This window comes from Cupriavidus sp. CPT47-8839-RL05A (assembly GCF_058792255.1).
This window is the reverse complement of sequence record NZ_JBYTEG010000012.1, coordinates 125957-215009: the sequence shown is the minus strand read 5'-3', so window position 1 is coordinate 215009 and position 89053 is coordinate 125957. Positions and strand designations below refer to the sequence as shown.

Genomic DNA, 89053 nt, shown 5'->3' with positions numbered 1-89053 from the left:
AACTACACCCTGTTCCGTCCGTTCAACTGGATCGGCGCGGGGCTGGATTCGATCTTCGAATCGAAGGAAGGCTCGTCGCGCGTGGTGACGCAGTTCCTCGGCCATATCGTGCGCGGCGAGCCGATCAAGCTGGTCGACGGCGGCGCCCAGCAGCGCGCCTTTGCCGATATCGCCGACGGCATCGACGCGCTGATGCGCATCATCGAGAATCCTAACGGCGTGGCCAGCGGCAAGATCTACAACATCGGCAACCCGGGCAATATCCACTCGGTGCGCGAACTGGCCGAGATGATGCTGAAGATGGCAGCCGACTACCCGGAATACGCGCAGGAAGCGCGCAAGACGCAGATCATCGAGACCTCCTCGGGCGACTTCTACGGCAAGGGCTACCAGGACGTGCAGCACCGCGTGCCGAAGATCGACAACACCATCGAAGAGCTGGGCTGGAAGCCCGGGATCAGCATGGAAGCGGCGCTGCGCCGCATCTTCGAGGCGTACCGCGGCAAGGTGGTCGAGGCCCGCACGCTGGTCGATTCGGCCAACTGAGCGCGCAACGCAAATGGCACGCATTGCCCTGAAGGTCGACGTCGACACGCTGCGCGGCACGCGCGAAGGCGTGCCGAAGCTGCTGTCGATGCTGGCGGCTGCGCAGGCGCAGGCAACCTTCCTGTTCAGCCTCGGCCCCGACCATACCGGCTGGGCGCTGCGGCGCGTATTCCGGCCCGGCTTCCTGAAGAAGGTGTCGCGCACCTCGGTGGTGTCCAACTATGGCCTGCGCACGCTGATGTATGGCGTGCTGCTGCCGGGGCCGGACATCGGCCGCAAGGGGGCCGCCGAGATGCGCGCGGCGCGCGCTGCCGGCCATGAGTGCGGCATCCACACCTGGGACCACGTCTACTGGCAGGACAACGTGCGCGAGCGCGATGCTGCCTGGACGCGCCGGCAGATGCAGCAGGCGTTCGCGCGCTACACCGAGATCTTCGGCGAAGCGCCGGCCACGCACGGCGCAGCCGGCTGGCAGATGAACGAGGATGCATTCCGCCAGATCGATGACTGGGGCATGGCGTACGCGTCGGATGGACGCGGCACCGCGCCTTATGTTCCGACCATCGACGGCGTGCCCTGCCGGCACGTGCAGATGCCGACCACGCTGCCGACGCTGGATGAACTGATCGGCACCGACGACCTGACCGAAGACAACGTCCACACCGCGCTGCTGAAGCTGACCGAAGGCACGCGCGACCATGTCTTCACGCTGCATACCGAGCTGGAAGGCGGCAAGCTGGCGCCGGTGTTCGAACGGCTGCTGGCCGGATGGCGTGCGCAGGGGCACGAACTGGTGTCGATGGCGACGTGGTATCGCGGGCTGGATCGGCAGGGATTGCCGGAGTTGCCGGTAACGTGGGGAGAGATCCCGGGGCGCAGTGGGGAGTTGATCGTGCAGCCGCAGGGCTGATGAGTCATTTCGACTGCTGAATATCACAATTGCCGATTGCGCGCTCCCTCTCCCGCAAGCGGGAGAGGGAGCAAACAGAGTAGGTTTTCGTGGCGCAGTAGCCTAACTAGGCCCGCCGCTCCGCCCCCACCCGCAGCCCGTTGAACACCACCAGCAGGCTCGCTCCCATATCGGCGAACACCGCCATCCACATCGTCCCCATCCCCAGCACCGTCAGCACCAGGAACACGGCCTTGATGCCGAGCGCCAGCGCGATGTTCTGCGTGAGGATGCTTGAGGTGCGGCGCGACAGGCGCACAAAGGCCGGGATCTTGCGCAGGTCATCGTCCATCAGCGCCACGTCGGCGGTCTCGATTGCGGTGTCGGTGCCGGCTGCGCCCATGGCGAAGCCGATATCGGCACGCGCCAGCGCCGGTGCGTCGTTGATGCCGTCGCCCACCATGCCGATGCGGCCGCCGCGCGCGTGGGCGGCGCCGGCAAGCGCCGCGATGCCGTCGGCCTTGTCCTGCGGCAACTGGTTGCCGCGCGCCTCATCGATGCCGACCTGCGCCGCAATGGCTTGCGCCGTGTGTGGATTGTCGCCCGACAGCATCAGTGTCCTGACGCCCAGTTCATGCAGCTCGGCAATCGCCTGCCGGCTGGTGTCGCGCACGGTATCCGCCACCGCGAACAGCGCCAGCGCCGTGGCGGCGCCGTGGCCGTCGACGCGCGCCAGCAGCACCACGGTCTTGCCCTCGCGCTCCAGCGCTTCGAGCCGCGCCTCCAGCGCCGGCGAGCAGGCGCCCATCTCATGCACCAGGCGGTGGTTGCCCAGGCAGTACGCCACGCCCTGCACCTTGCCGCGCGTGCCGCGCCCCGCCAGCGCCTCGAAGTCGTCCACCGGCAGCGTGCCGATCCCGTCGGCCGCGGCCGCCGTGGCCACCGCGCGCGAGACCGGGTGGTCCGAGCGCGCCGCCAGGCTGGCGGCAATGGCGTGCGCCTGCGGCGCGTCCTCGGCCAGCAGCGCATGGTTGGTCTGCGCGGGCTTGCCGTGCGTGATCGTGCCGGTCTTGTCCAGCGCCACCCAGGCCAGGTGCCGGCCCTGCTCCAGGTACACCCCGCCCTTGACCAGGATGCCGCGGCGCGCGGCCGCGGCCAGCCCGCTGACGATGGTCACCGGCGTGGAGATCACCAGCGCGCAGGGGCAGGCGATCACCAGCAGCACCAGCGCCTTGTAGATCCAGTCGACCCAGGCGCCGCCCATGGCCAGCGGCGGCACCACCGCGACCGCCAGCGCAATCGCGAACACCGTGGGCGTGTAGATGCGCGCGAACTGGTCGACAAAGCGCTGCGTGGGCGCTCGGCTGCCCTGCGCTGCCTCCACCGCGTGGATGATGCGGGCCAGCGTGGAATCGCTAGCGGGCGCCGTCACGGTGTACTCCAGCTCGCCGGACTGGTTGATCGAGCCGGCGAACAGCGCATCGCCCTCGGCCTTGTCGACCGGCACGCTTTCGCCGGTGATGGGCGCCTGGTCCAGCGCCGACTGGCCGCGCACGACCTTGCCGTCGAGCGCGACGCGCTCGCCCGGCCGCAGCCGCACCAGCGCGCCCACGGCGACGCCGGCGGCAGGCACGGTCTCCCAGCTGCCATCGGCGCGCTGCACCGTGGCCTGTTCCGGCGCCATCGCCATCAAGCCGCGGATCGCATTGCGCGCCCGGTCCAGCGAGGCCGCCTCGATGCGCTCGGCCAGTGCGAACAGCACCATCACCATGGCCGCTTCCGGCCACTGGCGCAACAGCAGTGCGCCGGTGACGGCAATGCTCATCAGCGCATTGATGTTCAGGTTGCCATTGCGCAGCGCGATCCAGCCCTTGCGGTAGGTGGTCAGCCCGCCCAGCGCCACCGCCGCCAGCGCCAGCACGGCGGGCAGCCACGGCAAGCCCAGGCCCAGCCACTCCGCAGCTTCGGCACCCAAGGCGGCCACGCCGGCCAGCGCCAGCGGCCACCAGGGCTTGCTTGCCGTGGTTTGCGGCAAGACTTGCTGCGCGGCCTCGGTGCTCAGCGGCACCGGCTGCATGCCCAGGCTCTCGATCGCCCTGGCCACCGGCTCCGCCGACGGCAAGGTGTGATGCACCGTCAGCACCCGCTGGATCAGGTTGAACTCCAGCGCCGCCACGCCGGCCATGCCGCCCAGCTTGTTGCGGATCAGCGTTTCCTCGGTCGGGCAGTCCATCGCGTCGATGCGCCACGCAGCGGTCTGCGCGCCGGCGGGGATGTCGACCGGTGCGGCGGGCGTCAGCGCAACCGTGGACGAGCAGCCGCCGCCGCAGCAGGCGGAAGCCGCCGGTGCCTGCCGGGCCTCGGCATGGCCATGCCCATGATGGTCATGATCGTGGTCGTGGTGATGGTCGTGATCATGCCCGCCATGCCGGTGGGCGGCGCCATCATGCGCGTGGGCAGCGTGATCTTGAGGGAGTGCGTCCTCAGGTGACGTGCGAGCCATATCTTGTTGTTCCCGCTGGTTTAACCTGATGACATTGAAGACCCTGTAGCGACTACAGAGTCAAGCGGCATGGCAGCGACTGCGCACCATGCCGCAGCGGCACGTCAGTGCTCGCAGTTGACCATCCAGGACATGCCGAAGCGGTCCACCAGCATGCCGAAGCCTTCGGCCCAGAAGGTCTTCTGGTACGGCACCACCACCTGGCCGCCTTCGCTCAGGCCGTCGAAGATGCGCTGGCCCTCGTCCTTGCTGACCGCCCCCACCGACAGGCTGAAGCCGCTGAACGCCGGGCGCTCGCCGCGCCGGCCGTCGGACGCCATCACCTGGTTCTCGCCGAACTGGATATTGGCGTGCATCACCTTGTCCTTCCAGTCATCGGGAACCTCCATGCCTGGGCTCGGCGGGGCATCCTTGTAGCGCATCGCGAACGTGACCTGCGCGCCCAGCACCTTGCCGTAGAAGGCCACGGCCTCGTCGAAACGGCCGCCAAAATCCAGATAGGGTTGCACCTGCATATCGCTCTCCTTGTGAATGGTCGATCGGGCTGCATGGCATTGGCTGTTCGCCCGCGCGCCATTATGCGCGCGTGCCGGCCCGGTGCAAGCGCCCGGCCGGATTCAGGAGACCGCGGCGGGGGCCGGCGCGGGCGGCGCGGCAGTGGCCAATGCCTCGGCGGGAAATTGCAGCGAGAACATCGTTTCGCCTTCAACGCTGCGCACCGTCACACTGCCGCCATGCAGCCGCATGATGGTGTCGACGATGGCCAGCCCCAGCCCGGTCGACGCCGCCGAGTTGCGGCGCGACGGATCGGCCCGGTAGAAGCGCCCGAAGATATGCGGCAGGGTCTCGGGCGGGATCGCCGGCCCGGCATTGGTCACGCGGATGCAGGTGGTGCCGCTGGCCGGGACCGGGGCGCGCTCCACGTCGAGCCGCACCGTGCTGCCGGCCGGCGCATGGCGCAGCGCATTGTCGAGCAGGTTGGTGACCGCGCGGCGCAGCAGCGTCTGGTCGGCCTGCACCATTGCCGTACCGGTCACCGTCAGCGCGACCTCGCGGTCGGCGGCCACGGCCTCGAAGTACTCGGCCATCTTGTCCAGTTCTTCGCGCGCGTCCAGCGTGCGGATGCCCAGCGCCACCTGCGCATGGTCGGCGCGCGCCAGGAACAGCATGTTCTCGATCATGCGCGCCAGGCGCTCGTACTCTTCCAGGTTGGATTCGAGCAGCGCCTCATACTCGGCCACGCCGCGGCTCTGCGCCAGCGTGACCTGGGTCTGGCCGATCAGGTTGCTGATCGGCGTGCGGAAATCATGCGCCAGGTCCGCCGAGAACTCGGACAGCCGCGAGAAACTGTCCTGCAGCCGCGCCAGCATGTCGTTGAGGGCCGCCGCCAGCTCGCGCAGCTCGGCCGGCGCGCTGCCCACGTCAAGCCGCGTGGCAAGGCGGCTGGTGGTGACCGCGGCGGCATCGGCGGCCATGCGCCGCAGCGGCCGCAGCCCGCGCCGCGCCAGCACGAAGCCCAGCCCCGCCGCCACGGCAGCGCCGCACAGCGTGGCCCACAGCACCTGGTGGCGGTAGTCGCGGATCAGCGCCACGCGGTGGCCGGCATCGCGCAGCACCACGATCTCCACGGCCTTGTCCGAATCCCCCAGCTGGCCCAACGCCGCAATGCCGCGCGAGGGCACGCCGTTCTTGGGGTACCAGGTCTGCAACATGCTTTTCTCTGGCTGCGTGGTGGCGGGCAGCACGCGCAGCGGCGGCACCGATTCATTGCGCGGATTGAGCGTGACCAGCGGCTCGCCCTGGCGTGAGCGCACCACCAGGATCAGCCCCTCGTGGCCCATCGCAATATCGGCAAAGCGGTGGGTGTCGGCGCGGATCTCGGCCTCGCTGCGCACCTCGCGCAGCAGGTGGCGCACCAGCAGCACCTCGCCGACCAGCTCGCTTTCATCGCGCCCCTCCAGCTGCGCCGACAGCGCCCCGGACAGGTAGGCCGCCACACTGGCGAGAATCACGGCCGTGGCCAGCCCGTACGCCAGCGCCAGCCGCGTGGTCAGCGAAGACGGCAGCCGCATCATGCGTCCTGGTCCCGGTCCTCGCTGTCGTCCAGCACGTAGCCCATGCCGCGCCGCGTGTGGATCAGCTTGCGCGGGAAGGGATCGTCCACCTTGGCGCGCAGGCGCCGGATCGAGACATCGACCACATTGGTATTGCTGTCGAAATTGACGTCCCACACCTGCGAGGCGATCAGCGAGCGCGACAGCACCTCGCCGCGCCGGCGCGCCAGCAGGTAGAGCAGTGCGAACTCCTTGGAGGTCAGGTCGATCTTCTGGCCGGCGCGCACCACGCGGCGGCGGATGGCGTCGATCTGCAGGTCGGCCACTTCGATGAACTCGCTCTCACGCAGCGGGCCGCGCCGCAGGATGGTGCGGATGCGCAGCACCAGCTCGGCAAAGGCAAAGGGCTTGACCATATAGTCGTCGGCGCCGAGCTCCAGCCCCTTGAGGCGGTCGGACAGCTCGTCGCGCGCGGTCAGGAACAGCACCGGGGTATCGCGCTCGCGGCGCAGCTCGCGCAGCACCTGCCAGCCATCCAGGCCGGGCAGCATCACGTCCAGCACGATCAGGTCATAGGGATGCTCGCGCGCATGGGCCAGGCCGTCCGCGCCGTCGCGCGCCAGGTCCACCACGAAGCCGGATTCGGTCAGGCCCTTGTGCAGGTAGTCGCCCGCCTTGGGTTCGTCCTCGACAATCAGGATACGCATGATTCGATCACTTTCCGGGCGGCACCAGCGCCGCAATGGCGTAACGCTAGCCGAGGATGAGCGCCAATGGGCAAAGATTTCACAAATGTCATCGCCATGCCAGGGCAATGCAGGCGAAAACCCCGGTAAAATGCGCGATCCCCCCCGGCGTGATGCCGGTTTGCGCCACCCTTGCCCCATTCTGCCCCCCCCCGATGAAACGCCTGCCGAATTGCCTGCTGCTGTCCCTCGCCATGCTTGCGCTGCCCGCCTCCGGTGCCGCGGCGGCAACGGCCACGGTATGCAGCGCGGTACAGGCAGCCGGGCTGTCGCTGCCGGAACGGCATGCGGCCGCAAAAATGGAGGCGGAAGCGGCGCTGGACGGCACCGGCCCGGGCACCTGCCGCGGCAGCGCGGTCCAGGTGATGGCCGAGCCTTCCGGCAGCGGCCATCCGCTGCAGCTGCACGATGCCGATGCGCCGCAGGCGACCGACCACGGCGCCACGCCGCTGGAGACGCAGCCATCGGCCGCGTCCGGCGTGCTGCGCGAACTGCCTGCGGAGGTGCTGGTGCATTGGGCGCACGCGGCGCCAATGGCCACGCCGGCGGTGTTCACCGGCACCCAGCCGCTGGAACGCCTGCTGCCCGCACGCTGCTGAGCGCGTCGTAGCGGGCACAGCGCCCGCATCGCTTCCCTTCTGTTTTGCGGAATACCCCTGGCGCCGGCAAGGCGCGGCGGATTGTCGCGCCTGCGCGTCTTATTCGACGCGGAAGAATTCGATCGACTGCCCGGCGTTCACGGCCCGTTGCAGCCAGTCCGGATACTCGCCCTGCCCGTCCCAGCTCTGGCCGAGCGCATTGCGGTATAGCGGGCGCGCAGCGGCGGCCTTGGGCGCGGCCTGCGGGACAAGCTGGGCCACGGCTGGCGCGGCGTCAGGCGCCGGCTCAGGCCCGGCGTCGATGGCAACATGATCAAAGCACCCGGCGGCGACAAGATCGTCGAACGTCAGGGCATGACGGTCCATTTGCTCGCGGATCCACGCCACCGCAGCGAGTTTGGCTGAATCAGACTCGGACATGACTCTCGTGAGAGGCCCGCTGCATTTCCGCGGGCAATGAAAAACCGGCGATGGAACCGCAGGCCGGTCGGATAGCCGTGATTCTACAGCCTTTGCAGGCGCTGCTGCGTTTCCGTCGTGGGCGCGCGGCCAATTGCCGTGCGCTTGCCGCGCTCGTCCGCTGCCGAGTGACAGCAATGTCATGTGCCGGTCATGCTCGTGTGGGCACGCGCTGCCTAGACTTGCTTCACCGCCGCCCATTTCGGGCCGGCACCCTTACGGAGAAGCGACTCATGCAAGCACTCAGGCAAGTCTTTGTGGCCACCGCCCTTATTGCAGCCGTGGTCGGCACTGCGCAGGCTGCACCGCGCAACGTCGATCCGTTCAGCGACGGGGCGCACAGCGCCACCGGCACCCGCAGCCCGTTCAGCGACGGCGCCCGCAGCCTCATCGACCGCAGCGCGTTCACGGACGGTGCGAACGCCGCAACGGGCCCGCGCAGCACCTTTACCGACGGCGCGCACAACCCCAACGGCCCGCGCGACAGCTTCAGCGACGGCGCGTGACGGTAGCCGGCCGGGTAGCGCCTCAGCGCACCTCGCCGTAGATGCGGCGCGCATCGGCGGCGTCGGCAATCGGCCGGCCCAGCGTCAGGCCGCCTTGCACCGCCTGCGCCACCAGCGCATGGTTGCCGGGTGCGCGGCTGCCGTCGCGCAGCAGCAGGTTGTTCTCGAATCCCACCCGCACATGGCCGCCAAAGGCGGCGGCCGCCGTCACGCAGGCATTCTCTTCGCGGCCGAAGGCGCAGATCGCCCACGGCAACGCGTCGCCGGACTCGCCCGCGGCCTGCAGGAACGGCAGCAGGTCGTGCGGCGACGACACCTGCCCGGCGGCATAGCGTCCCAGCACGTACAGCACCGACCATGCGCCCGGCGGCACCATGCCGCGCTCGCGCATCGACTGCCAGCGCCGCACATCGGCCACGTCATACAGGATCACCTGCGTCATCACGCGCTCACGCGCCAGCCAGGCGAAGAACGCCGCCAGTTCGCTGTCCGGGATGTCCGGCACGGCGACTTCGCGCAGGCCCACTGAAACGGCTTCGGGCCGCAGCTCACGCACCATCGCCATCTGCTCCGCGGCCTGGTAGACGCCCGCGGCCTCGCTCGTCACCTGCACCAGCAACGCTTCGCCCACGGCCTGCTTCACCGCGGCCAGCGCGTCGCGGTAGGCCTGCACGTCGAGCGAGTGGCGGCCCTCGGCATCGCGCACATGCATGTGCATCATGGCCGCGCCGGCATCCAGGCAGGCGCGCGCTTCAGCGGCCAGTGCCGCGGCGGTCAACGGCACCGCCGGATGGTCGCTGGCGCGCTTGTAGGCGCCGTTGGGCGCCACGGTGACGATCAGCGGCGCATCGGCCAGCGGCACGCGGGCCGCGGCTACGGGGGCTTGGGAAGGGCTCTGGGTCATGGCTCGATCTCGGGCAGTTCAGGCGCGATCAGCGCCAGGCCGGCGCGCAGCAGGCTGTCATAGCGTGCGCGCTCGGCGGCAATGGTTTCGGGGGTCCACTGGTAGAAGCCTTCGCCGCGCTTCATGCCGTGGCGGCCGTCGGCGGCGCGCTCGGACAGGCAGCGCGCCGGATGGTCGTCGTTGCAGAAGGTCGGGTACATGGTGGCGCCGGCGGCCGCGTGCACGTCGATGCCCGCGTGGTCACGCTGCAGCACCGGCCCGGCCGCGAGGAAGCGAAAGCCAAAGCCGAAGCGCACCGCCGCATCGACATCCTCGGGCGAGGCAATGCCGCGGTCGATCAGGCTGAAGGCCTCGCGCGACAGCGCATGCTGCAGCCGGTTGGCAAGAAAGCCCGGCAGGTCCTTGCGCACCTTGACCGGCACCATCGCGCAGCGGCGCACGAAGGCGATCAGAGCGTCGGCACAGGCCTCGTCGCTGTCATCGCCCATCACCACTTCTACCAGCGGCACCAGGTGCGCCGGCATGAAGAAGTGCAGGCCGAGCATGCGTGCACGCGAGTCGAGTCCGGCGCCGATGGCGCTGATCGGGAAGCTGGAGCTGTTGCTGGCCAGCACCGTATCGGGCCGCGCGCGCCGCACCAGCTCGGCAAAGAGCGCCTGCTTCAGGGCCAGCTGTTCCGGGATGCACTCGATCACCAGGTCCACGGTGGACCAGTCCACCGTATCCAGCGCCGCTGCCACCGCCAGGCGCTCCGCGCCTTGTTCACGGCCGATCGCGGCCAGGTTGCCGCGCACGCGCCCGGGCAGCGCGCCGGCGCGACCCGGATCGGGCTCGACCACGGTGGTGCGGCACAGCGCGCGGGTCAGCACCACGGCAACATCGGCGCCCATGGTGCCGCCTCCCACCACCACCGCATGCGCGGCGCCGGGGCGGCTCAGGATGACCGGGGCGGTCGTGTTCGGCATAGGTTCTCCCAGGGGGGGGATGCGACGTGACGTGCACTCGCCATCGCGTCAACTCCTGATGGCGGGGCATCGAATCCCGGCAGTGTAGAGAACTTGCTTTGATTGAAGAAGTCGATTCTATGGATAGAATGATTCACAAATCAGATCAATCGTGTGATTCGGCCGGCGGACGCCGCCGGCCCGCTGCCGCAGATGAAAATCAACCTGTCGATGCGCGACATCGAAACCACGCTGGTGCTTGGCCGCACGCTCAACTTCCGCCAGGCCGCCAGCCAGTTGCACGTGTCGCAATCCGCCCTGTCCACGCAGATCGTGCGCATCGAGGAATCCCTCGGCGTGCGCCTGTTCGACCGCACCACCCGCAACGTGCGCCTGACCGCGGCCGGCCAGGTCTTCATGCAGCAGGCCGCGCTGCTGCAGGCGGCGTTCCGCGGCGCCATCGACGCCGTGACCGGCATTGCCAGCGCCGAGCGCGGCCAGGTGGCGGTGGCGGCCCTGCCCTCGCTGGCGGCGCGCATGCTGCCGCGCGTGCTGATGGCCTATCACCAGGCGCGCCCGGAGGTGGCGCTGAAGGTGTTCGATACCCTCTCGGGCCCGGCGTTCGACCTGGTGCGCGCCGGCGACGTGGATTTCGCGCTGACGGCGGCCGACCCGCAACAGGCTGACCTGCAATATGAGCCGCTGCTGTCGGACCGCTTCGTGCTGCTGATCCCGTCGGCGCACCCGCTCGCGCGCAGCCCCGGGCCGCTGCGCTGGGCCGATACCGCCAGCGCGCCGCATGTGTCGATGACGCACCCAAGCAGCGTGCGCCAGTACGCGGAATGGGCCTTCCTGCAGAACCGCATCCGCTTCCAGCCGGTGTTCGAGGCCGAGCGCCTGGCCACCATCGCGGCCATGGTCGAATGCGGCTTCGGCGTGGCCGCGCTGCCAGAGATCGCGGCTGGCACGGTGCGCCAGCCCGGCATTGTCGAGCGCCTGCTGACCGCGCCGGTGACCGAGCGCTCGATCGGGCTGGTGACCTCGCGCAACCGCAGCCTGTCGCCGGCGGCTGCCGAACTGGCGGCGGCGGTGCGCGCGCAGCTGGCGAGTCCGCCCGTCCAGGATACGGTGGACACGACGGCCCGGTGAACTAGTAGAAGGGCGGGCCCGGCACGGCGCCAGGCCCGCAACCCTCAGGAGGGATCCTTGGTACGGGTTCGCGAGACCGCCGCCATGATGCCGATGCCAAGCACGATCAGGCAGGCAATACCGATATAGACGGGCGCGAGGCCAGCCGTTTCCATGCCCCAGGCAACGCCGGCAACCAGGACCAACAGGCCGATAATGTATAGTGCGAATGACATGAGTCGGCTCCTTGCGGTGGTGCAACCTGGCTTCAATGTAGGCAGCGCGCGAGGCGCAAGGGATAGGACAAGGGCGGAAGCTGGCGTAGGCGGGTTCTGACCTTGTGGTGTTGTGCGCGGCGGACAGCTCCGGCGGCAAAGCCTCTCCGGGGCTCACTCCTCCACCTGCGCCGGCATCTCTGCCAGCCGCTGCACCGATGCCCGCAGACCCTCCAGGATCGTGTCCGCCACCTTCTGCGGAAAACCCGCGGGCAGTGCTGCGCCGACTTCGGCGATCACCGCCGGGGTCCGCGCGATGATGCGCCCGATCAGCGCCTCGGCATCGGCACCCAGAAAACAGCGCGGTGCCATCGCATTGAAATGGCGGCGCTGGATATCGCGCAGGCCGTAGTGCCGGCTGCGGCCTGCGACCGCCATGGCCAGCTTGGCCTTGTGCCAGGAGAACTGGTTGGCGCCCTGGCCCACCACCGGCCAGATCGACATCACGTCGTACAGCGGCGTCATGCGGTAGCGCCCGCCGGCCAGCAGGCGGATGCTGAAGTTCTTGGCGTGCCCGTCCGGTGCCGCCAGCAGCCAGAACAGCAACTGCGCCGCCAGCAGCGTCTGTAGATCATCGGCCTGGGCCACTGAGTTGCGCAGCACCGTTGCAATCTCGATCATGCCGGGCCCGCCATCGGCCTCGTATTTCTGCAGCGGGCTGAGGCCGAACACCTGGCAGAAATCTTCCTGCAGCAGTCGCAGCAGCCAATTGCCCGACGGATGGGGCTGGCGGTCGAAACGCGTGACGCTCAGCACCTTGCGGCGGCCGAACGTCAGCATCTCGCAATCGGCCACGGGCAAGCCATAGGCGGCAAGGATCTTCAGGCACAGCCATTCGTTTTCCACCGACGTGCTCAGGTCGGCCCTGCGGTTGCCCACCAGGCCCAGTGGCAGCTTGAAAATATGTGTGGTCGGGGTGGCGCCATGCGGCCGCAGCCATTGGCCGTCATGGCGCAGCAGCGCAGTCTTCTCCTGCGCGCCGGCGATGGAGATGCGGAAGTCGTCGTCGTGCTCATGCCGCCCAAGCGCGGGGGTGGCGACGATATCCTCCAGCCAGCGCTCGATCTGCTCGTCCGATAGCGGTTCGCCTTCGATCCGGTCGATTCCCGCAGGCGCTTCGTCTTCGCCCAGGATCTGCACCGCCCCCACGCAATCGCGGCCGATGGCGGCGAGCAGCTCGAAGGCTTCTACCGAGCCGGTCTGGAAGCGCAGCGCCAACCGGCGCCGGATGGCCTCGCTGTCCGGCAACAGGTTGTCGAAGTAGTTGCGCACGGCATCGCCACGCAGCACGCGCCGGTTGCCCAGGCCATACCCGAGCGACAGAGACAGGGGCCGCCCGGCGTCAGAGCGGATCCAGTCCTCGCCGTATTCCAGTTCCGTCCTGGTACCGGACGGCTTGCGCCAGGTGCCCACGCGCTGCCCGTTGGCCCAGACCGACAGCGCCGGCGTACGTGACCTGCGTGCGGCCATGATTACCACGCCACCTCGGACACCTCGGCGGCTCCCGTGGCCCGGTCCTGAACCACCAACTCCAGCCCGAGCGCGCCAACCAGCGCCAGCAACTGGTCGACGCTGATGGTGTCGGGATTCAGTTCCATGTGCGACATCCGGCTCTGGCTGATATTCAGCCGCGCGGCGGCCTCGGTCTGGTTCAGGCCGGCCGCCTTGCGCCCTGCCTGCAGGATCTGGCCAAGCTGCCAGGGAGTGGAGACGATTTGCTTCATCGCGCCGATGGAATACCAATATGATAGGTATTTCTATTTTAGCGACAACATGGGTATTTTTCAAATACCCATTTCATAGGTATTTTTATTTTAACCATGTCATGACTATTTGTGCCCGAAGCGGCATTCTGTAACGCAGCATCGTGCCGGGCTCTGTATCTGTCCCCAGTCCCGGCGCCCCCGTATACTCTGGGGCCGGAGGCGGCCCAGCCGTCCCGCCGGCGCAGGACCCTGGCGTGGCACACGCAAACGGGGCCGCGCCTCACCGATCCCAAACACATACAAGCAACGGAGCAGCAGCATGCGTGTCGCATTTCTCGGACTGGGCGTCATGGGTTTCCACATGGCCGGCCACCTCGCCACCAAAGGCCACGAGGTCACCGTGTACAACCGCACCGCCGCCAAGGCGCAGGCCTGGGTCGGGAAGTTCGGCGGCAAAGCGGCGCCCACGCCGGCACAGGCCGTGCGCGATGCGCAGGTGGTCTGCTCCTGCGTGGGCAATGACGACGACCTGCGCGCGGTGCTGACCGGGCAAGACGGCGCCTTCTTCAGCGCGCCCAGCGGCTGCATCTTCGTGGACCACACCACCGCCAGCGCCAACGTGGCGCGCGAACTCCACGTTGCCGCGCGCGAGCACGGCCTGCACTTTGTCGACGGCCCGGTCTCCGGCGGCGAAGTCGGCGCGGAGAAAGGCATCCTGACCATCATGTGTGGCGGCGATGCCGACGCCTATGCGCGCGCCGAACCGGTCATTGCCGCCTACGCACGCGCCGTCACGCGCATCGGCGAATCCGGCGCCGGGCAACTGGCCAAGATGGTCAACCAGATCAGCATCGCCGGGCTGATCCAGGGCCTGTCCGAGGCCATCGCCTTTGGCGAGCGCGCCGGGCTGGACATGCGCCTGGTGCTGGACGTCATCAGCAAGGGCGCGGCCGGCTCATGGCAGCTCGAGAACCGCGGCCCCACCATGATCGACAACAAGTTCGACTTCGGCTTCGCGGTGGACTGGATGCGCAAGGACCTGGGCCTGTGCCTGGATGAGGCGCGCCACAACGGTGCTGGCCTGCCGGTGACGGCGCTGGTCGACCAGTTCTATGCCGACCTCCAGCAGATGGGCTGCGGCCGCGCCGACACTTCTTCGCTGATCAAGCGCCTGCGCCAGCACGCCGGCGACGCCTGACGCCACCGCTGCGCCACCTGCGTCGTCCGATTCCTACAGCGCAATCGGCGTGTCTCGGAGAGGCCCCTGCCCGGCATGGGCCTAAGCTGGACACATGGGGCCGGTTGCCTGCAACTGGCCCGCCAACGATGCAGGAGACCATCATGTGGAAACTCGCAGGTGCACTTCTGGTAAGCGCAAGCATGGCGCTGGCCGGCTGTACGGCGGCGGGCGCGGTGGCCGGCGGCGTGGCCGGACACGAGCTGACTGACGGCAGTGCCGCCGGGACCATCGGCGGTGCCGTGGTGGGCGGCGTGATTGGTCACGAACTGGGCAAGTAAGCAAACCCTGGCCCCTGGGCCCAACAAGCAGAAAGGCCGCTTCGCGCGGCCTTTCTGCTTGCTTTGCGGGGTTCAGGCTTTCGGCCGGCACGACGCGTCGCCGGTCGCCCGCCGCAGCCGCTGCCACACCAGGACAGGCAGCCGCAGCACGAAGCCGGCCAGCAGCCGCAAGTGCATGCCGGTCAGCAGCAGGTTGTCGCGCAGATAGCGGAAGTGCGACACCCCACCCTCGCGCTGGCCGAAGTAGCGCACCGGGGCATCGGCATTGATGGGGCGCACGCCGCGCCAGCACAGGCGCACCGCCACTTCCGGGTCGAAGTCGAAGCGCCGCATCCAGCGGCTCTCGCGCATGACGGCGCGCAGCGGCGCGATCGGGTAGACGCGAAAGCCGTACAGGGAATCCCCGATGCCCGCCCACAGCGTCTCGACATCCGCCCAGAAGTTGGACATGCGCCGCCAGTAGACCCGCTCGCGCGGCGCGCTGGCGTCGAAGACGGGCCGGCCCAGCACCATGGCGCCCGGGTTGCGCTGCGATATCGCCATGAACTGCGCAATCAGGTGCGCGGGATGCTGCCCGTCCGAATCCATCACCAGCACATGCGTGAAGCCAGCCGCGGCGGCAGCGTCGATGCCATGCAGCACCGCGGTGCCCTTGCCCTGGTTGTGCGGCAGCACCAGTACGCGCAGCCCGGGATCGGTGGCCGCCTGCGCCAGCAGCCACTGGTCGCTGCCATCGGTGCTGCCGTCCACGACCACCCAGACCGGTGTCCAGGCGGCGCGCGCCGCGCGCAGCACCTCATGCAGGCGCACGCCGGGGTTATAGCTGGGGATCAGCACCAGGTGCGTGGCGGACGGCTCGGCGCCACCCATGGGGCAGGCGCTGCCGCCGGCTACCAGTGCGGGCCCGGGCATGGCTTGCTGCGGCATGTCGTGCTCCGGTCCTGGCTTTGGGAAAGGGCGAAAGGGTGGGTGCGGCGTGCCGGACTAACGCGTGCGGTGTTCCGCCAGGTAGTTGGCCAGGCTGCCCAGCGAGGCAAAGATGGTCTTGTTGTCGGGGTTGTCCGAACGCAGTTCGACCCCGTACTTGCGCGACACCAGCAGTGCGATCTCGAGGATATCGATGGAATCCAGCCCGAAGCCTTCGCCATAGAGCGGCGTGGCGGCGTTGATGTCCTCCAGCCGAAGCTCGGCAATTTCGAGTTCGTCGATGATCAGGCGGGCAAGTTCGGTTTCGAGTTCGGTCATGTCGCTAGGTGGCTGGAATGCCGCTGCGGCATGGGTCCGGACAAGGTTGTCCAGGCCGCATGGCAGGGCAACCGATGCTATCAAAAGGGGTAAATCCCAGCCAGTTGAGAGAAGTTTAGTAACAACAAAGGCGGCGCTTTTGGGAATCATCACCACGTCGGGCCGGTCTTTTGGGGTATAAAGCGTTCGCTTCGCGCACCATGCGGCGTCATTTCCGGCAACGCTGTGCGCCAAGCGGCTTACGCTACACACAATATACCCTCGCAGATGCCATCGAGCCAGCAATTCGACCGCCCCTCCACGCCTGCCGCGCCGGCCACGCCTGTGCGGCAGGATGCCATGCCGGCAGGCCGGCGCCATGGCTGGATTGCCGCGGTGGCCGCCTTTGTCGCCTACGAATCCGCCCTGCACCATGCGGCACACCAGCCGGGTGCCGAAGTCGCCGCGCTGTGGCTCGGGGCGGCGCCGTTCGTGCTGATCGGCTTCCTTGCCTGCCTCCGCACCTGGGGGCGCCTGCCCGCAATGGCGGCCTTGCTGGCCGCCTGCGCCGCCATATGGATCTGGCGCATTCCGCTGGCCGCGCATTTCGGCTGGACCTATTTCCTGCAGCACGCCGGCATCAATGCCGCGCTGGGCGTGATGTTCGCGCTGAGCCTGCGTCCCGGCCGCACGCCACTGTGCACGCAGATCGCGACGGCAATCCATGGCCAGCTGCCCCCCGCGCACCTGCGCTACACGCTGCGCGTGACCCAGGCCTGGACGCTGTTCTTTGCCGCGATGGCAGGTGTATCGACGCTGCTGTTCGTGCTCGCGCCGGTGGCGACCTGGTCCAGCTTCGCCAACCTGGCCACGCCGCTGCTGATCGCGCTGATGTTCGTGGGCGAAGCCGTGTGCCGCCGCGTTGCCTTCCCGGGCATGGCCCACGGCGGCCTGCTGGACGCGGTGCATGGCTATCGCGCAGTCATGGCTGCCCGTGCGGACAGGCCCGGCTTGCCGCGCTGACGCGCCGCAAACCGGCCCCTACACTGGCAACAGGCACAGGCTCAGCCCCATGACCATGCTCCCCATCGTCGCGCATGCCTCGCCCGAAGACATCATCGCCTGGGCGCACGGACGGCCCGTCAGCGTGCGCCAGTTCCTGGCAGATGCGTCCAGCCTGGCCGATGCGCTGCCGGCAGGCAGGCACGTATTCAACGCCTGCACCGACCGCTACCACTTCACCGTCGGCCTGTGCGCCGCGCTGCTGGCGGGCAAGGCCACCCTGCTGCCGCCATCGCATACGCCGGAGATGGTGCGCCAGCTGGCCGACTTTGCCCCGGACGCTTTCTGCCTGCACGACCAGCCTGACGCGGCATTCGCCATGCCCGCCTTCCACTATCACGACGGCCTGCGCGGCGCCGCCACGGACGGGCCGGTCGAGATCCCGCTGATTGCCGCGACCCAGGTCATGGCGTACGTGTTCACGTCAGGCTCGACCGGCACGCCGGTGCCGCACCGCAAGACCTGGGGCGCGATGGCCCGGTGCGCGCAGGCCGCGGCACAGCGGCTAGGCCTGCTGGACGGGCGTGCCTGGACCGTGGTGGGCACGGTGCCGCCGCAGCATATGTTCGGGCTGGAGGCCACGGTCATGCTGGTGCTGCAGGGCCGCGCGGCCCTGGTGGCGGCCCCGGCCTTCTATCCTGCCGACGTGCGCGATGCCCTCGCCTCGGTGCCGCCCCCGCGTGCGCTGGTCAGCTCGCCCGTGCACCTGCGCACGCTGGTGCAGTCGGGCATGGCGATGCCGCCGGCAGACCTGGTGCTGTGCGCGACCGCCCCGCTTGGCCGCCAGCTGGCGGGCGAGACCGAAGCCCTGTTCGGCGCTCCGCTGTGCGAGATCTACGGCAGCACCGAGACCGGCCAGATCGCCACGCGCCGCACCGCGCAGGCCGATGCCTGGACACTGGTGCCGGGCGTGCGGCTGCAGGCACGCCAGGGCGCCGGCGGCGCCGACACCGAGACCTGGGCCGAAGGCGGCCATATCGAGCAGCCGGTGCCGCTGGGCGACGCCATCGCGCCGCTGGATGCCGGCCACTTCCTGCTCCATGGCCGCAAGGCCGACATGCTGAATATCGCCGGCAAGCGCACCTCGCTGGCTTACCTGAACCACCAGCTCACGGCCATCGACGGCGTGCGCGACGGTGCGTTCTTCATGCCCGATGATGCGCACGAAGGCGACACGCATGGCCACGTGGTGCGGCTGGTGGCGGTGGCAGTGGCGCCAGGCGTTGCACCGGCGCAGCTGCAGCAGGCGCTGCGCGCGCGCATCGACCCGGCCTTCCTGCCACGCCCGCTGCTCTTTGCCGACAGCCTGCCGCGCAATGCCGCCGGCAAGCTGCCGCGCGAAGCCCTGGCGGCGCTGGTCGCAAGGCTTGCCGGGGCGCACCACGGCGATAGCGTGGCAAGGCCCGGCTTTGTCATCGACGCCGATCACCCGGCCATCGCCGGCCACTTTCCCGGCCATCCGATCGTGCCGGGGGTGGTGCTGCTGGACCACGCGGTGCTGGCACTCGGCGCTGCAATGGGCCGCCGCCTTGCCGTCACCGAGGCCGGCACCATCAAATTCCTGAGCCCCGTGATCCCGGGCGAGCGCGTTGAGATCCTCCACCAGGCCGACGCAGCGGCCGATGGCGGCGTGAGTATCCGCTTCACGCTGCGCAGCGCCGGACGCGATGTCGCCAGCGGCACGCTGCAGGTGCGCGGTGCCGCGCCGCAAGCGGGGGCATCGGCATGCTGAGCTGGCTGTGGAGGCGGCAGCCGCCGCTGGAATCCGAATGGTCGCGCCGCCAGGAGCGCGGCAGCATCACGCTGCTGCGCGTCATGACGTGGATCTCGCTGGCACTGGGCCGCCCCGTCGGGCGCGTGGTGCTGCGGGGGATTGCGGCGTACTTCATGCTGTTCGCGCCGGCGGCACGCCATGCCTCGCGCGCCTACATGGACCGCGCCCTCGGGCGCGAGGCCAACTGGGTCGATGGCTACCGGCATGTGTTCACCTTCGCCTCGACCATCCATGACCGCATCTACCTGCTCAACGGCCGCTTCGACCTGTTCGATATCCGCCTGCACGGAGAGGAGCAGCTGGAAGCCGCGATGGCGCGCGGCCGCGGCGCAATCCTGCTGGGTGCGCACCTGGGCAGCTTCGAGGTGGTGCGCGCGCTCGGGCGGCGGCACCCGGACATGGAAGTCGCGATCACCATGTACGAGGAAAACGCGCACAAGCTCAACGATGTACTGCAGTCGATCAACCCGGCGATGCGCCAGGACGTGATCGCGCTGGGCCGCTTCGACACCATGCTGCGGGTGCGCGACTACCTTGACCGCGGCTACATGATCGGCATGCTGGCCGACCGCACGCTGTCGCAGCGCGCCACCGACCCGGTGCAGCAGTGCAGCTTCCTCGGCACGCCGACCGGCCTTCCGACCGGCCCGCTGCGCATGGCGGCGATGCTGCGCCGGCCGGTGTTCTTCATCACCGGCCTGTACCGCGGCGGCAACCGCTACGATGTGCACTTCGTGCCGCTGGCCGACTTCACCGGAACCGCACGCGGCCAGCGCGAGGCAGCCGTGCAGACCGCGCTGACGGAATACGTGCGTTTGCTAGAGCAGTTCTGCCGCAGCGCCCCGTACAACTGGTTCAACTTCTACGATTTCTGGCACGCCGGCCCGCCGCTGTCTGAACAGCCGCCGCCGGGCAACGAGCCATGACCCGCGAGCCCTGAGCAGCCCCTGATGCCCCTTTCCAGACGCCCTTTCCGCTTCCTGCTGTCGATGCTGCTGGCCAGCGCCATGCTTGCGCTGGCCACGCCGTCCGGCGCCGCCACATTTGGCGTCGACCAGCTGATGTCCACCCTGGCGCAACGCAAGTCAGGGCGCGTGCTGTTCACCGAGACCAAGTACATGGCGATAGTCGACAAGCCGGTGCAGTCGACCGGCGAACTGCTGTTCACGGCGCCCGACCACCTGGAGAAGCGCACACTGTCGCCCAAGGCCGAGAACCTGGTGCTCGACGGCGACATGCTGACGGTCGAGCGCAACGGCAAGCGCTACACCATGCCGCTGCAGAACTACCCCGAGCTAGCCGCCTTTATCGAGAGCATCCGCGGCACGCTGGCAGGCAACCGCCAGACACTTGAGCGCTACTACAAGCTCGGCCTGGAAGGCCGCGCCAGCCGCTGGACGCTGACGCTGACCCCGGCGGACTCGCGCATGGCCGCGGTGGTCAGCCAGGTGCGCATCGACGGGAGCCAGGATGCGCTCGACCGCGTCGAAATCCGGCAGGCCGACGGCGACCGCTCGGTGATGAAGATCCGACCTGCCGGCCGCCCATGAGCGCAGCGCCGCCCGCAACGATGCGCCCGGCGATGCGCCGGCTCGCGCTGGCGCTGTGGATCTTCGCCATACTTGCCTGCGCGGCTGTGATCAGCCGCACCACCTTCACGGCCGACCTCTCGGCCTTCCTGCCGCGGCTGCCCAGCGCCGAGCAGCAATTGCTGGTGAACCAGCTGCGCGACGGGCTGGTATCGCGCCTGGTCCTGGTCGGGATCGAAGGCGGCGATGCCGATGGCCGGGCCGCGGTATCGCGTGCCATGGCGGCGCAGCTGCGCGGCGACCCGCGCTTCACGGCGATCCAGAACGGCGAGCCGGTCAACCAGGATGCAGACCGCCAATACGTGTTTGCGCACCGCTACCTGCTCAGCCCCGCGGTCACGCCGGAGCGCTTCAGTGAACGCGGCCTGGCGCAGGCGCTGAATGAATCGTTCGAGCTGCTGGCCTCGTCCGCCGGGCTCTTCACCAAGTCGCTGCTGCCGCGCGATCCCACCGGCGAAGTGGCCGCGATGCTGGCACAGCTGGATGCCGGGCAGCGCGTGCCCATGCACGCCGGCGCCTGGGCGTCGCGCGACGGCAAGCGCGCGGTGCTGCTGGCGCAGACCGCCGCCGCGGGGTCTGACACGGATGCGCAGGCACAAGCCATCGGGGCCGTGCGCGAGGCGTTTGCCAAGGCTGCGACGGCTGGCAAGTACCAGCTGGCGATGACCGGGCCGGGCGTGTTTTCCGTCAATGCACGCGACACCATCCGCCATGATGTGGAGCGCCTGTCGACCATCGGCGTGGCCATCATCGTCACGCTGCTGCTGCTGGTCTACCGCTCGGTGCCGCTGCTGGTGCTGGGGCTGGTGCCGGTACTGAGCGGCGCGCTGGCGGGCATTGCCGCGGTCAGCCTGGGCTTCGGCGGCTCGGTGCACGGACTGACGCTGGGCTTCGGCACCACGCTGATCGGCGAGGCGGTCGACTATTCGATCTACCTGTTCGTACAGTCCGCGCAGTACACGCGCGACGGCCGGCGCGACGAGCGCGCCTGGCTGGGCGGCTTCTGGCCGACGGTGCGCCTGGGCGTGCTGACCTCGGTCTGCGGCTTTGCCTCGCTGCTGCTGTCGGGCTTTCCGGGGCTGGCGCAGCTGGGGCTGTATTCGATTGCCGGGCTGGCGACCGCGGCACTGGTGACGCGCTTCGTGCTGCCGCAGCTGGTGCCGGCCACGCTGCACCTGCGCGACGTGGCGCCGCTGGGCCGCCGGCTGCAGTGGCTGGCGGCGCGCGCGCACCGGCTGCGCTGGCTGGTGCTCGCGCTGGTGGTGGCAGCCGGCACGGTGCTGGCCATGCACCGCGGCACGCTGTGGGGCCGCGAGCTGCAGGCGCTGAGCCCGGTGTCGGCCAGCGACCAGGCCCTCGATACCAGGTTGCGCGAGGATCTTGGCGCGCCCGACGTGCGCTACCTGGTGGTGCTGTCCGGGCCGGACCAGGAATCCGTGCTGCAGGGCGCGGAGCGCGTGGCCCGTGAACTGGACCCGCTGGTGGCGCAGAATTTCATCGGCGGCTACGAGAGCCCGGCGCGCTACCTGCCCAGCGCGGCAACCCAGCGCGAGCGCCAGGCCAGCCTGCCGCCGCCCGACGAGCTGGCGCAGCGACTGGGCGCCGCCATCGCCACGCAGCCGGTGCGCGCGTCACTGTTCGCGCCTTTCCTGGCGCAGGCCGAGGCGGCGCGCACCGGTGCGCTGCTGCGGCGCGAGGACTTGCGCGGCACCTCCATGGCGCTGGCTGTCGATGCGTTGCTGGCGCAGCGCGACGGGCGCTGGAGCGCCACGCTGCCGCTGCGCGCACCGGCCCAACAAAGTACCGGCGCGGCCGACGGCATCGACACCAGCGCAGTGCGGGCCGCGGTCGCGCGGGCCGGCGTCGCTGACACGCTGTTCGTCGACCTCAAGGGCGAATCCGACCGCCTCTACACCGGCTACCTGCGCGAGGCCTTGCTGCTGTCGCTGGCCGGCCTGCTGGCGATCATCGTGCTGCTGGCCGTGGCGCTGCGCTCGGCACGGCGCGTCGTGGCCACGGTGCTGCCGCTGGCCGCGGCGGCGCTGGTGGTGCTGGGCGGGCTGGCAGCGCTCGGCCAGCCGCTGACGCTGCTGCACCTGGTGGGCCTGCTGCTGCTGATGGCCGTGGGTTCCAATTACGCGCTATTCTTCAACGGCCCCGCGGCGGGCAGCCAGGTGGCGGGCGCTTCACCGCATACACTGGTATCGCTGCTGCTGGCCAACCTGACCACGGTGGCCGCCTTCGGCCTGCTGGCGCTGTCGAGCCTGCCGCTGCTCAAGGCCTTCGGCCTGACGGTAGGTCCGGGGGCCGTGCTGGCCCTGTGGTTTTCGGCGATACTGGCGCGCCGTTCGGCGCCAGACACAGCCAAGAGTGCAACATGAATTCGTATCCCGCACCGCGCGTAGCCTTGCGCGGCACCTCTTACAGCCGCCCCTGGCGCCCCACCCCGCTGCTTTACGGCGCCGCCGCCGTGCACCTGGGTGCCGCCGGCGCAATGCTGGCGCACCCTGAGGCCATGGGCATGGCGCTGGCCGGCGTTGGCGCCGCCCATGCGGCAATGTGCGCCGCCGGCCTGTGGCCGCGCAGCCACTGGCTTGGCCCCAACCTGCTGCGCCTGCCGCCCTCTGCCGATGATTGCGTGGCTCTGACGTTCGACGACGGCCCCAACCCGGCGTTGACGCCGCGCGTGCTCGACATGCTGGACCAGCACGGCGCGCGCGCGACCTTCTTCTGCGTCGGCGCGCGCGCCGCGGCGCATCCGGAACTGGTGCGCGAGATCGTCCGCCGCGGCCACGCCGTGGAAAACCACAGCATGTACCACCGGCTGCACTTCTCGGTGTTCGGTCCCGGGCGCATGCTGCGCGACATCGGTGCCGCGCAACAGGTGCTGACCGACCTCACCGGCCAGGCGCCGCGCTTCTTCCGCGCGCCAGCGGGGCTACGCAATCCCTTCCTTGAGCCGGTGCTGTGCCGGCTCGGGCTTCAGCTTGTGGCCTGGACCCGGCGCGGCTTCGATACCCGCTGCGGCGACCAGGCGGGGCGCGTGGCGCAGCGCCTCACCGGCAAGCTCGCCGGGCGCGACATCCTGCTGCTGCACGACGGCAATCCCGGCACCGATGCCGCCGGCAATGCACATTGCACCACCGTGCTGCCGGGCCTGCTCGCTGCCATCGAACGCGCCGGCCTGCGCTGCGTCACGCTGCGCGCGGCCGTGCCGACAGCCTGAGTGAGCGGCGGCTTGTTACAATTGGCACAGCCTTCCGAGATTCCTTCCATTCGTTCCCCCGAAGCCGTGTCCCCGCTCCTGTTCTCGCATTTCACGGCCACCAGCTGCCTGGGCGCCGGTGTAGACGCCACCCTGTCGGCACTGCGTGCGCAGCGCGGCGGCCTGGCGCCCTGCCGCTTCGGCGGTGTCGAGCTCGATACCTTCGTCGGCGAAGTCCCCGGCCTGGACACCGTGGCACTGCCGCCCGCACTGGCCGAATTCGACTGCCGCAACAACCGGCTGGCGCAACTGGCGCTGGAGCAGGACGGCTTTGCCGCGCGCGTGCGCGAAGCGGCGGCGCGCTACGGCGCCCACCGGGTCGGCGTCTTCCTGGGCACCAGCACCGCGGGCGTGCTGCAGACGGAACTGGCCTATCGCCAGCGCGATCCTGCCAGCGGCGCGCTGCCGCCGGGCTTCCATTACGCCACCACCCACAACCCCTACTCGCTGCCCGCCTTCCTGCGCCAATACCTGGGGCTGGCCGGTCCGGCGGCTGCGGTGTCCTCGGCCTGTTCATCCGGCGCCAAGGTGTTCAGTTCGGCACGGCGCATGCTGGAGGCAGGGCTGATCGATGTGGCCGTGGTCGGCGGCGTCGATTCGCTGTGCCACACCACGCTGTACGGCTTCAATTCGCTGGAGCTGTTGTCCGACCAGCCGTGCCGGCCCTATGACGTGGCGCGCAATGGCATCTCGATCGGCGAGGGGGCGGCATTCGGCCTGCTCGAGCGCGTGGCCGGCACCGCGCAAGGCGATGCCATCCTGCTGGCCGGGATCGGCGAATCGAGCGATGCGCACCATATGTCGACCCCGCACCCCGATGGGCTGGGCGCGCGCCTAGCGCTGGAGCAGGCACTGGCCAGCGCTGGAGTCGCGCCGGCACAGGTCGGCTACGTCAACCTGCATGGCACCGCCACGCGCAGCAACGACGCGGCCGAGGCGATGGCCATGGCCGCGGTGCTGCCCGGCACGCCGTGCAGTTCCACCAAGGGCGCCACCGGGCATGCGCTGGGCGCCGCCGGCGCGCTCGAAGCCGTCATTTGCGCGCTGGCGCTGCGCCACGGCCTGGTGCCCGGCGGCATCAACACCACGCAGGTGGATCCGGCGCTGGACGTGAACTACCAGCTCGCCAACCGCGAGGCACCGCTGCGCTATGCGATGACCAATGCCTTCGGCTTCGGCGGATCCAACTGCAGCCTGCTGTTCGCCCGCGCGGACGCAGCTTCCCACTGAGCATCGCCATGCCGCAGCACGTGTATATCGAAAGCATCGGCCTGCTCGGCCCCGGCCTGACCGGCTGGCAGCAGGCCAGCGAAGTCCTTGCCGGCCGCGTGCCGTATGCGCACGCGCCCACCGAACTGCCGCCACCCGCGGGCCTGCCGCCGGCCGAGCGCCGCCGCACCGGCCCGACCGTACGGCTGGCGCTTGGTGTCGGCCAGCAGGCCGTCGCCGCAAGCGACTGCGAAGCCGCGCAGCTGCCGACGATCTTTGCCTCGTCCAGCAGCGACGGCTTCAACTTCCATGCGATCTGCGAAGCGCTGGCCGAGCCCGAGCCGCTGATGTCGCCCACGCGCTTCCACAACTCCGTGCACAACGCTACCGCCGGCTACTGGTCGATCGCCGCAGGCGCGATGCGCACCTCCAATGTGCTGTGCGCCATGGATGGCAGTGGCAGCGCAGGCTTGCTCGAATGCGTGCTGCAGGCCGCCGCCGATGCCGAGCCCTGCCTGCTGATCGCTTATGACACCGGCTATCCCGAGCCGCTGCACAGCCACCGCCCGATCCCCGATCCCTTCGGCGTGGCCCTGCTGGTCACGCCGCGGCAGACCGCGCGTTCGCTCGCGCGCATCGGCGTGGCGCTGAAGCAGGCCCCCGCCACGGTGATGCCGGACGCCGCGCTGGAAGCTCTGCGCACGTCGGCGCCGGCCGCACGCATGCTGCCGCTGCTGGCGGCCATCGCCCGCGGCGAGGCCACCACCGTGGTGCTCGACTACCTGGATACGCTGCAGCTTGCAGCCGAGGTGGAAAGCCTCGGCGGCCAGGCGGATGGCTGAGCTGCTGAAAGACCGCGACTGGATCGCGGCACGCATTCCGCACCAGGGCACGATGTGCCTGCTCGACGGCGTGCTGGCCTGGGATGCGGCATCGGTTCGCTGCACGTCCGCCACGCATACGCGCGCGGACAACCCGCTGCGCGCGCAGGGCCGGCTGGCCGCGGTCAGCGGGATTGAATACGCGGCACAGGCAATGGCCGTGCACGGCGCATTGCTGGCGGAAGCGGAATCAGGAATGGGCGCACAGCGCCCGCGCTCGGGCTACCTGGCCAGCGTGCGCAAGCTGGTGCTGCATGTGGAGCGGCTCGACGATATCGACGCGCCGCTGCAGGTTGAAGCGCAACGCATCAGCGGTGAAGGCAACAGCGTGCTGTATGCCTTCACTGTCAGCGCCGCGGGCCAGGCACTGCTGTCAGGCCGCGCGGCGGTCATCCTGGATGCCGCCGCAGTTGGCCAAAGCGCCAACCACAGCGCCGGCTGAAGCGCTTCAGCGCGCCGGCAGGATCTTGCCCGACACCGCGCCGAAGCCGACGCGATAGCCTTCGCCCTGGCAGTAGCCGGTCATGATCACGTCGTCGCCATCCTCCAGGAAGGCTCGGCGGCTGCCGTCGGCCAGCGTCACCGGCTCGGCGCCGTTGCGGGTCATTTCCAGCAGGCTGCCGTAGGAGTCCGGCGTCGTGCCGCTGATCGTGCCCGAGCCCATCAGGTCGCCCACGCGCACATTGCAGCCCGACACCGTGTGGTGGGCCAGTTGCTGCGCCATGGTCCAGTACATCGCCTTGAAGTTGGTGCGGCAGATGGTGCTGGGTGCCGCTGCGCCCTGCGGCTGCAGCGCGACTTCGAGGGCGATGTCGTAGGCATTCTTGTCCTGCTGCTGCAGGTACGGCAGCGGCTGCGGCGACTGCTCGGGGTTGTCGCGGCGGAACGGCTCGAGCGCTTCCATGGTCACCACCCACGGCGAGATCGAGGTGCCGAAGCCCTTGCTGTTGAACGGCCCCAGCGGCACGTATTCCCACTGCTGGATATCGCGCGCGCTCCAGTCATTGAGCAGCACCATGCCGAACATATGCGCCGGCGCATCGGCGGTGCTGACGGGCTCGCCCAGCGCCGATTCCTTGCCGACGATAAAGCCCATCTCCAGTTCAAAGTCCAGCTTGCGGCAGGCGCTGAAGATCGGGCGTGCCTCGTTCGGCAGCTTGATCTGGCCGTTGGGACGATGCAGCGGCGTGCCGCTCACCACCACCGAGCTGGCACGGCCGTTGTAGCCGATGGGGATTTCCAGCCAGTTCGGCAGCAGCGCGTTTTCCGGGTCGCGGAACATGCGGCCGACGTTGGTGGCGTGCTCCTTGGACGAATAGAAGTCCGTGTAGCCCGGGATCTCCACCGGCAGGTGCAGCGTTGCGGCCGACATCGGCACCAGCGCCTGGTCGCGCAGGGCGGCGTTGTCGCGCAGCGCGGCGTCATCGCCGGACAGCAGCGCGCCCAGGCGCTTGCGGGTTTCGCTCCACACCGGCTTGCCCAGGGCGATAAAGCGGTTCAGGCTGGCTGCGGCGAACGTACCCTTGGCGGCGGCGGGCAGCAGGCCGGCTTCATCGAGCGCTGCGAGGTCGAGCACCTGGTCGCCGATGGCGACGCCGATGCGCGGGAACTGGCCCTTGGTCGAGAACACGCCGTACGGCAGGTTCTGCAGCGGGAAATGGGTCTGGCCGTCGTTGGCGGAGGCGATCCAGCTGGTTTGGGGGGCGGTCATGGGGTTACTCCGAACATTTTAGGTGGCACTTGTCGCGTGCCGTGACTCGTCATGCTTGACGAGCGCCTGCCCTCTCCCCCGGCCCCTCTCCCGCAAGCGGGAGAGCGGAGAAAACCGGGCGGGCGATCAAGCGCCCGGGATTAGCGAACCTTTGGGTTGAAATGCTTCTTCAGGCCCTGCCAGCAGGTGTAGTAGTCCTGCTGCAGCGAGGCCGACTGCGCGGCATACGGCGTCGGGCGGATCACGCCCGGGGTCTCGAACATGAAGGCCATGGTGTCCTCGATGCGGTGCGGCTTCGAGGTATCGGCGGCGCTGGCCTTCTCGAAGGTTTCCGCATCCGGGCCGTGGCCGCTCATGCAGTTGTGCAGGCTGGCGCCGCCAGGGGCAAAGCCTTCGGCCTTGGCGTCGTAGACGCCGGTGATCAGGCCCATGAACTCGCTGGCGATATTGCGGTGAAACCAGGGCGGGCGGAACGAGTCCTGCATCGCCAGCCAGCGCGGCCCGAAGATGACGAAGTCGATGGTGTCCACGCCCGGCGTGGCCGACGGCGACTGCAGCACCAGGAAGATCGACGGATCCGGGTGGTCGAAGCTGATCGAACCGATGGTATTGAAGCGGCGCAGGTCGTACTTGTACGGGGTGTAGTTGCCATGCCAGGCCACCACGTCCAGCGGCGAGTGGCCGATCCCGGCGCGCCACAGGTTGCCCTGGAACTTGGCCACCAGCTCGAAATCACCCTCGCGGTCTTCATAGCTGGCAACCGGCGACAGGAAGTCGCGCGGGTTGGCCAGGCCGTTGGAGCCGATCACGCCCAGGTCGGGCAGCTGGAACAAGGCGCCGTAGTTTTCGCAGATATAGCCGCGCGCCTCGCCGTCGGGCAGCTCCACGCGGAAGCGCACGCCGCGCGGGATCACCACGATCTCCTGCGGCTCCACTTCCAGCCGGCCCAGCTCGGTCACCATCAGCAGGCGGCCCTGCTGCGGCACGATCAGCATCTCGCCGTCGGCGTTGTAGAAGAAGCGGTCCTGCATCGACTGGTTGGCCAGGTACAGGTGGATGCCGCAGCCGGTCATGGCCTCGGGGCCGCCATTGCCGGCCATGGTGACGATGCCGTCGACAAAGTCGGTCGGCACCGACGGCATTGCCGGCGGGCTCCAGCGCATCTGGTTGGGCGACGGCGGCACCTGGTCGAAACGGCTCAGGAAACGCGACTGCTCGATCTGCGTGAACGGCGTATGCATCGAGGCCGGGCGGATGCGGTACAGCCACGAGCGCCGGTTGTGCGCGCGCGGCGCGGTGAAGGCCGTGCCGGACAGCTGCTCGGCATACAGGCCGTAGGGCGCGCGCTGGGGCGAGTTCTGGCCGACGGGCAGCGCACCGGGCAGCGCCTCGGTGGCGAATTCATTGGCGAAGCCGGACATATAGCCGTGCTCGGCGAGCTGGGTGTGCGTGAGTGTCATGGTGTCGTCAGCGTTCCTGGGTCTCGGTCCATTTGGCGCTGCGCTGGCGCCTGGCGGCCTCTTGCTGGGAGTGCCTGCCGGTCCGTATTCCGCCTCTGCGTGGTGCACGGGGCAAGAATTACGTAATGCGTAATGAATTTACCATATCGTAATAGCCAAGCTCGGACGTGTCAAACGGCACCGCTGGCGCATGCGCCGGACGCCGCTTGCATTGCAGTTGTAGGTGGGAAACGGGAAAAGTGGGAAAAAACCAGGAAGCGCCGGGATGCGCGCGTCGACGCCTGCACGGCGGCAGTTGCTCACGCAGCGGGGGAAAACCAGGAAATGCGGGAAAGCGCCGAAGCAGGCAACCAGGCCTGCGGCGTCATCCACGCCAGGCGTCGCGAACGGCGCTCAGGACGGTAGCAACCGGCGCGGTGCGGAAAGCCCCGCGCCGGTTGTCATGGGGTGGCCTGGAGGCCAGCTGCCGGTGCCGGCGCGTTGCGAACGCGGCCGGCCAGGCGGCGGCCGGTCAGACCGGCTTGTGGCCCTCTCCGGTCCCGGAGCCGAAACCGCCTCCGGAAGCCGGCGCCGCGGCCGGCGCGGCCGTGCTTCCGGCGGCCGGCTGGCCTGCCATCGAAGCTGCCGTCACGCCGCCATTGCGGCTGGCAATGAATGCGTTGACGTCTGCAGCAAGATGCTGCGGGGCCAGCACGACTTCCAGGCCCAGCGCCTCGCAGGCAGCCAGGAACGTCGACATGCGGGGATCGGCCTGACCCGACTCCGCCCGCAGGTAGGCTTCCCGGGAAATCCCCGCTTTACGGGCGACGTCCTCCTGCTTGAGCTTGCGCGCGCGACGCAACGCCCGCAGTTGCCGGAACGGTTCGCTAGCGCCTCTTGGCACGGCTGTACTGTTCATGTCGGTCTCCAGTCACCAGTGAAAAAAAGTGCGCGGACGTGCATTCGAGTATAGAGCACGCAAAGCGTTCCGTATGTAACCGCAGAAACACTTTGTGCAGATTTCTTAGAAGTCCGCAATCCCGTCCTGACATCGGCCGATTGCCGAACATCAAAGAGCCGGATCGTGCACAACAACGCTGCACCGCCCAGTCTCTAACGGGCCTTGGCGGTTTGCGTTGACGTCACATGCATATCCGTATGACGTTATGGCCTCCCGGACACAAGTGCGCAAGTCGGGGCAAATACCATGCATCTGGTTTCGTTGACAAACCGACCGGTCGTGCTATTCTCCACGCCATGCAGAAAGGACAACTCACTCGCAACGCCATCGTCGAACAGGCACTGGACACCGCTGCCAAGGTCGGCTTCGAACAATTGTCGCTGGCCACGCTGGCCGCGGACACCAATATGTCGAAGAGCGGCCTGTATGCACACTTCAAGTCCAAGGAGGTGTTGCAGCAGGCAGTGCTGGACCTGGCCGTTGAGCGCTTCGGCGAGATCGTGATCCGGCCGGCGATGCGCCAGCCGCGCGGCATGCCACGGCTGCAGGGGCTGTTCGAAGGCTACCTGGAATGGCTGGGCGGCACGGTGACGCAGGGACGTTGCCTGTTCACGGCGCTGGGCCAGGAATACCGCGACCGGCCGGGCTCGATCCGCGACCTGGTGGTGCAGTCGCTGAAGGACTGGCACAGCACGGTTGCGCGCGTGGTGGGCGACGCCATCGATGAGGGCCATTTCGGGCCGGATACTGACCCGCGGCAATTTGCATTCGAACTCTCGGGTATCGGCATGGCCTTCCAGCAGTCGTTCAAGCTGCTTGGCCGCGACGATGCCGAGACCATGGCGCGGCGCGCATTTGCGGCTCTGGTGGCCCGTGCCGCCGAAGGCGCCCGCGGCCACTGAACCACACATTGGCGCCGGCGCTATCCCGCCGGCAGGCAGCAACCGCTCCGGCGGGCTTTTTTTGTACCAAAAAAAGCACGACTGGTCGGTCGTAACAACAGCACGGAAGCCGCCGGCGGGGCCGGTGCCGATGATGCCGTGCAATCCAGAATCCATTGGAGGTGCAGGTCGTGACGCAAGCAGTCTCTTCTCCTTCCCCGGTTTCCTCATCCCCCGCCGCCGCGCCCCTGCCCGCGCGCGCCGGCAATGCGCCGCTGCGCACCGGCAAGTCCGGCGCGGTGGAGCGGGCCTTGCAGGGCTGGCAGCGGTTGCGCTGGCAGGCGGGCAGCATGGTCAGGCCCGGCGCGACAGCGCGGGCGCTGGAGCACATCTGGTTCAAGCCGCCGCGCGCCGCCGCCACATCGGCAGCACGGCGCCAGCTGGACAGTGCGCGCGCCGACTGGGCGCTGGTGACGGGCCAGGGCCCGAGCCGGCGCGTGCGCGTCTATCGCTGGGGCAGGTCCGGCCCGGTGGTGCTGCTCGCGCACGGCTGGGGCGGACATGCCGGCCAGTGGCATGCGGTTGTCGAGGGCCTGCTGGCCGCCGGCATGCGCGTGGTGGCCTTCGATGCGCTCTCGCACGGCGCCTCCGACGCCGGCGCGCGCGGCGCGGCGCAGACCTCGGTGCTGGAAATGTCGCGCTCGCTGCTCGCCGCGGCCTGGCACGCGGGGCCGGTGCACGCCGTGGTGGCGCATTCGCTCGGCGGCGCGGCCACCGCGCTGGCACTGCGCGAGGGCCTGCCCGCCCGCGCCGCCGTGCTGGTCGGATCGCCGGCCGACATGCACGCCGCGTGTGCGTCGCTGGCCTGGCAAATGGGCTTCACGCCCGGCGTGCTGGCACGCATGCAGCGCCAGAGCGAGCGCTGGCTGGGACTGCCATGGTCGGCTTTCAACGTGCCCGACGTCGGCCGCACCCGGCCGGTCCCGCCAACGCTGGTGATCCATGACCGCGACGACAAGGAAGTGCGCTGGGAAGATGGTGCAGCCATCGCCGGCGCCTGGCCCGGCGCGCAACTGGTCACGACCAGCGGCCTGGGGCATCGCCGCATCCTGCAGGATCCCGGCGTGATCCGGCACATCGCCGATTTCATCCGGCCCGGCTCAGCCCCAGCGCGCGCGGCAATCCCGCCAGCGTTGCACGGGCTGGCCGTCGACTGAACCTGGAGACCATCATGTTCCTGGTGAGCAATGACATGACCGCCACCCTGCCCGCACGCAGTTCGCTGCGGCTCGTGGCGGGCCCCGGCGAACACGTCGCCGTGCGCTGCACGGAAGGCGAACTCTGGCTGATCCGCGACGGCGACCCGAAGGATACGGCGCTGACGGCGAGCGAGAGCTTTACGTTGTCCGACAGCGGCCATATCGAGCTGTATGCCGTCACCACGGCATCGCTGCACGTAACGCGCTGCCGGCAAGGCGCCGGGCCTGCGGCGAGCGCCTGGCGGCAATGGCTGCGGCGCTTGCTGGCGCCGCCTGGGCGCGGCTATACCGGCGCAGGCCGATGATGCGGGCGGGGCTGAACGCCCCCTCGCCCTGCCAGCCCTGACGCGGGTGCGCGGTCGTGGTTGGGTGCAACTTGTGGCGGTTAATTGCGTTTTTATATGAAAAGCAGCCCCTTGCGGGGCACGTGCCTCAGATACGCAAGACAGCCAGCAGCCCGCGTGCGATCGCCTGCAGCCAGCCACGCCGCCAGGTCAGCGTGAACGACACCGCCAACGCTCCCGCCATCATCGCCAGCGCCCACAGCAACACGCCAAAGCCGGTGCGGTTGCCCGCCAGCGCGGCCACGGCGCCAAGCGCCACCAGCGCCCAGGCCGCGCAGCGCAGCCGCCGCCGGCCACTGGCGGGCAGGTCCGCGCCCTGCCCCGACAACTCGGTCCAGTGCCGCTCCGTGGCGCAGGCAAACAGCACGAAAGCGCAGTACGCGCACAGCGCCAGGCCCAGCAGCAGCAAGTGTTCAAGCGTGATTGGCACGATCCATCTCCTCTAGCGCCTGGCTGCTGGCAGCAGCGGTCCGGGCCTGGCGTGCCGCGTCGACGCGCCGCAGCCGTCGCGCCGACGCCAGCGCCAGCCCACCGGTCAGCAGCAGCACGATGTCGACGCCGGCCACGGCAAGGTGGCCGCGCGCCAGCGCCAGCGGCAACCAGTCGCCGGTGCTCAGGCCGTTGAGCACCGGCGCCGCCAGAGCCAGCGCGGCGATCGCCAGGCATTGCTGGCGCCATGGCACCAGCGTGCGGCTGCCCGGACGCATCGCCACGCGCGCATGGATCGCGGTGGCCAGCCACACCAGGAAGAACAGCCCGGCCTCGATAAACTCGCGCGACGGCAGCGTCATCGGCAGCAGCCGGTTGGCCACCATCATCGCCAGCGTGGCGATGACCAGGCCCGTGGTGGTACCCGCGGTGACCGCGGCCGCCAGCCGCACGCCCTTTTCGCCGTGGCGCGCATGGCGCTTGTCGAGCCAGTACAACTGCCCGGTAGCGATCAGCACGCACCCCGCCAGCCCGGCCAGGAAATACAGCCAGCGCAGCGGCCAGTGATCGAACGCGATGAAGTGCATGCCGGTCAGGAAGCGCTGCGTGGTCGCAGCGGGCTGCAACGGCACGTGATGCAGCAACGCACCGGTGGCGCCGTCGAAGTAGGCGGCGTCGTCGGCCAGGCTGACGCGGTCGCCCACCGAGCGGCTGACCTTGACCACGGCGTTGGCATCGCCGGGGTTCCATACCCGGATCGCGGCCGGCGCCGCCCCGCCCCAGCGTGCGCGCGCGGTCTCGACCATCGGCCCCAGCGCGGCCATCGGTGCCGCCACCCCGGCGGGCGGGCGCGAGTAGCCGGACAAGGCCTGGTCGTAGAAGGTGTTCGGCTGCTGGTACAACGCGCTGATGCCGGCCGGCATCAGGATCATGTAGACAATGCAGATCCCGGAGAACGTGATCACCGCATGGAACGGCAGCGCCAGCACGCCGGTCAGGTTGTGCAGGTCCAGCAGGCTGCGCTGCAGCTGCTTGCGCGGCCGGAACGTGAAGAAGTCGCGGAAGATGCGGACGTGGATGATCACCCCCGACACGATCGCCGCCAGCATCGCCATCGCCGCCAGGCCCACCAGCCAGTAGCCGATGTTCCAGGCACGCAGGTGCAGGTTGTAGTGCAGCGGATAGAAGAACGACGACGCGCCCAAAGTGCCCACGTCAGGCAGCAGCTCGCCGCTGCGCGGATCGGCCAGGCGGATCTGCCCGCCCGCGGCGGCATAGCGCACGCGCGCGATCATCACCGGGGTGCGCTGCTCGGGCAGCATGACCGCCCATTCGCGCAGCGGCTTGCCGCGCGCCAGCGCCGCAACGGCGCGCGGCACCACGGTGTCGATGTCGATCGTGGGCGGCGCTGCGTCCAGGCGCGTGGCCGGCATCATCCAGCGGTCGACCTCGCGGTCGAACACCGCCACCGAGCCCATGAAGAACGCCACCATCAGCACACCGCCGAGCAGTACGCCAATCCAGGTGTGCGCCCAGGTCATGGCCTGGCGCAGGCCGCCGGCATGTGCATCGGCCTTCTGTGCGCGGGCCTTGCTATTTCGTGCGGGTCGCGTCATGCCAGCTTCTCCCCCAGCCACCACGCCACGCCGGCACCGATGGCCGCGCCGGCCACCAGCACCAGCCACACGCGCAGCAGGTGCCGCGTGACCAGCGCCCACAGCGACATCATCGGAAACAGGAGGAAGGCCAGCATCGAAAACCAGAGCACGGCCTCGCTGCGGGCCAGGCCCAGGCGCCAGCCGAGCGCGGCGCCGCCGGCGGTGATGCCCCAGACAAAGGCATAGCTGCCCGCCAGCGCGGCCAGCGCGCGGGCAGTCATGGCCAGCGCGGGCGGGAAGGCGCGGCGCGATGGCAGGGATGAGGGACTGTCGTTCATTGGAATTCTTGGCAACGCGCGGCCGGCGTGGTGGTGCAATGGCATCGCACCACCACGAAGGCCGCTGCGCTCACATCTTCATGCGCACGGTGAACATGGCCGCGCGCGGCTGGCCCCAGATGTTGCCTTCGCGCGGGTTGTTGATCCGTGAGTAGTAGCTGCGGTCGAACAGGTTGGTCAGGTTCAGGTCCGCCGACACGTGCTTGTTGAAGTCGTAGCCGATCGCCGCATCGAACGTCGCATAGCCGCCGCGGCGCAGCGTGACCGCACCAATCGGCGCGGGGAACAGCGCGGTGTTCTGCACATGGCTGACCGCGGTCATGCCGCCACCGATGCGCCAGCGGTTGAAATCGCCGGGCAGGCGGTACATCGTCCACAGCTTGAACAGGTGCTTGGGCGCAATCGCCGAGAACGGCGTGTTGACCTGGCCGGTGCGGTTCCGCAGGTCCTGCGTGACGTTGAACGTATAGCCGGCGTAGATGGTCCAGCTCGGCGTGATGCGGCCGCTGGCTTCCAGCTCGAAGCCCTGGCTCTTGGTCTCGCCCTGCGACACGAAGAACGGATTGCTCGGGTTGGTCGTGTTGATATTGTCAAGCGTGGCGCGGCCGGTCTCGCGTACCTCGAACAGTGCCAGCGAGGTGTTCAGCGCGCCCTCGAAAAATTCTCCCTTGACGCCGACCTCGTACTGCTTGCCCTTGATCGGATCGACCAGGTTGCCGCTGGCGGTCAGGTACTCATCCTGCGGCTGGAAGATCTCGGCATAGCTCGCGTAGGCCGACCAGTGCTCGGTGAAGTCGTAGATCAGCCCGGCGAACGGCGTGAACTTGGCGTTGATGTCGTCGCCCCTAGTCACGCTGGTGGTCGACGTGTACTGGCGCGCGCTGATGTCCCACCAGCTCAGCCGTCCGCCCAGCACCAGCGTCACCGGATCCGCCAGCGAGAAGCGCGCGTCGCCGTAGACGCCGTACTGCCTGGTCGTGGTGGTGATGCCTGTGCCATTGGGGGTGAAGGTTGGCTTGGCGAAGTCGCTGCGCGGGTTGAAGATGTTCACGACCTGCGAGAACGGCGAAATGGTATACCGGGGGTCGCGCCGTTCCGAATCGGAAAAATTGAAGCCGACCAGCGCCTTGTGCCGGCGCCCGAACAGCGAGAACGGCCCGTTGGCATAGAGGTCGAAGCTGGTCTGCTCCTGCGTGTAGGTCTGCTTGGCCGCGAACAGCGTGGTCGTGTTCACGCCGGGGATCACCGGCGTATAGGCATAGGCCTGCTCGCGGTTCAGGCGGTTGTTCAGGTAGCGCAGCGCACCCTTGACCTGCCAGCCGCTGTCGAACTTGTGCTCCAGCTCGGCGAAGGCCGAGGTGGTATAGAAGTGGTCGCGGTTCCAGTCCGCACCCAGGTAAGTCGAGCGCGGCACGTCGAGCAGGCTGGCCTGGCGCGTGACCGGGTTGTAGTAAGCGGGCAGCGTCCACGGCTGGCGGCCTTCCGAATCCTGGTAGCTCGCGCCGACCGTCACCAGCGTGCTGGGCGTGATGTCGTACTCGATCACGCCATAGAGCGCACTGGTGCGCATATTGGTCTTGTCGATGAACGAGTCCTTGTCCTGGAACGCGCCGGTGATGCGCGCGCGCAGCGTGCCGTCGGCATTGAGCGCGCCACCGGCATCCACCTCGGCGCGGTAGTTGTTCCACGATCCCACCGACAGCGCGCCGCCGACCTGGGTTTCTCGCGTCGGGCGCTTGCGCACCAGGTTGATCGCGCCGCCGGTCTTGCCCGCCCCGGCGAGCAGGCCCGACGGCCCCTTCAGCACTTCCACCCGCTCGATCATCGACAGGTCCGGCTGCACGGTGTTGCGCCAGTCATACTTGGTCGGCACGCCGTCCAGCATGAAGGTGTCGATCTCCAGCCCGCGCGAATAATAGATCGAACGCTCCTGGTCACGCTTCTCGACGAACACGCCGGTGGCCTGCATCATCGCGTCTTCCAGCGTGGTCAGGTTCTGCTCGCGGATGCGCTCGGCGTTGACCACGGTGACCGATTGCGGCACCTCGCGCGCGGTCAGCGGCACCTTGCTGCCAGCGGTAGTGGGCGGGTTGATGGGGTTTTCGCGGGCGCCGTTGACTGTCACCGCCGGCAGCGAAGCCTCCGGTTGCCGGGCGGTTCTGCCCGCGGGGGCCGGCTGCTCTGCCTGCGTTGCCGCCGATGCCGAACCTGTCGCGTTTTCCTGTCCGAAAGCCGACGCGCTGACCATCAGGCCAACAGCGGCCGGGATCCAGCGCATGGCGGTGCGGCACTGCACGGAGCCATGCCGTGTTGCCCGCGCGCGTTCGGTCGCGCGTCTGTTGCTGTGTTTCATTGCCTTCTTACTCCCCTGCTCGGTTGTGAAAATCCAGGCCGTGGGACCCGGCTGGCCGCCTGGTCGCGGCCGCCGGTCCTCATGTTGCTTTGTATGGGCGATACCTCAGTGCGTGCCGGCGTGCGCGACGCGCGCGGGGCGGCTGCGAGGCGGCTCGGCCTCCATGGCGCACGCCACACCCGCGCGGTTGCCCAGCACGGCGGCCGCAATCTCTTGCGCGCGCACCGCCAGCACCGACAGCAACGTGTCCGACAAGCCGTGCGTCGCTTCGCAGCAGCCCTGCAGGAATACGCCCGCCTGGCAGCCCGGCGCCATCTGCAGCCGGTAGTCGCGGTCGGCCTGGAAGCCCTTGGCGTCGTCCAGGTAGGACGCCAGCGGCGCCAGCAGCGACTGGTGCAGCTCGCGCCGGTAGCCCGTGGCGAGGATGACCGCGTCATAGCGCTGCAACTGATGCGCGCCATCGTCACGCCGCGCAATGTCCAGCCGCACGCCGTCGGCATCGGCCTCGGCATGGCGGGCCTCGCTTCCGGCCAGCAGCCGGTGGCGCACCTTGCCGGTGACCTTCTGCTGGTACAGCACCTCGTAAATGGCTTCGATCAGGTCGGTATCGACCACTGCGTAGTTGGTGTTGCCGAACTCGCGCAGCAGCTGCTCGCGCTCGGTCGTTGCCCGCGAGAACAGGTAGTCGATATAGCGCGGATTGAAGATCTCGTTGACAAAGGGGCTGTCGTCGGCCGGCTTGAGCGCCGGCGCACGGCTGACCAGGTCGACCGCAATGCCGCCTTCGCGGCCATGCAGGTCCAGGAAAATCTCGGCGGCGCTCTGGCCCGAACCGATCACTGCCACGCGCCGCACGGGCGCGGTGCGTTCCAGGCGCTCCAGCGACTCGAGGTACGAGGACGAATGGAACACCCGCGGCTGGCCGCGCAGCGGCACGAAGGCGTCCGGAATGCTGGGCGCGCCGCCGACGCTGACCACCACGTTGCGCGCGCGGCGCTCGGTCAGCGCCCCTTGCGCCGTGCGCGAGGTCACGCGCAGGCAGGCCAGCTCGCCATTGCCCCCGGCGGGCTCGGGCGCGACCGAGACCACTTCCTCGCCGTAGTGGCAGGCGTCGGCAAAATCGCCCGCCACCCAGGACAGGTAGTCGTTGAACTCGTAGCGGCTGGGATAGAAGGTGCGGGTGTTGATGAAGTCCAGCAGCCGCTCGCGCTCGTGCAGGTAGTTGATGAAGGTATAGCGGCTGGCCGGATTGCGCATCGTGACCAGGTCCTTCAGGAACGAGATCTGCATGCGGCAGTTGTCGAGCAGCATATTGCCGTGCCAGACGAAGCCCGGCTTCTTCTCGATAAAGCCGAAGCGGAACGGCGCCTGCTGCGGCAGCATCTCGCGCAGGGCCACTGCCAGCGCGAGGTTGGAAGGGCCGAAGCCGATGCCCAGCAGGTCGAGCACGGGCCCTGCACCGGCATCGGTGCCGTGGGCGGCGAAGTTGGAAGCGGAATAGAGCATGGTCTCTCCTTGCGCGGCTGGCTCAGGCCGCCAGCGCGGTCGGTTCTGCACTGGACAGCTGCGCCTGCCCGTCTTCCTGCGGCACCCACAGGCGCTCGCCGAAGAAGCGTTCGCGCAGCAGCATGACCAGCATGGCGCGCTTGTGCGGGAAGTCGAAGGCCTTGACCTTGGCAAACCCGGAACGGTCCAGGTTGCGGATCTGCTGCACGTGGTCGATGCGCGGCTCGCCCACGATGCGCTGCGTGCGCGGGTCATCCAGGAACATGTAGTGCATCAGCGACGGCAGCCAGGCGCTGATATAAGCCTTGCCACGGATCTCGCCGTCGCCGATCAGCACATGCCAGCCGCGGTCAAAGTCGCCGGCGTCGTAGTACGGGCCGATGCGGTTCTCCTTGGCCCAGTACACCTCGAAGTACGCGAACGGCTTGCCGTCCAGGCAGCCGATCAGCGGGATGGTGTGCGGGTCGGCCAGCTGCGCCGACAGGTAATCGCGATGCTTTGCCAGATCGCCTTCTTCCTCCCAGAACGCCGCCACGCGCGGATCGTTCATCCAGCCGTGGAAGCACGCCAGGTCGGCATCGAGATCGGCCACCCGCATCGAGAACACCTGGCCGAGCCACGGGATATGGCGTGCATAGACCTGGCCCGACGGCTTGGGCGCGCGCAGCGGATGGCGCCGGCCCTGGGTCATCGCGTATTGCAGCGGATAGTCGCGGCCCGAGGTGCCGGTGTGCCACAGCGCCGGCAGTTGCCAGAGCTGCTCGACGCGCGTCACCAGCTCGCCGCCGGCCGCGCGCGTGGCGCTGCCCTCGCGCAGCATTGCGTTGGCGATGGCTTCGGGCAGGTCCAGCGCGATGGCCTGCGTCGCGGGGGCGCGCGCCAGCACCGCCTCGCAGGCGGCAAAAGTGGCGGCGCGCGCCAGCGGGTGGGCCGGGTCGGCGTCGGCAAGCGCCAGCCGCGGCTGGGTGCCGGGCGTGAACTGCCAGGCCTGCAGCGGCGTGCCATCCAGGCTTAGCTGCAGCGCGGAGCCTTGCCAGCGGCTCTGCAGCATGGGGATCGTCGCGGACAACCAGGGCTGGCTCGCGATCGCGTGGGTCATCAAAGGCGCGGCATTGCTTTGCATGTGAACTGACTCCCTGTCTTTGGTGGCGCGCGTCATGCGGCGGCCTGATGGTCGGTCTGGCCGGCCGCGGCGGGGGCGGCCGCGCTGTCAGTGGCGCTGTCGGCGCGGATCACGCCGCTGTCGGCGCGGATCACGCGGTCGGCCACGTGGAAATAGCGGTCGTCATGGCTGACCGCGACAATGGTCTTGCCGCTGCGCTTGAGCTCCGGCAGCAGCGATTCATAGAAGTAGGCGCGGAACACGGGATCCTGGTCGGCCGCCCATTCATCGAGCAGCAGCACCGGGCGCGCCTCGACATAAGCCGCCAGCAGCGCCAGCCGCTTGCGTTGCCCCTGCGACAGCTGCGTGGTCGACAGCAGCTCGTCGCGGATGGCGACCTTGTGGTCCATGTGCAGCCGTTTCAGGAAGGCATTGGCCACCGCGGCGTCGAAGCGCCCGTCCGGGCCGACCAGCCGCGCGAACAGATGGGCGTTGGAGAACACCGTGGCGAAATGGCTGCGATACCAGGGCAGCTCGGCGGTACTCACCGGCTTGTCGCCGAGCGCTATGCTGCCGGCGCTCGGCTGGTACAGGCCCGCCAGCAGCTTCATCAGCGTCGACTTGCCGCTGCCGTTGCCGCCGACGATAAAGACGGTCTCGCCGGCGGACAGCGTCAGCGACACGGGGCCGAGGCGGAAGCCGCGCTCGTCGCCCTGGCCTGGATAGTCGTAGCGCACGTCCTGCAGCGTGATCAGCGGCGTGCCCGGCGCGGGCGGTGCAGCGGCGGTATTGGCCGAATGCAGCGCGAAATCCCCCGTGTAAGGCGCCAGGCGCAGCGTCTCGATCTTGCGCAGCGCGACGTTGCCGGTCATCAGGATCGGCAGCGTGCCGACCAGGTCGTTCAGCGGCATGCGCAGGAACATCAGCACCAGCACGAAGGCGGTGATGCGCTCGCGCCCAATACCCAGCGCATCGCCGGCGATAAAGATCGCGCACGCCAGCCCCAGGATCAGCGTCGCGGTGAACGACAGGCTCAGCACCCAGTAGCGGTCGGCGCGCACCTCATGTGCGCGCGCAAATTCCGCGGCGGGCTCGAAGTCGCGCTGGTAGAAGCTCTGCTTGCGCCAGGCATTGAGCGCCAGTTCATAGCGGCCATCAATCGCGCCCTGGTAGCCGGCGTAGAGCCGGTCGTCGGTGTCGCGCACCGCCTTCATCAGGGTGCGCATGCGCAGCACCCAGCGCTGCGCCAGCAGCACGCCTGCGCCCAGCACCGCGGCACCGAGCACGAACAGCTGCCACGACAGCCAGCCCAGGTACAGCAGCCCGCCCAGCACCAGCACGCCGTTGTAGAACACGAACGGCACGCGGTTGAAGGCCATGCCGATCGAGGCGATGTCCTTGGTCAGCGTGGCATAGACGGTCGGGCCGCCGATCGCTTCCAGGCGCTCCACGTCGGTATCGAGCACGCGCTTGAGCATGCGCAGGCGCATGTCGTACACCACGCGGTGGCCGAGCGCGGTCAGCAGCGCCTGCGAGCCGAAGCCGCAGCCGAACAGCACTGCCAGCAGGCCCAGCAGCACGCCGATGCGCCCCGCTTCGAGCGCCGCCGGCGCGGCGATCATGCGGTTGATCTCGGCAATCAGCGCGATGCCGGCGAGCGCGCTGCAGGTGCCCGCGGCCAGCGCCAGCAGCAGCAGGCCGCCGAAGCGGCGGCGCAATGAGAGGAACAGATTCACAGGGCCTCCAGCAGGTCGTTCATGAAGGCCAGGTCGGCGTCGGCATCGCGCCGGCCGGCCTGGTCGATCGCCGCGGCCATGTCGCGCAGCACGGGCGCAGCGAACAGCGCCGGCAGCGCCAGTTCGCAGGCCATCTGCTCGCGGATGCGGGTCTGCAGCCGCACCAGCAGCAGCGAATGGCCGCCCAGCAGGAAGAAGTCGTCGTCGGCCCCGGCCTGGGCCACGTCCAGCACCGCGCACCACAGCGCCGCCAGTTCGTGCTCGGTTGGCGTCGATAGCGCCGCCGGAGCGCGCGGCGCGGCCGGCTCGGGCAGCGCCTGGCGGTCGACCTTGCCGTTGGCGTTGAGCGGCAGCGCGTCGAGCCGCGTCAGGCTGGACGGCACCATGTAGCCGGGCAACTGCTCGCGCAAGCGCGCGAGGATGGCGTCGTCCGAGTCATCGCCAGCCGTGGCGGCCACGTAATACGCGCACAGCCGCGCCATCCCGTCGGGACCCTGCCGGGCCACACAGACTGCCTGGCTCACCTGCGGGCACGCGCTCAGCGCCGCCTCGACCTCGCCCGGTTCGACGCGGAAGCCGCGCACCTTGACCTGGTGGTCGCGCCGGCCGAGGAACTCGACGATGCCGTCAGCACGCTTGCGCGCCAGGTCGCCGGTCCGGTACAGCCGGTCGCCCGCCATGGCGCCCGGCGTGCCGGGCGCAAACGGGTTGGGCACGAAGGCCGCGCCGGTGCGGGCCGGATCCCCGGCATAGCCGCGCGCCAGCCCGGCGCCGCCGATGTAGAGCTCGCCGGCCACGCCCGGGGGCACCGGCTCGAGCCGCGCGTCCAGCACGTAGAGCTGGTTGTTGGCGATCGGCAGGCCGACCGGCGCGACCGCCCACGCGAGAGCGCCCTCGCCCGCCAGCGCATGCGCCGCGGACCAGACCGTGGTCTCGGTGGGACCATAGACGTTGCAGACCTGCGCGCCCCTGGCCAGCAGGGCCGCGGCCAGCTCGCGCCCCAGCGCCTCGCCGCCGCACAGCACGCGCAGCCCCTGCCATGCCGGCGAGGCTTGCGTCACCAGCATCTGCCAGGTCGCGGGCGTGGCCTGCATCACGGTGATGCCGTGTGCGGACATCAGCGCCGCCAGCCGCGCCGGGTCGCGCGCATCGTCGCGCGTGGCGATCACCACGCGGGCGCCGCTGGCCAGCGGCAGGAACAGCTCCAGCCCCGCGATATCGAAGCCGAGCGTGGTCACCGCCAGCAGCCGGTCGCTTCCATCCATCGGCACCACCGGCGTGATCGCCCGCAGGAAGTTGGCAAACGCGCCGCGCGAAATCTGCACGCCCTTGGGCGTGCCGGTCGAGCCGGAGGTGTAGAGGGTGTAGGCCAGTTGTGCCGGATGGCATTGCGCAGCCGGCTGCGTATCGGGAGCGGTGTTCCAGGGCGGCGTGTCACCGTCGACCAGCACCACCGCGCCGCTGTCGCCGAGCTCGGCGCGTGTAGCGGCGCTCGCCAGGATCAGGCGCGCACGGGCATGGCCGAGGATGTGGGCATTGCGCGCGGGCGGATGGTGGGCGTCGACCGGCAGGTAGGCGGCGCCCGCCTTCACGATGCCGAGCAGCACCGCCACCAGCGCGGGCGTGCGCGGCAGGCACACGCCGACCAGCGCCTCGGCGCCGACATCCTGCGCGGCCAGCCAGTTCGCGATGCGGTTGGCGGTCGCTTCCAGCCCGGCATAGGTCAGGCTCGATTCGCCGTCCGTCACCGCGATGGCATCGGGCGTGGCCGCGGCGGCGCGCGCGATCCGTGCGACTACGTCGTCGGCCGGGTCGAGTGCGAGGCCGGTGTCGTTGCCGTCGGCCAGCGTCCGGGCCTGCTCGCTTTCATCCATCAGGGACAGTGCTTCGAGCGGTGTCTCGGGCGCGGCCAGCATCGCGCCGAGCAGGTGTTCATAGTGCCGCGCCATCCGCTGTGCCGTGGCCGCGGTGAATAGCGTGGCGTCGTATTCCAGCGTGGCGGACACGCGCGTGGCGCTGGCGTGCAGGTCGAGCGTGACGTCGAACTTGGCGCTGTCGTCGGGCACCGGCAGTGCGCTCGCCTGCAGGCCGGGCAGCGTGAAGGCGGCGGGCTCGCCCATCTGCAGGTTGAACATCGCCTGGAACACCGGCGTGCGGCTGGGGTCGCGCGACGGCGCCAGCCTGTCGACCAGCAGTTCGAACGGCAGGTCGGCGTGGTCCAGCGCGGCGCGGGCATCGTTGCGGACCTGCTGGCACAGCGCGTGGCCGCTCAGGCCGGGCGTCAGCCGGGCGCGATAGACCTGGGTATTGATGAAGCAGCCGACCAGTTCGTCCAGCTCTTCATGCGTGCGGGCTGCGTTGGGCACGCCCACGGCAAAGTCGGACTGGCCGCTGTAGCGCGCCAGCAGCGCCTGCCATGCGGCCAGCAGCACGGCGAACGGCGTGAGCCGGCCACCCCGACCCGTGCCACCAGCGCAGTAGCTGCGCAGCGCTGCCACCACGTCGTCCGACAGCGTCCAGCGGACGCGCCCGCCCTTGCCTGCCGGCCGCGCCGGGCGCGGGGCATCGAGCGGCAGTTCCAGCGCGGGAATGCCAGTGCCCAGGCGGTCCGCGCAGCGTGCCAGCGCGGCATCGAGCGCAGGGCCATCGAGACGCTCGCGCTGCCAGGCCGCGTAGTCGGCATACTGCACCGGCAGCGGCGTCCAGCCCGGCTCGCTGCCATTGGCGGCCGCGCCATAGGCCCGCGCGAGGTCGCGCGCCAGGATCGGGTTGGACCAGCCGTCCGAGACGATGTGGTGCATGGCCAGCACCAGCACGTGGGCGCCATCCTCCAGCCGGGCGACGGTGACGTGGAAAGGCGCGGCGGCGTGCAGGTCGAATACACGCGCCGACTCGCGGCGCAGCAGCCCATCGAGCTCGCCTGCGGGCAAGTCGATCCATTGCACGGCCGGCGGCGCGTCGTCGACGATCTGCCGGGGCTCGCCGTCACCGGTCGAGAAACGGGTACGCAGTACCGCATGGCGCGCGGTCACCTGCGCCAGCGCGTGCTCCAGCGCCGGGGCCGACAGCGGGCCCTGCAGGCGCCAGGCGCGCACCAGGTTGTACGCGATGCTGTCCGGCGCGTAGCGCTGCAGGAACCACAGGCGCTGCTGCGCGAACGACAGCGGCGCGGGGCCTTGCGAGGCGCGCACGCGGATCGTCAGGTCGGGCATAGGCTGCGTCATTGGGTCTCCTCGGGAGCCGCGAGGCAGTCATTGCTGGCCTGGCTGCCACCGCGCGCACGGCCTTGCCGCGCGAACGGCAAGGCCAGGATCGCCCCGCAGCCGCGGCCATGCCGCGACTGACTGGCAAGGGGGCGCCCGGGTGCGACATTGTCTTTACAAAGCGAATTGCGAATATACCTGATAATCATTCTCATTTTCAACCAAGAAAAGGCGTTGACTGCATATCCGCAACGCCGTACGGGGCTGCCTCTTGTTTCCGTTACCGATCCTGCTTGCACTGTTTCCCGAGCCGCTGCGTCACTACGCCGAGGCCATACGCATCGGCCCCACGACGTCCGATGACGTCATGCCCGCCGCGCTCATGTCCGCGCCGGCGGGCCGCGCCCCACTGCGGCAGGCGCTTCACGCCATGGCCGTCCACTACGGTGGCGACGATGCGCGCGTGGCCGGCTCGGTCTGGGCGCGGCATTGCTTCTCCGCGCTGCTGCCCGGCACGGTGGCCGCCGCTGCGCTGGCGCAGCACGTACTGCCCTTGCGCGACGCGGCCGTCCGGCCCGATCGGCATGGCCGCGCCGTGACGCTGCTGCTGCCACATTTCGGCCAGACGTTGCCCGGCGCGCCGCCGCAGCAGCGCTACGGCGCCCTGCTGGACGATCTGCTGGCGCCGCTGGTCGATGCGCTGGCAGCGGCCAGCGGCGCGTCGCCGCGCCTGCTGTGGGCCAATGCCGGCGCTGTCGTCGCCGAGGTATTGCGCCACGCGCCCGCCCTGCTGCAGCCGGGCATGCCGGCCACGGACGCCACGCTGGCGGCCGACGCCGCCTGGCTGATGGACACCCGCACCCGCCCAGACGGCCGCGACAACCCGCTGCATGCGCCGATGCGCGCGCACCGCGTGACGCAGGACGGCACCACCACCACGCTGTGGCTGCGCCGGCTGTGTTGCCTGCGCTACCGCTTGCCGGCCTTCACGCTGTGCGGCGACTGCCCGCGCCGCCTGCTGCGGTAAAGCCGTCGGCACCTAGGCCGCCAGCTCGCTGGCGCTGCCGTGCTCGACGCGCACCGGCACTTCGCCCAGCGTGGCGCCGGCCAGCGCCGGCAGCGCCAGCAGGATCGCCACGCACTGCCGGGTCAGTTCCTCCGCCGCGCTGTCGTCGAGCGCCGCCGTGTCGTACTCCACGCGCAGCGTCAGCGTTTCACGCGGGATCACGATGGCCGTTACCGGATAGCTCATCTGTCCGCGGTTATCGACATCGCTGAAGCGCAGCGCGCCGCGCTGGGTTTCCCGCAGCGTGCTGTCGACCGGGTAGTTCTCGTAGATCAGCATGGTGTCGAACGGCGCGTGCGCGGCATCGTCGCTGCCGGCCGCCCAGCTCTGCAGCCACGCCGGCGGCGCATGCTCGGTCTCGCGCAGCGCCAGGTTGTCGGCCTGCAGCGCCGGCAGCCAGTCGGCCACGCGCAGCGAGTCGGGCAGCGCCTGCACCAGCGGCAAGGTACTCGCGAGCAAGCCCATGATGTCTTCGATGCCGGGCAGCTCCGCCGAACGGCCCGAGCCCACCACGGCCATCCCCACCGTGCGCGCACCGGTGGCCTGGCGCAGCGCCAGCATCCATGCTGCCTGCACCAGCGTGTTGACGGTGACGTGCTGGCGGCTGGCGAAAGCGGCCAGCGTGCGCAGCGCATCGGCCTGCACCACGTGTTCCACCGCGCGGATCTGCTGACCGCGCTGTGCCGGCGCAACCTCGCGCGTGATGCGCACCGGTTGGCGTGCCAGCGGCGCCAGACGCTCGCGCCAGCGTTGTTCAGGATCGGCGCCCGACTGCGCCTGCTGCCACGCCACGTAGCGGCGCAGCGACACCGCGGGCTGGGCCGGCTGCTCGCCGTCGTAGCCGCGCAGCACCTCGCCCAGCAGGCGCGACATGCTCCAGCCGTCCAGCAGCAGGTGATGCCAGGTCCAGAGGAAGCGCCAGCTGTGGTCGCCGATGCGCACCAGCGTCAGCCGCATCAGCGGCGCCTGGCCCAGGTCGAAGCCCTCGCGGAACTCGGCCTCGCACAGCGCCTGCCATTGGGCATCGTCGGCGGCCGCGGCAGGGCGATGGCTGCGTTCGCGCCAGTCGTGGTGCCTGACCGGCAGCGTGGCCTGCGTGGGCACCACCAGCAGCGGCTCGGCCTCCATGCCCGCGCCCGCTTGCAGCCACGCCACCCGGGCCCGCAGCACCGGATGCCGCCGCACCGCGTCCTGCCATGCCGCGACCATGCGCTCCACGTCGAGCCCGTCCATGGTGGCCTGCACCTGCACGGTGTAGGCCGGCGAGCCGGGATGCCGCGCGCCGTGCCGGATCATGCCGCGCTGCATCGGCGTGGGCCGCCAGATGTCCTCGATCTCGTCGGCACGCAGCGCGAGCGCATCCAGTTGCTGCTGCAACAGCCCGCTGGCCGGCACATCGGAGGGCGTCAGCCGGGCCACGGACTGCGCCACGCAATGCCCGACCACCTCGCGCAGCGACTGCGCGATGCGCGCCATCAGCGCTTCGATGGTGGCCTCGCGGAACTGTGCGCCGCTGTAGGTGCAGCGGAACTGCAGGCGGCCGCCCTGGACCCGGCCATCGAACGCCAGCGGCGCCGGCAAGGGGATGTCGTCGGAGACGCCGCAGCCGGTATCCTCCGCGGCGGCCTGCCAGCCGCGTTCCCCAAGGCTGCTGTCGAACTGGCCGAGGTAGTTGAACAGCACCTGCGGCGCGCACGGCGGCAGCGCCGCTGGCGCGAGAGCGCTGAGCACGCCGTACCCAAGCCCTTGGCGCGGCACCGCGCGCAGCGCTTCCTTGACCCCGGCGATGGTGTCGCCGACGTCCGCAACGCTCGCCAGCCGGACCGGCCAGACGCTGGTGAACCAGCCCACCGTGCGGCTGAGATCGAGCGCGCTGCCGGCCGCCTCGGCTTCGCGGCCGTGGCCTTCCACGTGGATGCGGATGTCGTCGCGGCCAGCAAAGGCGCACAGCGCGCGCGCGAATCCCGCCAGCAGCAGGTCGTTGACGCCGGTGCGGTAGGCGGCATGCGCCCGCCGCAGCAAGGCGTCGGTCGTGGCCACGTCCAAAGCAAAGCTTGCCGTGCGCGGGCGCGCCGGTTCACCGCCCGGACCATCGCATGGCAATGACATCTGGTCGCGCGTGACGGTGCGCCAGTATTCGGCCTCGGGCGCGAACACGTCGCGCGCCGGCCCTGCGAGCGTGCGGCTCCATGCGGCATAGCTGGCGCCCACGGGCGCCAGCGCTGCCACCTGTCCCGCCAGCCGTGCGGCGTAGGCGGCTTGCAGGTCTTCCAGCACGATGCGCCAGGACACGCCGTCGACCACCAGATGGTGGCAGACCAAGAACAGCCGCTCGCTGCCATTGGCGACGCGCAGGTGCAGCGCACGCAGCAGCGGCCCGCGGGCGATGTCCAGCCGGTCCTGCTCTGCATCGCAGACAGCGGTGATTGCCGCGGCGTCCGGCACGTCGATGGCCGTCAGTGCGACCGCGTCCCGGGCTTCAGCGGCGGCCTGCTGGCGCCAGCCTTCGTCGGTGCGTGTGAAGTGGTAGCGCAGTGCGGCATGGTGGCCGATGACGTCCTGCAGCGCGGCCTGCAATGCCGGTGCGTCGATGGCCGACTGCGGGCGCAGCAGCACCGACTGGTTGAAGCGGTTGCGGCTGGCCTCGGCCAGCGGCTGCCCGAGAAAGGCCGCCTGCACCGGCGTCAGCGGCGCCGCGCCAGCGTCATCGTTGGCCGCATCCTGCGCCGTGCCACCCACGCGCTCCGCCACCCGCGCCAGCGCGGCCACCGTCTGGTGCTCGAATACCTGGCGCGGCGTCAGCCGCCAGCCCTGCAAACGGGCGCGCGCGACGATCTGCAGGCTCAGGATGGAATCGCCGCCGAGCGAGAAGAAGTTGTCATGCAGGCCCACCTGCGCGATGCCGAGCACGTCTGCCCAGACGGCCGCCAGCATCCGCTCCGCCGCTGACACCGGCGCGGTGTAGGCGGTCTCGGCCTGCCACTGCGGTTCCGGCAGCGCGCGCCGGTCCAGTTTGCCGTTGGGCGTGACCGGGAGGCTGTCGAGCTGCAGGATCGCGGCCGGCACCATGTAATCGGGCAAGGCCGCCGCGAGCGCCGCGCGCAGGGCCTCGCACGATACCGCGCGCTGCTGCGCCACGACGTAGCCGACCAGCCGCGTGCCGGCGGACGTCTGGTGCGGCAGCACCACCACTTGCCGAACGCCGGGCTGCGCCAACAGGTGCGCCTCGATCTCGCCCAGTTCGATGCGGAAGCCGCGGATCTTCACCTGGTGGTCCTGCCGGCCGAGGTATTCGATGCAGCCTTCGGGCTGCCAGCGCACCAGGTCGCCGGTGCGGTAGAGCCGTCCACCGGGCGCGCCAAACGGATCGGGAATGAAGCGGTCGGCCGTCATGCCCGCCCGGCCCAGGTAGCCGCGTGCCAGCCCTTCGCCGCCGAGATAGAGTTCGCCCGGCACACCTACCGGCACCGGTTCGAGCCGGCTGTCCAGCACGTACGCGCTGCGCGCGCCGACCGGCCGGCCGATCGGCGCATAGGCGCCGGTGACCTGAGCTTCCGCGTCGGCGGCCCTTGCCTTCCACACCAGCGGTGTCATCACCGTTTCGGTCGGGCCATAGCCGTTGATGATGTGCTGCGGCCGCAGCGCCTGCGTCAGGCGGGCCACGCCCGCGCGGGGCATGGCTTCGCCACCGAAGGAATAAAGCCACAGCGGCGGCGGATCGCCCTGCGATTCGGCCCAGGCGGCGAGCTGGTGCAGGTAGCGCGGCGGAAAGCCCGCGTGCGTGACCGCATGGCGTCGCAGCGCCGCGTAGGTCTGCTCCACGCTCCACAGCGTGTCGTCGCGCAGCACGATGCTGGCGCCGCTGGCCAGCGGCACCATCCAGCGCTCGTGCGCGCCGTCGAAGCTGAACGACAGGAAATGCAGCTCGCGGCTGGCGGCCGTGATGTCGTAGCACTCGGCAGTGGTGACCACGTGCATTGCCAGCGGGCCGTGCGCCACCGCGACGCCCTTGGGCTTGCCGGTCGAGCCGGAGGTGTAGATGACGTAGGCAAGCTGCGCCGGGTGTACGGCAATTTCGGGATCGTGTTCGAGGAAGGATGCGTCGGCGTCGTCATCGACCAGCAGCACTGTCATGCCTTCGGCTACCGGGAAGGCATCGCGCAGCGCGCGCTCGGTGAGCAACAACTGCGGCGCGGCGTCCTCCTGCATGTCCAGCAGGCGCCGCGCCGGATAGGTGGGATCGAAGGGCACGAAGCAGCCGCCAGCCTTCAGCACCGCCAGCAGCGCCACGATCATGCGCGGCGAACGGCCCAGCGCCACGCCGACGCGGCTCTCGGCGCCAATGCCCTGCGCGATCAGCCGGTGCGCGAGCCGGTTGGCCTGGCGATTCAACTCGCCGTAGCTGAGCGTGGCATCGCCGAACAGCACGGCCGGGGCCTCGGGCGCGCGGCGGGCGTGGGCCGCCACCTGTGCGTGCACCGGCACGAACAGTGGTGCTACGCAGCCAGGTTCGCTCCAGCGCGCCAGCGCGTCGCGCTCGGCGTCGCCCAGTAACACAGCCGCGGCGGGTGTCGTGGCGGGATCGGTGGCGAACGCCTGCAGCAGGCGCGCATAGTGCCCCGCCATGCGCGCCACGGTGGCGGCATCGAACAGATCGGCGGCATAGGCGATCCGGCCGCAAAGGCTGCCATCGGGCAGCTCGGTGGTGGCCAGGCTGAGTTCGAAACGCGCGGTCGTCACCGGCAATTCCAGCGGCGTGACGCGCAGCCCCTTCAGTTGCGGCACCGCCGCCGCGCCGGCGGTGCGATGGTCGAAGGTGACGTTGAACAGCGCCGGCTGCGCCAGGCTGCGGCCGGGCTGAAGCGCCTCCACCAGCAGGTCGAACGGCAGCGCCTGGTGCTCCTGGTCCGCCGCCGCCTGCCGTGCCAGCCGGGACAGCAGCTCGGCAAACGGCTCGTCTGGCGCCACCTCGGCGCGCATCACCTGCATGTTGACGAAGCAGCCGACCAGCGCCTCGGTTTCGCTGCGTTGCCGGTTGGCCACCGGCACGCCGATGCAGACGTCGGCCTGTCCGGTGTAGCGGTTCAACAAGACCGCATAGGCGGCCAGCAGCGCCATGTTGAGCGTGGCCTGATGCGCGCCGGCGAGCGTGCGCAGCGCCGCGGCCACGTCGGCCGGAATGACGAAGGTGTGCTCGGCGCCCGCGCCGGTACGCGCCGCGCGGCGTGGCCGGTCGGCCGGCAGATCGAGTGCGGCGCCGGGCGCATCGCCCAGGCGGTCGCGCCAGTAGCGGAGCTGGCGCTCGGCTTCGCCGGCTTCCATCCAGTTGCGCTGCCAAGCGGCGTAGTCAGCGTACTGCACCGGCAGCTGTGGCAGTTCGGGCTGCATGTCGGCAGCTTCGGCGGCGTAGCAGGCGGCCAGTTCCGCGACCAGGCGCACGATCGAGGCGCCGTCGGCGACGATGTGGTGCAGCACTACTACCAGCACATGGGACTGGACGCTCTCGCGGATCAGCGCGACGCGCCACAGCGGTCCTGCGGCGAGATCGAACGGCGCGTGGACAATGCCGTCGATGGTGGTGTCCAGGCCGGTGGTATCGGCTTCCATCTCGACGAATGGCGGCGGCAGGCTGTCGTGCACCTGCTGGCGCGCCACGCCGGCAGCGTCGGTTGGATAGGTGGTGCGCAGCACCTCATGGCGCGCACCGATGCGATCGAACGCACGGCGCAGTGCTGCGACGTCGAGCGCCCCTTCGAGCCGGTATGCGCCCGGCATGTGATAGGCGGTGCCGGCCGGATCGAGCTGCTGCAGGAACCACAGGCGGTGCTGCGCGTACGACAGCGGCAGCGCTTCGCTGCGCGGCGCCGGCACGATCGGAAGCGTGGAGAAGGCCACGCCTTTGTCGTGCAGCGCGGCCAGGAACGCCGCGCGCTGCGCTGGCGCCAGCCGGGCAAAGCGCGCGGCGACCTGCGCGTGCGCGGTATTCAATGCATCTGACATGGGAGCGGTATCACGGTCAATGGATATCGGGGAGCGCTCAGGCGGCCACGGCAGCCTGGGGCGCCGCACTCAGCGCGGTGAGCGCGCGCGCGTCGAGTTCGCCCGCCGTCTCGCTGTGTTCACGCACGGCCGCGGCCAGCGCGTGGGCGGTCGGGTGGTCGAACACCACGCCCGGTGCGATCTCCACCTGCAGGCGCCGGCGCAGCCGCGCCACCAGCTTGATCACCAGCAGCGAATGGCCGCCGAGCGCGAAGAAGTCGGCGTGCGGGTCGACCCGCTCCTGCTCCAGCAGTTCGGCCATCAGCGCGCAGACCAGGGTCTCCACGGCATCCGCGGATGCCGTGGCAGCTTGCGGCGCCGCTGCGGCAATGTCGTCCGGCGATGCGGCCAGCGTGCGCAGCGCCGTGCGGTCGGTCTTGCCGTTCGGCAGCCGCGGCAGCGCAGGCAGCGCGATCAAGCGCGACGGGACCATGGCGTCGGGCAGCATGGCGGCAAGCGCGCGCCGCAGCGCATCCGTGTCGGCGGAGCCGGCCGATGCCGGCACGATGAACGCGCACAGCACGGCTGCGCCGCCGGGGCCGGGCGCGGCACAGACCGCAGCCTGCGCCACCGCCGGTTGGGCCAGCAGCGCTGCCTCGACTTCCGCCGGCTCGACGCGGATGCCGCGGATCTTGACCTGCTGGTCGGCGCGGCCCAGCAGTTGCAGGCCGGCGGGGGTGGCGCGCGCCAGGTCTCCGGTGCAGTAGAGGCGCTGCCCTGCCGCGAACGGGTCGCCGACAAACGCGGCGGCGTCCAGGTCCGGGCGGCCGAGGTAGCCATGCGCCAGTTGCGGACCGCCGACGTAGAGCTGCCCGGCCACGCCGGCCGGGACCGGGCGCAAGGCATCGTCCAGCAGCCGCACGCGCGCCGCGCCCAGGGCCCGGCTGAGCGGCGCCGTGCCGGCGGGCCATCCCGGATCCTCCGCGCCGATGGCGTGGACCATGACGCCGATGGTGGTTTCGGTCGGGCCATAGTGGTTGAAGATCCGGCAGTCCGGTGCGTGGCGGCGCAGCCCCTGCACCAGGCTGGCGGGCAAGGGCTCGCCGCCCAGGATCACGGTGGCGGGCACGGCCGGTGCATCCGTTTCCAGCAGCGCCGCCAGGTGCGACGGCACGATCTTGATGGCGTCGACCTCGCGTCCACGCAGGTAACGGGAGAAGGCGGCGGGATGCGCCATGTCGTCATCGCTGGCCACCGCCAGGCACGCCCCCTGCCACAGTGCTGCGAACAGCGTGGTGTTGCCGAGGTCGGCCGCGACCGACGACGTCAGGCCGAGCCGCCGGCACGACGCCAGCGACAGCGCCTCGCACACCGCCGCGGTGTAATGGCTGATCTGCCGGTGGCCGACCACCACGCCCTTGGGCTCGCCGGTGGAGCCGGAGGTGAAGAGCACGTAGGCGGCGTCTTCCTGTGCGCTGGCAAATTCGCCATCAACCTGTGCGGCCTCGGCCAGCAGCGCATCGGCACAGATCACCGTGGCGTCATCGTGGGCAGCCTGCTGCGCGATGGTCAGCACCGGCGCCGACTGCGCCAGCACGCTGCGGCGGCGCGCCTGCGGCCACGCCGGGTCGAGCGGCACATAGGCGCCGCCCGCGGCCCATACCGTCAGCAGGCTCGCCACCAGCGCGCCGCTGCGCGGCAGCGCCAGCGCCACGCGCGTGCCGGGGCCCACGCCGAGCGCGCGCAGCCGTTGCGCAGCGCCTTGCACGGTGCGCTGCAGGCCGGCGTAGTCGAGCACCAGGTCCGCGGCCTCGAGCGCGGGCGCATCCGGCGTCTGCCGGGCATGCTGCGCGATGCGTGCGAGCAGGGTCTGCCCCGCATCCACGGGCGTTTCGCCCGTCCAGCACTGCGGCACGCGCAAGGTATCGTCCGCAGGCCACGACAGCGATTCCAGCGGCGTGTCGAGCGCCACAGGCAATGTGCCGATCAGTGCCGCCAGATGCGCCAGCACCCACTGCGCGACGCGCGGATGCAGGACGCCTGCGCGCGCATGCAGCGCGAGCGCCGCCATGCCCTGCCCGTCATCGAGTGCCTCACACACCAGGTCGAAGCCGGGCCATGCCGGGCTGGCCATCGCCACGCCGGCGGGCGGCAGCGGCGCTACCGCAAACCCGATACGGGGCGCGGCATCCCCGGGCTGCCAGGCTTCCTGCCACGCGGCGTGGCTGTCGAGCGCGGGCAGCCAGGCGCGCCAGTGCTCGGCCACGCTGCGCTGCGCGTCCCAAGCCACGCTGACCGGCAGCGCCTTGACAAATACGCCGGCGGCATCGGCCATCACGTCGTAGTCGCGGCGGCAATCATGCAGCCAGGCACCGCTGAACACCGGCTGCGCGCACAGGCGCGCCAGCACGGTCCACCAGGCCGCCTGCACCACGCGCTCAGGCGTGGTGCCGAACTGTCGCGCCGATGCGGCCAGCGCCTGCCGGTGCGCGCCATGCAGCGTGTGGCGCCAGGTGTCGCTACCTTGCGCCGCCGCGGTTTCGCCCAGCGCATCGGGGATGCGCAACGGAGCCGCCAGGCCGGCGGCCTGCGCCTGCCAGTACGCGCGGCCGGCGCTGCCGGTGCCGTCTTCGCCCAGGCGCGCGTCTTGCTGCCAGTCGGCGTATTGCGCGTATTGCAGCGGCAATTCCTCATCGCCATCGATCCGTGCCCGCGCATCCAATGCATCGCGCATGTTTTCGGCAAGCTTCAGCACGGTGCCGCGGTCTGCCGCCAGCGGACTAACCAGCAGCCACAGGGTGGCGCCGCCCGCGGGCAGAGGGCTGATGCAGGCGCGCAGTACGTCGCCGGTGGCCGGGTCGAGCGCAGGCAGCGACGGCGCATCGCCGGGCGCGGCGATGGCCGTGGCGGCACCGTTGGTGCCCGCCTGTGGCACGCAGGCCACCAGCTCGTTGCCATCGTCGATATATGCGGTACGCAGCGATTCGTGCCGCACACGCAGCGCCGCCAGCGCGGCATCCACTGCGGCAGGGTCGGGCTGCCCGTGCAGAGCGATCCGCGCCACATGCGCGCGCGGCGCCGGCGTGTCGCGCCATTGCTGCCATGTGGCCTGTTGTTCGGGTGTCGGGGTCCAGGCGGACTGCAGTTCAGGCATCGGCGTTCTCCTGCGGCACCGCGGCGGCATTGCCGTCGAGCCGGGTGCGGTCAAACATATCGCCCATCGCGACGACGATCTTGCGCGGGCCTTCATAGGGGTCGCGGGCGTGCGCGGCCAGCATGTTGTCGAGCATCACCACGTCGCCGCGTTGCCAGTCGAAGCGCACGGCGCAGGCCTCGTACAGTTCGCCTATCAGCTTCATCGCCTCGTCGGGGATCGGTGTGCCGTCGCCGAACATCACATGGCGCGGCATGCGTTCCAGCCCCACCATCTCGAGCAGGTCTTCACGCACGTCTTCCTCCAGGCACGACACGTGGTGCAGCTGCACCTGGTTGAAGAAGCTGCGCTCGCCGGTGACCGGGTGGCTGACGATGGCCGGGCACACGGTGCGGGTCTGCAGGATGTCGCCGTCCAGCCAGCGGCAGTCGATGCCGGCGGCGCGGCAGCGCGCTTCCACTTCAGCGCGGTCCTCGGTCTTGTAGAAGTCGCGCCAGTCCACGTCCAGCCGCGGCGTGAAGGTGCGCACGTACATAAGTTGCCGGCTGGCGAACTCGGCGGCCAGCGCGGGCGGCAGGCGGCGCAACAGTTCGCGGCAGTCGACGATGGGGGTGGCGCCACCGATGGCGGAGGGCAGTTCGCAATAGAACCACTGCTTGCGCGGCCAGCGCTCCAGGTGCGCGCTTTCGTTGTGGTACAGGATCATCTGGCGCTCGGGGTACGGCGTGGAGCGGTAGGTGTTGCGGCCGCCCTCCTTCTTGGGCAGGTCGCCATAGCTGCCGTACAGGCCCGGATGCATCGCTTCGGCAAAGGCCTCGAAGGCCTGCGGCGTGGGCAGGTCGAAGCCGCGGAAGACGATGCCCGCGTGTTTATGCAGGGTGTCGATGATCAGCCCGCGCGCCCGGGCGGCCCAGGCGACGGGATCGAGGCCGGGCGCCGCCGGCTCGATCACGATGGGAAAGACGTCACCGGCCCGCAGCGGGTGCAGCCGCACCTGGCTGGCCGGGTCGGCGGCGGACGGAACCGGAGTGGCGGGAGCGAGGGTGGCCGGGCGCGGCCGCGCCAGCGATTTGAGCTGGTCGAGCTTGGCCGCCATGCGTTGGCTGGTTTCCATGTTTCGGGACTCCTCGGGTTTCGGTTGGGTCGGGCGCGCGGCGCCCGGGACAAGTTCGGTGACGTGGCCGACGGGCTGGTCCGGCGCGCGCAGCAGCGCGTCCAGCGTGGCCAGCCAGTCGCTGGCAAAGCGCGCCACCGTGGTCCGCTCGAACAACGCTGTGGCGAACACCCAGTCGCCGCGCAGCGCCGCGGCTTCCTGCCCGCCCTCGGGCTCGAGGAACAGCGCCATGTCGAACTTGGAATTGCGCTCCACCGGCGGCAGCATCTCGGCCTGCACGCCGGGCATGGCGAACTGCCCGGCCGGCGTGTTCTGCAGCACGAACAGCGCCTGCACCAGCGGGTTGCGGCTGCGGTCGCGCGGCATGCCCGCGGCCTCCACGATGCGGTCGAACGGCAGGCCGTCATGCTCGAACGCGGCCAGCACGCCGCGCCGGCAGGCGGCGAGGGTGTCGCGGAAGCTGGCGCCGGCGACGCGCCGGGAGCGCAGCGGCAGCACGTTGACGAAGAAGCCGATCAGCGGCTCCAGCGCCGCGTCGTGGCGGCCGGCGACGTCGGTGCCGAGCACCAGGTCGTCCATGCCGGTGGCGCGGTGCAGCCAGCACTGGAAGCTGGCCAGCAGCACGACAAACGGCGTGACCTGCTCGGCGCGGGCCAGCGCATGCACCTGCGCCATGCGCGCGGCGTCGACGTGCAGCGCCACGGCATCGCCTTCCATGCGCGCCACCGGCGGGCGCGCGCGGTCGGCCGGCAAGGCCAGTGCCGCCGGCGCGCCGGCGAGCGCGCCGCGCCAGTAGGCGGCCAACTGGTCGAGCGCGGCGCCGCGCAGCCAGTCGCGTTGCCAGGCTGCATAGTCGGCGTATTGCAAGGCCAGCGGCGGCAGCGGTGCGACCTGGTCCGGCGCCAGTGCGCGGCGGTAGCCGTGGGTGATCTCGTCGACCAGCAGCCCGACCGACCAGCCGTCGGACACCAGGTGGTGCATCGCGACCAGCAGCACGTGTTCCTGCGGGGCGCAGCGCAGCAGCGTGGCGCGCCACAGCGGCGCCTCGCCGAGCGCAAAGGGTCGTGACGCGTGCTCACGCATGGCTTCGCGCAGCGCCGCGTCGCGGGCCTCGGGCGCCAGCGCCTGGAGGTCGGCCATTGGCAGGCCGATGCCGGCGGCGACATCGATGCGGGCGAACGGCTCGCCGTCGTCGTCGGGATAGGCGGTGCGCAGGACCTCGTGGCGAGCGGCCACGGCGGCCAGGGCCTGGCGCAGCGCGGCGACATCCAGCGGCCCGCGCAGGCGCAGCGCGCCGGCCATGTTGTAGGCGGCACCGGCATTGCCCTGCAGGCGCTCGACCAGCCACAGCCGTTGCTGCGCCAGTGATACCGGCATGCGCGCAACGCGAGGCACGGGCACCAGCGCGGGGATCGCCGCCGCGGGCGCCGCCGTGGCCAGGCGCGCGGCAAAGTCGCGCAGCACCGGGGCTTCGAACACATCGCGCAGCGCGGCCTGTGCGTGGCCGGCGGCGCGCAAGCGCGCCACCACGCGGGTGGCGATCAGCGAATGGCCGCCGAGACGGAAGAAATGGCTGTCGCGGCCAACCCGCACACCGGGCAGCAGTGCCTCCCAGATTTCCGCCACGGCTTGCTCGACCGGGTTGGCCGGGGGATCGCCCTCCTCGCCGGCGGCTGCCACCTGCGGCGCGGGCAGCGCCTTGCGGTCGATCTTGCCGTTGGCGTTGAGCGGCCAGACCGGCATGCGCACCCACGCGGCCGGCACCATGTAGGCCGGCAACCGCGCCGCGACGCTGGCGGCAAGCTCGGCTTCCAATACGGCTTCCGCGCCGGCTTCTGGCTGCCAGTAGGCCGTCAGCCATTCGCTGCCGGCGGCCTGGTACACCGTCACCAGCGCCTGACGCACGGCGGGATGCGCGGCCAGCACGGCCTCGATCTCGCCCAGCTCGATGCGGTAGCCGCGCAGCTTGACCTGGAAGTCCTTGCGACCCACGTACTCCAGCACGCCGTCGGCCTGCCAGCGGCCGAGGTCGCCGGTCAGGTAGCGGCGGCTGCCCGGGGCGCCGGTCGGATCGGGCACGAAGGCGGCGGCGGTGCGGCGCGGGTCGGCCAGGTAGCCCCAGCCCACGCCGGCGCCGGCCACCGCGATCTCGCCGATCACGCCGGGTGCGGCCAGGTTGCCGTCGGCATCGAGCACCTGCAGCACCGCATTGGCGGTGGGACGGCCGATCGGCACGGTGTCGCTGCCCTGCTCCAGCCTATCGGCAGACAAGGGGTGGAAGGCCACGTCGTCCGAGCATTCCGCGGGACCGTAGGCGTTCATCAGCGGCACCGCCGGGTAGCGCCCGAACCAGGCGCGCGCGGTGGCGGGCGGCAGCGCCTCGCCAGTGGGCAGCACCCAGCGCAGCGCCGGCAGCGGCGCGTCGCGGCCCTCGGCGGCCTGGCAGTCGAGCATGGCCTGCAGCAGCGACGGCACCGGTTCGAACAGCGTCACGCCGCGCTGCGCCAGCAGCGCCGTCAGCGCCGAAGGATCGCGCACCACCTCGTCGGCGACGATCTCCATGCGCGCGCCGAACAGCGGCGCGGCGAGCGCCTGCCATACCGAGATGTCGAAGCACGGCGGCGCGGTCTGGGCGATCACATCGCCCTCGCCCAGCCCCAATGGCACCACCTTGGCCAGCATGTTGTTGAGCATGCCGGCGCGCGTGACCATCGCGCCCTTGGGCACGCCGGTCGAGCCGGAGGTGAACAGCACGTAGGCGAGCTGGGCGGGGTGCGAGGATGCCGGCAGTGCCGTCGATCCCGCAGCGGTGGCCTCGACGGCGGCCAGCGTCCGGGCGTCTGCGATCCCCGCCTCGGCAATCGCAGCAACGCCTGCAGCATCCGTCAGCACCTGCGCGGGGCGCGTCTGCGCCAGCACCTGCAGCCAGCGCGCCGGGGGATGGCTGACGTCGAGCGGCACCCAGGCCGCGCCGGCGCGCAGTATTCCGGCCAGCGCGACCAGCCAGTCGAGCCCGCGCGGCAGCAGCACTGCGACGACGTCATCCTGCGTCACGCCCGCGGAACGCAGGCCCCCGGCAAGCCGGCCGGCACGTTGCCACCAGTCGCCGTAGGTCAGTGCGGCGTCGCCGCAGCGCGCCAGCACGCGCTCCGGATGCGCGGCGACGCGGCGCGCCACGCGCTGTACGTAGTCGTCGTGCAGGGCTGCCTGCGAGACGCTGGTGTCATCGCTGGCGCCCCAAGCCTGCAGCCGCGTGCGCGTGGCCGGGTCAAGCAGATCGACGGCACCGACATGCGCCGCGCCCTCGGCCAGCGATGCCAGCGCGGCCGCGTACGCGTCCATCCATTGCGCGAGGCGTTTCGCCTCAACGCGGCCGGCATCGCAGGTGAAGCGGACGGTGAAGCGACGATCGGGCATCACTTCCAGCGTCAGGCCGTAGTGGGTCTGCTCGATGTTGTCGTGCTGGCGCAGGCGCAGGCCCGCCACCTCGCGCGCCCGGTCGTTCAGGTCGGGCAGGTTCTGGAACACCATCAGCGTGTCGAACAGCGCGCCACCGGTACCGGCCTGCGCCTGGATCTCGGCCAGCGCGGCATGTTCGAACTCGCGCATGGCGACGCCGGCTTGCTGGGTAGCCTGCAGATAGTCCGTCACCGTCAGCGGGCCGCGCGGACGCAGACGCAGCGGCAGTGTGTTGATAAACACGCCCAGCATGCGCTCGGCGCCGTCGAGGCCCGTTGGCCGGCCGGCCGAGGTCACGCCGAAGACGATATCGTCGCTGCCGCAATGGCGCGCCAGCACGATACCCCACGCCGCCTGCATCACGGTATTGAGCGTGACGCGATGCGCGGCCGCCAGCGCGCGCAGGCTGGCGTCGAGTCCGGCCGGCAGCACCAGGTCGCGGCACAGCGGCACCGCATTGGTGTGCGCGGCCGCCGGCGCGATGCCCGGCAGCACGGTGGGACCGGGCAGGCCGGCGAAGGCCTCGCGCCAGAAAGCCTGCCGCGCCGTCGCGGGCTGCGCGGCAAGCCAGGCGATATAGTCGCGGTACGGCCGGCGCGGCGCCGGGGCGTGGGCCGGATCGGCGTAGCGGGCCAGCGCGTCGTCGAGCAGTTGCACCGAGCCCCAGCCGTCGACGATCAGGTGGTGCCGGCTCCAGACCAGCCACCATCCCTGCTCGCCGGTGCGCAGCAGTGCCAGCCGCATCAGCGGCAGCGCAGCCGGGTCGAAACCACGCGCGCGGTCGGCGCGGCACCAGGCCGCCAGACGCTCGGCCAGCGCTGGACTGTCCTCGCCGCGCCAGTCCTCTACGGCCACGGGCAACGTGGTGCGGGCATGCACGCATTGCAGCGCGCGGTCGCCGCAACCGCCTTCGCCTGGCGCGACAAAGGTGGTGCGCAGGATCGGATGGGCGTCGAGCAGCCCCTGCCACGCGGCAGCCATGCGCGTCGGGTCGAGCGGCCCGTCGATTTCCAGCACCAGTTGGTTGACATAGGCGCCGTTGCCGCCGTCGCGCAGGTGGTGGAACAGCAGCCCTTCCTGCAGCGGCGACAGCGGATAGGCATCCTCGATGCCGCCCTGCGCGATGCGCAGGCGCTCCAGTGCTGGCGCGTCGCAACCGCTCAGCGCAAATGGCTGTGCCACTGCCGGCGTCGCAGCGGGAGCGGCGGCAGGTTGCGCGCGCGCGGCGAGATGCGCCGACAGGCGCGCCAGCGTCGGGTGCGCGAACAGGTCCCTGGGCGCCAGCATCAGTTGTTGCGCGCGGGCCTTGGCCACGATCTGCAGCGCCAGGATGGAATCGCCGCCGAGCGCGAAGAAGTCGGCGTCGCGGTCGACCTCGTCGCGCCGCAGGATCTCGCGCCAGAGCGTGCGCAGCGTCTGCTCGATGGCAGCGCTTGCGTCAGCCGGTGCGGCGCATGCGCGCAGCGCGGCGGCCAATGCCGAGGGCGTGGGATGGGAGAACAGCAGCTTGGGGGTCAACGCCAGACCGGCCTGGCGCGCTTGCGCGACCAGCTGCAGCCCGAGGATCGAGTCGCCGCCGAGGGCGAAGAAGTTGTCGTCGGCGCTGACGGCATCGCGCCCGAGCACGTTGGCCCACAGGCGCGCCAACGTCGCCTCGGTTTCGTCCTGCGGTGCAGCGCGGACGGGCGCGACGCCTTCATCGGGCACCGGCGGCAATGCCTTGCGATCGACCTTCCCGTTGCGCAGTCGCGCGAAGGCGTCGCACTGCACGAAGGCCGCCGGCAGCATCGGCGCCGGCAGTGCGGCAGCCATGGCGGTGCGCAGTGCGGCCAGGTCGAATCCGTCGGCGGGCACGAGATAGGCGACCAGCCGCAGCCCTTCGCCTGCGGGCGAGGGCTGCGCCAGTACCACCGCATCACGCACGTGCGGCGCCTGGCGCAGCCAGGCTTCGACTTCGCCGGGTTCGACGCGGAAGCCACGGATCTTGACCTGGGCATCGGCACGGCCGAGGAAGACGATGGCGCCGTCATCAGTCATGCGCACGCGGTCGCCGGTGCGGTACAGGCGGCCGCCGGGCTGGAACGGATCCGGCACGAAGCGTTCGGCGCTCAGCGCCGGGCGGCGCAGGTAGCCGCTCGCGACGCCGGCCCCGCCGACGTAGAGCTCGCCTGCCGCGCCGCGCGGCACGGGATTCAGGTGCCGATCCAGCACGTGGGCGCTGACGCCGGGCAGCGGGCGGCCGACCGGAATCGCACCCTGCGCTCCGCCCGATGGCACCGCGTGCGTCAGGCAGCCAACCGTGGTTTCGGTGGGCCCGTAGTGGTTGACCACGCGGCAGGCCGGATGCAGCGCCTGCACGCGCGCCACCAGCGCCGCATCCAGCGCCTCGCCACCGAACACCAGGCATTGCCGCGGCACCAGCCGCGCCGGATCGGCGACGGCCAGCAGTGCGCGCAGGTGCGAGGGCACGATCTTCAGGCAATCGACCGGCCGCGCCGCCAGCGCGCTGGCGAGGGCCTCGGGGTCTTCGCCCAGCGCATCGTCCAGCACGCGCAGCGTGTGGCCGCCCAGCAGCGCGCCGAACCAGGCGGTGTGGCCCAGGTCCGCGGTCACGGAGGACAGCGACGCCATCGACGATCCCGCCGGCAGGGCCAGCGCGTGCAGCACGCCAGCGGCGTAGTGCGCAAGGTTGCCTTGCGTCACCACCACGGCCTTGGGCGTGCCGGTCGAGCCGGAGGTGTAGATCAGGTAGGCCGGCTGGGCGGGCACGGCAGCGGGCCATGTAGCCGGGCGGGTTGCGGCATCGGCTTGCAGGGAGGCGGCATGCCAGCCGGCAGCGGGCAGCGCGTCCGCCAGCCACTGCGGCCGGCCACCCTCGCCCACTACCGCTTTCAGGTCCGCATCTGCCGCCAGTTGTGCCAGCCGCGCGGCGGGCAGGGCTGCGTCGAGGCACAGGAACGCGGCGCCCGCTTTCCACGAGGCGAGCATGGCCACGGCCATGCCGGCGCCGCGCGGCAGCAGCAGGCCGACCACGTCGCCGGCGCGCGCGCCGCCGTGCTGCAATCGCGCAGCGAGCGCGGAGGCGACAGCGTCGAGCGCACCGTAGGACAACTGCGCATCGGCAGCGTCTACCGCGAGGCGCTCCGGATGCTCGCGCACGCCGGCCTCGAAGGCCACCAGCGCGGTGGCGTGGGCCTGCGTTGCGGCGCCGCTGGCCTGCCCATGCGAAAGCATCGCCACATCGAACAAGGACAGATCGCCGACACGCACTTCCGCATCGTCAAGCACCGCATCCACCGCAACCCCCAGCGCCGCAATCAGCCGCAGCACTGCCTCCGGGGCAAAGCGGTCAGCGTCGTAGCGCCACTGGCCGCGCAGGCGTTCGCCTTCGTCCTGCCAGCGCAGGTTCATGTCGTTGGCCGCGCCGCGCTGCGTGGCCAGGTATTCGCGCACCAGGTAGCGGCCCAGCACCTTGCGCGGGCCCACCGGCACGAAGGTCGTCATATGCCGGAACAAGGGTCCCGAGGTGCGATCCGCGCCGCCCATGCGCACCAGCGGATATTGCTGGTGGCGCAAGGCGCCACGCATCTGGCGGGCGCAGTCGCGCACCACCGCGGCAAAGGCCGGGTTGGCGGAGAATTCCGCGCGCAACGGCACGGCGTTGAGCGTATAGCCGATCAGGTCGGCATGCTGCGCGCCGGAGCGTCCGGCCGTAGGCGTGCCGATGAGGAAGCCGTCCTCGCCGCTGGCCCGGTGCAGCACGGTCTTGAACAGCGCCAGCATCACCACGAAGACGCTGACCTCGAGCCGCGCGGCCAGGTCGCGCAGCCCCTGCGTCTGTTGCGCCGTCAGGTGGAATTCAATCTCGGCGCCGCGCAGGCGGGGCTCGACGGCGCGCTCGCCGGCCAGGGCCGGCGCCGCGGGCGCGTCCTCGAGTACGCTGTCCCAGTAGGCGCGCAGCGATGCACCACGCGGCCCCGCCAGCAACTGGCGCTGGCGCACCAGCCAGTCGCGGTAGCGGCCCACCTGCGACGCCATCGGCGGACTGGCCGGGTGCTTGGCACGCAGCGCTTCGTAGGTCGCAAGGATCTGGTCGCAAACCGTCTCGAAGCCGAGGTAGTCGCCGGCGATATGGTGCATGCCGGCACACATCCACATGCGATCGGTGCCGTCGGCCTGGCGCGAGACCAGGAAGCGGAAGCGGCAGACCTGGCCCGCGTCGGGGTCGAACGGCTCGTCCGCTTCGCGCTCGAACCAGGCCATCAGATCGGCCTCGGCAAGGCCGTCGACGCGCGTCAGCGAAACCTCGGCTTCAAAGCCGGCCGGCCGCGCCATCACGATCTCGCCGTCCTCGTCCAGGTAGGCGCTGTGCAGCGCCTCGTGGCAATCCACTACATGGCGCGCGGCCTGCTCCAGCAGGTCGAAGCGCAGCCCCGGCGCCAGCTCGATCGTGAAGACCATGTTGTACGCGGCGCTGTGCGGATGGCGGCGATGGAAGGCCAGCAGCGCCAGCTGGCCGGGGCCGGCGGGATAGCGGTCGAAATAGCCGGGATGCGCGGCCAGCCAGGCATCGGCCTCGGCGGCGCGCGTGGCGAGCAGCGCGGCCGCGGCGTCCAGCGCCTCGGCGCTGGCGGCGCAGCCATCGGCCACGCGCCAGCGCCCGTCCAGCAGGCGCAGGCGCACGCCATCGGCGCGCAAGGTTCGCATCAGGGCGCCGGTTTCTGCCGGCAGGGAAGCTACGGAAGACGACATGGCGAAAACGTTGGAGATGGCAAGGCCCTGGCCCGCAGGGCGGCCAGTGGGCATCGGGACGGCGGCGGGATCAGCCCAGGCCGGGCGGCGCGGGCTCGGCCATGGCGACGATCACGCGGCGCGGGCCGCTGAAGGTGCCGCGCCCGTGGGCGGCCAGCATGTTGTCGAGCATCAGCACATCGCCCTGCTGCCAGGGAAAGCGCACGGTGCAGTCGTCGAGCGTGGCGCGGATGGCGGCAAGGGCGTCGTCCTCCAGCGGCGCGCCGTCGCCGTAGACGACATTGCGCGGCAGTTCGTTGACGCTGCCGACCACGGCGAGCAGGGCCTCGCGCACGTGGGGCGCGAGCCCCGAGACATGGAACAGGTGGGCCTGGTTGAACCACACCATCTCGCCGGTCACCGGATGCCGCGCGACGGCCTGGCATAGCTGGCGCGTGCGCAGTTCGCCGTCGGCCTTCCATTCGAAATCGATCTGCTGGGCGCGGCAGAAGCGCTCCACCTGCGCGCGGTCATCGGTGTTGAAGGCGCGTTGCCAGCTCAGGTCGAGGCCGTTGCCGTAGTTGCGCACGTACATCAGGCGGCGCGCGGCAAAGCGCTCGCGGATGACTGGGTCCAGGCGCTGGTAGACCAGCCGGCTGTCGGCGATGGGCGTCTCGCCGCCCGATTCGCTCGGCTGCACGCAATGGAACCAGATCTTCATCGGCCACTGCAGCGTGTACGACTGCTCGTTATGCAGCGGGATGACCTGGTGCGCCGGGTATTCGGTGGAGGTATAGACGCCCTCCTTCACCTGCGAGCGCGGCGTCGAGCCGAACTCATAGCTCAGCAGCGGATGGCCGAAGGCGCTGGCGAAGGCGCGGAAATCCGAGTCGTCGTCAAAACGGAAGCCGCGGAACAGCACGCCGCCGACGCGCGGCAACTGTTCCGCGGCGATCGCGGCCATGGCGCCGAACTGGCGGCGCCAGTCGGTGTCGCCGTCGGGGGTGACCACCAGCGGCAGCGCGCTGTGCTCAAACATCGGCGCGGCGCGCAGCGCGCCCGCCCTTGCTGTCGATGCGGTGGCAGTTGCGGCGGAGCCGGCGCGACAGTCCGCATGGAGGTCGGCGATGGTAGCGGTCGTGTCCAAATCCATATCCCTGTTGCCTCGCTGGGTTCGTTCGCGCTTGCCGCACGGCGCCGGAAGGCGTTGCAGCCGGGCCAGAGGCGGGAGGGGCGCGGCCACGCGAACAATGTCTGCACATTGGATGGAAAGCGAGTCTACCGGAAATATTTACGAATGGAAATACAAATCATTATCATTTACGATATAGCCTTCGACGTCTTACTATCTGAAGGAGCACAGCCATGAGCTGGGATCATCCCGACACGCGTTTCCACGTCGTCCGCAACGATGAAGGCCAGTATTCGATCTGGCCCGACTACAAGCCCGTACCGGCAGGATGGGCCAGCGTGGGCTTCCAGGGCAGCCGCGACGAGTGCCTGGCCCATATCGAGACGGTCTGGACCGATATGCGTCCGCTGAGCCTGCAGCGCGCGCTGGCCGGCGCATGAGCCCCGCGCAGCCGATGCGCGATCCCTGGTACGCCGTGATGCCGGGCCGCGGCGGCCCGGCTGCCGGCGATCGCGTGCGCCTCTATTGCCTGCCCTACGCCGGCGCCGGCCATACCGCGTACCACGGCTGGCGCGCCGCGCTGCCCGCCGCGATCGAGCTGGCGCCGGTATGCCTGCCCGGACGCGGCACGCGCACGGCCGAAGCGCATGGCGCATCGATCCATGCGCTGGCCAGCGCGCTGGCCGCGTCGATCGCGCGCGCGGCCCGAGCCGAAGCGCCGCGCTTTGCGCTGTTCGGCCACAGCATGGGTGCGCTGCTGGGGTTCGAAACCGCGCGCGTGCTTGAGACCGTGCATGGCCTCTCCCCCGCCGCGCTGGTGGTGTCCGGGCGCGGCGCGCCCGCGCTGCCGTCGGCTCGGCCGCCGTTCAGCAGCCTGCCGGACGGCGCCTTTGCCGACGTCATCGCCGCCATGGGCGGCATGCCGGCCGAGATCCGCGAAACGCCGGAAGCGCTCGCCTTCTTCCTGCCCGTGCTGCGCGCGGATATCGCGCTGTGCGAGGCCTGGCGCTACCGTCCCGGGCCGCGGCTGGGCTGTCCGGTCACCGTGCTCGGCGGCAGGGACGACGTCCACGCCCCGCCCGCGATGCTGGCCGCGTGGCGCGACGAGACCCTGCACGACTGCAGCCACCGGCTGTTCGCGGGCGGGCATTTCTTCCTGCACGAGGCGGCGCAGGACGTGCTGGATGCGGTCACGGATGCCGTGCTCGGTTCCACGTTGAGCGCCACCAGAGACCACGGCCATGCGCTCGCCTGACATGGCCGCGCCCGCGCACGGCCAGATCCACGTCTGGCACGTGGCAGTCGACGCTGCGGCAGACCTGTCGGCGCTGTCGGCAAGCGAACGCGCGCGCGCCGCCACGTTCCGGCAACCCGGCGACCGCGCCCGCTTCACCGCGGCCCGCTCGGCATTGCGGACACTGCTGGGCCTATACCTGGGCGTGTCGCCCGACGCCGTGCCGCTGGTCGCCAACGCGTTCGGCAAACCCACGCTTGGCGGCCATTGCACCACAGCCTTGCAGTTCAACGTCAGCCACAGCGACGCACGCGCCGCAATCGCCTTGTCATGCGCGCCGGTCGGGATCGACATCGAAGCCTGGCGCGCGGACATGTCGTGGGCTGCCTGGCACGACAGCGCGGCCGTGGCCTGCGCCCCCGACGAAATGCGCTGGCTTGGCGCGCTGGCGCAGCGCCGGCCGCGGGACGCCATGCTCGCCTTCCTGCGCCTGTGGACCGCCAAGGAAGCGTGCAGCAAGGCCGTCGGCACCGGGCTGTCGGCTGCGCCGCAGTCGGTGCGCGTGGCGCTGCCGGCGTGCGCTGCCTGCGTGCCGCCGCTGGCGCGCGCCGGGGCCGACCTGCGCGTCTGGCATATCCACGATGCATGTGGCCAGCCCGATCACGACACCCGCTACGTCGCGAGCCTGGCCACGCCACTGGCCGCCGCGCGCGTCGTGCACCGGCAGTATCCGCCGCGCGAGCTGCCCCCACGCGCGGCCAACCCATCTTGCCCGGTCTCGATGCCGGGCCCCGCAGTCAACGTCCCTGTTCAACGCCCCCGTTAGGAACGAAACCATGACGCCTCCCTCGCTCGCCACGCATGCCCACGGCCAACCAGCGCCGTTCTCGGCCGGCGCCTTCGTCCGGCAAGCGCCCATCCGGCTCGACGACAACCCCTACCTGCAGCGCCAGTGCGCGCGCGAGTCCAACGCCCGCTCCTATCCGCGCCGCATCCCGCTGGCGCTGGAACAGGGCTATGGCGTGTATTTGCGCGATACCAGCGGCCAGCTCTTCATCGACTGCCTGGCCGGCGCCGGCACGCTGGCGCTCGGCCACAACCACCCGGCGGTGGTGCGCGCGCTGCGCGACACGCTCGACAGCGGCCTGCCGCTGCATACGCTGGACCTGGCCACGCCGGTCAAGGACCGCTTTGTCGACGACCTGTTCGGCCTGCTGCCGCCCGAGTTCGCCGCGCGCGCCCGCATCCAGTTCTGCGGCCCGACCGGCGCCGACGGCATCGAGGCGGCGCTCAAGCTGGCCAAGACCGCCACCGGCCGCCATACGGTGCTGAGCTTTGCCGGCGGCTACCACGGCATGACGCACGGCACGCTGGCGCTGATGGGCAATCTCGGCCCCAAGGCGCCGCTGGGTGCGCTCGGCGGCAGCGTGCAGTTCCTGCCCTACCCGTATGACTACCGCTGCCCGTTCGGCCTGCGCGGCGACGCCGGCATCGACGCGGGCCTGCGCTATATCGAGCAGATGCTGGCCGACCCGGAGTCCGGCGTGCTGCCGCCGGCGGCGGTGGTGGTGGAAGCGGTACAGGGCGAAGGCGGCGTGATCCCCGCGCCCGCGCGCTGGCTGCGCGAACTGCGCCGCATCACGCGCGAGCACGGCATCGCGCTGGTGCTCGACGAAGTGCAGACCGGACTGGGCCGCACCGGGCGCATGTTCGCGTTCGAGCATGCCGGCATCGTGCCGGACGTGCTGGTGCTGTCCAAGGCGATCGGCGGCGGCTTGCCGATGTCGGTGGTGATCTACGACAACGCACTCGATGCGTGGCAGCCGGGCGCGCACGCCGGCACCTTCCGCGGCAACCAGCTGGCAATGGCGGCGGGTTCCGCCACCATCCGCACCCTGGTCGCGCAGGGCATCGTCGCCCATGCCGAGACCATGGGCCAGCGCCTCGCCACGCGGCTGCGGCAGTTGCATACCGCGTGCCCCGCGATCGGCGAAGTGCGCGGACGCGGCCTGATGATCGGCGTGGAACTGGTCGACGAACGTGCCGAGCCCGATGCGGTGGGCGCCTACCCGGCCGACGGCACCTTCGCGCGCACGGTGCAGCGTGAATGCCTGCAGCGCGGGCTGATCGTCGAACTGGGCGGACGCCACGGCGCCACGGTGCGCTTCCTGCCGCCGCTGGTCATCGGCGAGACCGAGATCGACCTGGTGGCCGAGTTGTTTGGCGACGCAGTCAGCGCGGCGCACAAGCAATGCCGCTGAGCGCTTGCGCGCCGTTCCGCGGTGGCCGGGGCCACCGCGGAACCAGCTTCAGGACGCGTCGCCGCGCAGCATCTCGCGCAGACGGAATTTCTGGATTTTCCCGGCGGGCGTGGCCGGCAGGGCGTCCCGCACCACGAGCTTCTCGGGGATGTACTGCAGCGCCATCTTCTGCGCCTTGAGCCAGTCCACCATCGCCGCCTGGTCGAAAGGCTGGCCGGCGCGCGGTACGACGAAGGCGCAGGCGCGCTCGCCCAGGCGCTCGTCGGGATAGGCGACGATGGCCACCTGCGAGACCGCGGGATGGCGGTACAGCAGGGTCTCGACCTCCAGCACGGGGATGTTCTCGCCGCCGCGGATGATCACGTCCTTGCTGCGCCCCGCGATGCGCAGGTAGCCGCTGGCATCCAGCCGTGCGAGGTCGCCGGTGTCGAACCAGCCGTCGGCATCGGTGCCGTTGAGCTGCGGACGCTTCAGGTAGCCGCCGAAGTTGGAACAGGCGCGCACCAGCAGGCGGCCGGTTTCCCCCGGCGGCACGTCGGCGTCGGTGCCGTCCACGATGCGTATTTCGACGCCTGGCAGCGGGCAGCCGTCGGTGGTCGACGCGAGTTCGTCGCTGTCATCCGGCAGCGTGGTGGTGACCGCGCCGTTCTCTGTCATGCCCCAGGCGGACACGATCTTCGCGCCGAGCGCCTCGCGGGCGCGCTCGACCAGCGCGCCGGGAATCGGCGCACCCGCGCACAGGAAGATGCGCAGGCTGGGGACCGGCGTGCCGGACTCCGCCACCACACGCGCCAGATCGGTCAGGAACGGCGTCGAGCCCATGGTGAAGGTCACGCGCTCGTCGCGAATCAGGGCGGCGGCGCGCGCGGGGTCCCAGATGTCCTGCAGCACCGCATGCGCGCCCAGCACCACCGGCATCAGCAGCCCGTACATAAAGCCGGTCTGGTGCGCCATCGGCGAGGCCATCAGCACCACATCGTCGCCGGTCAGGCGCAGCCGTTCGGCATAGGCGACGATGTTGGAGAACAGCGTGTTGGCCGTGTGCATCACGCCCTTGGGCTCGCCGGTGGTGCCGGAGGTGTAGATCAGCTGGGTGACGTCGTCCGGGCCGGGGCGGCTGTGCAGCAGGATGTTGGCGGCATCGGGCTGTTCTTCCCATGCCGGCCCGCTCAGCAGCGCGTCAAAGCTGTCCGGGCCATCACCGCCGGCAACAACGATGTGGCGCAGCGCCGGCAATGCCTCGCGCAAACCCTGCAGCATCTGGGCATGGCCGAAGCCACGGAACAGCTGCGGCACCACCGCCACCTTGCATTGCGCATGCGCCAGCATGAACGACAGCTCGCGCTCGCGGAAGATCGGCATCAGCGGGTTGAGCACCGCGCCCAGCCGCGAGCAGGCGAGATACAGCACAGTCAGGTGCCAGCCGTTCGGGAGCTGGCATGACACCACATCCTGCGCGCCGATGCCGAGGCGGCTGAGCCCCACCGCTACCCGGTCCGCCATCCGGGCCAGCTCGCGCCAGGTGAAGCGTGTCACGCTGCCGCTGTCGAGGCTCAGCGCCATCAGCGCTGGGGCGTCGGGCCGGTCGCGCACGCAGGCGGCCAGGTAGTCGTTGACGGTGCGGTCATGCCAATGCCCGGCGGCAATGCTGGCGGCACGGCGCGGCGCGATCAGTACGGCGTCGAAATCCATGGGTGTCTCCTCTTTATCGGATGGCTCGGCGGTCGTGGCGCCGCTTCAGGCCGGTACGGCTTCGCGCCCCGCGCGCGTGCGGGCAATGATGGTCTTCATGATCTGTGCCGTGCCGTCGCCGATCTGGAAGCCCAGCACATCGCGCAGGCGCTGCTCCATCACGCCGCGGTCATAACCGCCGTGGCCGAACGACAGCAGGCACTGGTGCACCACGTCGTACGCCAGCTTGGGCGCCCACCACTTGCACATCGCCGCCTCTGCGGTGTGCGGCAGGCCACGGTCCTTGAGCCACAGCGTCTGCAGGCACAGCAGGCGCGCGCCCTGCACCTGGGTCTCGAGGTCGGCGAGCGGATGCGACACGCCCTGGAAGGCCGACAGCGGCTTGCCGAAGGCCTGGCGCTCGGCCACGTAGGCCCAGGTCTCGTCCAGCGCGGCCTGCGCCACCGCCAGCACCTGCAGGCCGATCAGCGCGCGCGAGAAGTCGAAGCCCTGCATCACCTGCACGAACCCCTCCCCCTCCTTGCCGAGCAGGTGGCTGGCGGGCACGCGCACGTTCTCGAAGAAAATCGAGCCGCGCCCGATGGCGCGCTGGCCGTGGCAGTCGAAGCGGTTGCGCGTGATGCCCGGCAGGTCCATCGGAACCAGCAGCGCAGACACGCCGCGCGCGCCGGACTCGACGGTGCCGCTGCGGGCAAAGACCACCGCGGCATCGGCCTGGTCGGCGGCGGAGATCGAGGTCTTCTCGCCGTTGAGCACGTAGACATCGCCATCGCGCTCCATGCGCAGGCGCAGGCTGGCCGCGTCGGAGCCGCCGCGCGGCTCGGTCAGCGCGATTGCCAGCAGCGCCTCGCCGCGCGTCAGGCGCTGCAGCCACGGTCCGGCGATTTCCGGCTGCGCATGGTGCGCCAGGATCTGGCCGTTCAACGAAGCCAGCAGGTTGATGTACGACAGGCTCAGGTCGGCGCGCGCCACGGCTTCATGGATCACGCCAGTCGCCAGCGAGCCCATGCCCTGCCCGTCATACTGTTCCGGCAGTTCGGGCGCGATAAAGCCCATCTCGCCCATTTCGCGCATCAGCGCGCGGTCCAGCACGCGGGTGCGGTCGCGCTCCAGGTAGCCGGGCGCCACGCGCGCATCGGCAAAGCGGCGCGCGTGCTCGGCCAGTGCCGTCAGGTCTTCGTCAAGATAGGGATTCATGGTGGTCTCCGCTGGTTCGGACGGCACGGCTTACTTCGCGTACTTGCGGAACTCGGGCTTGCGCTTTTCCTGGAAAGCGCGCACGCCTTCGCGCGATTCCTCGGTGTCGTAATAGAGCTTGAGCGCGTACATGCCCATGCCGGCGATGCCGCTCTGGTGCGCGGTATCGAGATTGAAGGAGCGCTTGGCGATGGCGATCGCGGTGGGACTCTTCTCCATGATCTCGTCGCACCACTTCTGCACCTCGGCATCGAGCTGCTCGTGCGGCACCACCGCATTGACCAGCCCCATCGCCAGCGCTTCCGCGGCCGGGTAGCGGCGGCACAGGTACCAGATCTCGCGCGCCTTCTTCTCGCCCACCACGCGCGCCAGGAAGGCGGTGCCGTAGCCCGGGTCGACCGAGCCGACCTTGGGCCCGACCTGCCCGAATACGGCCTTGTCCGACGCGATGGTGAAATCGCAGATCGTGCACAGCACGTTGCCGCCGCCCACGGCATAGCCCTGCACGCGCGCGATTACCGGCTTGGGCACGTCGCGGATGGCGTTGTGCAGTTCTTCCATCGGCAGGCCGATGGTGCCGCGGCCGTCGTACTGGCCCTCGTGCGCGGACTGATCGCCGCCGGTGCAGAAGGCCCTTTCGCCGGCACCGGCCAGCACGATGGCGCCGATCTCGCGGTCATAGCCGGCGCGGTTGATCGCGTGGATCATTTCGTCGCAGGTGCGGCCGCGGAAGGCGTTCATCTTTTCCGGGCGGTTGATGATGATCCAGGCGGCGCCGTTGCGCACTTCGTACAGGATGTCTTCGTATTGCATGGTGGTCTCCGTTTTCTGGTGTTTGCTTGCTCAGCCGTTCATGGTCAGGCCGCCCGACACGCTCAGCACCTGGCCGGTGATGAAGCCGGCGTCGTCGCCGGCAAAGAACAGCACCGCGCCGGGCAGGTCGTCGGGCTGGCCGATGCGGCCCAGCGGGATCGAGCGGGTAAAGGCTTCCACCAGCTTCTCGGGGTTGCCCGCGCCCTGCTTGTAGTCTTCGAACAGCGCGGTCTCGGTCGGCCCCGGGCACACCACGTTGACGGTGATGCCGTGGCGCGCATGCTCGCGGGCAATCGTCTTGGAGAACGACACCAGCCCGCCCTTGCACGCGGCGTAGACCGCTTCGCCGGACGAGCCCACGCGCGCGGCATCGGAGGCGATATTGACGATGCGCCCGCGCTTGCGCTCGACCATGCCGGGCAACACCGCGTGATGCATGTGCAGCGCGCCGGTCAGGTTGATGGCGATCAGCCGATCCCATTGCGCGGGCTCGGTCTTGATGAACGGCTTGAACACATCCCAGCCGGCGTTGTTGACCAGCACGTCCACCGGGCCCAGGCCCTGCTCCACCGCCGCCACCGCGGCATCCACGCTGGCGCGCTCGGTGATGTCGCAGCGGATCGCCAGCGCCCGCCCGCCAGCCTCGCGGATCTGGCCGGCGACGCGCTCGGCCGCTTCCGGGTTCAGGTCGAGTACGCCCACCGCCGCCCCGGCGCGCGCAAAGCGCAAACACGTTGCACCGCCGATACCACCGCCACCACCGGTCACGATGACCGTCTTGCCTTCAAGTCCTTGCACAGCGTTCTCCTTTCAGGATTCCGGTGCTATCGTGCCGGCCATGACGCCGCCACATCGCACCGCCAATTAGGTAAATATATTTACCTATAATAGGAGGCAGCCATTGCCTGCGCAAGACGCCAACACTGTGGAAAAGACTATGGTTAACCCGGACGTAGAAGCAGAACTCCCCGCAAACGCGCGCATGGAACTGGCCAACCGGCTTTTCTTCCGGCTATACCAATGCGCAAATATGTTGCATAAAACGGGATCACGAGCCGTCGAGGCAGAGGGCCTGACGACGCAGCAGTGGGCCGTGCTCGGCGCGCTGTCGCGTCCGGAAGCCGCCGATGGCATGAGCGTGGGCGACCTGGCCCGCTACCTGATGGTGAGCCGGCAGAACCTGTCAGGACTGGTCAGCCGGATGGAACGCGACGGCCACGTCACGCTGGCCCCGGACGGCCGCGACCGCCGCTCACGGCTGATACGGATGAGCGAACCGGGACGGGAGGTCTGGCTGCACCAGGCGCAGCCGAAGATCCGGGCCTATTACGAGCAGGCGCTGACGGGGTTTTCTACCAATGACCTGACGCACACGCTGCATTACCTGCTCAAGTTGCTGGACAACATGCGTGCGCTCGACACGCCCGACAGCGCAGACGGTGGCAGCCCAGGGGACTGAGCCGCACGCAGTATCGCAACTGAAACACACCGGCCGGCTGGAACAGCCGAGCGCGCGCCCGCGATCCGCATCCTGGCCTGCCGCGCCGACTGGCGCGCAATATGCGTTGGCATGAAGTTGCTCAGACATCGCGAGCATCAACGGCGAGGCGCCATGCCATTCGCGCCTCGCCACGCCCCGAAGCCCTGAACCACTGCCCCGGCCGCTTGCCCCATGCACGCCGCCGGGACGGCGACCGATCCAGCCATAACCGGAGGTCCCGCCATGACCCGCTACATCGTGCTAGCCAGCTTCACCGACCAGGGCATCCGCACCGTCAAGGACACCACCAAGCGCGCGGCCGCCGTGCGCGAGATGGGGGCACGCCTGGGCGTGCAGATGAAAGACATCTACTGGACGCTGGGCGAATACGACATCGTGCTCACCGTCGAAGCGCCCGACGACGAGACCATGACCAGCTTCGGGCTGACCATCGGCGCGGCCGGCAACGTGCGCACCCAAACCCTGCGCGCCTTCAATAGCGACGAGATGCAGAGCATCCTCGGCAAGATGGGCTGACCCCTGCCGCGGAAACGCACAACGCCCGCCGGGGCCATGCCGGCGGGCGTTGTTGTTTGCCGGGCGCAGCGCGCCGGCTCAGAACCCTTCCAGCACCAGCTTGCCGATAGTGCGCCCGCCTTCCAGCATGGCGTGCGCGCGCCGCAGGTTCTCCGCATTGATGCGCCCCAGGTTCTCGCCCAGCGTGGTCTGCAGGCGCCCGGCATCGACCAGCCGCGTGACCTCGTTAAGCAGACGATGCTGCGCGACCATGTCGGGCGTGCTGTACATGGCGCGCGTGAACATGAATTCCCAGACGAAGGTGGCGCTCTTGTTCTTGAGCAATTCCACCGGCAACGGCCGCGTATTCGCGACGATCGTGCAGATCTTGCCCTGCGGGGCGACCACTTCGGCCATCGCCGGGAAATGCCCGTCGATATCGTTGAAGCAGAGGATGTAGTCGACCTCGGCAAATCCCAGCGCCTTCAGCTGCGCCGGCAGGTCGCCACGATGGTCAACCGTATGGTCGGCGCCAAGGCGGCGGCACCATTCCTGCGACTCGGGCCGCGACGCGGTGGCGATCACGGTCAGCCCGGCCAGCACCTTGGCCAGCTGGATGCCGATCGAGCCCACGCCGCCCGCGCCGCCGACGATCAGCACCGGGCGCCCGGCGTGATCCCCGTTGGGCGAAATGCCCAGCCGGTCGAACAGAGCCTCCCAGGCGGTGATCGCCGTCAGCGGCAGCGCCGCCGCGTTGGCGAAATCCAGCGAGGCAGGCTTGTGGCCGACGATGCGCTCGTCGACCAGGTGGAACTCGGCGTTGGAGCCGGACCGAGTAATGCTGCCCGCGTAGTAGACCGGGTCGCCGACCTTGAACAGGGTCACCTCCGGCCCCACGGCGACCACCGTGCCGGCCGCGTCCCAGCCCAGCACGCGCGGCGCGGGCTCTACCTGCGCCTTGGGCGCGCGCACCTTGGTGTCGACCGGGTTGACCGAGACGGCCTCAACCTTCACCAGCAGGTCGCGGCTGCCGGGGCTGGGTATGTCGATCTCCACGTCTTGCAGCGAACGCGGGTCGGAGATGGGCAGGTACTGGGTCAGGCCGATGGCTTTCATGGCGGGCTCCGGGTTGTGTAGGGAATGAACCGAAGCGTAGCCTGTCACGATTGATTTGATTAGCTGGAAGCTACAGCAATCAATTTCCCGAAACTCAGGATAATCACCCAACAAAAAGGGCCGCCTGCGCTACCCGCGCAGGCGGCCCCGCCAGGGCTTGCCGTCGGCCCTACACCGGCGCCAGGATCTGCCCGCCGCCGTAGCTCGACTGCTCCGGCGCCGCGCCGCCCAGTGCCATCTTCACCGCGCAGTACTTGAACTCCGGGATCTTGCCGAAGGGGTCCAATGCCGCATTGGTCAGCTTGTTGATCGCCGCCTCGTAGTAGCAGAACGGCACGAACACCGCCCCGCGCGGCGTGCCGGCGTCGGCCCGCGCGTACAGCGTGACTTCGCCGCGGCGCGATGCCAGCGTGACCACGTCGCCCGGCTTGCCGCCCAGCGCGTCCAGGTCCAGCGGGTGCACCAGCGCCACCGGATCCGGCTCGATCGCATCCAGCACGCCGGCGCGCCGCGTCATGCTGCCGGTGTGCCAGTGCTCGAGCTGGCGGCCGGTGATCAGCACCATCGGGTAGTCGATATCGGGCCGCTCGGCTGCCGGGATGATGTCGGCCGGCACGAAGCGCCCACGGCCGCTGGCGGTCGGGAAGCTGTCGATAAAGATCACCGGTTCGCCCGGGTCGCCCTCTTCCTTGCACGGATAAGTCACGGCGTGCTCGCGCTCCAGCCGCTCCCAGGTCACGCCGCCGATGCTGGGCATGGCCTGGCGCATCTCGTCGAAGACCTCGGCCACGCCGTCGTAGTGCCAGTCCAACCCCAGCTGCGCAGCCATCTGCTGGATGATCCACAGGTCCTGGCGCGCCTGCCCCGGCGGGTTCAATGCCTGGCGGCCGAGCTGGACGGTGCGGTCGGTGTTGGTGAAGGTGCCGGTCTTCTCCGGGAAGGCCGAGGCCGGCAGCACCACGTCGGCCAGATAGGCGGTCTCGGTCAGGAAGATGTCCTGCACCACCAGGTGGTCGAGCGAGGCCAGCGCCTCGCGCGCATGCTCGGCGTCGGGGTCTGACATCGCCGGGTTCTCACCCATGATGTACATGCCGCGCACCTCGCCGCGCTCGATCGCCTGCATCACCTCGACCACGGTCAGGCCGGGCTGGCGGTCCAGCGGCATGCCCCACAGCGCCTCGAAGCTGGCGATCGCCACGGGATCGTCCACGCGGCGGTAGTCCGGGTACATCATCGGGATCAGGCCGGCATCGGACGCGCCCTGCACGTTGTTCTGGCCGCGCAGCGGATGCAGGCCGGTGCCGGGGCGGCCGATCTGGCCGGTCATCAGCGCCAGCGCGATCAGGCAGCGCGCGTTGTCAGTGCCGTGCACGTGCTGCGACACGCCCATGCCCCACAGGATCATCGAGGCCTTGGACGTGGCATACAGCCGCGCCACCTCGCGGATGACCTCGGCCTCGATGCCGCACACCGGCGCCATCAGTTCCGGGCTGTACGCCGCGACATTGCGCTGCAGCTCGTCGAAGCCGATGGTGCGGCTGTCGATGAAGTCCTGGTCCACCAGGCCCTCGGTGACGATGACATGCATCATCGCGTTGAGCAGCGCCACGTCGGCATCGGGCTTGAACTGCATGAAGCGATGGGCAAAGCGCGCCAGGTCCGAGCGGCGCGGATCTGCCACGATCAGCTTGGTGCCGTTCTTCACCGCATTCTTGATCCAGCTGGCCGCGACCGGGTGGTTCACGGTCGGGTTGGCGCCGATCACGATCACCACCTCGGCCTTGTCGACATCCATCACCGGGTTCGATACCGCGCCCGAGCCGATCCCCTCCAGCAGCGCCGCCACCGACGAGGCATGGCACAGCCGCGTGCAGTGGTCGACGTTGTTGCTGCCAAACCCGGTGCGCACCAGCTTCTGGAACAGGTAGGCCTCTTCATTGCTGCCCTTGGCCGAGCCAAACCCTGCCAGCGCGCGCTTGCCGTGGGTGTCGCGGATCTGCGCGAGCTTGCCGCCGGCCAGCGCCAGCGCCTCTTCCCAGGTGGCCTCGCGGAACACGTCCATGACGTGGTCCGGGTCCATGACGAAATCGCCCTGCTTGGGCACGCCTTCGCGGCGCACCAGCGGCACCGTCAGGCGCTGCGGATGCTGCACGTAGTCAAAGCCGTAGCGGCCCTTCACGCACAGCCGCTCGTGGTTGGCCGGGCCATCGCGCCCTTCCACGAACAGGATGCGGTTGTCCTTGATGTTGTAGGTCAGCTGGCAGCCCACGCCGCAGTACGGGCAGACCGAGTCCACCTGCTTGTCCGGAACCGCCAGCGCGGCATCGCGCGCGGGCATCAGCGCGCCGGTCGGGCAGGCCTGCACGCATTCGCCGCAGGCCACGCAGGTCGACGCGCCCATGGGGTCGTCCATGTCGAACACGATGCGGGCTTCGTCGCCGCGCAGGGCCAGGCCGATCACGTCGTTGACCTGCTCGTCGCGGCAGGCACGCAGGCAGCGCGTGCACTGGATGCAGGCATCCAGGTTGACGGCGATGGCCGGGTGCGACAAATCCGCCGCCACGCGTTCGCGCGGGGCAAAGCGCGGCTTGCCGACCTCCAGCTTCGCGGCCCACTGATCCAGCTCGTTGTGGCGGGTGTAGTCGGTCTCGGGCATGTCCGACTGCAGCAGCTCCAGCACCGTGCGCTGGGCGCGGCGGGCGCGCTCGGATTCGGTCTGCACCTGCATGCCTGCGGCGGGATAGCGGCAGCAGGACGGGGCCAGCACGCGCTCGCCCTGGATCTCGACCATGCAGGCGCGGCAGTTGCCGGCCGGCTCCAGGCCGTCCTTGTAGCACAGGTGCGGCACGTCGAAGCCTTCGCGCTGCGCGACCTTCAGCAGGCTTTCGCCGGGCTGGGCGCTCACCTCGCGGCCATTGAGCGTGAAGGTGACGGCTGGCTCGGCGGATTCGACAAGCGCGCGTTCGGCGCGGGTCAGTGCATTCATGTCAGTCTCTCAGGCCAGTTCGTGCGGGAAGTACTTGATGACGCAGTCGACGGGATTGGGCGCGGCCTGCCCCAGCCCGCAGATCGATGCATCGCGCATCACCGCGGACAGGTCATCCAGCGCCGACAGGTCCCACTTGGGCTGGCGGATCAGGTCGAGCGTCTTGGCGGTGCCAGTGCGGCACGGTGTGCATTGCCCGCAGGACTCGTGCTTGAAGAAGTGCATCAGGTTGCGCGCTGCGTGCGTGGCGCTGTCCTGGTCGGACAGGATCACCACCGCGGCCGAGCCGATAAAGCAGCCGTAGGGCTGCAGCGTGTCGAAGTCCAGCGGGATATTGCCCATCGACGCCGGCAGGATGCCGCCCGAGGCGCCACCCGGCAGGTAGCCGTAGAACGCATGGCCGTCGAGCATGCCGCCGCAGTATTCGTCGATCAGCTCGCGCACGGTGATGCCGGCCGGCGCCAGGTGCACGCCAGGGCGTTTCACGCGGCCCGAGACCGAGAACGAGCGCAGGCCCTTGCGCCCGTTGCGCCCCTGCGAGGCAAACCACTCGGCGCCCTTCTCGATGATGTCGCGCACCCAGTACAGGGTCTCGAAGTTGTGCTCCAGCGTGGGCCGTCCGAACAGGCCCACCTGCGCCACATAGGGCGGGCGCAGCCGCGGCATGCCGCGCTTGCCTTCGATCGACTCGATCATGGCCGACTCTTCGCCGCAGATATAGGCGCCCGCGCCGCGGCGCAGTTCGATCGTCGGCAGGCCGGGGATTGGCGGGTCTTGCTGCAGCCGCCGCAGTTCTTCCGCCAGCAGCTCGCGGCAGCCGGCGTATTCGTCGCGCAGGTAGATATAGATCGCTGACACGTTGACCACCGTTGCCGCGATCAGCATGCCTTCCAGGAACCGGTGCGGATCGCGTTCCAGGTAGACGCGGTCCTTGAAGGTGCCGGGCTCGCCCTCGTCGATGTTGATGGCCATCAGCCGCGGTGCGGGCTCGTTCTGCACGATGCGCCATTTGCGCCCGGTCGGGAAGCCTGCGCCGCCCAGGCCGCGCAGGCCGGAGTCCTCCATCGTGCACAGCACGGCGGCCTGGTCCAGGTCGCCGCTGGCGAGGGACTTAAGCAAGGCATAGCCGCCGTCCTTCCGGTAAGCGTCGTAGCCGATATAGGGCTCGGGCGCATGGCGCACGGCCTTTGCCTGCACGGCGGCGTCGATGGCCTCGGCCGTGGCGGTGTCGACCGGATTCTGCCCGACCAGCGCCGCGGGCGCCTTCTCGCAGCGGCCGATGCAGGGCGCGGCCACCACGCGCACTTCAGTGCCGAGCAGCGCGGGCAGCTTGTCGATCAGCGCCTGTGCGCCCGCCAGCTCGCAGGCAATGCCTTCGCATACGCGCACGGTCAACGCCGGCGGCGGTGCGATCTGGCCGTCGGCGTCCTCGCGCACCACGTCGAAGTGGTGATAGAAGGTGGCGACTTCATAGACCTCGGTCATCGACAGCCGCAGTTCGCTGGCCAGCGCCACCAGGTGCGGCATCGCCAGCTGGCCGTAGCGGTCGTTGATGCAGTGCAGGTGTTCGATCAGCAAGTCGCGCCGGCGGGGCATGTCGCCCAGCGCCACGCGCACTTCGGCCAGTGCGGCCGCGTCTACCTGCCGGCCCTTGGGCTGGCGGCGCTTGCGCTGCCGGCCGAGCCCCGTCGCCTCGAGAGGAATGACAACCTGGTTCATGGCGTGCCTGGATTCTGTTTGTGGGTATCCGATGTGCGATCAGGAAGGCGCCCGGCGGGCCGCCTCCCTGTCGCTCTTTCTATTTTTCGTATTGTGCTACCGGGCGCGGCGCCTGTGCAGGCATCGCAGCCGCCACGTCCGGGTCCTGCCGGCGCCGGAGGCGCCGTACTGCTTTCTTCATCAGGTCAGGTCTTCCGGCACGGTACGATAACCGATCGGTGCCGAGGCATTGGCATGCACATACTTGCGGGCATGGGCCTCGCGCATCGGCTTGAGCACGAACAGCGCCATCACCGCGGTCAATGCCGCCATGCCGGAGGCCACCATGAAGACCGCATGCCAGCTGCCGGTGGCAGTGGTGATCACGCTGGAGAACGGCACCAGCAGCGCGGCCGTGCCCTTGGCGGTGTACAGCAGGCCCGCGTTGGTGGCGGCAAACTTCGGCCCGAAGGTGTCGCCGCAGGTGGCAGGGAACAGGCTGTAGATCTCACCCCAGGCAAAGAACACCACGCCTGTCAGCACCACGAAGGCAACCGGATGGTGGCCGTACTTGGACAGCAGCAGGATGCCGATGGCCTCGACCCCGAAGGCAAAGAACATGGTGCGTTCACGGCCGATATGATCGGAGATCCAGCCGAAGAACGGGCGCGTCAGGCCATTGAGCACGCGGTCGATGGTCAGTGCGAAGGTCAGCGCCGGCAAGGTCAGGCCGAGGATCGAGATGGGGGCGTCGTGCAGGCCGAAGTCCTTGGCGATCGGGCCGAGCTGGGCGGTTGCCATCAGGCCGCCGGCGGCCATCATCACGAACATCGCGTACATGACCCAGAAGATCGGCGACTTCAGCACCTCGCGCGGCGAAGCGTTGTAGGTTGCGGCAGCCTTCAGCGTGGACTTGACCTCGCTCAGGATCTTGGCCGACGGCGGGTACAGGGCCATGCCCAGGACGAACACGATCAGGCCCTGGCCAAGACCGAACCACAGGAACGCAGCCTCATAGCCCGAAGTCTTGATCATGTTGGCAATGGGCACCACGGTCAGCGCCGAGCCCGCGCCGAAACCGGCTGCGGTAATCCCCGCTGCCAGCCCCCGGCGATTGGGAAACCACTTCAGCGCGTTGCCCACGCAGGTGCCATACACCGCGCCCGCACCCAGGCCGCCGATCGCCGCCGCGAAGTAAAGCATGGGCAGCGAGGACGCCACCGAGTTCAGGGCCCAGGCAATGGCGCACAGCAGGCCGCCGCCCACCACTACCGGACGCGGGCCGTACTTGTCGACCAGATAGCCTTCAATCGGGACCAGCCAGGTTTCCGTCACGACGAAGATGGTGAAGGCCACCTGAATCGCGGTGCGGCCCCAGTGGTACTTGTCGTCGATCGGGTTGACGAACAGCGTCCAGCCGTATTGCATGTTGGCGATCATCGCCATGCAGATCACGCCGAATACCAGTTGCACCCACGGCGACGCAAAGCGCGACGTGGACTCCCTCTGCTGCTGCAATTCCATGATGTCTCCTTATAGCGGCTTGCCGCCAAGGTGGAAGATGGGCGCCTGTAGACGCCTCTGCGTGACTCTCAGTCAAAGAACAGCTGAGCCGTTCTAGTGCTATACGGTATGTGATATATCAGGTAAGTCAAGCGTATTCGTCGCGGCTCTGCAGCATGGAACCGCGGTGAGCGACGCCTGGTTGGCCGTTGCTGCAGTGCGACTGGTGCACATACTGCATCAATGGCCGGTCCGACAGCATCCGGAGTCTTTGGAAATCAAGCAGTTGCCATGCATCGGCACATGAATCAGCCGACTGATGGCATCTGCAAGAATGCCGGGGATCGCGCCTCGGAAAAACCGGGAAAACGATGAATTGGGGAAAGTCCCTAGATGCATACATTAATGTCTGGTCACGCGCGTATGGCTTGGGAACGACGCCGAAAGCGGCGTTAAAGACACAGCAGCGAGCCTGCCGGCTTGGCACCGGGCGCAGGAAGAGGGGTCGTGCAGAGCGATCGCTGGCAGCGATCGGGGAGGAAGATGGTGGCGGCCGCAGGTTCGTGCAGAACCCTGCCCTGGCTCGCGGCGCATGCCGCAGATCAGGAATCAACCGAGGTACTGCCACAAGGGATGCCGGCCGCTACAACCCTTGCTGGTTGCGCGGTTCAGCGCGATGGCGCATGGCGCCGGCGCGCATTACGCGTAGGCCAGCTCACCGGCAGCGGGAACGATGCGCGACGGGCTGGCACGGCCCACGCCATCGCCTTCCTGGTTCGAGCCCAGGCCGGCGAAGCGACCGTGCTCCTGCGCGGTCACCAGCACATCCATCGGCAGGCGCGTGGCCAGCAGCGTGGTCACGCCGGCACCGGCAGCAATCAGGCCCAGGCCAAGAGCGAAGAGAAGAGCGACTTCCATTTGAAAACTCCAATAGCGTTGTGATCAGGAGTTTTCATTATATGCTGCACCGCACTATGTGTAAATATCCTGTATGTGATATATCAATGGAAGTTTTGCACTAATACAACGAATGCCCGCCCCATGCCCTCAGATGAGCCGATTGCCTCACACCATGGTGGTTTCACGACGCACCACCGGCGACTCCTGATACTCCTGGCCGCGCAAGGCATCCCAGATTGCCGCGGCATTGGGCTTGAGCGAACGGCTCTTGCGCCGAACCAGCATCACCGTGGAAGTCACCTGCGGACGCAGCGGCCGCATCACCGCCGCCGGGTTCATGCCGCCCACCTGGGCACGCGACGGCACCACGCCGATGCCAAGGCCCAGCGCCACCATGCCGAACACTGCCGCAAAGTGGCCGAGCAACTGCAGCGAGCCCGCGCGCACGTGATAGCTGCTGAGCGCCTTCTCCACCGCGGGCTGCATGCCGCACTGCTGGTCCAGGGCCAGCACGCGGGCATCGCTCAGGTCGCCCCACCCTACCGCGTCGCGCATGGCCAGCGGATGCTGGGCGGGCAGGACGGCGTGGTAGGCATCGACGCACAGCGGTTCACAATAGAGGTCGTCGGTTGGCTTCGGATCGGTGGCAATGCCGAAGTCCACCTCGCCGCTGCGCACGCTCTGCAGCACCGACTCCTGCGAGCGGTCCTTCAGGTGGATGGCAATTGCCGGCCACGCTTGCCGGCAGCCGGCCAGCCACGTCGGCACCGACATCGAGCTGAGCACCGGATCCGAAGCGATCTGCACCAGGCCCTGGCACGGACGGCTGGCGCTCTGGCTGTCGCGCAGGGTCTGCTCGACCTCTTCGATCAGGTGGCAGATGCGCTGCGACAGGTGCTGGCCGGCATCGGTCAGTTCCACCTGGCGCGTGGTACGGTCGAACAGGCGCTGGTCGATCTCATCTTCCAGCTCACGCACGCTGCGGCTGACCGCGGATTGCGTCAGGCCGAGCTCAACCGAGGCACGCGTAAAGCTCTTGTGCCGCGCCACTGCGGCGAAGGCCTTCAGTTGGGGGAGCGAGATATTCACGACCTGCCCCCCTGCCCGGCACCGGCGTGGCTGCGACGGGTCTCTTCAGCCATGGCGGGGTGCCGCGTTGCACGCACCGTTGCATTCAGTCCGGTCACGGTAGTCTCCTTGTGTATTTTTTGTCGTGGCTGTAGGCAGCCATCGTTGTTATCGGCCATGCTTGTGGCCATTGGCGGGCTCCTGGCGCAAGCCGGAGAGCCGGATTCGGGGCGGGGCAGGCAAATCCGACGATTGATGCTACTTGAATCTAAGATCAGCACTGCATAAAGTTTTTTATCGTTTATATAGCCAATCGTTTATATATTGCACGGGACGAGGATGAGGAACGCCACACTGCGGCAGTTGAAGGTCTTTGAGACCGTTGCCCGCCATATGAGCTTTTCACGCGCTGCCGAGGAACTGCACCTGACGCAGCCCGCGGTATCGACCCAGGTGCGGCAGCTGGAGCACCACGTGGGGCTGCCCCTGTTCGAGCAGTTGGGCAAGAAGATCTACCTGACCCCGGCGGGCCACGAGATGCTGCATTACAGCCGCAGCATCATCCAGCAGTTCCGCGAGGCCGAAGACGCCATGTCCCAGCTCAAGGGCATCTCCGGCGGCCGGCTCAACGTGGCGGTGATCAGCGCCGGCGACTATTTCTTTCCGCGCCTGTTGGCCGAGTTCATGAACCGCCATGAAGGCGTGACCCTGAACCTTGCCGTGCATAACCGCGAGGAATTGCTGCACCAGCTGGCCGGCAACCTGACCGACCTGGCGGTGATGGTGCGCCCGCCCGAAGGCATGGACACCATCAACGAGGCCTTCGCCCCCCACCCCTATGTCATCGTGGCTGCGCCCACCCACCCGCTGGTCGGCCAGCGCAATATCCCGCTGGCCGAGCTGGCTGATGAAGCCTTCGTTTCACGCGAGAAAGGCTCGGATACCTGGAATTCGATGCAGGAGGGCTTTGCCGGGCGTCTGTCGAACATGCGCATCGCGATGGAGATCAAGAGCACCGAGACCATCAAGCAGGCCGTGATCGCCAACATGGGCATCGCCTTCCTGTCGGCGCACACGGTCGGCCTGGAATTGCAGGCCGGCAAGCTCGCCGTGCTGGACATCGAGGGCTTCCCGGTGATGCTCAACTGGTATGTGGTGCACCGCAAGAACAAGCGGCTGCCACCGGTGGCGCTGGCGTTCAAGCAGTTCCTGATGGAGGAAGGCGCGGGACTGATCGAGCGAATAACCGGCGTGGAAGGTTTGATCCGCCAGAATGCATAAACGATTGATTATGGTTTTGCTATGAAACTTTAATTATCGTAAATCATTCGCGGTCCCTATGCTTGTCTCAACCCAACCGCTACAGCGCATCTCAGGAGACGAGCATGAACCAGATCCAGCAGGAAAGCCGCCAGGCTGCCATCACGGTCGGCACCGATAACCAACCCATTCCGCGCGACACCCAGCTCGCCGCCTACAACGCCGCGTTTATCGAGCTGGGCCTGCGCTTCCGCTGGGACGCCGAGATGTATGAATGGCTGTGCGGCATCGAATGCGAGAAGGCGCGCGTGGCCCGCTATATCGAAGAACACCACGCGCACCTGCTGGCCGCCTATGACGCCGCCTTTCTGAGCGCGCTGATCTTCGAGAAGAAGAACGAATACCTGCGCGCGGTCGGTCATCTCAACTGAGGGGGCCGGTCAGTTCACGGCGAGGCGCGCGAGCGGCCTCGCCTGATGGAAGCCTGCTTGCGATCCATCGCCATGCCTGCACCGCGCAGTCGTCGTAAGATTCGGCATCTACACTCACGCGCCCGGCGCTTGCCCGGCTTGCCACCCGTTTCATGCCGACTCGACGCACCGATGAAGAATTTGTCCACGAACTGACCCGGCTGCTGAGCACCGAAGGCGTGTCGTCGCTGACCATCGGCGAGATTGCCCGACGCATGCGCTGCTCGCGGCGGCGCCTGTACGAGATCGCGCCGACCAAGGAAGCGCTGTTCGTCGGCATCTGCCGCGACGTGCTCGCTGACAACCTGGAAAGGGGCTTTGCCGCGGCGCGCCGCGAAAGCGATGCGGCGCGGGCAGTGTCCGCCTACCTGCATGCCGCGCTCAACACGTCGGGACTGAGCAAGGCCGCGCTGGCGGACCTGGATGCGATCGACAGCGGCCGGGCGATATTCGACGACTACCAGCTGGCGCGCGTGCGCGGGCTGGAGAGCCTGCTCGAGGCAGGCATGCGGCAAGGGCTGATGGCGCCGCACAATCCGCGGCTGGTTTCCGAAGCGATCCTGGGCGCGGCGTACCGGCTGCGCAATCAGCAGTTCCTGAAGGAAACCGGCCTGAAGATCGGCGATGCCTTCAGCGAGTTCTACGAGATCATCCTGAACGGCCTGCTGTGCCGGCCCGAAGCCGGCGCCGGCACGTCCTAGCCGCGGATCGCGGCGCCTGCCCTGCTATTGCGGCGGGATGTTGGCGGCGCGGATCACGCGGCCCCACTTGACGTATTCATCCTGCACGAAGCGGCTGGCCTGGTCGGGCGCCGCCACTACCGGGATCAGCGCCGCGGCATCCAGCGTGGTGCGCAGATCCGGGTTCTTCTGGGCCTGGTTGATGACCTCGTTCAGCCGCGTCACCACTGGCGCCGGCGTGCCCTTGGGCACGAAGGCCGCCATCCATCCCACGACCTCGAAACCGGGGACGCCCGATTCCGCGATAGTGGGCACGTCCGGCAACTGCGGCGCGCGTTTCGCGGTGGTTACCGCCAGCGCGCGCACCTTGCCCGATTTCACCTGCGTGACCGCGGCGCCGATGTTGGCGAACAGGAAGTCCACGTGCCCGCCTATCAGCGCGGCCATGGCTTCGGACGGCCCGCCATAGGGCACGTGCGTGTACTCCAGCCCCTTCACGTCCTGCTTGAGCAACTCCGCCGACAGGTGCGCCGAACTGCCGACACTGCCCGACGCGTAGTTCACCTTGCCGGGCCGGGCCTTGACGTATGCCAGAAACTCGGCAAAGGTCTTGGCCGGGAAGTTGTTGTTCACCAGCAGCACATTGCCATTCAGTCCGAACACGGCCACCGCCTGGAAGTCCTTCAGCGGGTCGTAGGGCGTCGCCGCGATCAGGCGCGGGTTGATCGCATGGGTGACGTTGGTGCCCAGCAGCAGCGTGTAGCCGTCCGGCGCCGATCGTGCCACGAAGTTGGCACCGATGGTCGCGCCGGCGCCCGGCTTGTTCTCCGCCACCAGCGGCTGGCCCAGGGCGTCGCCCATGTATTTGGCGAAGGTGCGTGCGGTCAGGTCGGTGACGCCGCCCGGCGCGAACGGCACCACGAAGCGGATCGGCCTGGCCGGGTAGGTGTCGGCGGCGTGCACGCTGGCGCAGGCGAGGCCCAGCGCCAGCAGGCATGCCCGCGCGGCGTGGAGCGCCCGGGTTGGGCGGATAGCGTTGAAACGTGAGCGGATTGCCATGATGGTCTCCTCCATTGTTGTCGGTCTGGCAGGCCGCCGGCCCTCTTGCGGGGCCGTGCGGCATGCGGTGGGCGCGCTCAGGCCACCTGCCTCTCCTGGCCGCCCCAGTAGCGGCCGCGGATGGCCTTGCGGTCGATCTTGCCCAGCGCGGTCAGCGGCAGCTCATCCACGAACACCACCTGCTTGGGCGCATTGACCACACCCTTGTGCTGCGTCACGTGGCCGATCACGTCGGCCTCGGTAAGCGCGGCACCGGGCCGGGCCGCGACCACGGCGATGACCGCTTCGCCCCACTTGGGGTCGGGGATGCCGATCACCGCGGACATGGCGATGGCCGGGTGCAGCGCCAGGCAATGCTCCACCTCGCTCGGGTACACGTTGAAGCCGCCGCTGATGATCATGTCCTTGGCGCGGTCGACGATGTACAGGAAGCCCTCGCTGTCGCAACGGGCCATGTCGCCGGTATGCAGCCAGTCGCCGGCAAAGACCTTGGCGTCTTCCTCGGGCCGGTTCAGGTAGCCCTCCATCACCAGCGGACCGCGCACGCACAGCTCGCCCACCTCGCCCGGCGCGACTTCACGCAGGTCGGGGTCCAGCAGCTTGACCTGGTTGCCCGGGATCACCTTGCCGCACGAGCGCAGGCGCTCGGGGTTGTCCGGATCGTGGTCGCGCTGGCTCAGGTAGCTGATGCACATCGGCACTTCAGCCTGGCCGTAGACCTGCCCGAACACCGGGCCGATGCGGCGCAGCGCGTCAGCGAGGCGCACCGGCGCGATCGGCGCGGCGCCGTAGAGCACCAGCTCCAGGCTGGACAGGTCGGCCGCGTCCAGCCCGTCGCAATCGAGCAGGCCATAGATCTGCGTGGGCACCAGGAAGGTCAGGTTGATCCGCTGTTCGGCCACGCGGCGCAGGAAATCGGCGGGGCTGAACTTGTCGCACAGGTAGATGGTGCCGCCGCGCAGCAGCGTCGGCAGGAACAGGCTGCCGGACGCGTGCGAGATCGGCGTGGTCACCAGGTAGCGGATCTGCGCCGGCCATTCGTAGCTGGCCAGCATATACTGCAGCACCGTCACCGTGGTGCGGTGCGTATGCAGGATGCCCTTGGAACGGCCAGTGGTGCCGCCGGTATAGGCCAGCCGGCTGATTTCCGTGGGGTCGTCGCCGGGGACCACGGGCGCGTCATCGAACGCAGCCGCCGCATTGGCCAGGCCAGGCCCGAACTCGCCATCGTCCAGCGGCAGGACCTGCAGGCCGGCGCCAGCTGCCAGCACGCGCGCGCGCTCGCTGAAGCGGGCGTTGTCCACCACCAGCGCCCGCACCCCGGCATCCTGCAGCACGAAGGCGTGATCCGCTTCCGATGCCATCGGATGCAGCGATACGTTCTTCAGCCCGGCCAGCTGCGCGGCGATGATGGCGGCGACCGCTTCGGCGCGGTTGCCCACCAGGAAGGCCACGGCATCCTGGCGCGCCAGGCCGCGGGCGGCAAACAGCCGCGCGACGCGCGCGCACTGCCGCGCGAGCGCCTCATAGCTCAGCGTGGTGTCGTCGCCGACGATGGCGGGCACGCCGGGCCGGGCACGCAGCGCGGCCGCATAGAGCTGGCCCACCGTAGCGCCGCCATGGACTACCGCAGCGGCCGAAGCTTGACGGCTCATGTTGTCTCCTCGGATCTGTCTTTGTCAGGGCTCCCAATGTAGGAGGCATTCGGTACTCAGTCAACGATTTTGGTACCAAAAAGACCAGGATCGGCTACGCCAAAGCGGCGCTGGAAGCGCATGCCGGCCACCTATTCGGGAAAACTCGGGGGGACAAACGAACCTGCGCGGGGGGGCGGGGAGGGGGTG

General features: G+C 69.5%; 68 protein-coding genes. 29 read left to right on the top strand and 39 right to left on the bottom strand.

The features are described from left to right. Together AC3WVS_RS16975 and AC3WVS_RS16970 are read left to right on the top strand one after the other, a co-directional pair. The coding region (locus AC3WVS_RS16975) for a bifunctional UDP-4-keto-pentose/UDP-xylose synthase (protein ID WP_492319607.1) at positions 1-546 on the top strand (546 nt) is incomplete at its 5' end. A 13-nt stretch (positions 547-559) separates the two neighbouring features. Continuing rightward, complete coding sequence (locus tag AC3WVS_RS16970; protein ID WP_492319606.1) at positions 560-1456, top strand: polysaccharide deacetylase family protein; 897 nt, start codon at positions 560-562, stop codon at positions 1454-1456. Positions 1457-1562: 106 nt separating this feature from the next. Here AC3WVS_RS16970 and AC3WVS_RS16965 read toward each other — a convergent pair whose 3' ends face one another. The 4 genes from AC3WVS_RS16965 to AC3WVS_RS16950 all read right to left on the bottom strand — a co-directional run bounded on the left by AC3WVS_RS16965 (position 1563) and on the right by AC3WVS_RS16950 (position 6699). Further along, positions 1563-3938, bottom strand: a complete 2376-nt coding sequence (locus AC3WVS_RS16965; RefSeq protein WP_492319605.1) for a heavy metal translocating P-type ATPase — start codon at positions 3936-3938, stop codon at positions 1563-1565. 104 nt (positions 3939-4042) lie between these two features. Then, on the bottom strand, positions 4043-4453 hold the full coding sequence (locus AC3WVS_RS16960) for a VOC family protein (RefSeq protein WP_013953282.1): 411 nt from the start codon (positions 4451-4453) through the stop codon (positions 4043-4045). Between the two features lie 102 nt (positions 4454-4555). Next, positions 4556-6013, bottom strand: a complete 1458-nt coding sequence (locus AC3WVS_RS16955) for a heavy metal sensor histidine kinase (protein WP_492319604.1) — start codon at positions 6011-6013, stop codon at positions 4556-4558. After that, a complete protein-coding gene (locus AC3WVS_RS16950) occupies positions 6010-6699 on the bottom strand; it encodes a heavy metal response regulator transcription factor (protein WP_035826418.1) in 690 nt (229 codons plus the stop codon). The genes AC3WVS_RS16955 and AC3WVS_RS16950 overlap by 4 nt, the downstream gene beginning before the upstream one ends. A 194-nt stretch (positions 6700-6893) precedes the next feature. Between AC3WVS_RS16950 and AC3WVS_RS16945 the strand changes: the two genes are divergently transcribed. Then, positions 6894-7337 carry a hypothetical protein gene (locus AC3WVS_RS16945; protein ID WP_492319603.1) on the top strand — a complete coding sequence of 148 codons (444 nt, stop codon included), beginning with the start codon at positions 6894-6896 and terminating at the stop codon, positions 7335-7337. Between the two features lie 99 nt (positions 7338-7436). On the opposite strand, the gene AC3WVS_RS16940 is transcribed toward AC3WVS_RS16945, so the two are convergent. Then, the gene (locus AC3WVS_RS16940; protein WP_492319602.1) at positions 7437-7757 is read right to left on the bottom strand and encodes an H-NS family nucleoid-associated regulatory protein; all 321 of its coding nucleotides are present in this window, start codon (positions 7755-7757) and stop codon (positions 7437-7439) included. Between the two features lie 272 nt (positions 7758-8029). Here AC3WVS_RS16940 and AC3WVS_RS16935 point away from each other — a divergent pair, with 272 nt between their 5' ends. Continuing rightward, a complete protein-coding gene (locus tag AC3WVS_RS16935; RefSeq protein ID WP_492319601.1) occupies positions 8030-8302 on the top strand; it encodes a hydroxyquinol 1,2-dioxygenase in 273 nt (90 codons plus the stop codon). Positions 8303-8324: 22 nt separating this feature from the next. On the opposite strand, the gene AC3WVS_RS16930 is transcribed toward AC3WVS_RS16935, so the two are convergent. Continuing rightward, entirely contained in the window at positions 8325-9206 is an 882-nt protein-coding gene (locus AC3WVS_RS16930; RefSeq protein ID WP_492319600.1) for a beta-keto acid cleavage family enzyme, read from the bottom strand. After that, the gene (locus AC3WVS_RS16925) at positions 9203-10171 is read right to left on the bottom strand and encodes a 3-hydroxyacyl-CoA dehydrogenase family protein (RefSeq protein ID WP_492319599.1); all 969 of its coding nucleotides are present in this window, start codon (positions 10169-10171) and stop codon (positions 9203-9205) included. Before AC3WVS_RS16925 ends, AC3WVS_RS16930 begins: the two co-directional genes overlap by 4 nt. Before the next feature lie 192 nt (positions 10172-10363). Here AC3WVS_RS16925 and AC3WVS_RS16920 point away from each other — a divergent pair, with 192 nt between their 5' ends. Continuing rightward, positions 10364-11299, top strand: coding sequence for a LysR family transcriptional regulator (locus AC3WVS_RS16920; protein ID WP_492319598.1), 936 nt, complete (start codon positions 10364-10366; stop codon positions 11297-11299). 44 nt (positions 11300-11343) lie between these two features. Here AC3WVS_RS16920 and AC3WVS_RS16915 read toward each other — a convergent pair whose 3' ends face one another. From AC3WVS_RS16915 to AC3WVS_RS16905, 3 genes are all read right to left on the bottom strand, one after another. After that, the gene (locus AC3WVS_RS16915; protein WP_010810157.1) at positions 11344-11514 is read right to left on the bottom strand and encodes a hypothetical protein; all 171 of its coding nucleotides are present in this window, start codon (positions 11512-11514) and stop codon (positions 11344-11346) included. Between the two features lie 153 nt (positions 11515-11667). Beyond that, a complete protein-coding gene (locus AC3WVS_RS16910) occupies positions 11668-13023 on the bottom strand; it encodes a type II toxin-antitoxin system HipA family toxin (protein ID WP_492319597.1) in 1356 nt (451 codons plus the stop codon). Positions 13024-13025: 2 nt separating this feature from the next. After that, on the bottom strand, positions 13026-13277 hold the full coding sequence (locus tag AC3WVS_RS16905; protein ID WP_492319596.1) for a helix-turn-helix domain-containing protein: 252 nt from the start codon (positions 13275-13277) through the stop codon (positions 13026-13028). A 301-nt stretch (positions 13278-13578) separates the two neighbouring features. Between AC3WVS_RS16905 and AC3WVS_RS16900 the strand changes: the two genes are divergently transcribed. Beyond that, entirely contained in the window at positions 13579-14457 is an 879-nt protein-coding gene (locus tag AC3WVS_RS16900; RefSeq protein WP_492319595.1) for an NAD(P)-dependent oxidoreductase, read from the top strand. 143 nt (positions 14458-14600) lie between these two features. Further along, positions 14601-14777: a glycine zipper 2TM domain-containing protein gene (locus AC3WVS_RS16895; RefSeq protein WP_010810161.1), complete on the top strand. Its 177-nt coding sequence runs from the start codon at positions 14601-14603 to the stop codon at positions 14775-14777. A 72-nt stretch (positions 14778-14849) separates the two neighbouring features. Here the strand turns inward: AC3WVS_RS16895 and AC3WVS_RS16890 are convergent, their stop codons facing one another. Both AC3WVS_RS16890 and AC3WVS_RS16885 read right to left on the bottom strand, forming a co-directional pair. Next, on the bottom strand, positions 14850-15704 hold the full coding sequence (locus tag AC3WVS_RS16890; protein ID WP_492319594.1) for a glycosyltransferase family 2 protein: 855 nt from the start codon (positions 15702-15704) through the stop codon (positions 14850-14852). 57 nt (positions 15705-15761) lie between these two features. Beyond that, positions 15762-16022, bottom strand: coding sequence for a phosphopantetheine-binding protein (locus AC3WVS_RS16885; protein ID WP_010810163.1), 261 nt, complete (start codon positions 16020-16022; stop codon positions 15762-15764). Positions 16023-16289: 267 nt separating this feature from the next. Between AC3WVS_RS16885 and AC3WVS_RS16880 the strand changes: the two genes are divergently transcribed. From AC3WVS_RS16880 to AC3WVS_RS16840, 9 genes are all read left to right on the top strand, one after another. Continuing rightward, the gene (locus AC3WVS_RS16880) at positions 16290-17024 is read left to right on the top strand and encodes a COG4648 family protein (RefSeq protein ID WP_492319593.1); all 735 of its coding nucleotides are present in this window, start codon (positions 16290-16292) and stop codon (positions 17022-17024) included. Between the two features lie 49 nt (positions 17025-17073). Further along, positions 17074-18795 carry an AMP-binding protein gene (locus AC3WVS_RS16875; protein WP_492319592.1) on the top strand — a complete coding sequence of 574 codons (1722 nt, stop codon included), beginning with the start codon at positions 17074-17076 and terminating at the stop codon, positions 18793-18795. Beyond that, positions 18789-19763 (top strand): lysophospholipid acyltransferase family protein, encoded by a 975-nt coding sequence (locus tag AC3WVS_RS16870; protein WP_492319591.1) that lies wholly within the window; start codon positions 18789-18791, stop codon positions 19761-19763. Before AC3WVS_RS16875 ends, AC3WVS_RS16870 begins: the two co-directional genes overlap by 7 nt. Positions 19764-19787: 24 nt before the next feature. Next, a complete protein-coding gene (locus AC3WVS_RS16865) occupies positions 19788-20387 on the top strand; it encodes a LolA-related protein (protein WP_492319590.1) in 600 nt (199 codons plus the stop codon). Positions 20388-20407: 20 nt separating this feature from the next. After that, on the top strand, positions 20408-22807 hold the full coding sequence (locus tag AC3WVS_RS16860) for an MMPL family transporter (protein ID WP_492319613.1): 2400 nt from the start codon (positions 20408-20410) through the stop codon (positions 22805-22807). Beyond that, complete coding sequence (locus tag AC3WVS_RS16855; protein ID WP_492319589.1) at positions 22804-23652, top strand: polysaccharide deacetylase family protein; 849 nt, start codon at positions 22804-22806, stop codon at positions 23650-23652. Before AC3WVS_RS16860 ends, AC3WVS_RS16855 begins: the two co-directional genes overlap by 4 nt. Positions 23653-23718: 66 nt before the next feature. Beyond that, complete coding sequence (locus AC3WVS_RS16850) at positions 23719-24921, top strand: beta-ketoacyl-[acyl-carrier-protein] synthase family protein (RefSeq protein WP_492319588.1); 1203 nt, start codon at positions 23719-23721, stop codon at positions 24919-24921. 8 nt (positions 24922-24929) lie between these two features. Then, on the top strand, positions 24930-25742 hold the full coding sequence (locus AC3WVS_RS16845; RefSeq protein WP_492319587.1) for a beta-ketoacyl synthase chain length factor: 813 nt from the start codon (positions 24930-24932) through the stop codon (positions 25740-25742). Continuing rightward, entirely contained in the window at positions 25735-26223 is a 489-nt protein-coding gene (locus AC3WVS_RS16840) for a hotdog family protein (RefSeq protein ID WP_492319586.1), read from the top strand. The genes AC3WVS_RS16845 and AC3WVS_RS16840 overlap by 8 nt, the downstream gene beginning before the upstream one ends. Positions 26224-26229: 6 nt before the next feature. Here the strand turns inward: AC3WVS_RS16840 and fahA are convergent, their stop codons facing one another. The 3 genes from fahA to AC3WVS_RS16825 form a co-directional block, all read right to left on the bottom strand. Continuing rightward, positions 26230-27492 (bottom strand): fumarylacetoacetase, encoded by a 1263-nt coding sequence (gene fahA / locus AC3WVS_RS16835; RefSeq protein ID WP_492319585.1) that lies wholly within the window; start codon positions 27490-27492, stop codon positions 26230-26232. Between the two features lie 140 nt (positions 27493-27632). Then, on the bottom strand, positions 27633-28952 hold the full coding sequence (hmgA, locus tag AC3WVS_RS16830; protein WP_492319584.1) for a homogentisate 1,2-dioxygenase: 1320 nt from the start codon (positions 28950-28952) through the stop codon (positions 27633-27635). A 511-nt stretch (positions 28953-29463) separates the two neighbouring features. Beyond that, positions 29464-29850, bottom strand: coding sequence for a helix-turn-helix domain-containing protein (locus AC3WVS_RS16825; RefSeq protein ID WP_011617393.1), 387 nt, complete (start codon positions 29848-29850; stop codon positions 29464-29466). A 338-nt stretch (positions 29851-30188) separates the two neighbouring features. On the opposite strand from AC3WVS_RS16825, the gene AC3WVS_RS16820 reads away from it, so the two are divergent. The 3 genes from AC3WVS_RS16820 (at position 30189) to AC3WVS_RS16810 (ending at position 32337) form a co-directional block, all read left to right on the top strand. Continuing rightward, complete coding sequence (locus AC3WVS_RS16820; protein ID WP_041688140.1) at positions 30189-30794, top strand: TetR/AcrR family transcriptional regulator; 606 nt, start codon at positions 30189-30191, stop codon at positions 30792-30794. Positions 30795-30964: 170 nt separating this feature from the next. Then, the gene (locus tag AC3WVS_RS16815) at positions 30965-31990 is read left to right on the top strand and encodes an alpha/beta fold hydrolase (protein WP_492319583.1); all 1026 of its coding nucleotides are present in this window, start codon (positions 30965-30967) and stop codon (positions 31988-31990) included. Between the two features lie 14 nt (positions 31991-32004). Next, positions 32005-32337 carry a DUF2917 domain-containing protein gene (locus tag AC3WVS_RS16810; protein WP_035826369.1) on the top strand — a complete coding sequence of 111 codons (333 nt, stop codon included), beginning with the start codon at positions 32005-32007 and terminating at the stop codon, positions 32335-32337. 127 nt (positions 32338-32464) lie between these two features. Here AC3WVS_RS16810 and AC3WVS_RS16805 read toward each other — a convergent pair whose 3' ends face one another. From AC3WVS_RS16805 to AC3WVS_RS16770, 8 genes are all read right to left on the bottom strand, one after another. Further along, positions 32465-32806, bottom strand: coding sequence for a DUF3325 domain-containing protein (locus AC3WVS_RS16805; RefSeq protein WP_492319582.1), 342 nt, complete (start codon positions 32804-32806; stop codon positions 32465-32467). Further along, positions 32790-34421 carry a PepSY-associated TM helix domain-containing protein gene (locus AC3WVS_RS16800; RefSeq protein ID WP_492319581.1) on the bottom strand — a complete coding sequence of 544 codons (1632 nt, stop codon included), beginning with the start codon at positions 34419-34421 and terminating at the stop codon, positions 32790-32792. Before AC3WVS_RS16800 ends, AC3WVS_RS16805 begins: the two co-directional genes overlap by 17 nt. Continuing rightward, entirely contained in the window at positions 34418-34741 is a 324-nt protein-coding gene (locus tag AC3WVS_RS16795) for an iron uptake protein (RefSeq protein WP_492319580.1), read from the bottom strand. The genes AC3WVS_RS16800 and AC3WVS_RS16795 overlap by 4 nt, the downstream gene beginning before the upstream one ends. Before the next feature lie 70 nt (positions 34742-34811). Next, positions 34812-36866 carry a TonB-dependent siderophore receptor gene (locus tag AC3WVS_RS16790; protein ID WP_492319579.1) on the bottom strand — a complete coding sequence of 685 codons (2055 nt, stop codon included), beginning with the start codon at positions 36864-36866 and terminating at the stop codon, positions 34812-34814. Positions 36867-37199: 333 nt separating this feature from the next. Then, positions 37200-38600 (bottom strand): lysine N(6)-hydroxylase/L-ornithine N(5)-oxygenase family protein, encoded by a 1401-nt coding sequence (locus AC3WVS_RS16785; protein WP_492319578.1) that lies wholly within the window; start codon positions 38598-38600, stop codon positions 37200-37202. 22 nt (positions 38601-38622) lie between these two features. Then, positions 38623-39723 (bottom strand): GNAT family N-acetyltransferase, encoded by a 1101-nt coding sequence (locus AC3WVS_RS16780; RefSeq protein ID WP_492319577.1) that lies wholly within the window; start codon positions 39721-39723, stop codon positions 38623-38625. A gap of 32 nt (positions 39724-39755) precedes the next feature. Next, the gene (locus AC3WVS_RS16775) at positions 39756-41438 is read right to left on the bottom strand and encodes a cyclic peptide export ABC transporter (protein WP_492319576.1); all 1683 of its coding nucleotides are present in this window, start codon (positions 41436-41438) and stop codon (positions 39756-39758) included. Then, positions 41435-44662, bottom strand: coding sequence for an amino acid adenylation domain-containing protein (locus tag AC3WVS_RS16770; protein WP_492319575.1), 3228 nt, complete (start codon positions 44660-44662; stop codon positions 41435-41437). The genes AC3WVS_RS16775 and AC3WVS_RS16770 overlap by 4 nt, the downstream gene beginning before the upstream one ends. Before the next feature lie 409 nt (positions 44663-45071). On the opposite strand from AC3WVS_RS16770, the gene fhuF reads away from it, so the two are divergent. Then, positions 45072-45668, top strand: a complete 597-nt coding sequence (gene fhuF, locus AC3WVS_RS16765; protein WP_492319574.1) for a siderophore-iron reductase FhuF — start codon at positions 45072-45074, stop codon at positions 45666-45668. A 12-nt stretch (positions 45669-45680) separates the two neighbouring features. Here the strand turns inward: fhuF and AC3WVS_RS16760 are convergent, their stop codons facing one another. From AC3WVS_RS16760 to AC3WVS_RS16745, 4 genes are all read right to left on the bottom strand, one after another. Continuing rightward, positions 45681-51707 carry an amino acid adenylation domain-containing protein gene (locus AC3WVS_RS16760; RefSeq protein WP_492319573.1) on the bottom strand — a complete coding sequence of 2009 codons (6027 nt, stop codon included), beginning with the start codon at positions 51705-51707 and terminating at the stop codon, positions 45681-45683. 37 nt (positions 51708-51744) lie between these two features. Continuing rightward, positions 51745-54840: an amino acid adenylation domain-containing protein gene (locus AC3WVS_RS16755; protein WP_492319572.1), complete on the bottom strand. Its 3096-nt coding sequence runs from the start codon at positions 54838-54840 to the stop codon at positions 51745-51747. Next, a complete protein-coding gene (locus AC3WVS_RS16750) occupies positions 54833-64120 on the bottom strand; it encodes an amino acid adenylation domain-containing protein (protein ID WP_492319571.1) in 9288 nt (3095 codons plus the stop codon). Before AC3WVS_RS16750 ends, AC3WVS_RS16755 begins: the two co-directional genes overlap by 8 nt. Before the next feature lie 115 nt (positions 64121-64235). Next, positions 64236-65183, bottom strand: coding sequence for a TauD/TfdA family dioxygenase (locus tag AC3WVS_RS16745; protein WP_492319570.1), 948 nt, complete (start codon positions 65181-65183; stop codon positions 64236-64238). A gap of 326 nt (positions 65184-65509) precedes the next feature. On the opposite strand from AC3WVS_RS16745, the gene AC3WVS_RS16740 reads away from it, so the two are divergent. Genes AC3WVS_RS16740 through AC3WVS_RS16725 form a run of 4 tightly spaced genes read left to right on the top strand, consistent with a single transcriptional unit; the run spans position 65510 to position 68771 of the window. Continuing rightward, positions 65510-65716 carry an MbtH family protein gene (locus AC3WVS_RS16740; protein ID WP_010810192.1) on the top strand — a complete coding sequence of 69 codons (207 nt, stop codon included), beginning with the start codon at positions 65510-65512 and terminating at the stop codon, positions 65714-65716. After that, positions 65713-66531 (top strand): thioesterase II family protein, encoded by an 819-nt coding sequence (locus AC3WVS_RS16735; protein WP_492319569.1) that lies wholly within the window; start codon positions 65713-65715, stop codon positions 66529-66531. Before AC3WVS_RS16740 ends, AC3WVS_RS16735 begins: the two co-directional genes overlap by 4 nt. Next, entirely contained in the window at positions 66518-67336 is an 819-nt protein-coding gene (locus AC3WVS_RS16730) for a 4'-phosphopantetheinyl transferase family protein (protein WP_492319568.1), read from the top strand. Before AC3WVS_RS16735 ends, AC3WVS_RS16730 begins: the two co-directional genes overlap by 14 nt. 10 nt (positions 67337-67346) lie before the next feature. Then, positions 67347-68771 (top strand): diaminobutyrate--2-oxoglutarate transaminase, encoded by a 1425-nt coding sequence (locus AC3WVS_RS16725; RefSeq protein WP_492319567.1) that lies wholly within the window; start codon positions 67347-67349, stop codon positions 68769-68771. Positions 68772-68819: 48 nt separating this feature from the next. Here AC3WVS_RS16725 and aliA read toward each other — a convergent pair whose 3' ends face one another. Genes aliA through badH form a run of 4 tightly spaced genes read right to left on the bottom strand, consistent with a single transcriptional unit; the run spans position 68820 to position 73271 of the window. Further along, positions 68820-70463 carry a cyclohexanecarboxylate-CoA ligase gene (gene aliA / locus AC3WVS_RS16720; protein ID WP_492319566.1) on the bottom strand — a complete coding sequence of 548 codons (1644 nt, stop codon included), beginning with the start codon at positions 70461-70463 and terminating at the stop codon, positions 68820-68822. 45 nt (positions 70464-70508) lie between these two features. Beyond that, positions 70509-71660 carry a cyclohexanecarboxyl-CoA dehydrogenase gene (gene aliB, locus AC3WVS_RS16715; protein ID WP_492319565.1) on the bottom strand — a complete coding sequence of 384 codons (1152 nt, stop codon included), beginning with the start codon at positions 71658-71660 and terminating at the stop codon, positions 70509-70511. Positions 71661-71690: 30 nt separating this feature from the next. Continuing rightward, on the bottom strand, positions 71691-72473 hold the full coding sequence (gene badI, locus AC3WVS_RS16710; RefSeq protein ID WP_492319564.1) for a 2-ketocyclohexanecarboxyl-CoA hydrolase: 783 nt from the start codon (positions 72471-72473) through the stop codon (positions 71691-71693). Between the two features lie 30 nt (positions 72474-72503). Further along, positions 72504-73271 (bottom strand): 2-hydroxycyclohexanecarboxyl-CoA dehydrogenase, encoded by a 768-nt coding sequence (gene badH, locus AC3WVS_RS16705; protein ID WP_492319563.1) that lies wholly within the window; start codon positions 73269-73271, stop codon positions 72504-72506. Between the two features lie 139 nt (positions 73272-73410). On the opposite strand from badH, the gene AC3WVS_RS16700 reads away from it, so the two are divergent. Both AC3WVS_RS16700 and AC3WVS_RS16695 read left to right on the top strand, forming a co-directional pair. Further along, positions 73411-73932 carry a MarR family winged helix-turn-helix transcriptional regulator gene (locus AC3WVS_RS16700; protein WP_492319562.1) on the top strand — a complete coding sequence of 174 codons (522 nt, stop codon included), beginning with the start codon at positions 73411-73413 and terminating at the stop codon, positions 73930-73932. A gap of 264 nt (positions 73933-74196) precedes the next feature. Further along, complete coding sequence (locus AC3WVS_RS16695; protein WP_010810201.1) at positions 74197-74490, top strand: GYD domain-containing protein; 294 nt, start codon at positions 74197-74199, stop codon at positions 74488-74490. Positions 74491-74568: 78 nt separating this feature from the next. Here AC3WVS_RS16695 and AC3WVS_RS16690 read toward each other — a convergent pair whose 3' ends face one another. From AC3WVS_RS16690 to AC3WVS_RS16665, 6 genes are all read right to left on the bottom strand, one after another. Beyond that, positions 74569-75585: a zinc-binding alcohol dehydrogenase family protein gene (locus tag AC3WVS_RS16690; RefSeq protein ID WP_492319561.1), complete on the bottom strand. Its 1017-nt coding sequence runs from the start codon at positions 75583-75585 to the stop codon at positions 74569-74571. Positions 75586-75754: 169 nt separating this feature from the next. Next, the gene (fdhF, locus tag AC3WVS_RS16685; protein ID WP_492319560.1) at positions 75755-78571 is read right to left on the bottom strand and encodes a formate dehydrogenase subunit alpha; all 2817 of its coding nucleotides are present in this window, start codon (positions 78569-78571) and stop codon (positions 75755-75757) included. Positions 78572-78580: 9 nt separating this feature from the next. Beyond that, positions 78581-80290 carry an NADH-ubiquinone oxidoreductase-F iron-sulfur binding region domain-containing protein gene (locus AC3WVS_RS16680; RefSeq protein ID WP_492319559.1) on the bottom strand — a complete coding sequence of 570 codons (1710 nt, stop codon included), beginning with the start codon at positions 80288-80290 and terminating at the stop codon, positions 78581-78583. 180 nt (positions 80291-80470) lie between these two features. After that, a complete protein-coding gene (gene oxlT, locus AC3WVS_RS16675) occupies positions 80471-81793 on the bottom strand; it encodes an oxalate/formate MFS antiporter (protein ID WP_492319558.1) in 1323 nt (440 codons plus the stop codon). A gap of 678 nt (positions 81794-82471) precedes the next feature. Then, positions 82472-82690, bottom strand: a complete 219-nt coding sequence (locus AC3WVS_RS16670) for a hypothetical protein (RefSeq protein ID WP_010810206.1) — start codon at positions 82688-82690, stop codon at positions 82472-82474. 147 nt (positions 82691-82837) lie between these two features. Then, positions 82838-83761: a LysR family transcriptional regulator gene (locus tag AC3WVS_RS16665; protein WP_492319557.1), complete on the bottom strand. Its 924-nt coding sequence runs from the start codon at positions 83759-83761 to the stop codon at positions 82838-82840. 318 nt (positions 83762-84079) lie between these two features. Between AC3WVS_RS16665 and AC3WVS_RS16660 the strand changes: the two genes are divergently transcribed. The 3 genes from AC3WVS_RS16660 to AC3WVS_RS16650 all read left to right on the top strand — a co-directional run bounded on the left by AC3WVS_RS16660 (position 84080) and on the right by AC3WVS_RS16650 (position 86171). Continuing rightward, positions 84080-85021, top strand: a complete 942-nt coding sequence (locus AC3WVS_RS16660) for a LysR family transcriptional regulator (protein WP_492319556.1) — start codon at positions 84080-84082, stop codon at positions 85019-85021. Between the two features lie 104 nt (positions 85022-85125). Continuing rightward, entirely contained in the window at positions 85126-85431 is a 306-nt protein-coding gene (locus tag AC3WVS_RS16655; protein WP_492319555.1) for a LysR family transcriptional regulator, read from the top strand. A gap of 152 nt (positions 85432-85583) precedes the next feature. Beyond that, a complete protein-coding gene (locus AC3WVS_RS16650) occupies positions 85584-86171 on the top strand; it encodes a TetR/AcrR family transcriptional regulator (RefSeq protein WP_492319554.1) in 588 nt (195 codons plus the stop codon). A gap of 24 nt (positions 86172-86195) precedes the next feature. Here the strand turns inward: AC3WVS_RS16650 and AC3WVS_RS16645 are convergent, their stop codons facing one another. Continuing rightward, positions 86196-87209, bottom strand: a complete 1014-nt coding sequence (locus AC3WVS_RS16645; RefSeq protein WP_492319553.1) for a Bug family tripartite tricarboxylate transporter substrate binding protein — start codon at positions 87207-87209, stop codon at positions 86196-86198. Between the two features lie 77 nt (positions 87210-87286). Beyond that, a complete protein-coding gene (locus AC3WVS_RS16640; protein WP_492319552.1) occupies positions 87287-88864 on the bottom strand; it encodes an AMP-binding protein in 1578 nt (525 codons plus the stop codon). Between the last annotated feature and the right edge of the window lie 189 nt (positions 88865-89053).

Excerpts from the sequence above, each read along its gene's own strand:
- AC3WVS_RS16970 (WP_492319606.1), top strand. The coding sequence starts at position 560 with ATGGCACGCATTGCCCTGAAGGTCGACGTCGACACGCTGCGCGGCACG.
- AC3WVS_RS16965 (WP_492319605.1), bottom strand. The coding sequence starts at position 3,938 with ATGGCTCGCACGTCACCTGAGGACGCACTCCCTCAAGATCACGCTGCC.
- AC3WVS_RS16960 (WP_013953282.1), bottom strand. The coding sequence starts at position 4,453 with ATGCAGGTGCAACCCTATCTGGATTTTGGCGGCCGTTTCGACGAGGCC.
- AC3WVS_RS16955 (WP_492319604.1), bottom strand. The coding sequence starts at position 6,013 with ATGATGCGGCTGCCGTCTTCGCTGACCACGCGGCTGGCGCTGGCGTAC.
- AC3WVS_RS16950 (WP_035826418.1), bottom strand. The coding sequence starts at position 6,699 with ATGCGTATCCTGATTGTCGAGGACGAACCCAAGGCGGGCGACTACCTG.
- AC3WVS_RS16945 (WP_492319603.1), top strand. The coding sequence starts at position 6,894 with ATGAAACGCCTGCCGAATTGCCTGCTGCTGTCCCTCGCCATGCTTGCG.
- AC3WVS_RS16940 (WP_492319602.1), bottom strand. The coding sequence starts at position 7,757 with ATGTCCGAGTCTGATTCAGCCAAACTCGCTGCGGTGGCGTGGATCCGC.
- AC3WVS_RS16935 (WP_492319601.1), top strand. The coding sequence starts at position 8,030 with ATGCAAGCACTCAGGCAAGTCTTTGTGGCCACCGCCCTTATTGCAGCC.
- AC3WVS_RS16930 (WP_492319600.1), bottom strand. The coding sequence starts at position 9,206 with ATGACCCAGAGCCCTTCCCAAGCCCCCGTAGCCGCGGCCCGCGTGCCG.
- AC3WVS_RS16925 (WP_492319599.1), bottom strand. The coding sequence starts at position 10,171 with ATGCCGAACACGACCGCCCCGGTCATCCTGAGCCGCCCCGGCGCCGCG.
- AC3WVS_RS16920 (WP_492319598.1), top strand. The coding sequence starts at position 10,364 with ATGAAAATCAACCTGTCGATGCGCGACATCGAAACCACGCTGGTGCTT.
- AC3WVS_RS16915 (WP_010810157.1), bottom strand. The coding sequence starts at position 11,514 with ATGTCATTCGCACTATACATTATCGGCCTGTTGGTCCTGGTTGCCGGC.
- AC3WVS_RS16910 (WP_492319597.1), bottom strand. The coding sequence starts at position 13,023 with ATGGCCGCACGCAGGTCACGTACGCCGGCGCTGTCGGTCTGGGCCAAC.
- AC3WVS_RS16905 (WP_492319596.1), bottom strand. The coding sequence starts at position 13,277 with ATGAAGCAAATCGTCTCCACTCCCTGGCAGCTTGGCCAGATCCTGCAG.
- AC3WVS_RS16900 (WP_492319595.1), top strand. The coding sequence starts at position 13,579 with ATGCGTGTCGCATTTCTCGGACTGGGCGTCATGGGTTTCCACATGGCC.
- AC3WVS_RS16895 (WP_010810161.1), top strand. The coding sequence starts at position 14,601 with ATGTGGAAACTCGCAGGTGCACTTCTGGTAAGCGCAAGCATGGCGCTG.
- AC3WVS_RS16890 (WP_492319594.1), bottom strand. The coding sequence starts at position 15,704 with ATGCCGCAGCAAGCCATGCCCGGGCCCGCACTGGTAGCCGGCGGCAGC.
- AC3WVS_RS16885 (WP_010810163.1), bottom strand. The coding sequence starts at position 16,022 with ATGACCGAACTCGAAACCGAACTTGCCCGCCTGATCATCGACGAACTC.
- AC3WVS_RS16880 (WP_492319593.1), top strand. The coding sequence starts at position 16,290 with ATGCCATCGAGCCAGCAATTCGACCGCCCCTCCACGCCTGCCGCGCCG.
- AC3WVS_RS16875 (WP_492319592.1), top strand. The coding sequence starts at position 17,074 with ATGACCATGCTCCCCATCGTCGCGCATGCCTCGCCCGAAGACATCATC.
- AC3WVS_RS16870 (WP_492319591.1), top strand. The coding sequence starts at position 18,789 with ATGCTGAGCTGGCTGTGGAGGCGGCAGCCGCCGCTGGAATCCGAATGG.
- AC3WVS_RS16865 (WP_492319590.1), top strand. The coding sequence starts at position 19,788 with ATGCCCCTTTCCAGACGCCCTTTCCGCTTCCTGCTGTCGATGCTGCTG.
- AC3WVS_RS16860 (WP_492319613.1), top strand. The coding sequence starts at position 20,408 with ATGCGCCCGGCGATGCGCCGGCTCGCGCTGGCGCTGTGGATCTTCGCC.
- AC3WVS_RS16855 (WP_492319589.1), top strand. The coding sequence starts at position 22,804 with ATGAATTCGTATCCCGCACCGCGCGTAGCCTTGCGCGGCACCTCTTAC.
- AC3WVS_RS16845 (WP_492319587.1), top strand. The coding sequence starts at position 24,930 with ATGCCGCAGCACGTGTATATCGAAAGCATCGGCCTGCTCGGCCCCGGC.
- AC3WVS_RS16840 (WP_492319586.1), top strand. The coding sequence starts at position 25,735 with ATGGCTGAGCTGCTGAAAGACCGCGACTGGATCGCGGCACGCATTCCG.
- fahA (WP_492319585.1), bottom strand. The coding sequence starts at position 27,492 with ATGACCGCCCCCCAAACCAGCTGGATCGCCTCCGCCAACGACGGCCAG.
- hmgA (WP_492319584.1), bottom strand. The coding sequence starts at position 28,952 with ATGACACTCACGCACACCCAGCTCGCCGAGCACGGCTATATGTCCGGC.
- AC3WVS_RS16825 (WP_011617393.1), bottom strand. The coding sequence starts at position 29,850 with ATGAACAGTACAGCCGTGCCAAGAGGCGCTAGCGAACCGTTCCGGCAA.
- AC3WVS_RS16820 (WP_041688140.1), top strand. The coding sequence starts at position 30,189 with ATGCAGAAAGGACAACTCACTCGCAACGCCATCGTCGAACAGGCACTG.
- AC3WVS_RS16810 (WP_035826369.1), top strand. The coding sequence starts at position 32,005 with ATGTTCCTGGTGAGCAATGACATGACCGCCACCCTGCCCGCACGCAGT.
- AC3WVS_RS16800 (WP_492319581.1), bottom strand. The coding sequence starts at position 34,421 with ATGACGCGACCCGCACGAAATAGCAAGGCCCGCGCACAGAAGGCCGAT.
- AC3WVS_RS16795 (WP_492319580.1), bottom strand. The coding sequence starts at position 34,741 with ATGAACGACAGTCCCTCATCCCTGCCATCGCGCCGCGCCTTCCCGCCC.
- AC3WVS_RS16785 (WP_492319578.1), bottom strand. The coding sequence starts at position 38,600 with ATGCTCTATTCCGCTTCCAACTTCGCCGCCCACGGCACCGATGCCGGT.
- AC3WVS_RS16780 (WP_492319577.1), bottom strand. The coding sequence starts at position 39,723 with ATGCAAAGCAATGCCGCGCCTTTGATGACCCACGCGATCGCGAGCCAG.
- AC3WVS_RS16770 (WP_492319575.1), bottom strand. The coding sequence starts at position 44,662 with ATGACGCAGCCTATGCCCGACCTGACGATCCGCGTGCGCGCCTCGCAA.
- fhuF (WP_492319574.1), top strand. The coding sequence starts at position 45,072 with ATGGCCGTCCACTACGGTGGCGACGATGCGCGCGTGGCCGGCTCGGTC.
- AC3WVS_RS16760 (WP_492319573.1), bottom strand. The coding sequence starts at position 51,707 with ATGTCAGATGCATTGAATACCGCGCACGCGCAGGTCGCCGCGCGCTTT.
- AC3WVS_RS16755 (WP_492319572.1), bottom strand. The coding sequence starts at position 54,840 with ATGCCTGAACTGCAGTCCGCCTGGACCCCGACACCCGAACAACAGGCC.
- AC3WVS_RS16750 (WP_492319571.1), bottom strand. The coding sequence starts at position 64,120 with ATGCGAACCTTGCGCGCCGATGGCGTGCGCCTGCGCCTGCTGGACGGG.
- AC3WVS_RS16745 (WP_492319570.1), bottom strand. The coding sequence starts at position 65,183 with ATGTTTGAGCACAGCGCGCTGCCGCTGGTGGTCACCCCCGACGGCGAC.
- AC3WVS_RS16740 (WP_010810192.1), top strand. The coding sequence starts at position 65,510 with ATGAGCTGGGATCATCCCGACACGCGTTTCCACGTCGTCCGCAACGAT.
- AC3WVS_RS16735 (WP_492319569.1), top strand. The coding sequence starts at position 65,713 with ATGAGCCCCGCGCAGCCGATGCGCGATCCCTGGTACGCCGTGATGCCG.
- AC3WVS_RS16730 (WP_492319568.1), top strand. The coding sequence starts at position 66,518 with ATGCGCTCGCCTGACATGGCCGCGCCCGCGCACGGCCAGATCCACGTC.
- AC3WVS_RS16725 (WP_492319567.1), top strand. The coding sequence starts at position 67,347 with ATGACGCCTCCCTCGCTCGCCACGCATGCCCACGGCCAACCAGCGCCG.
- aliA (WP_492319566.1), bottom strand. The coding sequence starts at position 70,463 with ATGGATTTCGACGCCGTACTGATCGCGCCGCGCCGTGCCGCCAGCATT.
- aliB (WP_492319565.1), bottom strand. The coding sequence starts at position 71,660 with ATGAATCCCTATCTTGACGAAGACCTGACGGCACTGGCCGAGCACGCG.
- badI (WP_492319564.1), bottom strand. The coding sequence starts at position 72,473 with ATGCAATACGAAGACATCCTGTACGAAGTGCGCAACGGCGCCGCCTGG.
- AC3WVS_RS16700 (WP_492319562.1), top strand. The coding sequence starts at position 73,411 with ATGGTTAACCCGGACGTAGAAGCAGAACTCCCCGCAAACGCGCGCATG.
- AC3WVS_RS16695 (WP_010810201.1), top strand. The coding sequence starts at position 74,197 with ATGACCCGCTACATCGTGCTAGCCAGCTTCACCGACCAGGGCATCCGC.
- AC3WVS_RS16690 (WP_492319561.1), bottom strand. The coding sequence starts at position 75,585 with ATGAAAGCCATCGGCCTGACCCAGTACCTGCCCATCTCCGACCCGCGT.
- fdhF (WP_492319560.1), bottom strand. The coding sequence starts at position 78,571 with ATGAATGCACTGACCCGCGCCGAACGCGCGCTTGTCGAATCCGCCGAG.
- AC3WVS_RS16680 (WP_492319559.1), bottom strand. The coding sequence starts at position 80,290 with ATGAACCAGGTTGTCATTCCTCTCGAGGCGACGGGGCTCGGCCGGCAG.
- oxlT (WP_492319558.1), bottom strand. The coding sequence starts at position 81,793 with ATGGAATTGCAGCAGCAGAGGGAGTCCACGTCGCGCTTTGCGTCGCCG.
- AC3WVS_RS16670 (WP_010810206.1), bottom strand. The coding sequence starts at position 82,690 with ATGGAAGTCGCTCTTCTCTTCGCTCTTGGCCTGGGCCTGATTGCTGCC.
- AC3WVS_RS16660 (WP_492319556.1), top strand. The coding sequence starts at position 84,080 with ATGAGGAACGCCACACTGCGGCAGTTGAAGGTCTTTGAGACCGTTGCC.
- AC3WVS_RS16655 (WP_492319555.1), top strand. The coding sequence starts at position 85,126 with ATGAACCAGATCCAGCAGGAAAGCCGCCAGGCTGCCATCACGGTCGGC.
- AC3WVS_RS16650 (WP_492319554.1), top strand. The coding sequence starts at position 85,584 with ATGCCGACTCGACGCACCGATGAAGAATTTGTCCACGAACTGACCCGG.
- AC3WVS_RS16645 (WP_492319553.1), bottom strand. The coding sequence starts at position 87,209 with ATGGCAATCCGCTCACGTTTCAACGCTATCCGCCCAACCCGGGCGCTC.
- AC3WVS_RS16640 (WP_492319552.1), bottom strand. The coding sequence starts at position 88,864 with ATGAGCCGTCAAGCTTCGGCCGCTGCGGTAGTCCATGGCGGCGCTACG.